The sequence below is a fragment of the Pseudoxanthomonas kaohsiungensis genome (assembly GCF_010211765.1).
In the GTDB taxonomy this organism is placed as follows: Bacteria; Pseudomonadota; Gammaproteobacteria; order Xanthomonadales; family Xanthomonadaceae; genus Pseudoxanthomonas; species Pseudoxanthomonas kaohsiungensis.
Map to the genome: position 1 here is coordinate 1 of NZ_PDWO01000002.1, position 111,304 is coordinate 111,304.

A 111,304-nucleotide genomic window follows, 5' to 3' on the forward strand; every position below is an offset into this window, starting at 1 on the left:
GGTGCGGGCCTGGCAATGGGCCGCGACGATCGGGGCGACGAAGCGGCGCTTGCGCCACCACCTTGACGGGTCGCCCGGTCCCGCGCCCGCCGGTTCGAGTACCTCGGCATCACGCATGCGCTGGCGCGCTCAGCGCGCCAGCAGCGTCCATTGCCATGTGCTTATGCGGCCGCCCCGGTCGCTGGAGCGCTCCCCGGTGAGCTGGAACGGCTCGCCGAACTCCACCACGAGCTCGGGCCGGTAGAGCCGGGTGCCATCGGCGCGGATCGCATCGACGATCGCGATCGGCCGGCGCGGGTCGCGCACCAGGACCGGGAAGGTCACCGGTGCCGACGCGTTTCCCGCTGCATCGGTGACCACGAGCTGGAACAGGTGGCGGCCGGCGGCCAGCGGGCGGGCCTCCGAGGCGCGCACCTCGAGCAGCGGCTCGTCGGAAACGATCCCGGTGTCGATGCCGGGGACCAGGGACGCCATCGCCGCGCTCCACGCCTTGCAGTAGCCAGGCAAACGCAGGAAGCAGCGCCAACCCGGACAGCCGGCGCCGCGGTCAGCGCACCTCTTCCATCAGGCCCACCAGGTTGCCGTCGGGATCGCGCAGGAACGCGGCCCACAGCTCGTGGTCGGGCATCCGCGCGGCCAGCTGCGGTTCGCGTTCGGCGGTGGCACCGCGCGCCAGCATCGCCGCATGGGTGGCGGCGATGTCGTGCACGCGGAAGTACAGGATCGAATTGGCGCCCACCGCACCTGCGCCCTGCGGCGTGGTCAGCATGATCCGCACGCCGTCGGCGTCCAGGAACGCCAGGCCGGGCCCGGCGCGGAACAGGAACGCCAGGCCGAGCACGTCGCGGTAGAAGCCGAGCGCGGCGTCGACGTCGGCGACGGTGATCGCGACCTGGCGGATTCCCTGCACCCGATGTCCCGATTCCATGCCCGCCTCCCCGCGCCTGCGCGCCGTGATCCCGGGCGGATGATGCCAGCCAGGGCCGGACCGGCCTAGAGCTTGAACAGCGGCTGCAGCATGCGCGCCATCCAGCCGGAGAAGCGCAGCGGCGCGTCGGTGGCGGCCACGCAGATGCACGGCACGCCGGGCACGGTGACCGGCTGGTGCTCCACGTCCGAATCCAGGTCGGCGACGTCGCCGGGGGCGAAGTGCCCGATCGCATCGCGATAGGCGCCGCGCAGGATCAGGGTCAGCTCGCTGCCACCGTGGGTGTGCATCGGCACGCTGCGGCCGGGGGCGGTGCGCAGCAGCATCAGGTGGCCGTCGTCGACCCGGTCGGCGCGCACGTAATGGATGCCCGGACCGATCATCCGCCAGCGCAGGTCCGAGTAGCGGCGGCCGAAGTACGGCTGCAGCGTGCGCGGCAACGCATCGTCCGCCGCCGTCGCCGCCACCGGGTGTGGCACCGGCCGCGGCGCGGGCGCGCCCTCGGCCAGCACGCGTGCACGCAGCCGCTCGCGGGCGTCGTCCGGCAACGGTGCGCCCTCCTGCTGGACGAGCAGGTGGCCGCCGATGCGGTCGGCCAGGGCGAGCTGGCCGCGGCATTCGTCGCAGACGTCCAGGTGCGCGGCGACGACCGCGGCGAACGCCTCGGGCAGCGCGCCGGCCGAAAACGCCAGCAGGGTGGATGCGTCGGGATGGTGGTTCGGGGTCATGGCGCGGCCCCCAGTCCGGCCTTCAATCGCGCGAAGGCGCGGCGCAGGGTGGATTTGACCGAGCCCAGCGGCATGCCGAGCTCGGCGGCGATCTCGCTGTGGCTGCGGGCTTCGAGGTAGGACATGCGGATCAGCCGGGCCTGCGCCGCCGGCAGGCTGCGGATGGCGCGGTCCAGGCCGGCATGGTCGGCGTAGTCGTCCGGCGAAACGCCCCACTCGTCGACCATCCAGGCCTCGTCGACCGGAACGGGTTCCGATTCGCGGTGCGCCTCGCGCCGCCGCGCATCGATCTGCAGGTTGCGGGCGATCCGGAACAGCCAGGTCGACAGGCTGGCGCGGGCGGGATCGAACGCGGCGGCGCTGCGCCACAGCCGCAGCATCGATTCCTGGACCAGGTCGTCGGCCTGGGCGGCGGACACGCCGTGGCCGAGCAGGTAGCGCTTGAGCCGGGGAGCGTAGTGGTCGTGGATGCCGAGGAAGGCATCCATGTCCTGGCGCTCGGCCACCGCGCGCATCTGCGCGCTCCAGTAACCGGCATCGTCCGGCAGGGCGGGGCGTTGGCTGGACACGCGCTGGGGCGCCGCTAGCGGCGTCACTTTCCTGGTGGCCGGATCTGTCGCCATCTTACTCGGGTACACGCCGTTGCCGTCTTCTCCAACCTCTACGCGCGAGCGGGCCCGATGGATCCCCGCCGGCCTCACCGCAGCGGCGGCCGCGGCGCCGGCTCCGGCCACTGCTGCGGCACCCGGCGCAGGCGCGAGGTGTCGTAGCCCATCGCCGCCACTTCGGCGACCAGTTGCCGGTAGCGCGACTCGGGCAGGGTCGGCGTGCGCGCCATGATCCAGACGTAGTCGCGCTTGTTGCGCGCGACGATGGTGTCGGAATAGTCGTCGGCCAGCGCGGCGATGATGTACTCGGCCTTGACCGGCCAGACGAACTGCATGCCCCAGACCGCGTTGCCGGTGCCTTCGCGGACGAAGCCGGTCGGGGTCATCGTCTCCAGCTCGCCGGCAGGCCCGTCCTTGCGGAAGCGGAATACCGTGTCGATGCGGCCATCCGGACCGCGGGAGTAGGTTTCCACCGCGTTGTGGGCACCGCGCTCCATCGCCGTGGGGATCGAGGCGATCACGTACCAGTCGCCCATGAAGCGGTCGAGGTCGACCTGTTCGACCGGCGGGATGGGGCGGGCGCCGCCCTGGCCGGCGCAGGCGGCCAGCAGGCAGGTCGACATCAGCCAGGCCAGGGCGGTGGCGCGCATGTTGTGCTCCTCAGGTGCGGGGTGCGAACAGGTAGTGGGCGACCAGCCACTGCTGGCCGTCCTCGTAGCCGAACAGTTCGGCGCAGGCCATCCAGAACATCCGCCAGCGCTGGAACCACAGCCGCGCCGCGGCATCGCCGCCGTAGGCCTGCGCCAGGATCGGCAGCAAGGCGTCGCGATGCCGGTCCTGGTTGGCCAGCCAGGCGTCGGCGGTGCGCTGGTAGTGGGTGCCGTCGACCAGCCAGCGCCGCTCCAGCACCAGGTCACGCTGCAGGTGCAGCAGCGTGTCGGCCGCCGGCATCAGCCCACCGGTGAAGAAATGCCGGCCCATCCAGTTGTCCTGGCCCTCGGTGTCGAACGGATAGGCGGCCAGGCGGTGGACGAAGATGTGCACGAACAGCCGGCCGTCCGCGCGCAGCCAGCGCGCGATGCGCGCCAGCAGCGCGGCGTGGTTGCTCACGTGCTCGAACATCTCTACCGACACGCAGCGGTCGAAGCTGCCGGCCGGCAGCTCGAGTGCGTTCACGTCGCAGGTCACGACCCGCACGTTGTCCAGGCCTTCGGCGGCGCAGCGCGCTTCGATCCAGGCGCGCTGCGAGTGCGAATTCGATACCGCGGTGATGCGCGCGCCGGGGTAGCGCCGCGCCATCCACAGCGTCAGCGATCCCCAGCCGCAGCCCAGCTCGAGGATGTCCATCCCGTCGGCCAGGCCGGCGCGCTGCCCGTAGAGCGCCAGCATCGCCTCCTCGGCCTCGGCCAGGGTGCTGTCCGGACGCTCGAACAGGCAGGCCGAATACTTCAGCGCCGGCCCCAGGCAGCGCTCGAAGAACGCGGCCGGTACCTCGTAATGCTGCGCGTTGGCCGCCTCGGTGTGGACCGCCAGCGGCATCCGCCCCAACGCCTCGACCAGCCGCTGGTGCCGCGCCTGCTGGGCCGCGGCACCGCCGGCGAGGCATTCCCGCAGCCGCTGCGCGCACAGGCGGCGGATGCCGAGGCGGACGGCCGCGTCCGGCAGCCAGCCGCGCTCGGCCAGGCCGGCCAGGCCGGGTTCGGGGGCATGCGCGTGCGGCATGCGTGCGCTCGGTATCGCCAGGCTCATGCCTGGGACCTCCTGCGGTCCGGATCGCGTGGAAACCAGGGGAACAGCATCGGGGTGCGCTCGCGGTAGCGCCGGTAGTCGTCCCCGCGGGTGCGCAGGGCCTGGGCTTCGGTCCAGGGGATGCCGCTGAGGTAGCGCAGGAACAGGTACATCAGCACCGGCCCGGCCCAGCTCAGCAGGTGCAGCGGCGAGCCCACCGAGAGGAACACGTAGGCGAACCAGTGCAGCCACTCGAAGAAGTAGTTCGGATGCCGCGAGAACCGCCACAGCCCGGTGTCGCAGGTGCGTCCGCGGTTGCGCGGATCGGCGCGGAAGCGCGCCAGCTGGCGGTCGGCGACGGCCTCGCCGCCCACCGCCAGCAGCCACGCCGCCACGCCGAGCGCGGTCCATGCGCTGAAGTCCCCGGCCGGGTTGGCGGCCACGGCGGCGAACGGCAGTGCGAACAGCAGCACCAGCAGCGCCTGGCCGAGGAAGAACAGCAGGAATGCGGGCCCGCTATCCTTCCAGTGCGCACGCAGGTGGTGGTAGCGGCCGTCCTCGGCTTCGCCGCGGACGCGCCGCCACAGGTGCATGGCCAGTCGCAGCGCCCAGACGCCGCCGAGGACGGCCAGCAGTATCCGTGGCAACACCGCGCCCGGCCCGATGGCCGCCAGGAACACGGCGGCCAGGCCCATGCCGGTGGCCCAGAGCACGTCGACGATGCCGGCGTTGCGGTGCGCGCGCTCCCACCGCCACCCGCCCAGCATCAGCGCCGCCATTGCCAACGCCAGCCACCCGAACGCCTGCAGCAGGTCCATCAGGCGACTCCTGCGACCCAGCGGTCGCCATGGCCCGGGCGCGCGCCCGGGCGCGCGAACAGCAGGTGGCTGACCCCGATCGAGCGCTCGAGGAAGCCGCCTTCGCAGTAGGCCAGGTAGAAATCCCACAGGCGCAGGAAGCGCTCGTCGTAGCCCAGGCCGCGCGCCTGGTCACGCGCGGCGAGGAAGCGCGAGCGCCAGGCGTTGAGCGTGCGCGCGTACGACAGGCCGAAATCCTCCAGGTGCACCAGCTGCAGGTCGCCGGCGCGCGCGCTGGCGCCGAGCATCCCGTGGACCGAGGGAATGAAGCTGCCGGGGAAGATGTGCCGCTTGATGAAGTCGACCGAACGCAGCGCCTGCTCGTAGCGGTGGCCTTCGATCGTGATCGCCTGCACCAGCGCCAGCCCGTCGTCCTCCAGCAGCGCCGCCAGCTTGCCGAAGTACGCTTCCTGGTAGCGCGCACCGATGGCCTCGATCATCTCGATCGAGACGACCCGGTCGAAGCGGCCCTCCAGGTCGCGGTAGTCGCGGAGCAGGACGGTGACGCGGTCCTGCAGCCCGGCCTCGGCCACGCGCTCGCTGGCCAGGGCGTGCTGCTCGCGGGAAATGGTGGTGGTGGTGACGTGGCAGCCGTAGTGGCGCGCGGCGTGCAGCGCCAGCCCGCCCCAGCCGGTGCCCACTTCCACCACCCGCAGGCCTTCGCGCAGGCCGAGCTTGCGGCAGACGGCATCGAGCTTGCGGGTCGAAGCGCTTTCCAGCGTGTCGTCGCCGGCCCACAGCGCCGAGGAGTACATCAGGTCGGGCGACAGGAACAGGCCGAAGAAGTCGTTGCCCAGGTCGTAGTGCGCGGCGATGTTGCGGCGCGCGCCGGCGCGGGTGTTGCCGCGCAACGCATGCCAGGCCCGCAACGCGGCCGAGGCCGGGCGCGCGCTGCCCGACTCCATCGTGTCGAGCAGGTCGCGGTTGCGCAGCAGCAGGCGCACCAGCGCGACCGGGTCGTCGCTGTGCCACAGCCCGTCGCCGTACGCCTCGCCGGCGGCGACGCTGCCGCCGAGCGCCAGCGCGCGGTAGAAGCGCGGATCGGCGACGCGGACATGCACCGGATGCGCGCCATCCGCCACGCCAAGCCGCTGCCGCCCCCATGCATCCTCGAGCAGCAGCTCGCCGTGCCGCAGCGGCGCCAGCGAACGCAGCACGCGCTGGCGCAGCCAGGCGTCGAGCGCGGTCGGCGCGGCGGCATCCACGGCCGGGACGGACAGGACGGGTGGACTCATCGACGAACTCCTTCGGCCGCGCGCAGGCGCGGATGGTCGTGGAACGGCACGCGCTTGAGCCACAGCCGCAGCGCCTGCCAGTGGATGGCGCCGATCACCTGCGCGGTCATCAGCGGATAGCGCCACAGCAGCCGCGCCAGCGCCGGCCCGTCGAGCGGGCGCCGGTGCAGGCTCAGGCTGGCGTCGAACTCGCGCACCGGGCCGTCGAGTGCCCGCATGTACACGCCCAGGCGCTCGCCCGGCACGCTGAAGCGCCAGTCGTAGCCGCGGTCCATGGCCATGAACGGCGACACGTGGAAGGCCTTGTCGAAGCGCCAGCGCAGCAGGCCGCCGCGGCGCTGCGCCTGGTCCGCGGGCAGCACGTAGGCGTGGCGCTCGCCCCACGGGGTGTTGGTCACCTCCGCCACCACGGCGCGCAGCGCATCGCCGGTGTCGTGGCAGTAGTAGAACGTGACCGGGTTGAACACGTAGCCGGCGTAGCGCGGATGGCAGAGCATGCGCACCGCCCCGCCGGGGCGCTCGCCGGTGGCCTGTTCGACCCGGTCCAGCACCGCGTCCTTCAGCGGGGTGCACGCCGGCCCCAGGTAGTCGCTGCGCCGCCACTCGCCCAGGTTGCGGCGGTCGACCGACCACAGCCAGCGCCGCTCGAACACCCGCTCGACCTCGTCCAGGTCCAGGTACAGCTGCGCGATCCGGTAACGGAAGGCATGCGCGCGCGGCAGGTGGCGGCGGTGCACCACCCGGCCTTCGTAGAGCGCGCTGTGCACGGGGCTCATGCGACCACCTCCAGGCGCCGGGTGGCGCCGGCCTCGATCTGCGCAGCCACCTGCTCGCCGCTGCGGATGCCGTCCTCGTGGAAGCCCCAGCCCCAGTAGGCACCGGCGAACCAGGTCCGGTGCAGGCCCTGGATCTCGTGCGCGCGGGCACGCGCGCTCACCGAGGCGGCGGTGTAGACCGGATGCGCGTAGCGCATGCGCTGCAGCACCCGCGACGGGTCGATCGCCCCGGTGCGGTTGAGCGTAACCACGAACGGCTCGCGCGTGTCCAGGCCCTGCAGCAGGCTCATGCAGTAGCTCACCGTGCACGGCGCCGCCGGATCGCCCGGCACGTAGGCGTTCCATGCCGCCCAGGCCTTGCGCCGGCGCGGCAGCAGCCGGGCGTCCGTGTGCAGGATCACATCGTTCTCCTGGTAGGGCAGCGCACCGAGGATCGCGCGCTCGCGCGGGTCCGGCCGTTCCAGCAGGGCCAGTGCCTGGTCGCTGTGGCAGGCCAGCACCACGTGGTCGAAGTTCTCGATGCCGTCCGCATGCAGCAGCTGCACGCCATGGTCGTGGCGGCGCACCGCGTGCACCGGCGTGCGCAGCCGTTCCTGCACGCGCCAGCGCGCGCGCAGCCGTTCCACGTAGGTCGCCGATCCACCCTCGACCACGCGCCACTGCGGCCGGCCGCGCACCTGCAGCATCTGGTGGTTGGCCATGAACGCGACCAGGTAGCGGACCGGGAAGTCCAGGATCCGGGATGGCGGCGACGACCACAGCGCCGAGGCCATCGGCACCAGATGGTCGTCGCGGAAGGCGTCGCCGTAGCCGTTCAGGGCCAGGTAGCCGCCGAGCGTCGGCCCCGGGCCGGGCCCGTCGAGCAGCGCCGGCGCCTCCCGGTAGAACCGGACCAGGTCCGCGACCATGCCAAGGAAGCGCGGCGAGACCAGGTTGCGGCGCTGGCAGAACAGCGCGTCGAGCGTCGTGGCGTTGTATTCCAGGCCATCGGCGCGGTGCACCGAGAAGCTCATGGTCGTCGGCCGCGAGGTCACGCCCAGCTCTTCGAACAGCGCCGCCAGCCGCGGGTAGTGGACCGGGTTGTGGACGATGAAGCCGGTGTCCACCCGCCAGTCGCGACCCTCGTGCCGGACCGCGTGGGTATGGGTATGGCCGCCGAAGCGGTCGTCGCGCTCGAACAGCACGACCTCGTGGCGCTGCGACAGCCGCCATGCCGCCGACAGGCCGGCGATGCCCGAACCGACCACCGCGATCCTCATCGCGCGGCCGCCTTGGCCAGCACCCACGCCGGCACCGGCCGCAGGTCCCAGACCAGCCCGAGCGCCTGCATCAGGCGCAGTCCGTACCAGGTCAGGTCCAGCTCGTACCAGCGGAAGCCCTGGCGGGCCGATCCGGGGTAGAAGTGGTGGTTGTTGTGCCAGCCCTCGCCGAAGGTGAGCAGCGCGAGCCAGGCGTTGTTGCGGCTGTCGTCGCGCGTGTCGAAGCGGCGCCGGCCGTAGCGATGCGCCAGCGAATTGATGGTGACGGTGGCGTGGAACAGGACCACCGTCGAGACGAAGAAGCCCCACACCAGCATCTGCGGGCCGTCGGTGCCCAGGCCGGGGGCGACGCGCTGCAGCACCCACCCCAAGCCGTAGGTGGCGGCGGCCAGCAGCAGCGGCACGACGACGTCGTAGCGGTCCAGCCAGCGCAATTCGGGATAGGCGGCCAGGTCCTGGACGCGACGGTAGTCGGTGGCGAACGCCTCCTCGGTGAGGAACCAGCCGACATGGCTCCAGAGGAAGCCGCGCTCGCGCGGCGAATGCGGATCGGCCGCCGTGTCGGCATGGCGATGGTGGTGCCGGTGATGCGCCGCCCACCACAAGGGACCGCGCTGCACCGCCGAGGCACCCAGCGCCGCGAACAGCACCTGCAGCGGGCGCGAGGTGCGGAACGCGCGGTGCGAGAAGTAGCGGTGGTAGAAGCCGGTGATGGCGAACATGCGCACCACGTAGAGCAGCGTCGCCACCGCCACCGCCACCGGCGAAACCCCGACCCAGGCCACGCCCAGGCAGCCGGCATGCAGGGCGATGAACGGCACCGCGCGCGGCCAGTCGATGCGATGCCCCACCAGCGGCTCGTCGACGCGCGCCGGCGCGCCCGTGACCCAGCGGCGCAGCCACGCGGCGCGCCCCGGCACTGGTCGTACCGTGGAAGCAGGAGGAGGCGTGGGGTTGTGCATGGGCGGTAGGCGTCACGGCCGGCTGTTCACTTGCATACGTGCGTGAGGGCCGGATGGATCCCGGCCACGCGATCCCGTCGCCGATGTGCGCGCGATGTGCACGTGGCGTGATGAATCCGAACCGCCACATCCGGCGTAACAGACCTCGCTGCCGATGCAGCCTCCCTTCCATCCGCCACGAGGCACCACCATGAATTCCCATCGCATCGCCCTGGCTCTTTCGCTCGCCCTGATCGCGCCGCTGGCCCCCACCGCCAACGCCGGCGCCGCCAGTGCCGCCGCCGCGCCGGCCAAGCAGTCGACCGTGGTCGACGTCGCCGTCGGCTCGCCCGACCACACCACCCTCGTCGCCGCGGTCAAGGCCGCGGGCCTGGCCGGCACGCTGTCGTCGGCGGGCCCGTTCACCGTCTTCGGGCCGACCAACGCCGCGTTCGACGCGCTGCCCGCCGGCACCGTCGACACCCTGCTCAAGCCCGAGAGCAAGGCCACGCTCACCGGCGTGCTGACCTACCACGTGGTGCCCGGCAAGGTCGACGCCGCCACCCTGGTTTCGAAGATCAAGGCCGGTGGCGGCAAGGCCGAACTGGCCACCGTGCAGGGCGGCAAGCTGGTCGCGAGCCTCGACGGCAATCGCGTACTGCTCACCGATGCCAAGGGCGGGAAGGCCAGCGTGACCGCCACCGACCTCGCCGCCGGCAATGGCGTCGTGCATGTCGTCGACCGCGTGCTGATGCCCTGATCCCAACCGTCCCCCGCGTTGGCGCGGTGCCGTGGCCCGGTCCACGGCATCGCGCCGCAACCGCATGCACCACCCACCAGGAGAAAGCGTCATGAACAAGCTGCTGCTCTGCACCGCGCTCTGTGCGCTGGCTTCCCCCGCCCTGGCCGCTCCCGAGAGCGGTCGCTTCTCCATGTCCGTGCTCGGCGGCACCGACACGCCGCTCAGCGGCGACGTGCACCGCGGCGCGACCGTGGACGTGCCCGACCTGGGCCCGCTCAATCCCGCGCTGGCCGGCGTCGATGCGCAGCTGCGCATCCAGTCGCGCGGCCACGACCAGATCTATGGCACGGCCATGTCGCTGGGCCTGGAGGTGGGCTATGGACTGAGCGACCGGAGCGAAGTGTTCCTCCAGGCCCGCCAGATGAGCGCCGATGACGGCCGCGTGCGCGTCGGCGCCGCCTACGTGCCCGCGCTGGACACCGAGCTCGACGTCTTCGGCCACTTCTCCGGCTACGACGCCTACACGTTCGAGTTCGGCTACCGGCATTTCTTCGGCGAGTCGGGCTGGGCCCGGCCGTTCGTGGCGGCGCGGCTGGGCGCGACCGAGACCGACGCGATCAAGGCCACGTTCGAGATTCCCGCCGCGGCGATCACGATCCCGGACGCGCCGTTCTTCGAGAAGGCCTGGGCGGTGAGCGGCGGCGTCGAAGCCGGCGTGCAGATCCCGTTCACCGAGCGCTTCAGCATGACCCTGACCGGCGGCGTGAACTACATCGGCGACCTGTCCGACGACGATTCCGCCATCGCCGGGCTCGGCCTGGCGGCGATCAACGACACCGGCAGCCGCGTGTCGATGCCGGTATCCATCACCGGACGCTGGGATTTCTGAAGCATGCGCGGCGGCGGGCAAGGCAACGAGCCCGCCGCCGGCGCCCCGTAGAGCGGGGCTCGCCCCGCTGCCCTGGCCATGCAGGGCTCTCCTGGCCTGCGGGCGAGGACATCAGACGCGAAGCAGCGGGGCGAGCCCCGCTCTACGGGCATCACCCGCGGGCGGCCACCAGGGCCGCCCGCGAACCTCACGAGCGCGGGTCGAGCCGGTACAGGCGGCCCTGGGCGCCCTTGCCGCCATCCTCCAGCAGCCAGATCGTGCCATCGGGCCCCTGCTCGACCTCGCGGATGCGCGTGCCCATGTCGAAGCGCTCGGCTTCGCGCGCCGAGGTGCCGTCGAACGCGACCCGCACCAGGCTCTGCGACGAGAGCCCGCCGATCAGGCCGCTGCCGTTCCAGCCCGGGTAGCGGTCGCCGTCGTAGATCACGAAGCCGGCCGGCGAGATCACCGGGGTCCAGGTGATGACCGGCGCGCGGTACTGCGGCTGGGTGTCGTGGTCGGGGATCGGGCGCCCGTCGTAATGGTCGCCGTTGGAGACGATCGGGTAGCCGTAGTTGGCGCCCTTCTCGATCAGGTTGAGCTCGTCGCCACCCTTGGGGCCCATCTCGTGCACCCACAAGCGGCCGTCGCGGTCGAAGTCGATCCCGAGCATGTTGCGATGGCCCAGCGACCACACCTGCGCGGCCACGTCGCCCTGGCCGGTGAAGGGATTGCCGTCCGGCACGCTGCCATCGTCGCGCAGGCGCACGATCTTGCCCAGGTTGGAGGCCATGTCCTGCGCGGGGTCGAACTTCTGCCGCTCGCTGGAGGTGATCCAGAGCATGCCGTCGGCGTCGAAGGCGATGCGGTGGCCATAGTGGCCGTTGCCCGCGACCTTGGGCACCTGCCGCCAGACCACCTGCAGGTCCTCGAGCTCCTTGTCCTCGAGGTCCAGCTTCGCGCGCGCCACGGCGGCTCCGGAGGTGTTGCCGTCGCCGGCCTCGGCGTAGCTCAGGTAGACCCAGCCGTTGCTGGAAAACTGTGGATGCAGGACGACATCGGCGAAACCGCCCTGGCCGGCGTGCACGACTTCCGGTACGCGCCCGATGCGGGTGCGCTTGCCGGTGGCCACGTCCTGCACCCAGAGGCGCCCGGCCTTCTCGGTGACCAGCAGGCGGCCATCGGGCAGGAAGGTCATCGCCCACGGCTCGTCGAAGCGCGCCACTTCGACCGCCTCGAACGGCCTGTCCGCGGCCGCCGGCGCCTGCGCGGAGGCGACGGCACTGGCGACGAGGAGCGCGGATGCGAGCAGGCTGAGGGGAGAACGGCGCATGGCGTGGCCTCGGGGAACGGATGGAAGGGCATCCGATCCTACCCGGCGCACGTCACGCCGCCGTGACGCGACCGGCGGCGCCTCAGCGCGCGCGCTTGAGCAGGGCGAAGGCCTCCAACGCCGCCTGCCGGCCTTCGGCCAGGTCGACCTGTGGCGTGCGCGGATAGCCCGGCGCGAGCCGCCGCAGCAGCTCCGGCTGTTCCCAGGGCGCAAAGCGCGCCTGCGGCGGCAATGCCGCCAGCTCCGGGACCCAGCGTGCGATGTAGGCCCCTTCCGGATCGAACCTGCGCGCCTGGGTCACCGGGTTGAACACGCGGAAGTACGGCGCGGCGTCGGCACCGGTGCCGGCGGTCCATTGCCAGCCCTGGGTATTGTTGGCCAGGTCGGCGTCGACCAGCGTGTCCCAGAACCAGCGCGCGCCATGGCGCCAGTGCATGCGCAGGTGCTTGGTCAGCCAGCTGGCCACGATCATGCGCACGCGGTTGTGCATCCAGCCCGTGTGCCAGAGCTCGCGCATGCCGGCATCGACGATCGGCACGCCGGTGCGGCCCTGGCGCCAGGCATCGAGCCGTGCCTGCAGCGGCCGCGCCCAGCGGAAATCGGCGAAGCGCGCGTCCAGCGGCTCGTCGGGCACCTTCGGGAAGTGGTGCAGGACGTGGTGGGCGAACTCGCGCCAGCCCAGTTCGGCGAGGAAACGGTCGCGGTCTTCGGCGGCGATGGTATCGCCGGCATCGAGCACCGCCGCGGCCACGCGCTGCACCGCGACCTCGCCGAAGTGCAGGTGCGGCGACAGCCGCGAGGTGCCCGCCTCGGCGGCCATGTCGCGTGCCGAGGCGTAACCGGCCAGCGCCTGGCCGAGGAACCGCGCCAGCGCGTCGCCGGCGCCGGCCTCGCCCGGGGTGAAGCGCTGCCAGAAGCCGGCGTCCCATGGCGGCGACGGCGCGGGCAACAAGGTGTCGAGCGCGATCCCGTGCGGCGCTTCGGCCGCGTCCGGCGAGGGCAGCCGCGCCGGCGCGTCCCACAACCGCGGCGTGCGCCACTGCGCCCGCGCCGCTTTCCAGAACGGCGTGAACACGCGGTACGGATCGCCCTGCTTCGTCGCCACCTCCCAGGGTTCGAACAGCAGCGCGCCGTTGAAACTCTCCGCATGCAGGCCGGCTTCGCGCAGGGCGCGCTTGATCTTCGCGTCGCGCTTCTCGATCGCCGGCTCGTAGCGGCGCGTCCACAGCACCGCCTCGGCGCCGGTAAGCGCGGCCAGCGCCTGCAGGGTGCCCAGGCTCGGTCCACGCAATACCAGCAGGCGCGAACCGCGTCGCTCCAGCGCGTCGGCCAGCGCCGCCAGCGAGCGCCGGCGCCAGGCATCGGAGGCCGCGCCCGGTGCCCAGTCGCCCTCCTCGTCCGGCGCGTGGATGTAGACCGGCACCGGCAACCAGCCGCGTTCGAGCGCGGCGCGCAGCGCGGGCTGGTCGTCCAGGCGCAGGTCGTCGCGAAACCAGACCAGGGCGACGGCCATGCGATCTCCTACACCGTCCCGCGGTTCTTGCCCTGCCACGGGCGATACCAGGCGCGGATCGCGGCCATGTCGGCGGGCAGGTCGCCGGTGGTGTGGAACAGCGGACCGATGCCGATGGTCCTGTCCGGGTAGTGGAAGTACGCCATCAGCACCGGCACGCCGGCGCCGTGGGCGATCTTGAGGAAACCGGCCTTCCACTGCTGCACCGGCTTGCGCGTGCCTTCCGGCGCCAGCGCGAACCACAGCTGCGGCGACTGCCGGATCAGCTCGATGCTCTGCTCGACCACGCCCTGCGGCTTGCTGCGGTCCAGCGGGATCACCCCCAGCCGGCGCAGCACCACCGACAGCGGCCACCAGAACAGCGAGTCCTTGCCGAGGATTCGCGCATCGAAGCCCAGCGCCATCTTCGCGGCCATGCCCCAGATGCCATCCCAGTTGGACGAATGCGGCGCGGCGATCAGCACCAGCCGGGGGATGTCGGGAAAGGTGCCGATGACGCGCCAGCCGCCCAGGCGCAGGATCGTGCGCCCGAGCCAGCGCGAGAAACGCCGCGACGCCGGCACCTGCGGCATGTTCGGCGGGATCGGCGGCAGCAGCGGTCCGTCGGCGGCCACGCTCAGTCCCAGTTCCGGGTGGTGCGGCCGCGCTTGACCTCGCTGCGTTCGCGCTTGCCCTGCAGGCGGCGCTGCTTGGACGCGCGGGTGGGCTTGGTCTCGATCCGGCGCTTGGGCACCACCAGCCCGGCGGCTATGAAGGCGGCGAGCCGTTCGCGCGCGTCCTGGCGGTTGCGGTCCTGGGTGCGGAAACGCTGGGCGTCGATCACCAGCACGCCCTCGTCGGTGAGCCGGCGGTCGCGCCGCGCCAGCAGGCGCGCGCGCAGGGGTTCGGGCAGCGACGGCGAGCCGGCGATGTCGAAGCGCAGCTCGACCGCGCTGGATACCTTGTTGACGTTCTGACCGCCGGCGCCGCTGGCGCGCACGAAGCGCTCGACGATCTCCGCATCGGGGATCGCCAGGCCGGGGTGGATGACCAGGTCGTCGGCGGGCATGGGCCGATTGTATGTAGGAGCACAGCTTGCTGGCGACAAGGTGGTGTGGGGAGAGTGGCGAAGCCGTGGTGATGGCCTCGTCCTTGCCGGCGGCGTCGGGTCGCCGAATCGGCTCCTACAGGAGCAGGGCGCGGGCGGGCGTGGCGCAGGCGCCGCGCGATGTCATTGCGCATCCGCTGTGGCGCCACCGCGCGGCAGGCCGCGACAAGTTCCTGTAGGAGCCCATCTTCATGGGCGACCCGGGCACCGACCGGCGAGAGCGTCGCCCGTCCCCGCGGCGTCGGGTCGCCGATGAATCGGCTCCTACAAGGACGGCGGCGGCGGCCAGCCGAACAGCGCCATCGCCTTGAGGAACTCGCCTTCCGGCGGCGCTTCCACCTTCAGTGGCTCGCCGGTCCGCGGGTGCGGGAAGCCCAGCCGCCAGGCATGCAGCAGCATCCGGTGCACTCCGCGCATGCGGAAGGCGCGGTTGTGGCGACCGTCGCCGTGGCTGGTGTCGCCGATGAGGTGGTGCGAGGCATGCTTGAGGTGGCGCCGGATCTGGCGGAAGCGCCCGGTCGGCAGCTCGCATTCCAGCAACGCGTAGCGCGAGGTCGCGAAGCCGGCGGACGGCTCGTCCAGCTCGCCGGTAGCGAGGCGGCGGAAGTGCGTCACCGCCGGTTTCTTCTGCGGCTTGCCCGGACCACCGTCGAGCGGGTGGTCGATGGTGAACGCTTCCTCCGGCCAGCCGCGGCAGATCGCCAGGTAATGCTTGTCCAGTTGCCGGGCCATCACCGTCTTGCCCAGCGCCGAGGCGCCGTCGCGGTCGAACGCCAGCAGCAGGCAGCCGCTGGTGGCGCGGTCCAGCCGGTGGACCAGATGGATCGGGCGGCCGAACTGCTCGCGCAGGCGGTCGGCGGCGAAGTCGGTCTCGTCCGCCGCCAGCGCGCTGTCGTGCACCATCAGCCCGGCCGGCTTGGCGACCACAGCCAGCCACGCATCCTCGTACAGCACTGGCAACCGCATGGATTCCTACCCCTTCGCGTGGACAAGACCTACCGGCCAACACCACCGGCGCACTGCGGCCGTGGGCCACATCTGCGACACTCGACGGGCCGGCAAAACGCCCGGCCCCTGCACTGGAGACCACGGATGATCGCCGGCAAGTCCATTCTCGCATTCGCGCTCACGCTGGCCACCGCTCTGCTCTGCACCGGGGCGCATGCCGCGGCGCAGGCGCCAGCCCTGCCCAAGGGCGTGACCGCCGGGCCCAGCATCGAGGGCATCAGCGAGTTCACCCTGGCCAACGGCCTGCGCGTGCTGCTGTTCCCGGACCCGACCAAGCCGACGGTGACGGTCAACCTCACCTACGGCGTCGGCTCGGTGCACGAGAACTACGGGCAGACCGGCATGGCGCACCTGCTCGAGCACCTGCTGTTCAAGGGCACCCCGGCCCACGACGACATCAGCGGCGAGATGAAGCGGCGCGGGATCCAGTTCAACGCCACCACTTCGCTGGACCGGACCAACTATTTCGCCTCGTTCCCGGCCAACGCCAGCACCCTGGACTGGGTGCTGGGGATGGAGGCCGACCGCATGCTCGAGTCGCGCGTGGCCCGCTCCGACCTGGACAGCGAGATGACCGTGGTCCGCAACGAGCTGGAGGCCGGCGAGAACAACCCGGTCGGCGTGCTCATGCAGCGCCTGCGTTCGACCGCCTACCTCTGGCACAACTACGGCCACTCCACCATCGGCGCGCGCTCGGACGTGGAGGGCTTGCGGATCGAACAGCTGCAGGACTTCTACCGGACCTGGTACCGCCCGGACAACGCGACCCTGGTCATCGCCGGCCGGATCGACCCGGCCGAGGTGCTGGGCAAGGTCCAGGCCACGTTCGGGCCGCTGAAGAACCCGAAGTCGCCGCTGCCGCAGGCACCGACCGTGGAGCCGGCGCAGGACGGCGAGCGCGAGGTCACCGTGCGCCGGGTCGGCGACCTCAACCTGGTCGCCGCCGCGTACCACATCCCCGCGCGCACCCATGCCGACAACGCCGCCCTTTCCGTGCTGGCGAACGTGCTCGGCCACACCCCGGGCGGACGCCTGCACCGCGCCCTGGTCGAACCGCGCATCGCCGCCGCCGCCGGCGCCAGCGCCGAGGGCCTGGCGGATGCCGGCCTGTTCACCGCGGTGGCGGTACAGCAGCGCAGCGGCGATGCGCAGGCGATGGAAGAGGTGTTGCTCGCCCAGGTCGAGCGGCTGGAAAAGCAGCCGGTCACCGCCGAGGAAGTGGCGCAGGCGCAGCAGCGCATCGCCAACGCCTACGACCTGTACTTCACCGACGTCAACGCGGTCGGCATGGGCCTGTCGGAGTTCGTCGCCGCCGGCGACTGGCGCCTGCTGTTCACCAGCCGCGATGCGATCGCCAAGGTCACCGCCGACGACGTCAACCGCGTCGCGGCGCAGTACCTGCGCCCGGTCAATCGCACCCTCGGACGCTTCGTGCCCACCGATGCGCCCGACCGGGTCGAGGTGCCGGCCGCGCCGCCGGCGGCGGGCGTGGTCGCCGGTTACACCGGCCGTGCCGCGGTCGATGCCGGCGAACACTTCGATCCGAGCCCGGCGAACATCGAGGCCCGCACCGAGCGCTTCACCCTCGGCGAAGGACTGAAGGTGGCGCTGCTGCCCAAGCGCACCCGCGGCGGCACGGTGGTGGTGGACGGCAACTTCCGCTTCGGCGACGCCGCCTCGCTGACCGGCCGCGACACCGCCGCCGGCATGGCCGGGGCGATGCTGATGCGCGGCTCCAGGCAACTGAGCCGTGTGCAGATCGACCAGAAGCTGGAAGCGCTGCAGACCCAGGGCGGCGTCAGCGGCGGCCTGCAGGGCGCCAACCTGTCGCTGGTCACCCGTCGCGCACAGTTGCCCGAGGCGCTGGCCCTGATGGCCACGTTGCTGCGCGAACCGGCCTTCGCCGAGGAAGAGTTCGAGCAGCTGAAGCTGCAGGCGGTCACCGGCCTGGAAGCCTCGCGCAACGAGCCCGGCAGCATCGCCGCGCAGGCGCTGGCGCTGCATTTCGATCCCTGGCCGGCCGGCCATCCGCTGCACGTGGAGACGCTGGACGAGTCGCTGGCCCGCCTGCACGCGCTCAGGCGCGAGGACCTGGTCGCCTTCCACCGCGACTTCTACGGCACCGCGCAAGGTGAAATCGCGATCGTCGGCGACTTCGACGCGGCCGCGGTCCGCAAGCAGCTGGAGGCCCTGTTCGCGGACTGGAAGACCCCGCATCCCTACCAGCCGATCGCGACCCGCTTCACCCCGGTGGCGCCGGTGGCCGAGCGCCTGCCGGTAGCGGACAAGCCCAACGCCGTGTTCATGGCCCGCCACAACGTCCCGCTGCGGGTCACCGACGATGACTACACCGCGCTGGTGGTGGCCAACCGCATCTTCGGCGGCGGCGCGCTGAAGTCGCGGCTGGGCGACCGCATCCGGCAGAAGGAGGGCCTGAGCTACGGCGTGGGCAGCTCGATCAACGCCGACGACAGCATCGAAGGCAAGGACGATGCCGGCAGCTTCGCCATCCAGGCGATCGCCGCGCCGCAGAACATGGTCCGTGTCGAGGCGGCGGCGCGCGAGGAACTGGCCCGCCTGGTCGCAGACGGCATCACCGCCGCCGAACTGCAGGATGCGGTCTCCGGCCTGCTCACCGAACGCGAACAGGGCCGGGCCAACGATGCCCAGGTCGCCGGCATGCTGCAGGACCAGCTGTACTTCGGCCGCACCATGCAGTTCACCGCCGACCTCGACGCCCGCTACCGCGCGCTCACCGTGGACCAGGTCAACGCCGCGATCCGCAGGCACCTGGATCCGGCGAAGCTGAGCACCTTCACCGCCGGTGATTTCGCCGCCGCGGCGAAGGCGGCGCCGGCGGCGCAGGGATCAGCGGCGGCGGCGCAGTAACGCGGCGTCGGGTCGCCGATGAATCGGCTCCTACACAGGCACCACCACCGCCCTGTAGGAGCCCATCTTCATGGGCGACACGGGCGTATCCGACGGCAGGGAACCGACGGGTGATGGCCCCGCCGGTTCGCCGATGAATCGGCTCCTACACAGGCACCACCCCCGCCCTGTAGGAGCCCATCTTCATGGGCGACACGGGCGTATCCGACGTCAGGAAAACGGACGCGTGATGGCCCCGTCGGGTCGCCGATGAATCGGCTCCTACACGGGCACCACCCCCGCCCTGTAGGAGCCCATCTTCATGGGCGACACGGGCGTATCCGACGGCAGGGAACCGACGGGTGATGGCCCCGCCGGGTCGCCGATGAATCGGCTCCTACACGGGCACCACCACCGCCCTGTAGGAGCCCATCTCCATGGGCGACACGGGCGTATCCGACGGCGAGGAACGGACGGGTGATGGCCGCGTCGGCCGGCACTCCAACGACACCGGCTTGTCGCCGACGACCGCCCTACCTGCGCGGCAGCGCAGCCAGGATCGCCCAGAGCCCACCCAGGCCGGCGATCCACGCCGACAGCGGCACGCCCAGCAGGCTCGGCCCACCGGCCTCGAGCGCATACAGCACCGCGGCCACCACCAGCAGGCCGCTGCCGAGGATCGCGGCCACCGAGCGGCGCTGCATGGTCTGCAGGGTGCGGGCGATTTCGCTGAGCTCCTGCGAACGGATGCCCATCTCGTGGCGGCCCTCGACCTGCTGCTCCAGCCAGGCGTGCAGCAGGCGCGGCATTTCCGGCGCGCGGGTCATCAGCTCCGGCGCGCGCTTGCGGAACTCGCGCAGCAGGCGGCGCGGGCTGTAGCGCTCGCGCAGGATCCGCTCGAGCACCGGTTGCGCGACCGCCCAGATGTCCAGCTTCGGGTCGAGCTGGCGGCCGACGCCCTCGATGTTGAGCAGGGTCTTCTGCAGCAGGATCAGTTGCGGCTGCAGGGTCAGCTCGTAGCGCTGCGCGGTGCGGAACAGCTTGGCCAGTACTTCGGCCAGCGAGATCTCGCTCAGCGGTCGGGTGAAGTACGGCTCGCAGACCGCGCGCGCGGCGGCTTCCAGCTCGTCGATGCGCACGGTCGCCGGCATCCAGCCGGCTTCGACGTGCAGCTCGGCGATGCGGCGGTAGTCCTTGTGGAAGATGGCCATGAAGTTCTCGGCCAGGTAGTACTGGTCCTGCGCCGAGAGCTGGCCGACGATGCCGAAGTCCAGCACCACGAAGCGCGGGTCGTGGCGCCGCGCCGGATCGTCGTCGACCCAGATGTTGCCGGCGTGCGCGTCGGCGTGGAAGAAGTTGTAGCGGAACACCTGGGTGTAGAACACCCGCACGCCCTTCTCCGCCAGCACGCGGCGGTCGATGCCGGCGGCATCCAGGGCGGCGATGTCGTCCGACGGAATGCCGCTGACCCGCTCCATGGTCAGCACGCGCTCGGCGGTGTGGCTCCAGATCACTTCCGGCACGTACAGGTCCGGCGAGTCGGCCCACAGCCGGCGCATCACGCTGGCGTTGGCACCCTCGCGCTGCAGGTCCAGCTCGGCGGCCAGGGTGGTCTCGATCTCGGCGACCACCGCCTGCGGGCGGATCTTGTCGGCGTTGGGGTGGGTGCGGTCGACCAGCGCGGCCAGCGACTTGAGCAGGGCGATGTCGGCGCCGATCTGCTTCTCGATGCCCGGGCGCAGCACCTTGACCACCACGTCGCGGCCGTTGCGCAGGCGGGCGGCATGTACCTGGGCGATCGACGCGGAGGCCAGCGGCGTGGTGTCGAAGCGGGCGAACACCGTGGCCACCGGTTCGCCGAGCGCGTGCTCGACGATCGCGCGCGCGGTGTCGCCGTCGAACGGCGCCACCTGGTCCTGCAGCAGGGCGAGCTGTTCGGCGATGTCGGCCGGCAGCAGGTCGCGCCGGGTCGAAAGGATCTGGCCGAACTTGACGAAGATCGGCCCCAGCTCCTGCAGCGCCAGCCGCAGGCGCTCGCCACGCGGCAGCCGCGCCACGCTGGCCGGCGTGCGCGGGGCGAAGGGCTTGCCCAGCCGCAGCCAGCGCTCGGCGGGCGTGTCGTCGAGTAGTTCGTCCAGCCGGTAGCGCAGGACCACCCGGCCGATGCGCCAGGCGCGAAGCGCCGCCCTCACGGGGCCACCTCGACGCGGGGCAGGCGGGCGATGCGCGCGGCGATGCGCTCGACGTCGTCGCGCAATGCATCGACGTCGTCGTTGAAGGCGGACAGCTCGGCGCGGGCGACCACGTCGCGGCTTTCCTCGGTGACGTACTCGGCGCCCGATCGCGCCAGCCCGGCGGCCGTTCCACGGGCACCGCGCAGCGCCGCCGCCACCGCATTGGCCACCTGCACACCGATCACCTCGCCGAACGCGGCGACGAACGGCTGTTGCCAGTCGGGGGTGAAGTTGGCGGCCAGCCGCTGCAGGCGCTGGGCCAGGTCGGCGTCGCCGGCCACGTGCAGGCGCCCGCCCGCGCCTCGCGCGCCGGCCAGGAACGGCATGCGTCCGAGCAGGCCGCCGACCGTGCCGCGGACCGCCAGGTCGGCCTGGCCCAGCGGCGGGCCCACCTGCAGGTGGCCGCGATGCACGGCGATGTCGAGCGCCAGCGGCGGCGATTCGAGCGCCAGCGAGATGCGGCGGCCATCCAGTGCCGCCAACGCCGCGCCCGTGTCCGGATCCAGTGCCACGGCACGGTTGAGCGCCGCTTCCAGGGCGCGACCGGCCAGCGGCTTGAGGGCATCGAAAGGCGTGGGCATGCCGGCATTCTACCGGGGCCGATGCCGGGGCGACGGCTGCGGAACGCCTGGTGCCGGGCGGAACAAGGCGCGGACAAGACGACGGGCGGGGCTTGCGCCCCGCCCGTCCAATGGCTTCCATGCCTGCCGCGCGCCGGCTTGCACACGGCCCGGGCGGCGAACTCCCTCCTTTCGGTGGCCCCGCGCTAGACCTTGCGGCCGCGCAGCAGCGAAACGGCGCCCAGGATCAGGAACACGACGAACAGGATCCAGGCGATATTGGTGGCGGCGCCGGCGATGCCGCTGAAGCCCAGCAGCGCGGCGATGACGGCGATGACGAAGAACACGACGGCGTAGTGCAGCATGGGGATATCCCTCGGGTGGACGCCCCTCGGGGCGGTTGCCGCGGATAGTGCGTGGACCCGGGTCGTGATCAGGTGATGGCCGCACCGTCGCGCCATGCAGCCTTCAGCCTTGTGAGTCCCTCGTCAAAGGAAACCCGGGGCACGTAGCCGAAGTCCCGGCGTGCCGGCTCCATGCTGTACCAGTGCGTCGTGCTGAGCTGCTCGGCGAGGAAGCGGGTCATCGGCGGCTCGCCGCGCAGGCGCAGCAGCGGCCAGACCCGCTCGCAGACCGCGCCGATGCGGTACGCGGCCTTGAACGAGAGGTGCTTCTCCACGGGTGGCGCGCCGGCTGCCGCCAGCAGCGCGTTGAGTACCTCGCGCATCGGCCGTGGATCACCGTTGGAGATGAAGTAGGCCTTGCCTGCGCAGGCTGCGCCGGGCGCCAGGTGGTCGAACGCATCGAGGTGCGCCTGCGCGGCGTTGTCGATGTAGGTCGTGTCCACCAGGTTGTCGCCGCTGCCGACGATGCGCAGCCGGCCGGCGCGCGAGCGCTCGACCAGTCGCGGCAGGATCTGCGCGTCGCCCGGGCCCCAGATCAGGCGCGGGCGCAGCGCCACCACCGCCAGTGTGGCGTCGCTGGCGGCCAGCGCCTCCTGTTCGGCGATCGCCTTGGTCGCCGCGTACGGCGCCTGGAAATCCTCGCCATAGGGCACTTCGTCCGCGCCCAGGCCCTCGACCGGATGGGTGGCGCGGTGGGTGACGCTGGGCGTGGAGGTGTAGACCAGCCGGCCGATGGCATGCGCGCGGCAGGCGGCCAGCACGTTGCGGGTGCCCACGACATTGGCCTGGAAGTAGCTGTCGTAGCTGCCCCAGGCGCCGGCCTTGGCCGCGTTGTGGAACACCGCGTCCACGCCGGCGGCCGCATGCATCACCGCGTTCGCGTCGGCGAGGTCGCCGCGCACCTGGCCCACGCCAAGCGCCGCCAGCTCCGGCGAATGCCGGCGCTGGAAACTCACCACTTCGTGGCCGCGCCCGCGCAGGCCGCGGCACAGCGCCTGGCCGAGGAAACCGCCGCCACCGGTGACCAGGATCTTCATGCGTTGTCTCCAAGGCGAGGGGCGGCCCAGGCGGCCAGCTTCTCGCGGCCGATCTTGGCGTTGTGGCGGATGTCGACCGGGAAGCCGGGGTGCGGGAGGAAGGTGGCGATGCGCGCGGTGTGCCGATGCCGTGCGCCGATCGCACGCAACTCCGCCTCGATCCGCGGGAACTCGCCCACGTGGGTGCCGGCGGCCAGCTCGACGCACAGCACCGGTCGCTGCGTGCCGCGGCCGCCCACGCCGACCAGCGCGGTGCGGCGCACCTGCGGATGCACGTTGAACACCGGCTCGACCTGCTCGGTGTAGAGCGGGCCATCGGCCGCTTCGACGCGCTGGCTCTTGCGGCCGCAGAACCACAACCGGCCCTGGTCGTCGAAATAGCCGACGTCGCCCATGCGGTGGACGACGCGCTCGCCCGCCGCCGCCCCGCTTCCCTCCGCGGCCAGCGTCTCGCGGATCTTGGCCGCGGCGGTGGCCGTGTCGCGGTTGAAGTAGCTGTCGGTGGCGGTCGGGCCGGCGACGGTGATCTCGCCGACCTCGCCCGGCGCCAGTTCGCGCACGCCGGACCACTCGGCGACCGGCGCGTCGTCCACCGCGATGATGCGCACCTGGTTCGGCGGCACCGGCCGGCCGACGCAGGTGCCGGCGCCGGCCTCGGTCGCCGCGCGCGTGCCCTGCAGTTCGCGGCCTTCGATCACCGCCACCGGCAGGCACTCGGTGGCGCCGTAGGGCGTCCAGAACTGGGCGTCATCGTCGAGCAGGGTGCGGATCTTCTCGACCACCTCCGGCGGCACCGGCGCGCCGGCCGAGGTCACCCGGCGCAGCGTCGGCAGCGGCCGGCCGTAGTCGGCCAGCACCCGCATCAGCGCCGGCGAGCCGAACAGCTGGGTGGCGCCGAAGCGCCAGATCGCGTCATGCAGCCGCACCGGGTCGGCGCTGGCCGGCCGGGTCGGGTCCATGTCGGGGATCACCGAGGTCAAACCGAGCGCGGGGTCGAACAGCGCGAACGGCGGGAAGGTCGGCAGGTCCACCCCGCCGGGCTCGATGCCGAAGGCCTCGCGCATCATCGCGACCTGGGCGACGAAATGGCGGTGGCGGTAGACCACGCCCTTGGGCACGCCGGTCGATCCGCTCGTGAACAGGATCGCGGCCACGTCGTCCGGCGCGGTGTCGGCCAGTTGCGGCCCGCCGCCGGCGCCGTCCCGCTCGATCTTCGCGAGCGTGGTGCCGCCCCAGCCCCAGCGCGCGCCGACCGTGACCAGGATGCGCGCGGACTTGGCCCAGCCCAGCACCAGGCGCGCCGCATGCGCCAGCGGAATGCCGACGAAGGCCTGCGCCTGCGCCTCGTCCAGGCACTTCTTCAGCGCGCGGCGATCGATGCCCGGGTCGACCAGCACCGGTACCGCACCGGCCTTGAACAGGGCGAACATCAGCAGGAAGAACTCCGGCGACGGCCGCACCATCACTACCGTGCGCACGCCGCGTCCGATGCCGTGGCGGGCCAGGCCGGCGGCGATCGCATCGCTGCGCGCGTCCAGGGTGCGGTAGTCCAGGACCACGTCGTAGGCGGCCAGTCCACCGCCCGCGCTGCGCCGCCCGGGGCAACGGATCGCGGGCTGGTCGGGACGTTCGGCGGCCAGCCGCGGCAGCGCCGCGGCGATGTTGCAGGGCTCGGTCATCGCCCGATTATCGCCGATGGACGACCGCCGATCGGGGCTGCGTCCGCCCGGACGCGTGGACGCTTCTGCGCAGGGCGCGGCCTGCGGCAGAATTCGACGCCTCGCCCCCACCACCGCCCGACGCGTCGGACCCCCATGCACCCCTGCCTTACCTGCGGCGCATGCTGTACCCAGTACCGCGTCGCGTTCCACTGGCTGGAGTCGGACGCGCACAGCGAGGGCGGGGTGCCGTCGCACCTGACCGAGCCCCTGGACGCGCACCGGCTGTGCATGCGGGGCACCTACTCGGCGCCCGTACGCTGCGTGGCGCTGGATGCGGAGATCGGGGTGTATTCGCGCTGCAGCATCCATCCCCAGCGGCCGTCGGTGTGCCGCGACGTCGATGCGTCCTGGGAATTCGGTGCCCCCAGCGGGCAATGCGACCAGGCGCGCATCGTCCATGGACTGCCGCCGCTCACCGCCGCCGATTGGCGCTGGCGCGACCCGGCCGGCAACGACGACGACTGTCCGGACGACAACGGCAACAGCCCCTCGTCGCCGCCGGCGCCGCCGATCGCCGCCTGAGCACCTTGGCGGTGGCGCGGCACGCACCCGCCACCGCAGTGCCCCAGGCACGCGCCGGCCGCGTCCCCGGACCGCGGCCGCTACGCCGGATGGGTCTCCAGGAACCGGCGGATCGCCGGCACCAGCACTTCGTGCTTGTCCTCGAGTACGTAGTGGCCGGCATCCTCGAAGGCGTGCACCTGCGCCCGCGGCAGGTCGGCCTGGAATCGCTCGAGGAAATGCCGGTCGAACACGAAATCCTTCAGGCCCCAGCCGATGAACACCGGACGGTCGGCGAACGACGGCAGGGCCTTGCCGGCCGCCTCCACCAGCGGCCAGGCCTCGTCCTTGGGCGAGAGCGGGATGTCCTGCATGAAGCGGATCGTGGCGATGCGGTTCTTCCACGAGTCGTACGGCGCCACGTAGGCGCGGCGCACGTCGGCCGGCATCTTCCGTTCCACGCCCAGCCACGAGGCGCCGGCGGAGAACGCATTGAAGGTGCGGATCAGCAGCTCGCCGACGAAATAGTCGCGGCCCAGCGCGATCTGCCATGGCATCGCCTTGGTCGCCGGCATCGGGAAGGCGGCGGTGTTGAGGATCACCAGCCGCTTGACCTGCGCGGCGTGTTTCAGCGCCCAGCCGAAACCGATCATCCCGCCCCAGTCGTGCACGGCCAGGGTGACCGGGGTGGCATCGTCGACGCCGGCATGGCGCAGCAGCGCCTCCAGGTCGTCCACGCGCGACTGCAGGGTGTAGTCGTAGCGCGGCTTCGAGGCCAGGTAGTCGTCCGGCTTGTCGGACAGGCCCATGCCGACATGGTCCGGGACGATGCAGCGGTAGCGCTTGCCGGAAGCCGGGTCGGCCAGCCCCGCGACCAGGGTGCGCCAGTAGTAGCTCCACGATGGATTGCCGTGGAGCATGACCACCACCTCGCCGTCGCGCGGCCCCTGGTCCAGGTAGGACATCGAGATGCCGGGGCGGACTTCGAAGCGCTTCGGATCGGACGGGTAGCCGGGGAACTGTGGCACGGGGAGGCCGTTTTCGCGGGAAGCCCGGGATTGTAGGCCAGCGCGCGCCGCTACCGGCCGGCGGCGTGGCGCGCACGCCTCCCTTGGGCTGCCGCAGGGACTACCATGCACGCCCTTCCCTTGCTTCCGTCCGCCATGGCCACGCCCCCGCCCTACCTCGATGACGCGCAGATCGAGCGCCTGTCCGCGCTGCTCGAACAGCGCGCCGTCCCGTTCCGCGGGTTCAACCTCGAGGCCCTGGACGGCTTTCTTTCCGCGCTGGTGGTGTCGCCCTCGCCGGTGCCGCCCGAGGAGTGGGAGCCGCTGGTATGGGGCGGCAAGGCGCCCAACTGGGGCAGTGCGGAGGAAGCGCAGGAGGTCCAGGCCCTGCTGGCGGGCCACTGGAACATGTGCGCCGCGCGCGCCCGCAAGGGCGATGAAGCCCTGCCGGACCACCTGATGCCCTTGATGTGGCTGCCGGAAGACCCGGAGGACGGCGCCGAGGCCCTGGCCGAGGACGAACTGGACGTCGGCCGCGAATGGGCGCTCGGCTTCTTCGAAGGCGTGGCGTTGCGCGAGGCCGAGTGGGACCGCTGGCTGGACGAGAACGGGTGGATCGACGAGATCTTCGCCCTGCTCGAGCGGCTGGCGTCCGGCGAGGTGGCCGATGCCGACGACGACCCCGGCAAGGCGCCCGTGCCGCTGGCCTATCGCGACCGGCTGGAGATCGTGATGGACCTGCCGGGCATGCTCGCCGACCTCAACCACCACCACTTCGAGTCGATGACGCCGCGCACCCCGATCCGCCGCGACGCGGGGCCGGGCCGCAACGATCCATGCCCCTGCGGCAGCGGCAAGAAGCACAAGAAGTGCTGCGGGGCGGGCTGAACAACAGCCCTGGCTCGATGCGGGGGACGCCCCGCGCCGCCGGACGCAGGAACGCCAGGCCGATCGACCGGACATGAAAAGGGCCGGACGAACCGGCCCTTCATGCGACCCGGATCAGGCGCGCCGGGGGCGCATCACCATTCGACTTCGGCCATCGAGCAGTTCAGGCCAGAACCAATACCCAGCAGGGCGATGCGGTCGCCCTTCTTCAGGCGGCCCAGCTCCTTGAGCTTGCTCAGCACGATCGGCACCGAAGCCGGGCCGATGTTGCCGTGCTCGCCGAAGATGGTCATGACCTTCTTCGGGTCGATGCCGATGGACTTCACGAACGCCTGGGTGTGCGGGCGGCTGACCTGGTGGATCACGAACTGGTCCAGTTCGTCCACCGCCCAGCCCAGCGCCAGCTTGGCCGCGCCGAAGGTCTTCTGCGCCAGCTTGATGCCCTCGATCAGCAGCATGCGGGTGTCGGTGACCATCCGGTCCAGGTTGCCGCGGCACAGCTGGTTGAACTCGGTGGCCGAGCGGGTCACGCCGCCCTTGTAGCGCGGGGCATCGGGCACCAGTTCGCGGCGGGCCAGGACCATCGCCGCGGCGCCGCAGCCCAGGGTCAGCGCGGCCATCTCGTCGCGGAACTGCTGTTCGGTCACGTCCGGGGCGGCCATGCGCTCCAGGGTCTTCTCGTAGACCAGGTTGGCGGTCTCGCCGTCCACCACCAGGGCGTAGTCGATCTCGCCGCGCTCGAGCATGCGGGCGGCGATGTCCATGCCGTTGATGAAGGCCAGGCAGGCGTTGGCGACGTCGAAGGTCATGCACTCGTCGCCCACGCCGAGGTTGCCGGACACGATCGAGGCGGTGGACGGCTCCAGGTAGTCGCGGCTGACCGACGTGTTCACCAGCAGGCCGATCTTCTCGACGCCGATGCCGGCATCGAGCAGTGCCTTGCGCGCGGCCAGGGTGGCCACGTCGGAGGCCTGCTGGCCGTCGTCCCACATGCGGCGCGCGTGGATGCCGGCGATGTCGCCCAGCACGTCGGTGCGGATGCCCAGCCGGTCCAGCGTCGGCTTGAGCCGCTCGTTGATTTCCTGCGAGGTCAGGGTGTGCGGCGCATCGATGTGCGCCAGCCCGGCGATGGAGACATTCTTGAACAGCATGGCAAACCGCGCCGGTGTGGCTGAAGGGGCACCGATTCTAACGGCTGGCCGTCTTCACCGCACCTTTACGAACCCCGGCGGGCGCCGCCGGGTTCAGGGGCCGCACTGGAAGGCGGCGAAGCGCTGGCTGCCGCCGCTGGGCTCGCCCAGCGGCTGCAGGGTGTTGGCAGGCACCCCGGGCGCCTCGTTGCGGGCCAGGGTTTCCAGTTCGTCGCGGACCTTGAGCGCGTCGCGATCGTAGAAGGCCACGTTGTGCTTTACCGAGACCTCGATCTCGCCCTGCCGGGTGCAGCCGGCCGGCGCCGGCCCGGCCGGGACCACGCGCACCTGCTTGGCCTCGGGCTTGAGCGAGACCCAGGTGCAGGCGGCCAACGGGAGGACCAGCAGCAGGACGGACAGGGGACGGAGCATGGGCGGGAATTCCAGGTGGAGGGGCCGGCAGCCACCAGAGTGCCGGCCCGGGGATGAACGCCATTGTAGGAGCCGATTCATCGGCGACACGTGAGTCGGATGCCCGGGGGCGTCGCCTGTGCCGGCGGTGTCGGGTCGCCGATGAGGATCGGCTCCTACTGGCGAACGGTGCCAGGGGCGCGCGCCGGTGGGAGCCGGCGCGCGGCCGGACCTACTTCGCCGCCACCGGCTTGCCGTCGGCATCGACCACGTGGACCTCGCCCAGGTTCAGCGCGCGCACCGGCGCCTCGACCTGCTTGAGGTCGCCGACCACGACCCACACCAGCTTGTCGGGATCGAGGGCGGCGGCGGCCTGCTGCACCTGCTCCACGGTCAGCGCCTCGATCTCGTCCTTGCGCTTGAACACGTAGTCGTCCGGGCGGTCGTAGCGGACGATGCCGCCGATGGTGGACATCACCGCGCGGCTGGTCTCGTAGGCGCCGGGCAGGCTGCGGATCTCGGTGGCCTGGATCTTGGCCACCTCCTCCGCGGTCGGCGGGGCCTTGCCGGTGGCGTACTCGCGGATCTCGCGGTCCAGCTCCTTCAGGGCCTCGGCGGTCTTGTCGATCTGCACCGGGGCGAAGCTGATCCACGGCCGCTGGCCGATCGCGCCCGGGGCGCTGCTGTAGGCACCATAGGCCCAGTGCTTGTCCTCGCGCAGGTTCATGTTCAGGCGCGAGGTGAACTCGCCGCCGAGCACCGAATTGGCGAAGTCGAACCGGATCGCACCCGCGTCCTTGGTGGAGGGCACCACCTGGCCGGCCAGGATCGTGGCCTGCACCGCGCCGGGCTGGTCGACCAGGTAGACGGTCGGCCTGGCCGGACGCTCCACTGCCGGCAGCGCCGCGGCGGCCACGGCCGGCGTGGCGGCCTTCCAGTCGCCGAAGTGCTTCTCCAGCAGCGGCACCACCTCGTCGAGCGTGGTGTCGCCGACCACGATCAGGGTCGCGTTGTCCGGACGCACCCACTGGTTGTGGAAATCGAGCAGGTCCTGGCGGGTCAGCGCGGCGATCGAGGCCTCGGTGCCGCTGCCGCTGAACGGGATCGCATAGGGATGGCCCTGGCCGTACAGCAGCGGCGGCAGCACCCGCAGCGCGGCGCCGTTCGGCCGCGCTTTCTCCTGGCCGATGCCGGCGATCCAGGTGGCGCGGACGCGGTCGATCTCCTTCTGGTCGAAGCGCGGCTGGCGCAGCATGTCGGCGAACAGCCCCAGCGAATCGTCCAGGTTCTCCTTCAGCGCCGACAGGTAGGCGTTGCCGCCGTCCAGCGCCGCGCCTGCGCCCAGCATCGCGCCCAGCGACTCGGCGCGGTTGGCGAACGCCAGCGCGTCCAGCTCGCCCGCGCCCTCGTCGAGCATACCCATGGTGAAGCTGGAGGTGCCGAGCTTGCGGCCCTGGTCGGCGGCGAAGCCGCCCTTGAACTCGTAGCTGAACTGCACCACCGGTACCGCGTCGCGGCGGGCCAGGATCACCTTCGTGCCGTTGCTGAGCGTGGCCCGCTCCAGCGCCGGGAACTTCAGGTCGGGGAAGCTCTCGGGCATCGGCACGCCCTGGCTGCGGTCGACCGTGGCCCTGGCCGTCTTGAACTTGGGATCGGGCTTGGGCAGCACGAACGGCGCCGGGGTCGGCGATGCCTCTTCCTCCAGCACGGTGCGGTCGCCCGGCACCACCACCAGGGTGTGCGAGCCTTCGCCCAGCCAGCGCTGGCCGGTGGCCTTGAAGTTGGCGGCGGTGGTGTCGCGGACCACTTCCAGGCTGGCGCGGAAGCAGCCGGGGTCCTTGGTGTACACCGCGCACTCGGCCAGCGCGTCGGCCTTGCCGCCGAAGCCGCCGATGCGCTCGATGCCGCGCACGAACCCGGCCTCGAGCATGGCCTGCGCCTGCTGCAGCTCGGCGGCCGTCGGGCCGTCGGCCAGCAGCTTGCGCAGCTCCTCGTCGATGATCGCCTCGACCTTGCCCGGGTCCACGCCCTGCTTCACGTCGGCGGTGATGTAAAAGGTGGACGCCAGCTCGAACGGTTGCACGTAGGCGCTGACCTTGTCGGCCAGCTTCTCGCCGTGGACCAGGCGGCGGTCCAGGCGCGAGCTGCGGCTGCCGCCGAGGACCTGCGACAGCACCTGCAGGCGGTCGGCATCGGCATCGCCGTAGCCGGCCACGCTCCAGGCGCGGTAGATGCGCGCCTGCGGGACCTTGTCGGTCATCGTCGCGCGGCTGTCCTCGCGCTTCACCGGTCCGGCCTGCACGCGCGCCAGGCTCGGGCCGGCCGGGATGTCGCCGAAGTAGCGCGCGACCTTCTCCCTGGCGGTGGCGACGTCGATGTCGCCGGCCAGCACCAGCACCGCGTTGTTCGGGCCGTACCAGGCGCGGAACCAGTTCTTCACGTCCTCCAGCGAGGCCGCGTTGAGGTCGTTCATCGAGCCGATCGTGCTGTGGTGGTACGGGTGGCCCTTCGGGTACAGCACCCGGTACAGCTCGTCGTCGGCCTGGCCGTAGGGCTGGTTCTCGCCCTGGCGCTTCTCGTTCTGGACCACGCCGCGCTGCTCGTCCAGCACCTTCTGGTCGATCGCGCCGAGCAGGTGGCCCATGCGGTCGGACTCCATCCACAGCGCCATGTCCAGCGCGGTGGTCGGCACGTTCTGGAAGTAGTTGGTGCGGTCCAGCCAGGTGGTGCCGTTCTGGTCGGTGGCGCCGGCCAGCTCGAACGGCTCGAAGAACTCGCCGCGGTAGTTTTCCGAGCCGTTGAACATCAGGTGTTCGAACAGGTGGGCGAAGCCGCTGCGGCCGGCCGGTTCGTCCTTGCTGCCGACGTGGTACCAGAGGTTCACCGCCACCACCGGCGCCTTGCGGTCGGTATGCACGATCACGCGCAGGCCGTTGGGCAGGGTGAACTCCTCGTATGGCACCAGCTGCTCGCCGGCAGGCGCTGCGGTCTTGGCGGCCAGCGCCGGCGAAGGCGCCAGGGCGGCGACGCCGAGCGATGCGGTGATGGCCAGGACCAGGGCGGCCGTAAGCGGCCGGCGGGCTAACGTCATGGTGACGCTCCTTGGGGAGTAGACGCCCGATCCTACCCAGCGCCCCCGGCCTTTACACTAGGCCACAAGCCATGCCGGAGCGGAGCCGCCGATGCGGGACTCGACCGAAGCCGACCGCCACTGCCTGGTGACCGGCGCCAACCGCGGGCTTGGCCTGGAATTCGTCCGCCAGCTGCTGGTGCGTGGCGAGCGCGTGGTGGCCGCCTGCCGCCATCCCGGACGCGCGACGGCGTTGAACCTGCTGGCCGGCGAGCATCCGGGCCGGCTGCACGTGCTGCCGCTGGACGTGGCCAGCGCGCGCAGCCGCGACGAACTGGTGCGCGAACTGCCACTGGTGCTCGATGGCGCCCGCCTCGGGCTGCTGGTCAACAATGCCGGCGTGCTGCACGGCGGCGAGCGCTTCGGCCAGGTCGCCGAGGCCGACCTGGAGACCAGCCTGCACACCAATGCGATCGGCCCTTTCCTGCTGACCCAGGCGCTGGCGCCCTTGCTGGCCGATGCCGATGGCGCGCGCGCGGGAGCCGTGGTGGCCAACCTGTCCTCGGAGATCGGCTCGATCGCCCGGCGCGACGAGTTCCGCACGCCCAGCTACGCGATCGGCAAGGCCGCGCAGAACATGGGCAGCGTGTTGCTGGCGCGGGCCCTGGCCCCACGTGGGATCCGGGTGGTGGCGCTGCATCCGGGCTGGGTGCGCACGGACATGGGTGGCGCGCAGGCCACGCTGGCGCCGGCCGAGGCGGTGGCGGCGCTGCTGGATGTCATCGACCGGCTCGGCCCCGGGCAGAGCGGCGTCTTCCTCGACCCGCGGGGCCAGGTACTGCCCTGGTGACCGCGCGCCGCTTCGCGCGCGCATCCCTACCTACATAAGGCGCCGAGCTCTTCCGGGCGGTCGGCTTGCGGTCGGCCGTCCTGGAACCGGGTTCCGAGACCGCCAGCCGGCGGGCGCCGGACACGGAAACCACGCTGGACGGACGTCCGCGCGCACGGCCGGACACCGCGGACACCCGACAAAAGACTGGTAAATCAGTTGCTTAAGGTTGGCACGCTGCATGCGTTGTATCCGGCGAGTCCAGCGCCATCCTGAAAATTACTGAACGGATGGTGAACACAAGCGGGAAATCTTGAACTTTCGCTTGCGCTTGCTGGTTAGGTGTATTACTTTACTACCACACCACCGCCACATCACACCGGAGCACGCCATGAACGCCAAGACCCTTTCCGCCGCGATGAGCCTGATCCTGTCGCTGGCCGCCCTGTCCGCCAACGCCGCCGAGACCCGCATCGTCGACCTGCCGACCGTGACCGTCCGTCCCGACGCCGCCCTGAGCGCCGAGCTGGCCGCCAACGCCCCGCGCGTCGCCCATGTCGTCGACCTGCCGGCCGTGACCGTCCGCCCCGATGCCGCGCTGGCCGCCGAACTGGCCGCCAACGAAGCCCCGCGCGTGGCGCACATCGTCGACCTGGCGGCGATCAACGTGTACCCGACCGCCGAGCAGCTGGCCGAGCGCGCCGCCATCGTGGCCGCCGAGCACGCCCAGGCCCTGACCGCGCAGCTGGCGACCACGCTGCTGGCCGAGACCCTGGCCGTCACCCTGCCCTGACCGCCGCACCCGCGCGGCGGCGGGAGGGGCCCGCATACAATCGCCGCGATGCAAGCGCCTGTTTTCGACATCCTGCTGTACCAGCCCGAGATCCCGCCGAACACCGGCAACGTGATCCGGCTTTGCGCCAACACCGGCGCGCGCCTGCACCTCGTCGAGCCGCTCGGCTTCGCGATGGAGGACAAGCAGCTGCGGCGCGCCGGCCTGGATTACCACGAGTTCGCCCGCGTGCAGGTGCACGCCAGCCTGGACGCCGCGCTCGACGCGATCCGGCCGGCACGCCTGTTCGCGCTGAGCACCCGCGGCCAGGTCCGCCACGACCAGCCGCGTTACGCCGATGGCGATGCCTTCCTGTTCGGCCCGGAAACCCGGGGGTTGCCACAGGACGTGCTCGACGCGGTCGCCCCGGAGCTGCAGCTGCGCCTGCCGATGCGCCCGGGCAACCGCAGCCTCAACCTGTCCAACGCAGTGGCGGTGGTGGTGTTCGAGGCCTGGCGGCAGAATGGGTTCGCCGGCGCGGGCTGATGCCTGATGCAAGCCCCCAAGTTCCCGGAAGTCGCGCCAAATTAATGTACCAGTCAGTTTGATATTCAGGCTGGATTGAGGACCACTGCGAATAATTGCGCCCACCGGTCGGAGCAAAAGGCCGGACATACCAAACGACATAGAGGTCGATAGAACAATGAAGAAGTCCCTGCTGGCCCTGACCCTGCTGGTCGCCGCCCCCTTCGCCGCCTCGGCGGCCGAGGGCGTGTCCTACAACTACGTCCAGGGCGGTTACGCCGCGACCAATACCGACGGCGCCGATGCCGACGGCTGGGGCCTGGACGGCTCGGTCGCCATCGCCCCGAACTTCCACCTGTTCGGTGGTTACAGCAACCAGGAGATCGACGACACCTCGATCGACTTCGACCAGTGGCGCGCCGGCGTCGGCTACAACCGCGAGATCGCCCCGTCCGCCGACCTGGTCACCCGCGTCGCCTACGAGAAGTTCGATGCCGGCAGCGGCTTCGACTACGACGGCTGGAGCGCCGAAGTCGGCGTGCGCGGCGCGCTGCACCCGAACTTCGAAGGCTACGTGATGGCCGGCTACGAAGACGGCGACAACTACGACGGCGAGTTCTACGGCCGCCTCGGCGCCCAGGCCAAGTTCAACCAGAACTGGGGCGTGAGCGGCGACGTGAAGTTCGTCGACGGCGACACCCAGTGGTTCGTCGGCCCGCGCTTCAGCTGGTAAGCGACACCTGTGCGATAGGCCGGGGATGGTCCCTCTCTCCCCTGTCCCTGGCCTAGTTCTACTGGCGTGTTTCCCTCCCTCCACGCCAGACCCGGAGCCCGGCGCAAGCCGGGCTCTTTTTGTTTCCGTTCCGGAAGCGGGCGCTGGTCGGCGGCGCACGGCGCAGGCGCCTTGCAGGGCCTGTCGTAGCCGGTCGAAACGTCAGTTCCGGACGGGGTCGCCGTGCCCTGTTGTAGCCTCGGCTCCCCAAGCGGCCGCTTCCCGCGGTTGAAGCGTCGGCTCCGGACGGGGCCGCCGCACCCTGGGCCCATGTCCCACCCTTCGGGACGACGTCCTGTCTTTACGAAGGGCCGTGGCACATCCATGTGCCACTTGGGACATGGGCCCAGGGTACGGCGTCCTTCGCGGTCATCGGGGTCGTGGCTTCGATCGTAGGAGCCGGGCGAGTGCGACGCTGTGCCAACACCGTCGAGCCGTCGAATCATCGGTGGTCTTCCACCTGTCGACCCAGCAGTACCTGTTGCCGGGGCGGGTGCCCACGCTGTACCGCCAAGCGATCGAAGCGCAGTCCTGGACGCGCCGAAGGACGCTGTTCTGCCGCAATGGGGGTCGAGCGGCACAGGGATGTGCCGCGGTCGCGAACTGAGGCAGGACGCCGGCGTGAGCGACGACCCCCATTGCGGCAGAGCAGCGGCCCCTCCGGAGCCGACGGGACATAACGCTCCGGACCTTGGCGACGACGGCCGCCCCGAGGCCGGCCCCACGCGACGCCCTCGATCCGGCTTCGGGATCTGCGGGTGCGGGGAACCGGATTGGCCCCAGGTCGCCCCTGGGAAGGGCTAGAGAAAAAGCGCCGCTGGGTATTCGGGCTTCTGTTCGCGCGCCAGCAGCTGGCGCAGGCCGTCGACCGGGGTGATGTCCCCGTGCAGCACCGCCCGCACGCCGGCGGAGATCGGCAGTTCGATGCCGTGGCGGTCGGCCAGGCGCATGACCTCGTCGGCGGTCTGCACCGACTCGACCACCTGGCCGATCTCGCGGATCGCCTCGTCCATCGGCTGGCCACGGCCCAGGGCCAGGCCCAGGCGGCGGTTGCGCGACAGGTCGCCGGTGCAGGTCAGCACCAGGTCGCCCAGGCCGGCCAGGCCCATCAGGGTTTCCGGGCGGGCGCCGATCGCCGCGGCCAGGCGCAGCATCTCGTTGAGGCCGCGGGTGATCAGCCCGGCGCGGGCGTTCAGGCCCAGCTCCATGCCGTCGGCCACGCCGGTGGCCACCGCCAGCACGTTCTTCATCGCCCCGCCCAGCTCGGCGCCGACCATGTCGTTGCCGGTATAGGCGCGGAACGCCGGGCCATGCAGCGCATCGGCCACGACCTGGGCGAACTGCGGGTCGGCGCCGTGCACGGTCACCGCGGTCGGCAGGCCGAGCGCGACTTCCTTGGCGAACGAGGGGCCGGTGACCACGGCCAGCGGCACCCCGGGACCGAGTACGTCCTCGGCGACTTCATGCAGGAAACGGCCCGAGCCCGGCTCGAATCCCTTGGTCGCCCACGCCACACCGGCGCCGGCCGGCAGCAGCGGCTTGAGCGCGTGCAGGGTTTCGGTGAAGGCGTGCGAGGGCACGACCACCAGCACCCAGGTGGCGCCACGCACGGCCTGGGCCAGGTCGGTGGTGGCGCGCAGCGAGGCCGGCAATTCGATCCCGGGCAGGTAACGCGGGTTCTGGTGCCCGCGGTCGATCGCCTCGACGATCGCCGCGTCCCGGCCCCACAGGGTGGTGGCCAGGCCGTTGCGCGCGGCCAGGGTGGCCAGCGCGGTGCCCCAGGAACCGGCGCCCAGGACCGCGAGCGTGTCGGGTACGGCAACTCCCGCGGTCATGGTTGCAGGCCGCAGGCGCGGATCAGGCGTTGCCGACCGGCAGCTCGCTGGCGGCCGCATCCGCGCCGGCCTGCTGCTGGCGCTGGCGCAGGGTCTCGGCGTACAGCGCGTCGAAGTTGATCGGCTGCAGCAGGAACGGCGGGAAACCGCCGGCCTGGATCAGCTCGCCGACGATCTGGCGCACGTACGGGAACAGGATGTTCGGGCACTGGGTACCGAGCAGCACGTCGATCGCCTGCGGCTGCAGGCCGACCAGGCCGAACACGCCGGCCTGCTCGACTTCGGCCACGTAGGCGGTCTTGTCGCCGACCTTGCAGGTCAGGGTCACGGTCAGCACGACCTCGAACAGCGCCTCGTTCAGGCGCTGCACGCGCTGGTTGAGGTTGAGCTGCAGGTCCGGCTGGCCCTGCTCGCTGAAGATCGCCGGCGCGCCGGGAGCCTCGAAGGAAACGTCCTTGACGTAGATCTTCTCGACGCTGAAAGCGGGACCCGCGGCATCCTGCTGGGCGGGAACGGCGGCGCCGTTGGTGGTTTCGTCGGACATTTCACAAACTCCAGAAAGCGGTGGGATCGATCAGCGTGATCGGGAAAGAACGTCGGATTATGGCACGCCCGCCCGGGCGCGGCCGGCGGCTCAGGCGCGCCCCTTGACCAGCGGCAGGCCTGCCGCATCCCACGCGGCGATGCCGCCGTCGAGCCAGTGGACCTGCTCGAAACCGGCCTTCTTGAGCTTCTTGGCGGCGTCGGCGGAGGCCATGCCGTTGCGGCAGACCAGCACCACAGGCGACTGCTTCGCGCCGGCCACCAGCTTGGCCTCCGGGCTGAACTGGCTCGGGGTCAGGTTGCGACTGCCGGGGATATGGCCCTTCTCGAAATCGGCGCTGGCCGACAGGTCCACCACCAGCGCGTTTTCCTGGTTGACCAGGGTAGTCAGCGCGGCCGGCTTGATCGCCTTGTAACCGCGGAACAGGCGCGCGATCTCGGTGTAGAGGATGGCCAGGGTCAGGCCCGCCAGCGCCAGCGACAGCATCGGGTGGCGGCCGAAGAAGGCCATCAGGGTCTCGAAATTCACGGCGGTCCGGGTCTGCGGCGGGAAAGGGCCCGGATTGTCGCACAGGCGCCGCGGCTGCCGCCCTCGCGGGGCGGGGGCTGCGCTACTGCGGCTCCCGGGCCACGACGTGTTTCGCCGCAGGGGTGCAGCGGGGCGAGCCCCGCTCTACTTGCCGTCCCAGAAGTCGGGCAGCCCGGCCATCTGCCACCAGCGCTTGGCCTTCGGGTCCCATCGCCAGCGCTCCTGGTAGCGGACCATGCGCTCGGCCTGGGTGTGCCGGTTGATCACGCCGATCTCCACCGAGCGCGCGATCGTGCCGTCTTCCAGCTCGCCGTTGCCGCCCTCCCGGTAGCTGGAGACCTGCAGCTGCTTGTAGCGCTCCAGCTCCAGGTCGGTCAGCGGCTTCTCCGCGCGCACCTCCGGGTCGACCATCTGCCAGGCGGCCTCGTAGTCGCTCCAGCGCATGGCCGAGGAGAACACGACCTGGGCCTGCTCCAGCTTGCGCGAACTGCCGGCGGCCTCGGCGCGCGGCAGCCCCGCCAGTGCGAGCAGCGCGATCAGTGCGGGCAGCAACAGGGAGGTGAGCTTGTGCATGCGGCGGCTTCCCGGATGGATGCGCCGCATCCTAGCAGCCCGGGCGCGCGACTCAGTCCGGGCGCAGGGCGACGAAGCGCCCGCTGAACACGGTCGCATCGCCGCCGTCGGGCAGGCGCACGCGGGCGGCGATGCGGCAGCGCGCGCGGCCGCGCTGGCGGTAGGTGGCGACGAAGGCCTCCCAGTCCCCCTCTTCCAGCCAGGCTTCCGCTTCCAGCCCCGACAGCAGCGGCGCCAGGTAGCGGACCTGGCTGTCGGCGACGTAGACGTCGGCCTTGAAGCCGGCTTCGTCCAGGCGCCTGGTCGCCAGCGCCCATCCGGCCAGGGTCATCAGCGACACCAGGCTGCCGCCGAACGCCGAGCCCTTGTCGTTGACGTTCGGTCCCAGCGGCGCCTGCAACCGCATCCGGCCGGCGGAGTCGCCAACCACGTCCACCTGCATGGCCCGCACCAGCGGGATCGATTGCAGGTGTGCGCGCAGCGCGTCGAGGGAACCGGTATCACCCATTTCATTTTCTTCGGCTGGAGCGCGGCGAGCCGCGCGGGGCCCGCATAATGCCGGAATGCCCGCATCCCGTCCGCCCGCCTGGTACCTGGTGTCGTTGCGTGGACAGGGCGAGCATGCGGCCCTGCGCCGGGCTGCGGCGCGCCATGGGGGCGCGTTGTTGCCGCTGTCGCCATGGCGGATCGTGCCGATGCAGGACGCGGCCAGCGGCGAAGCACTCGTGCAGGCGCTGGCGGCGCCGGTCGTGGTGTTCACCAGCCCAGCCGCGGTGCGCGCGGCCGCGCAGCTGCAGCCGCTGGCGGTTCGGACCGGCCAGCACTGGCTGGCGGTCGGCGCCGGCACCGCCGCCGCACTGCGCCGCGCCGGCATCGTGCAGGTGCAGGCGCCCGGACGGATGGACAGCGAGGGTCTGCTGGCGCTGCCGGCGCTTGCCGCGCCGTCGCGGGTCGGGCTGGTCACCGCACCGGGCGGCCGTGGCCTGCTGGCGCCGACGCTGGCGGCACGCGGCGCCCGCGTCGACCGGGCCGATGTCTATGCGCGGGTGCCGGTGCCGCTGGACCGGCGCGCCCTCGCCCGGCTGGCCGCCGCCGACGCTCCCCTCGTCCTGGCGCTCAGCAGCGAGGAGGCGCTGCAACGGGTGCTCCCGCAGCTGCCCGACGCCCTGACGACCCGCTTGCGCCACTCGCCGGTGGTCGCCGCCAGTGCGCGCCTGGCCACCATCGCACGCGACCTGGGCTGGCAACGCGTCCTGGTCGCCGGCAGCCCGCGGCCGGCGGCGCTGGCCCGCACCGCCGCCGACGCGCTGCCGACCACCGTCTGAACCGCGCGCGCTTGCAGCTGCGCAGGCGCCAAGCGATCCTTCGCATGCGGCCCCGGTGCGATGCGCGTCACGGTTGACAGCGCGACGACGGCCGCATGACAAGGACGCAGCCGTGAATGACGTCGCTCCCACCGCTCCTCGCCGTGCGCGCTGGCGCCTGCTGGTGCCGCTCGTGCTGGCGTCCGGCGTGGCGCTCGCCGGCTGGTTCGGGTGGCAGGGCTGGCAGGCGCGGCAGCAACAGGCGCAGGAACGCGCGCTCGACGACGCGCGCCAGATCGACGCGCTCGGCCAACGCATGGACACCCTGCGCGGCGACCTGCGCGCGCAGGGCCGGCTGCTGCAGGACGCCGCCGCCTCCAACCGGGTGCTTCGCGACGAAGTGCTCGGCCTGGGCCAGCGCAATGCGCTGCTCGAGGAAGCCGTCGCACGCCTGGACACCAACGCCCGCGAGGGCCACCAGGCGTTGCGCCTGGACGAGGCCGAACTGCTGCTGGTGCTGGGCGTGCAGCGCCTGCAGATCGCCGGCGATGTCGCCGGGGCACGGCGCGCCTATGCGCTCGCCGCCGCCATGCTCGACGGCCTCGACCAGCCGGAGGCGCTCAACCTGCGCCAGGCGCTGGCGGCCGAGCGCGTTGCGCTGGACGCGCTGGGCCCGGGCCCGCGCGCGCAGGCCGCGCAACGGCTCGAGGCGATCAGCGCGGATATCGCGCGGCTGCCATTGCAGGTGCCGTCCGCTCCGGCGCACGAGCAGAAGCGCCCGCTCTGGCAGCGGCTGCTTTCGCCGCTGCTCGAGATCCGGCCCGCCAGCGGCCAGGCGCTGATGGGCGAAGCCGAACGCCGGCAGGGCGAGGATGCGCTGCAGGTGGAACTGACCCTGGCGCGCGCCGCGCTGGAACGCGGCGACGTTGACGGTTTCCATACCGCGCTGAACCGCAGCGCGATGTGGGTCGGCAGGTTGTGGCCCGATTCACCCGCGCTGCGCGAAGTTCGGCAGGAACTCGAATCGTTGCGCGAGGCGCCCCTGCAGGCGCAGTCGCCGCTGCTCGGCAGCACCCTGCAGCAGCTGCGCGCCATGCGCGAAGGAAAGGAGGCTGCCCGGTGAAACCGTATCGATGGCTGGTGGCGTTGCTGGTGGTTGCCGTGCTCGGCGTCATCGGCGCGCAGTGGCTCGCCCAGCAGGACCAGTCCACGCTGGGCCAGGTGATCGTGCGCACCGGCGGATACGACTACAGCACCACGCTGCCGCGCGCGCTGCTGCTGCTGGTGCTCGCCTGGCTCGCGCTGGGGCTGGCGTGGTCGCTGCTGCGGCTGCCGTTCCGCGCCTGGGGCCGGTATCGCAAGCGTCAGGGTCGTGCGCGCCTGATCGAAGCGCTGCGCGCCTTGCAGGGCGGCCACTGGCTGCGCGCCGAACGCCTGTTCGCGGCGGCGGTGGAGGACCGCGAAGTCGGCGCGATCGCACTGGCCGGCGCCGTCCGTGCCGCCGACGGACGCGGCGACGATGCCGCCGCCCAGGGCTGGCTGGCCACGCTCGCCGTGCGCGACCCGGCCGCGCACGCGATGCTGCAGGGCGAACGGCTGCTCGCGCGCGGCCTGCCGGTCGATGCAATCAACGCGCTGGACGTGGCCGCCGCGCAGCCGTTACCGCCGCGCGGGCTGCTGCTGCGCGCCCGCGCCCTGAAGATGATCGGCCGCGCGGACGAAGCGTATGGCCTGCTCGGTGCGCTGCGGCAGCAGGACGCGCTGCCGGCCGACGAACTGGGCCGGCTGGAGCTGGAGCTGGCCACCCAGTCGCTGCGCGATGCGGCCGATGCGAACCTGCTGGCGGAACGCTGGGAAGCCATGCCCAAGCCGCTGCGCACCGAGCCGTCGGTGGTCGCCGCCTATGCCGAACGCGCGGCGGCTTTGCGCTGGGACGAAGCCGCGCTGCGCCACATCGAACAGGCGCTGGATGCGCGTTGGGACGAGTCGCTGGCCGACCTCTACGGACGCCTGCCGATCGGCCACGTCGATTCCCGCCGGGCCAGCGCCCAGCGCTGGCTGCAGGCGCACCCGGCGAGCCCTGCGCTGCTGGTCGCGCTGGCGCGGCTGGCGCGCAAGCAGGGGCAGTGGCTGCAGGCGCAGGACTTCCTGCACCGGGCGCTGGCCCAGGGCGCCGGTGCCGATGCCTGGGAGGAGATGGGCGCCGGCTTCGCCGCCGCCGGCGAGGAGGGCCTGGCGCGCCGTGCCTATGCCAACGCGCTGCATGCCGCGCGCGGCGAGGCGGCCGAGGAACTGCCCGGTCGCGACCTGCGCGAGAAGATCTTCGACCGCGCGGTGGTCGAGGACCGCGACGCGCACGGCATCCCGCGGCTGAAGGACTGACCCCGGCACCCGGCGCCGCGACGACCGTATAGTCGCGGCCATGGCCGGGTTCGACCTTCCTTTGCTGCCGACCGCTACCGCGCTGGGCGTGGGCCTGCTGCTGGGCCTGGTCGCCGAACGGCGCAAGCTCGACAACCCCGGAATGACCGCCGGCCTGCGCACCCACACCCTGGCGGCGCTGGCCGGCGCGGTCACGCTGTGGCTGGGCATGCCGGCCTTCATCGCCCTGCTGCTGGCCCTGGCTGCGCTGTCCGCCGTGGGCTACCTGCGCACCGTCAGCGAGGATCCCGGCCTGACCTCCGAACTGGCCCTGCTCACCAGCGGCCTGCTCGGCGGCCTGGCGATGCAGGCACCGCTGGCGGCCAGCGCGCTGGCGGTGGTGGTCGCGGTGCTGGTCCATGCCAAGTCGAACCTGCACCGGCTCAGCCGCGAACTCATCAGCGACCGCGAGATCGCCGACGGCCTGATGCTGCTGGCCTTCGCCCTGATCGTGCTGCCGGTGTTGCCCGACCGCCCGATCGATCCCCATGGCGCGTTCAACCTGGCCACGATCTGGAAGCTGGTGGTGCTGGTCATGGCGATCGGCGCGGCCGGCCACATCGCCGTGCGCGTGGTCGGCACCCGCTGGGGCCTGCCGGTGTCCGGCTTCTTCGCCGGCTTCGTCTCGTCCACCGCCGCCACCGCCAGCTTCGGCCAGCAGGCGCGGGCACAACCGGCGCTGGCGTCCTCGTGCATCGGCGCGGCGATGCTGGCCAACCTGGCATCGATGGCCCTGTTCGTCCCGATCCTGCTCGCGGTGTCGCCTGCATTGCTGCGGGCCTCGGGCTGGATCCTGCTCGCCGCCGCGCTGGCCTTGTTGTTGCACGCGGCCGCCGGCCTGCGCCGCGGGCGCGCGGTGGCGGCGCCGCCACCGACGGCGGATTCGCGCATGTTCCGGATCGGCCAGGCCGTGGGCTTCGCGGCGCTGATCGCCGGCGTGATGGCGGTTGCCAGCCTGCTCGGCCAGTGGCTCGGTCCAGGCGGTGCGCTGGCGGCGGCCTTCCTCTCCGCGCTGGCCGAGTTGCACGCGGCCACGGCCACGGTGGCGAGCCTGCACCAGGGCGGCATCATCGACCTGGCGCAGGGGCGCTGGGCGATCGTCGGCCTGCTCGGCGCCAGCGCGCTGGCCAAGTCGGTGGTGGCCTTCACCAGCGGAGGGGCGCGTTACGGGCTGCGGATGACGCTGGGGCTGGCGAGCATGGTCGCCGCCGCGGCGCTGGTGGCGGGATTCACCTGAGCATGCCGGGCGGTGCCGCCGGGCGGGGCCCGTTCAGCGCTCGATGATCGCCACCACGCCCATGCCGCCGGCGGTGCAGATCGACACCAGCGCGCGGCCGCCGCCGCGTTCCTTGAGCTGCCTGGCCGCGGTGGCGACCACGCGCGCGCCGGTGGCGGCGAACGGATGGCCGGTGGCCAGCGAAGAACCGACCGGGTTGATCTTCTCCGGGTCGATCCGGCCCAGCGGCGCGTCCAGTCCGAGCCGGTTGCGGCAGTAGTCCTCGCTCTCCCACGCACGCAGCGTGCACAGCACCTGCGCGGCGAACGCCTCGTGGATCTCGTAGAGGTCGAAGTCCTGCAGCGTGAGGCCATGGCGGCGCAGCATCTCCGGCACCGCCACGGTCGGCGCCATCAGCAGGCCTTCGCCGTGGACGAAGTCCACCGCCGCGACCTGCGCGTCCTTCAGGTAGGCCAGCGGCTCGTGGCCGTGGCTGCGCGCCCACTCGTCGGAGGCCAGCAGCACCGCGGCGGCGCCGTCGGTGAGCGGGGTCGAGTTGGCGGCGGTCAGCGTGCCGCGGCCGGAGACCTTGTCGAACGCCGGCTTGAGCGTGGCCAGCTTCTCCAGCGAGGTGTCCGGGCGCAGGATGTTGTCGCGCTCCACGCCCCGGAACGGCGCGATCAGCTCGGCGAAGAACCCGCGCTCGTAGGCCGCGGCCAGCTTGCGGTGCGAGGACACCGCCCATTCGTCCTGCGAATCGCGCGAGATGTTCCACTGCTTGGCCATGTCCTCGCAGTGGTCGCCCATGCTCTTGCCGGTGCGCGGCTCGGCCACGCCGGGGAACTCGGGCTTGAGTTCGGCCAGCTTGAAGCCCTTGAACGCGGCGATCTTGTCCTTCGTCGTCTTCGCGCGGTTGGCGGCCAGCAGGCGCCCGCGCAGCTTCCTGCCGTAGACGATCGGCACGTCGGAGGTGGTGTCCGAACCGCCGCCGATGCCCGACTCGATCTGGCCGACGGCGATCTTGTTGGCGATGGTGATGATCGAATCCAGGCTGGTGCCGCAGGCGCGCTGCAGGGTGATGCCCGGGGTCAGCGGCGACAGGCCCGACGACAGCGCCGCCTCGCGGCCCAGGTTCCAGTCCGAGGAGTGCTTGATCACCGCGCCCATCGCCACTTCGCCGAGCTGCTGGCCATGCAGGCCGAAGCGCTCGACCAGGGCGCCCAGGGTCCGCACCGACATGCCGAGGTTGCCGACGTCCGAATAGGCGGTGTTCTGGCGGCAGAACGGAATGCGGACGCCGCCGAGGATGGCGACGGGTCGGACTGAAGGCATCGGGCACTACCTCAAGGAGATTCCATTCGTGGGCTCGGCCTGCATACGCGACCGAATGCATAATGCGGGAGTGTAGCCCCGACCCGGCAGGCGGCCAATGATGAAGACCCACCCCGGCATGAATGGCGTCCCCGCCCGCGGCGCGGACGTGCGGCGCATCGCGGCAGCCGGCGCGAGGCAGGAGCATCCGCATGGCTGAGCCGGCGATCGTACGCGGCGTGTTCGCGCTCGAACTGGCCGGCGGCCTGGCGCCCGACCGGGCTGCGCTGTCGCCGGCGCAGGCCGGCGAGCTGGCCGCCGCCGTGGGCCGCGACCTGGCCGCGCTGGTGGACGGCGTCGCCGGCCTGGACCTGGTGCTGGCGGCGGCGCACTTCGACCCTGCCGAAGCGCTGCGCCCGGGCTGGCCCCTGCACCAGCGCCTGCAGGAACTGCATGCGCGCGCACCGGGCCGCGGCGACGGACCGCGGGTACTGGCGTTCGGCGCCGATGCCGCCGGCGCGGTGCCGCTGCCGTTCCAGGCCGATCCGGCGCTCGCCGGCGGCGGCCTGCGCGTGCTGCCGTTCCTGCTCGTCGGTGCGCCCGACGCGGCGCGCGCAGTCGGCGAGGCCCTGGAGGAGAAGCTGCTGCAGTTCGGCATGGCCACGCCGGGCACCGCGCTGCTGGCCCAGGACGGCTTCGCCGCGAAGATCGAGCACGCCCGCTATCTCACCGCGCACGACCTGGCCGCGATGATGGCCATGCAGTACGACCACCAGGGGCTGGCGCCGCTGTGGAACCTGGTCGAGGCGGCGCTGCTGGCGCCCGATGCGGTCGAGTGGCTGGATGCCGGCGCCGAACCGCTGCTGCGGCTGGAGCACGGCGAGGTGCGGATGGCCCTGTTCGACCCCGCCGGCTGGTGCGTCCACTACCGCCACGGCCAGGGCGACTGCGACCGCCTGCAGCGGGTCTACGACCATTTCATGGCGCGGCAGCGCCAGTTCGCCGCGGTGCTCGAAGCGCATGGCATCCCGGTGCTGTTCGTGCATTGCGACGGCCAGGACGACGCACGCGCGTTGCTGGCGGCGTGATCCGCCACGGCCCGCGTGCGCAGCGCGGGCCGCACCACCGCACCGGCCGCCGTCAGCGGGTGACCTTGATCACGCCGCAGGCCACGCGCGCGCCGGCATTGCCGGTGGGCTGGGTGCGATAGTCGTCCGGCGCGGCATGCACGATCACGGCGCGCCCGGCGATGTCGTTGGCCGCCCCGCCGCCGAGGGTGACTCCGCGCAGGTGCATGTTGACCTTGGCCACGCCGCTGGCGTCGGACACGAGGTTGTCCATGTCGCCGGCGTGGTGGGTCGCCGTCCCGGCACGCCCATGCTGGCTGGCGGCCGGATTGAAGTGGGCGCCGGCGCTGGTCGCATCCACCGCGCTGCAGTCGCCCTTCTCGTGCACGTGGAAGCCGGACTGGGCATTGGCGGGCAGCCCGCCGACCTCGCCGCTGATGTGCACGCCATCGCCCATCGGCGCCAGGGTCAGCTTGCCGCTGACCCGGCTGCCCGACGCGGAGGCCAGGACCGCCACGGCCTGCTGCGCGGTGCTGGCGGCCGGCGGCGGCGGCGGGGGCGCTGCGGGGGGCGCGCTGCTGCAGGCGGCCAGGGCGAGCAGGCCAAGGGAGGCGATGGCGGTACGCATGGGCGGACTCCTTCGGGAAAGGCTCAGGATAAACGCCGGGCCGGTACACGCCGGATGAATTCCATCGCAGCCGGTGCAGAAGCCGGACTTGCCCGCGACCTGGCGGATTCGGCACAGGCGACGCCTTCATGCTCCCGACGCCCGCGTCGCCCATGAGGATGGGCTCCTACAAGGCGCCAACACCATGGCCTGTTGTAGGAGCCGATTCATCGGCGACCCGACACCGTCGGCCCAGGCAACGCCCTCGTCAGCCCGACGCCCGTGTCGCCCATGGGGATGGGCTCCGACAATGGGCAGCCGCATCGCCATCGGGCATCGCGGTGGATGGCCCGGGCTTTTCCTCAGCGCCGCTTGCGCCCGGGACCCAGTTTCCGGGTCACCGTGTTGCGGCCGACTCCGAGCAACGCGGCGGCCTCGACCCGGCGTCCGCCGGTGTGCTGCAGGGCGGCGCCGAGCAGCGCCTGGTCGAAGCGGTCGCGCGCCTCGGCGTGCAGGTCGCGTGCGCCGGCCTGCAGGCACGCCAGCGCCCATTGGCCCAGCTGCCGGTCCCATTCGGCAGGCACCGGTGCGGCGACGCTGGCCGGGGCGCCGAACGATGCCGGCGCCCGTACCTCGTCCAGGTCGGCGGCGGTGATGGTCTCGCCGGGCGCGAGCGCGGCCAGGCGCCAGCACAGGTTCTGCAGTTCGCGCACGTTGCCGGGCCAGTCCATCGCCTGCAGCGCGGCGGCGGCACCGGCGTCAAAGCGCTTGGCGCCGGCGCCGAGCTTGTGCGCGGCGCGGCGCAGGAAGGTCTCGGCCAGCAGCGGGACGTCCGCGCGGCGCTCGCGCAGCGGCGGCAACTGCAGGCGCACGACGTTGAGCCGGTGCAGCAGGTCGGCGCGGAAGCGGCCCTGCTGCACCAGCGTTTCCAGGTCCTGGTGGGTGGCGGCGATCACGCGCACGTCCACGCGGATCAGCTCGCGGCCGCCGACGCGGAAGAACTCGCCCTCGGCCAGCACCCGCAGCAGCCGGGTCTGCAGCGACGCCGGCATGTCGCCGATCTCGTCCAGGAACAGGGTGCCGCCGTCGGCCTGTTCGAAGCGGCCGACATGGCGCTTCTGCGCGCCGGTGAACGCGCCGGCCTCGTGGCCGAACAGTTCGCTCTCCAGCAGCTCGGCGGGAATGGCCGCGGTGTTCAGCGCGACGAACGGCCCGGCCGACCGCGGCGATTCGCGGTGCAGCGCGTGCGCCACCAGCTCCTTGCCGGTGCCGGTCTCGCCGGTGATCAGCACCGACAACGGCGCCTGCGCGAGCCGGCCGATCGCCCGGAACAGCGCGCGCATGGCCGGCGTGTCGCCGATCAGCTCCGGCGCGCCGGCGGCCTCCACCGCCTGCGGGGGCTCGGCGGTGGCGGCGGCCACGGCTTCGGCCGGCAGCGCGCGCGCGGCCAGCGCGACCGCGTCGTCCAGGTCGAACGGCTTGGACAGGAACTCGTGCGCGCCGCCGCGGAAGGCGCTGGCGGTGCTGGCCACGTCGGTGTAGGCCGACATCACGATCACCGGCAATTGCGGGTGCGCCGACTTGAGCCGGTCGAGCAGTACCAGGCCGTCGTCGCCGGGCATGCGCACGTCGGTGAACAGCAGGTCCGGCGCGCCGCGCACGCGCAGCGCGGCCAGCGCGCTGGCGGCGTTCTCGAACCCGTCGACTTCGTAGCCGGCATCGCGCAGCGCGGTGGCCAGGACGAAGCGCACCGAGCGGTCGTCATCGACCACCCAGACCCGGCGGCTGTCGGCGCTGTCGTCGGCGGTCATGGGCTGGGCGCTCCTTCGGGTTCGTTCTGCGGCAGCAGCAGGGTGAAGACGGTGTGCCCGGGTCGCGAGCGGAAGGTCAGCGAACCGCGGTGTTCGCGCGCGACCTGGTGGGCCAGGGCCAGGCCCAGGCCGGTGCCCTCGGCGCGGCCGCTGACCAGCGGCAGGAACAGGTGCTCGGCCAGCTCGTCGGGCACGCCGCGTCCGTCGTCGACGATCTCCACCCGCAGCGCGCGCGCATGCACGTGGTCGCGGATATGCAGTCCGCTTTCGACGCGGGTGCGCAGGATGATCGTCGAGGCGCTGGCCTGCAGCGCGTTGCGGACCAGGTTCCACACCGCCTGGGTCAGGCGGTCGGCGTCGCCGGAGAATTCGGGGATGCTCGGGTCGTAGTCGCGCTGCATGCGCACCGCCCAGCCGCCTTCGGTCTCGGCCAGGCGCAGCACGCGCTCCAGCACGGCATGGATGTTCAGCGGCGCGTGCGGGCGCTGCGGCGCCGGCGACATGAGCTGCTCGACCAGTTGGCTCAGGCGGTCGATCTCGGCGCCGATCAGCTCGATCAGCTCGCGCTCGCCGCTTTCCTCCGGACGCAGGTTCGCGCGCCGCGCCAGCAGCTGGGCGGCGCCCTTGAGCCCGGCCAGCGGATTGCGCAGTTCGTGGGCCAGGCCCTTGAGCGCGGCCTGCAATGCGCCAGGCAGCGACTGCGCCGGATCGGCCGCGCCGAACGCGCCGGACGGGTGCGCCTCGAGCAGCCAGCCCTCGGCGGTGCGGGCCACCCAGCCGTCGGCGTAGCGCGCTTCCTCGCCCGGCATGCCCAGCGCGATCCGGTGCAGGCGCAACATCTCGCGCTCGTCCTGCTCCAGGAACCGGGCCAGGGCGTCGCCTTCCAGCTCCAGGGCCGCCAGCGGCTGCCCGACCAGACGCCGCGTTCCCACCCCGAGCCAGCGCGGGAACGCGGGGTTGACCCCGACGATCCGGCCTTGGCGGTCGGCCCAGGCCAGCGGGGTGGCGAGCTGGTCCAGGGTGGGGCCGGGCGGCGGCGCGGGCAGGCTCATGTCCATTGCACCAATTTAGTGCAAGGCGTGCCGGGAAGCGACGGCCCCCGGAGGTGGCGTTCAGCGCAGGCGCCGGGCCTGCAGGACCAGCGAATGGAGGATGCGGTGGTCCTGGGCGTCGAGTTCCCCGGCCTCGTCGCCACGGAAGTGGCGGCGGTAGGCGCGCACGGTCGCGGCCGGGTCGTCGAGCGGATAGCCGATGGCCTGCAGCGCGAGCCACGGGTCGAAGCCGGCGGGCGGCTCGCCGTCGGCAGGGTCGGGCCACAGTCCGTAGCCGGCGTGCGCCAGCTGCGCCCAGGGGAAGAGCGCGCCGGGATCGCGCTTGCGCGTGGGCGCCATGTCGGCATGGGCGATGACCGCGTGGCGCGGGATCCGCAGGCGCGTGCACAGGTCGTCGAGCAGGCGCAGCAGCGCGTCGACCTGCGCGGGCGGGAATGCTTCAGTCCCATCGTTGTCCAGCTCGATGCCGATGGACGCGGAGTTCAGGTCGTCGATCGTGCCCCAGCTGCCGCCACCGGCATGCCAGGCGCGGCGCGAGTCCTCGACCAGCTGGTACAGGGCGCCGTCGGCGCCGACCAGGTAATGCGCACTGACCGGACCGCCGCTGTTGCGCGTGCTCAGCGTGCGCAGGCTCCGCGCCACCGACTCCTGCTCGGTCGCGTGGATCACGATCACGATCGGGCGCCGCTCGTCGAAGTTGGGCGACGGTTCCCATTGCGCGAGCGGATTGGTCTGCCGCGGCGGCGCATGTCCGCAGGCGCCCAGCAGCAGGCACAGGATCGACAGTAGCCAGCGGTAGCTCATGGCCCATTGCACCGGCTGGCGCGGCCGATGGCAAGCCGGAGCCTTCGCAGCGCCGACTGCGGCTGCAAGAAAGAAGGGGGAACACGGTTCACCTCGGCGATGGCGGGTGCGCTACGCCCCCCGGCCGCGCGCTTCGCTGGGGATGCGGCCGGCCCACATGGCCGACCGCCCCGGGAATCCACCGGCCCGCGACGCAGCGTCGCGGGCCGGTTCGACGCACCTGTTATACCTCGTAGGCCGATTCGCCGTGCGAAGTGATGTCCAGGCCCTGGCGCTCGTCCTCTTCGGCCACGCGCAGGCCGAACACGAGCTTGGCGACGCTGTAGCCGATGATCGAGACCACGCCGATCCAGGCCACGGTCAGGCCCACGCCCAGCGCCTGGATCACGACCTGGCCGCCGATCGAGTAGCCATCGGCCACCGCCTTGACGCCGCCGAGCGAATCGGCCGAGAACACGCCGGTCAGGATCGCACCGACGATGCCGCCGACCGCGTGCACGCCGAACACGTCCAGGCTGTCGTCGGCACCGAGCAGCTTCTTCAGGCCGGTGACGCCCCACACGCAGATCACGCCGGCGGCAAAGCCAATGGCCACCGCGCCGAACGGACCGACGGTGCCGGCGGCCGGGGTGATGCCGACCAGGCCGGCGACCATGCCCGAGGCCACGCCCAGCGCCGAGGACTTGCCCTTGACCACCTTCTCGGTCAGCGCCCAGCCCAGCACCGCGGCGGCGGTGGCGACCAGGGTGTTGATGAAGGCCAGCGCCGCTCCGGCGTTGGCTTCCAGGTTGGAACCGGCGTTGAAGCCGAACCAGCCCACCCACAGCAGCGAGGCGCCGACGAAGGTCAGGGTCACGTTGTGCGGCTTGATCGCGACCTGGCCGTAGCCCAGGCGCTTGCCGACGAAGTACGCGCCGACCAGGCCGGCCACGCCGGCGTTGATGTGCACCACGGTGCCGCCGGCGAAGTCCAGCGCGCCCTTCTCGAACAGATAGCCGCCCGACGCCCAGACCATGTGCGCGATCGGCAGGTAGCCCAGGGTGAACCAGATCACCACGAACAGCACCACCGCGGCGAACTTCACCCGCTCGGCGAACGCGCCGACGATCAGCGCGCCGGTGATGCCGGCGAAGGTCAGCTGGAAGGCGATGAACACGTACTCGGGCAGGCTCACCCCGGCGGTGAAGGTCGCCGCCAGCGTTTCCACGGTCACGCCCTTGAGGAACAGCTTGTCCAGGTTGCCGACCCAGGCGCCGTCGCCGGAGAAGGCCAGGCTGTAGCCGTAGACGATCCACAGCACCGACAGCAGCGAGAACACGACGGCGATCTGCACCAGCACCGACAGCACGTTCTTGGAGCGGACCATGCCGCCGTAGAACAGGGCCAGGCCGGGCACCACCATCAGCAGCACCAGCAGGGTGGAGGTGAGCATCCAGGCCACGTCGCCCTTGTCGACGGTGGGCGCGGGCTCGGCGGCGGCGGTTTCGGCCACCTGGGCGATGGCGGCGTCCGCAGCAGCATCGGCGGAAGCGACAGCGGCAGCGACAGCGGGATCGACCTCGCCGGAAACCCCGGCCGCTTCATTGGCGGCGGCAGCTGCGGCATCGGCGGCCGAAGCTTCGGTGGCCGGCGGCGCGGCGGTTTCCTGCGCGATCGCGCTGCCGGCGAAGGTGGTGACCGCCAGCGCGCTGACCAGCATGGTCAGGCAGACGGCATAGAACCGGGCTTTCCACCCGGACAGCAAACGGATGTTCATGGGCTGTGCTCCGAGTGGTGGTTAGAGCGCGTCCGCGCCGATCTCGCCGGTGCGGATGCGGATGACCTGTTCGACCGCGGTGACGAAGATCTTGCCGTCGCCGATCTTGCCGGTGCCGGCCGACTGCTGGATCGCCTCCAGCACCGCGTCCAGGCGTTCGTCGGTGACGACGGTTTCGATCTTGATCTTGGGCAGGAAATCGACGACGTACTCGGCGCCGCGGTACAGCTCGGTGTGGCCCTTCTGGCGGCCGAAGCCTTTCACTTCGGTCACGGTGATCCCGGACACGCCCGCCTGGGCGAGGGCTTCGCGCACCTCGTCAAGCTTGAACGGCCGGATGATGGCGGTGATCAGTTTCATGTTCGCATCCCGATGGTGGAGGGTCCGGCCGAAAGGCCGGCGTTCGGAACTCCGGGAACGGCCGGGTCCTTGCTGGACCCGGCGTCCCGGTCGACATGGCCGCTCCGTGACGGCGGCGGCGCACCGATTCCCAGGCTGCATCCGACTTCTTGGGGGAGGTCATGCAGGCCCGTGAATCTCTCTTCCCCTGTGTGTCGCGTACAACGGTGAAGCCCTGTCTCCCATCGCCGCGTGGCGATGGCTCCGTTGCACGCGGTTCCCCAACCGCGCGCAACGGTGTCCCACTCAGTTGCCGTAGTACAGCTGGTATTCCAGCGGATGGGTGGCGGCGCGGAACTTGGTGACTTCCTGCATCTTCAGCGCGATGTAGCCGTCGATGAAATCGTCGGTCATCACGCCGCCGGCCTTGAGGAACTCGCGGTCCGCGTCCAGCGCCTCGAGCGCCTGGTCCAGGCTCGAACACACCTGCGGGATCAGCTTCTCCTCTTCCGGCGGCAGGTCGTACAGGTCCTTGTCGCTCGGCGCGCCCGGGTCGATCTGGTTACGGATGCCGTCCAGGCCGGCCATCATCAGCGCGGTGAAGGTCAGGTAGCCGGACTGCAGCGGATCGGGGAAGCGGATCTCGATGCGGCGCGCCTTCGGGTTGGACACCCACGGGATGCGGCACGAGGCCGAACGGTTGCGCGCCGAGTAGGCCAGCATCACCGGCGCCTCGAAGCCGGGCACCAGGCGCTTGTAGCTGTTGGTGCCGGAGTTGGCGAACGCGTTGATCGCGCGGGCGTGCTTGAAGATGCCGCCGATGTACCACAGCGCCAGCTGCGACAGGCCGCCGTAGCCGTCGCCGGAGAACAGGTTCTTGCCGTCCTTGCCCAGCGACTGGTGCACGTGCATGCCGCTGCCGTTGTCGCCGACGATCGGCTTGGGCATGAAGGTCACGGTCTTGCCGTTGCGGTGGGCGACGTTCTTGATGATGTACTTCATCGTCAGCAGCTCGTCGGCCTTCTTGACGAGCGTGTTGAACTTGGTGCCGATCTCGCACTGGCCGGCGGTGGCCACCTCGTGGTGGTGGACTTCGACCTCGATGCCCGACTCCTCCAGGGTCTTGCACATCTCCGAGCGGATGTCGTGCAGCGAATCGGTCGGCGCGACCGGGAAGTAGCCGCCCTTCACGCCCGGGCGGTAGCCGGTGTTGCCGCCTTCGTACTTGGTGCCGGTGTTCCAGGCCGCTTCCTCCGAATCGATCTTGAAGAAGGTGTGGCCCATGTCGTTGGCGAAGCGCACCGCGTCGAAGATGAAGAACTCCGGCTCCGGGCCGAAGAACGCCAGGTCGGCGATGCCGCTGGACTTGAGGAAGGCCTCGGCGCGCTTGGCGATGCCGCGCGGGCAGCGCGAGTAGCCCTGCATGGTCGCCGGGTCGAGGATGTCGCAGGTCAGGATCAGGGTCGGGTCGGCGGTGAACGGGTCCAGCACCGCGGTGTCGGCGTCGGGCAGCAGGACCATGTCCGACTCGTTGATGCCCTTCCAGCCGGCGATCGACGAGCCGTCGAACATCTTGCCGTCCTCGAACAGCGCCGGCTCGACGATGCTGGCCGGGAAGGTCACGTGCTGCTGCACGCCGCGCATGTCGACGAACCGCAGGTCGACGAACTCGACCTTGTTGTCCTTGATCAGCTTCTCAACGTTTTCCACGGACATCGCTTGCAACCTCGGATTGATGGGTACCGGAGACATAGCAGGCTGCGTGCCAACCCCATGACGCTCACAAGTCATTGATTTGAATGAACGCGCGCACCAACTTCGACGACTCGCACCAAACTGGTGCCTCATTGTGGTGCAAGCCATGAACCATGTTGGTGCAAACGGGCGGGTCGCCGGGCTGGCGTATGCTGTGCAGCCCTCGCCGCCGCGCCCCGCCCGTGCACGACCTGCTCGCCGCCCTGCTGCTGGGCATCATCGAAGGCCTGACCGAGTTCCTGCCGATCTCCAGCACCGGGCACCTGCTGATCGCCCAGCACTGGCTCGGCGCGCGCTCGGACTTCTTCAACATCGTCATCCAGGCCGGCGCCATCCTCGCGGTGACCCTGGCCTTCCGGCGCCGGCTGTGGGAACTGGCGACCGGGCTGGGCGAGCCGGCCAACCGCGATTACGTGGCCAAGATCGGCGTGGCCTTCCTGGTGACCGCGCTGGTCGGCCTGCCGGTGCGCCTGGCCGGCTGGGAGCTGCCGGAGACGGTGACCCCGATCGCCTGGGCGCTGGTCGTCGGCGGCGTATGGATGCTGGTGGCCGAGCACTACGCCGAAAAGCGCGGCGACGTGGCCACGGTGACCTGGAAGGTCGCGGTGCTGGTCGGGCTGGCACAGGTGGTCGCGGGCATCTTCCCCGGCACCTCGCGCTCGGCGGCGGCGATCTTCGTGGCGATGCTGGCCGGTACCAGCCGCCGCGCGTCGGCGGCCGAGTTCGTGTTCCTGGTCGGCATCCCGACCATGTTCGCCGCCAGCGGCTACGCCTTCCTCGAACTGCTCAGCGACGACGCGCTCGGCGGCGAGGACTGGACGGCGGTGGCGGTGGCGTTCGTGGCCGCGGCGGCCACCGGCTTCGCCGTGGTGCGCTGGCTGATGGGATACATCAAGGCGCATCGCTTCACCGGATTCGCGATCTACCGGATCGTTCTCGGCCTGCTGCTGCTGGCGCTGATGCCCACCGGCAGCTGAGCCCCGGCCTTCACGCCGGGCAAACCCCGTCGGGCGCATCCAGCCGTTGTATCGACGCGCCGCATCCCCGCGCCGGCCGGCTGGCCGGCCCCGCCAAGAAGGTCCCGATGAAGTCCATGCCCAACCGTCGTCCCCTGTCGCTTCCGCTGTTGCTGCTGCTGCCGCTGGCGATCGCCGCGTGCAACCGGCCTGCGACCGACGCCGCCGCGCCCGCACCGGGGGAAATGCCGGCGCCCGCCGCCGACCCGGCCGCTCCGCCGCCGATGGAGGCACCGTCCACCGACACCGCCTCGCTCCTGCCGTCCCACCACTGGCGCCTGGTCGAGGCCACCGACGCGCAGGGCCAGCGCATCGACGCGCTGTTCGCCCGGCCCGACAAACCGGTGCAGCTCGATTTCGCCGATGGCCGGGTGAATGTGTCCAACACCTGCAACCGGATGATGGGCAGCTTCACCCTGGAGGGCACCACCCTCACCCTGGGGCAGATGGCCTCGACCCTGATGGCCTGCACCGACCCCAAGCTGACGGCCCTGGATGCCGAGGTCGGCAAGCGCCTCGCCGGCGCGCTGACCGTGTCCAGCACCGCCGGCGACACGCCGCAACTGGTGCTCACCAACGCCGGCGGCGACCGCCTGGTGTTCGAGGGCGCGCCGACCGCGGCCACCCGCTTCGGCGGGCCGGCCGAGCGCGTGTTCCTGGAAGTGGGGCCGGAGACCAGGCCCTGCAGCCACCCGCTGATCCCCGACAAGCAGTGCCTGCAGGTGCGCGAGGTCAGGTTCGACGAGAACGGCCTGCGGGTGGGCGAGCCGGGCGAGTGGCAGAACTTCTTCGACGAGATCGAGGGCTACACCCACCAGCCGGGCGTGCGCAACGTGCTGCGGATCGACCGCTACACCCGCGCCGACGTGCCGGCCGACGTATCGCGCTACGCGTACGTGCTGGACATGGTGGTCGAGTCCGAGCAGGTGAAGCGCTGAGCGCGCCGCAAACCGGAGCGGGATGGCAAAAACGAAAAGACCGACCCTAGGGTCGGTCTTTTTTGCTTCCGATCCGGTCGGTCGACCGGCCACGACGCTCAGGCCAGCGACGGATTGAGCGTGTAGGTGCCGTAGACCGAAGCCTCGGCCAGCACGTGGCCCTGCATCGCGCGCTGCACGTCAGCGGCGGTGAAGCGCGCCGGTAGGGACAGCGCGGCGACGTCCAGCGCGAACAGGCGGAAGAAGTAGCGGTGCACGCGCAGGTCGTTGAACGGCGGATACGGGCCGTCGTAGCCGTGGTAGTCGCCGCCCATCCGCGCGTCGCCGGCGAACCAGCCGGTGTAGTCGTTCAGTCCCTGGCGCGCCCCGGGCAATCCGGGCGGCAACTGCTTCCCCTTGGCGGTGACGCCGTCACTGCAACTGCCTGCGGCGATCGTGCGCGTGTCCGCCGCGATGTCGGCCACGGTCCAGTGCACGAAGTCGGCGCGCGGCTGCTCGACCGGGATCTGCAGGTCGTCGCGGCCGACGGTCTCCGGCACCGTCGGCGCATCCGGGTCGATGCACAGCAGCGCGAACGACTTCGTTCCCGCCGGAACCCCTTCCCAGGCCAGGTGCGGATTGCGGTTGGCGGCGAAGCCGTCGGGCCGGCCCATGGCGAATTCCGCGGCGATCGCGCCGCGGTGTTCGAAACTGTCGCTCCAGATGCGCATACGTGACTCCGGTTGCGGTCAGGCGTCAGGGTAGCCCAGGCGCGCGGCGACCGCGGCCAGCCGCTCGAACGGGCCGGCGAGCTCGTCGGCGTAGTCGCGCCAGCGACCGGGCGGCATGCGTCGCTGCGTCGCCGGCAGCGGCGGCAGCTGGATGCCCAGCGCCTGGCCGATCACCGTGGCCAGTTGCGGCGGCGAGTCGATCGCGCCATCCAGGCGCAACAGGCGGTGCGGATACAGGTCCTGCTGGTGCAGGTCGGCGACCTGCTCCAGGCCCTGCGCCAGCCACTCGGCGGCAGCCTCCGGCGATTCCAGCGCCAGCGGCACCGGCGAACCACTGGCCAGCCAGTCCAGCAGCATGTCGCGCGGATCGCGCACCGCGACCAGCAGCAGGCCCTCGGGCAGGTGCGGGCGCAGCGCCAGCAGCAGGGCGTTGTCCCACCACGGCAGCCAGTCGACGACGTTGCCGTCGGCGATCCCGCGCGCCGGCAGGTGGCCTCGCCACTGCGCGACCACCTGGGCCGGATCGATGGCTCCGCTACGCAATGCCTGGCCGGTCTGCGGCGAGCGCAGCGGATCGACCGGCGCCTGCGAGCCGAAGCGGTCGCTCAGCACCGGCCCACCGGCCGCGGTCAAGGTCTCGACCACCCGCTCGATGCCCGAACCGGGCAGGCCCCAGACCAGCATCGGACTGGGTGCATCCACCGCCGCGGACGCCAGTGGGGGCCATGCGTCTATCGCGTCGGTGAACGGCGGCAAGGGCAGGCGGGCGGCGCTGAAGTCCGCGTGCAGCGCGCGCCAGTGCGCCAGCGCCTCGGCCGTGCGCCCTGCGCGGTCCAGCAGGCGACCCAGCCAGCCGCGCATCGCGGTCCGCGCCTCTTCGGTGGGCTGCGCGGCGACGGCGGCGCGCGCCTGCGCCAGGGCCGCCTCCGGATCCCCGGCCAGCCGCGCTTCGACCAGGAACTGCTCGGCCGCCGGATGTCCCGGCTGCAACTGGACCAGGCGCCCGGCGAAGCCGGCCACGGCCGCCAGGTCGCCGGCGCGGTCGCGATCGAACATCGCCGTCTCCAGCGCCGGTACATGGTCGGGCATCGCCGCCAGCCAGTGCTGCAGCACCCGGTTGCCCTCCGCGGTGCCGGGCGTTTCCAGCGCCAGCCGCGCGCCCCACAGGTCGCCGGACGCCGGCGAGGTGGCCAGCGCGGCCTCGAGCGTGGCGAGGGCGTCTTCGCGATCGTTGCGTTCGCGCCACAGCGCCATCAACCCGCGCAGCACCGCGCGGTCCGGGCCTGCCGACAACGCGGCGCGCAGGTGCTCCAGCGCCTCCTCGCCGCGGCCGGCCTGCAGGGCATGGAGGCCGGCGGCCCGGCGCAGGGCGGGAGTGGCGGTGGCGGGATCGGCGAGCAGCGGCGCCACCCGCTCGAATGCCTCGTCCGGCCGGCCCTGCCTGGCCGCCAGCTGCGCCAGCAGCGGCCACAGCGCGCGCGCGTCGGGGAGCAGCTCGGACACCCGACGGAACGCCTGCTCGGCGAACGCCCAGTGCTGCTTGGCCAGGTAGCCGAAGCCCAGCACCGACAGCAGCTGCGGATCGTCGCGCAACTGCACGCTGGCCGCCGAGGCCAGCGCGATCGCGGCATCCGGCTCGCCGCGGCGCAGCGCCAGCAGCGCGTTGAGCGCGACCAGCCGGGGATCGTCGGCGTCGATGCGCGCGGCGGTGCGGCTGAGCCGTTCGGCCTCGGCCAGGTCACCCTGGGCCAGCGCGACCTGCGCCTGCGCCAGGTACGACGGCAGGTGGTTCGGATCCAGGCCCAGACTCTCGTCGAGCGCAACCCGCGCCGCGCCGGTGTCGCGCTGGCGCAGCAGCAGCGCGGCCCGCTCGAAATGCAGCCCGGCCTCGTCCGGCGCCAGCAGGATCGCCTGGTCCAGCGCGACCAGTGCGGCCGCCGGGTCGCCGGCCCGGGCCAGGGTCGCCGACAGGCTGCGCTGCGCGCTCGCGTCGTCGGGCGCCTGCGCCGCCCATTCCTGGGCCAGGGCCAGCGCTTCGTCGACGGCATTGCGCCGCAGCGCGTCGTGGATCCGTTCCTGCATTTCTGGGGTCTTCCGGGGAAAACCCGCAGTTTACCCCGGCGCTGGACCGGCCCGGGTCAGCGCCGGGGCAGCGCCGCGCCGAGGCGGTCGGCGACCCAGCGCTCGGCAAACCCGTCGCCGGAGAGGCTTTCGACGAACGCGCAGTGGCCGCCCCAGCGGGTCACTTCCAGCGCGGCGGAGGGCGGCAGACGCCACTGGCGGAAGTCGTCGAACGGGATCACCGGATCGTCCTGCGCCATCAGGACGCTGGCCGGCACCGGGAGCGCCGCCAGCCGGTCGCCGGCGATCGAGTAGCTGTCGAAGTAGTCCTCGACCGTGCCGAACCCGGCGTAGCGTTGCGCCAGCCAGGCGGTGAGGCTGCGCATGTCCAGCGCGAGGGTGGCGTCGTCGTAGCAGTGCTGCTCGGGGAACAGGGCGCGCTTGCGCACCAGCGAACTGCGCCACTTGCGGCGGAAATACCAGTCGTACAGCTGCGGCGCGCGCTCCATGCTGGACATCGTCGTGGCCGGGTCGACCAGCGGGCAGACCGCGGCGATGTGGCGCAGCGGCAAGCCGGCGATGCCGGCGCGCAGGCCCAGGCGCAGGGCGTGGTTGCCGCCGAGCGAATAGCCGGCCACGACCAGGTCGCGCACGCGCAGGCGCTGGACCATGTCGGCCACCGCGTGCACCACCTCGTCCAGCCGGTTGGAATGGAACAGGCCCTCGTTGAGGTGGTGGGTGTCGCCGTGGTCGCGGAAGTTGAGGCGGAACACGTCCAGGCCGTCGGCCAGCAGGCGCGCGGCGGTCAGGCGCATGTAGCCGGAATCGGCGCTGCCCTCCCAGCCGTGCAGCAGCAGCGCCATGCCGCGCGGTTCGCGGCCGGGCACCCGGCTGTGCCAGCCCTGCAGGCGCGCGCCACCGCCGCCGTCGAGGATGTGTTCGCTCGTCTCCGCGCCGGTGGCGGCCAGGGCACGCAGGCCACGATGCCGGCGCAGGCCGCTGGACCCCAGCACCGATTGCAGGTGCGGATTGCGCAGGAGGCGGGGCGGTCGGTAGTCGGCAGCGGTGAGCATGGCGGGAACGACGGTGGGCGGAGCCATTTTGCACCGCAACATCGGCGGCGCAAGTGTGTCGGCGCGCCTCAGCTTTCCATCGCCGCCACGATCCGTTCGCGGGCCAGGTCGGCGATGCGGCGGCGGCCGTCGACCCCTCCCGGCGGGATCGGCGCCAGGAAATGCACCTCGGCCGCGCGCGGGCGCTCGCCAAGCAGGCGCAGGAAATTGGCCAGGAAGCTCTCGCGCGGGCCGAACGCGACCAGCGTCTGCGCGTCGCCGCGCTCGCCGTAGCGCAGCGCCACCGGCTGCACCGGCACCTGCGCCTCCACCGCTGCCAGGAAGATCCGCGCGTGGAACGGGCCGACCTCCTCCCCGCCGCGGGTGCGCCCTTCCGGGAACACGCCGACCGAGCGGCCCTGGCGCAGGCGCTCGACCATCTGCCCGAGCACCTCCTGCAGCGAATCGGTGCTGCCGCGATGGTGGAAGATCGTCTGCCCCTGGGCGGCCAGCCAGCCCACCAGCGGCCAGCCGGCGATCTCGCGCTTGGCCACGAAGCCCATCATCCGCTGGCTGTGCAGGGTCTCGATGTCGATCCAGCTGACGTGGTTGGCGACGAACAGGGTCGCGCCCGGCAGCGGCGTGCCGAAGCGGCGCAGGCGGAAGCCGAAGATCCACAGCAGGCCCGCCGACCAGGCGCGCACGGCGCGGTCACCCAGCGTCTCCGGGCCCCAGCCGATGCGCGAGAGCGGCGGCGCCAGGCACAGCAGGGTCAGCGGCAGCGGCAGCAGCAGGTGAAGCAGCAGCAGCGGGACGCGGTAGAGGTAGCGGAAGGTGCGTGCGAGGCCCCCGGCGGTTCGCCGGGCGGCACGCGTGGGGGCGTGGTCCATGGACGCGCACGATACCGCGGCCGGCCGCGTCGTGGATACGGCGCCGCGGTGCGACATGGCCCGCCAGGGACGCGGAATGCGCCGCCGCGCGCGTCAAAGGTGAAAGATCGTGCTTGCGGGCGCCCGTTCATGGGCGGCGCGGGCGCCGGGATCACCGGGGCGTCGCCTGTCCATCGGCATCGGGTCGCCCGGGGGAACGGCGCCTATACCGGCACCACCGCCAGGGTCAGGCGCGAGACGCAGACCGGGCGCCCGCGTGCGTCCTCGATGCGGATGTCCCAGACCTGGGTCGTGCGGCCCACGTGCACGGCCCGGGCCGTGCCGGTGACCGTGCCCTCGCGCACCGCGCGCAGGTGGTTGGCGTTGATCTCCAGCCCCACCGCCATCTGCTCGCGCGTGTCCAGGCACAGGTTGCCGGCGCTGCTGCCGAGCGTCTCGGCCAGCACCACCGACGCGCCGCCATGCAGCAGTCCGTAGGGCTGGCGCGTGCGCGGGTCGACCGGCATGGTCGCCCGGACCCAGTCCTCGCCAGCCTCGGTGAAGACGATGCCCAGGTGCTCGATCAGGGTGCCGCGGCTGAGCGCGTTGAGGGCGTCGATGGAAACGGGGGCACGGAAGACCATGGCCGGGATCGCTTTGCGGGTTGGCGGAGATTATCGCCGTGGATCGCGGCTGCGGGATGGATTCCAGGCTCGAACCCTGGCGGGCATTGGGCCGCTGCGGACCGGCCAGGTTCCGGAACCTCGGAGGGTTTGCCCCTGGGTGAAGCGTGTTTCTCGCGGAAGCTGCCCGCAAGGTCCACGGCGGGAGCATCGGCTTCGGTGGGGGCCGCCGGGCCATGGGGGCATGGCTTACCGCGCGGACGGACATCCCTGTCCGTACGCGCGGCCGTGGCACGTCCCTGTGCCACTTGCGCCATGCCCCCATGGCCCGACGTCCTCGGGCGGCGGCGAGGTCGTGGCTTCGCTCGTCAAAGCCTGCAGCGGTCGTGCGCGGCGCCTGGAGGCGAGAATTCCCAATGAAACGGCCATCGACCTGCCTGGCCGTTGAACGAAGCCACGACCCCGAAGCCCCCCGAAGACGTGGCGGGCCAGGGGTATCGCGGCAGCGGACAGGGATGTCCGCGTTGGCGCGTCGGCACAGGGATGTGCCGTCGTGCCGACCGCGATACCCCTGGCCTGCCGCGGCTCAGCCCGGAGCCGACTGCTCCTGCTCCTGCTGCTTGCGGCTGGGTTTTTGCGGTTTGCCGTCGACACCAACCGCGAATCGGCCCGCTAGAAGCGACGAGCACACCTTGCAGCCGCGTCCACGCCGCGTGCCGCGCCCGTCTCCGCGCAAGCCGCCCTCGCCGTCCGCAACGCTATTGCCCGCAGCGAGACCGCAGGTACGGCGGACACCGCTGCGCAACGATCAGAGGATCGGCACCAGGCCCGCGCCGAAGGCGGTGAGCATGCGGGTGAAGATCGACTTCGGGCCAAGGCTGACCTCGGGGAAGTCGCCGACCGGCAGGTAGCAGCGGTGGAACGCCGGGTCGCGCCTGGGCACGGGCGCCGGGCACTCGGGACCGGGCTGGAACTCGTAGTTGGTCGCATACCGCCATGGCCACAAGTCCAGCACCGGCGAGGCCTCCAGCACCTTGCCCATGCTGTAGTTCAGGCCCGACAGCACCGGCGGCTTCTCCCGCGGCGCCACCGTCCACGAATTGCCCGGCGCGATGTCGCGGCGGATGCTGTCGGCCAGCGCGCGGGCGAAGGCCGGATCCTCGATTACTACCACCGCCTCGGTGTTGTAGGTCTCGCTGCGCGGATCGAAGTTGTGCGTGCCGACCACCCCGATGCGCCCGTCGATTACCACCGACTTGGCGTGCAGGCCCATGCGCGGTCCTTCGCCGCTGACCGGCACCGGGCGGTTGGCCGGCGCGCTGGTGCGCAGCAGCGACGGGCGCGTCTCGGTACGCAGCTTGTCCTCGACCTGGCCGTCGGCATTGGCGGCGCTGCCGCTGGAGCCGCTGCCCAAGCTGCCGCTGCTGCCGGGCAGGGGCGACCCGCCGCGCGCAGGGGAAGGCGTCGGCTGGGGGGCGACCGGTTCGCCCGGCATCGCTCCGCCGAGCGCGGGATCGACCGGCGGATCGTCCGGGAACGGCTTGTACTCGAAGATGTCGAAGCCCAGCTCGCGCACGTTGCGGCGCTTGTACTTGTAGGTGAGCGCATAGACGATCGGGTTGTCGGTCGCCGCCAGGCTGTTGGTCGACACCACCACGTGCGGCGGGACCTCGCGCGCGCGCAGGCCGCGGAAGATGTCCAGCGCGCTGTCGGACAGCACCAGGTAGGGCGTCTGCAGCAGGATCCGCTCCTGCGCGCCGGCCAGCAGCCCTGCCAGGCCGGACGCACCGGCGCCTTCGCCATCCGGGCCCTCGCTGTGCTTCTGCGGCAGGTCCGCCAGGTACTCGACCTGGCCCACCGGCATCGCCCGCGACACCAGGCGCTCGTGGACCAGCTGCGGATCGACCGCGGCCCGCGATATCCGCTCCACGCGCTCCGGCCGCAGCGCGGGCACCCCGGGCAGGGGCGGCACCCCGCGCGCCAGCAGCAGCGCGGCCACGTCCTCCAGCCGCTCCACCGGAACGCTGCGCGGATCGATCCAGTACTCGGCGAAGTTGCGCTCCATCTCGCGCACCACCGGCCCGGCCACCAGCACGTCGCGGTCGCGGAAGTTGTACTCCGCGTCCCAGTCGAAGTAGTCGTCCTGGTAGTTGCGGCCACCGGCGATGCCCACCGCGTCGTCGATCACCAGCAGCTTGTTGTGCATGCGCTGGTTGAAGCGCCGGAAGCAGCAGATCACGCTGGCGGCGTAATCGAAGTAGCTGGGCATCGCCTCGCCGAAGGTCGGGTTGTAGATGCGCAGTTCCAGGTTGCGGTGGGCGCCGGACAGCGCCGCCAGGATCTCCAGGTCGGCGATCGCCGACAGCTGGTCGATCAGCACCCGCACCTGGACCCCGCGCCGCGCCGCGGCCAGCAGTTCGTCCAGCACCAGCCGGGCGCTGTCGTCCTTGTCGAAGATGTAGGTCTGCAGGTCGATCTTGCGGGTCGCGCTGCGGATCAGGTTGATCCGCGCCAGCAGCGCGTCGCCGCCCTCGTCGAGGATCAGCGCGTAGTGGCGCGGCGGCCCTTCCGGTCCGGCCGCAGCCGTCTCGGCGAACGCGGTGCCGGCCAGGCCGCGCAGCTCCGACGGCACCGCGCAGCGGTCCGGGCGGCTGCAGTCGACCGCGTCATCGCGCGCGGCCAGGGCGATGGCGGCGGCGCGGTCGCTGCGGGCCGCGCCCAGCGTGCCGCAGGCGGTGGTCGACAGCAGCAACGCGGCGATGGCGCACAGGCGCAGCCAGCCGGTCACTGCCCGTCCCCGCGCAGGCGCACGCGCACTTCGAGCCGGACCTCGCCGGTCAGCGCGAACTGCCACTCGCGCATGCCGTAATCCGCACGCTCGATGGCACCGACCACCTGGATGTCGCAGTCGCGCCCCGGTTGCAGGCACGGCGCCGGTAGCACCCTGAGCTCTTCGTCGCGGGTCACGCCGCGCAGGCTCAGCCGGCCCTTCAGCGGCCCGCCCTCCCGCAGCAGCGCCGGCGAGTAGGGATCGGAGACGAACTCCATCCACGGGTACCGCACCGAGTCGAAGAAGCTCTGCCCGTGCATCCAGCTGGTATAGCGCGGCCGGTCGGGAATCACCGCCTCGCCCGTGGCCACGCGCAGGTGCACGCGATGGCGTCCGTCGGGCAGTGTCTCGACCCTGCCCTCGTAGCGCGGGAACTCGCCCATCAGCCGTTGGCCGAACCGGGTCCGGACCTCGAAGCCCAGCCAGCTGCGCTCGACGTCGAATCCCGCCCCGGCCAGTGGCTGGGCCACGCCGGACGGCAGGGCGCACAGCAGGGTCGCGCCCAACAGCCACGCATACCCCCGGAACTTCCACATTGCTTCAGGGCCACCAGTACGCCGTCAGACGGCCGAGGCCGGGTTCGATCGCCGCGGACGCCGGAAGTTCCGGCAGCGCGAGCACCGCCACGCCGGCCGGGGGCATGCCGCGGTAATCGGTGGTCTGCCCGGTATCCAGCAGGGCCACCAGCCGCTCCAGCCCCGGGTTGTGGCCGACCAGCAGCAGCCGCTCGACCTCGCCCTGCTCCTGCAGCAGGCCGATGAGGGTGCCCGGGGTGGCCTCGTAGATCGCCGGCTCGAGCCGCTGCTCGGCGTAGCCGGTCACCGCCAGCACCGCTTCCAGTGTTTCCCGCGTGCGCCGCGAGGGCGAGCACAGGACCCGGTCAGGCTGCAGGCCCTGGGCCAGCAGCCAGCGGCCGGCGGCCTCGGCCTCGGCCAGGCCGACCGGCGACAGTGGACGGTCGATGTCTGCCTGCCCGGTGGACGCCGGTTCGGCGTGGGCATGGCGCAGCAGGATCACTTCTCGCATGGCGGCCCCTGTGGTTCTTCGTTCGCGTGGGTGGCGTCGCTCAGGCCTTGGCCAGCCATTTCAGCAGCGGTTCCCAGTCGGCCTGGTGCTCGCGGACCTGGGCCGAGTGGTAGTCGAACAGGCTGCGGCCCAGGCCGACCAGGACCACGTAGGCCTGGGTGTCGCGCAGCTGCGCCACCACCGGGTACGGCCAGGTCTTGAGCATCTCCAGCGCCTGCTGGCTGGCATTGGTCCACGGCTTGCTGCGGTTGAGCACCAGCCCGACCGGCAGCTTGCGGTTGTGGACGCGCGGCACCTTGGCCAGGGTGTTGAGGAAGGCGACGGTGGCCTCGATGTCCAGCGCCGAAGGCTGCACCGGCACCACCACCGCATCGGCATGGTCCAGGAATCCGGAAAGATCGTCCGCCAGCGCGCCGGCCGGGGCATCGATGACCACCTGCTCCGCATCCTCCGGCAGCCAGGCCCGCCAGGCGCGGCGGCGGCTGGCGTCGAGCGGCAGCACGGCGCTGTCCAGTTCGGCGCGCCGTTCGGCCCAGCGCGTCGCCGAGCCTTGCGGATCGGCGTCGGCCAGCACCGTGCGCCTGCCCTGCAGCGCGGAATGCGCCGCCAGGTGCGTGGCGACCGTGGTCTTGCCCACGCCGCCCTTGGAACCGGCCACCAGGATCGTCTTCATGCGCGCTGCTGCCTCCGGATTGGCTTCCCGCAGGGTACACCGGCCCCCGTGGAGGCGGTAGGAACGGCATCCGCCGGGAGCCGGGGCCCGCCGCTTGCTATCGTGCGCCGGCCCCCGTCACGGACGACCCATGAGCCAGCTGCACGACCTGACCGCCCTGATCCGGGCCAACACCCCGTTGATCGTGATCGAGACCCGCGACGAGGAGCGGGTGGTGGAACTGTTCCGGCAGGCGCTGATGCAGGTCTGGCGCGCCCTGCACCGCTGGACCATCACCGAGGGCCTGCGCCGGATGGACCTGGACCGCGAGGACGCGGCCGAAGGCCCGCCCGATGCCAGCTCGGTCCTGCACGCGATCCGCCAGGCCGACCAGCGCGGCATCTACCTGCTGCTCGATTTCCATCCCTACCTGGGCTACGCCAGCCACCAGCGCCTGCTGCGCGACATCGTCCAGCGCCGCGGCTGCGAGCCGCACGTGGTCGTGCTGGTCGGGGCCAAGGTCGAGCTGCCGTCCGGGCTGGACGCCATGGCCGTGCGCTTCAGCCCGCGCCTGCCCGACGCGGCGGCGCTGCTGAAACTGGTCAGGGAGGAAGCCACCGCCTATGCGCGCGAGCATGGCGGCCGCCGGGTCGAGGCCGAGGAGGACGCGGTGCGCCAGATCGTGCGCCACCTGCAGGGCCTGGACCTGCACGACGCGCGGCGCATCGCCCGCCAGCTGATCCATGCCGACGGCGCGCTCACCGCCTCCGACCTGCCGCAGCTGGCCAGGCTGAAGTTCGAACTGCTCAACCGCAGCGGCCACCTGCACTACGAGTACGACACCGCCGGCTTCGACGACGTGGCCGGCGCGGCGCGGCTCAAGCGCTGGATCGGCCAGCGCCGCGCCGCGTTCGGCGGCGCCCCGCCGCCCGGGCTGGATCCGCCGCGCGGCGTGCTCCTGCTGGGCGTGCAGGGCTGCGGCAAATCCCTGCTGGCCAAGGCCATTGCCGGCGGCTTCGGCGTGCCATTGCTGCGCCTGGACTTCGGCACGCTCTACGCCAAGTACCACGGCGAAACCGAGCAGAACCTGCGCGCGGCGCTGGCCTCGGCCGAGCAGCTGGCGCCGTGCGTGCTGTGGATCGACGAGATCGAGAAGGGCGTGTCGGCCGATACCGGCGACGGCGACGGCGGCGTGTCGCGGCGCGTGCTCGGCTACCTGCTGACCTGGATGGCCGAGCGCCGCGCGCCGGTGTTCCTGGTCGCCACCGCCAACCAGGTCCAGCACCTGCCGGCCGAGCTGCTGCGCAAGGGCCGCTTCGACGAGATCTTCTTCGTCGATTTGCCGAACCCGGACACGCGGGTGGAGCTGCTGCGCATCCACCTGGCCGGGCGCGGCCTGGATCCGGCCGCGTTCGCGCTGCCGGCGCTGGCCGCGGCCGCGAACGGGTTCTCCGGCGCGGAGATCGAGCAGGCGATCGTCTCGGGCCTGTACGCGGCCCATGCCGAGCAACGCGCGCTGGACACCGACCTGCTGATGGCCGAGGTCCGCGGCACGCGGCCGCTGTCGGTGCTGATGGCCGAGCAGGTCGACGCGCTGCGCGCATGGGCGGCGGAGCGGACCGTGCCGGCGGACTGAGGGCGCCATGGGCCCGTGAGCGGGCTTATCCGTTGTTCTTCGAGGCGGCTGGCGGTGGCGGGAAAGCAGCGGGGCAGGCCCCGCTCTACGCGAGGCAGGGAAAGCGGCGGGGCAGGCCCCGCTCTACGCGGCGCAGGGGAGGCGAACGCCGCGCCGGCGGAAGCGGCCGGTCAGCGGCGCGGCGCCCACGGCACCGCCTCGCCCTGGTCCAGGTATTTGATGCGGGTGGCGCCGCCGCTCTGCAGGATCAGGCCCTCGCGCAACGAGGGCAGCAGCACGGCGGTGGCATGGCTGGTATTGGCCTTGTACAGCCAGGACACGCCGCTGCGCAGGTCCACCAGTTCGATCTTGCCCTCGATCTTCGCCGTACCGCCGGCCACGCCGGCCAGCACCAGCCAGTCCTCGCCGCGGGTGAAGCCCGCCTGGTGCACGCCTGCCAACTGGCTGCCATATGCGTGCTCGCGCTTCCACGTGGCCAGGTCCCAGCGCACGGTCTCGTGCTGCAGGCCGCGGTAGAGCGCGGGAATTCCGTCCGCCATCGCCTGCGCCCGTGCCGGCGAGTACTGCACCGTGACCAGCTTGGTGCCGCCATCGAGCAGCATCACCGCCAGGAGGTCGTTGCGCGGGCCCAGGCCCTGCGGTGCGTGGCGGTCGAGCACCTCCAGCCGCGCACCCTCCGCCTCGCGGTGCAGCTTCATCAGCACCACCAGGCCCTTGTCCGTGCCGGCGGCGATCAGGCCGGAAGCGGCGTCCCAGTCGATCGATGTGATGCCGCCATCGCCCTGTAGCACCAGCGGCGCGCCGACCAGCGCGCGACGGGCATGGTCGTAGATGTGCAGCTGGTCGTAGCTGGCCAGCAGGTACAGGCCCGGCACCGGGGTGGCCGATACCGCGCCCGGCTGCCAGTCGTCCTCGCGGAAGGCGGCCAGCAGTTCGCCGCTGCGCGCGTCCCAGACCTTGGGGCCGTTCTCCAGCTCGACGATGTCGTCGAAGCGGACGTTGCCGCTGGCCGAATGGGTGATCACGATCCCGTCGCGCGGACCGAAGGCCAGCCCCTGCGTCCGCAGCGCGTGCGCCTGCACGGCGATCCGCGCGTCGGTACGACGGGCGTCCCACAGTTCCAGCCGGCCCGAATCCCGGCCCACCGCCAGCAGTTCCATCTCCGGGGAGTAAGCCGCCGCCCAGGCATCCTCGTCCAGGCGGCGGTTGGCGTCGACGAACGCCTGGGTGAACTCCTTGTCGATGCCCGCGCAGGCGGCCAGCGCCAGCAGCAGCCATGCCGCGTGGTGGATCGTGCGTCGCCGCTTCCCGCGGCCGGCCCTGTCTTCCATTGCGCTCCCCGGATTGGCTGCAACGCCGGGCTGCAGGATAGCGCCGGCGCCGGCAGCCACGCGCCGCCGCCGCACGGAGCGCAGCCTCAGGCGATGCGTGCCAGCAGCCAGGCCCAGGCCGGCAACGTCGCCAGGCACAGCACGATGCCGTAGCCGACCAGCGCGGCGGCCAGCCGCGGCGCCAGGCCGTGCGCCATCGCCAGCGCGGCGGCCGAGATCATGGTCGGCATCGCCGACTCGAGCACGTTGGCGCGCAGCATGATCGCGGGCATGCCGAATGCCAGCGAGATCGGCACCGCCAGTGCCGGCATCACCAGCAGCTTGAGCGCCAGCCCGGTCGCCAGCGGCCGCACCTCGTCGCGCGGCAGGCGCAGCTGGATCGACAGCCCCACCGCCAGCATCACCAGCGGCAGCATCGCCTCGGCCAGCCGGCGCAGGCCCGAAGCGATCCATTCCGGCGGCTGTTCCGGCATCACCGTCAGGCCCAGCAGCAGCGCCCAGGGCGGCGGGAAACGGGCGATGCGCAGCACGATTTCGCGCGCGGTCGGTGCCGCGTCGCCGCTGTAGCGGGCCACGACGTACAGCCCCACCGTCGACAGCAGGATGAAGGTGCCGAACTGGTCGTAGACTACCGCGTACTGCACGGCGTCCTCGCCCAGCAGCGCGCGCACCATCGGGTAGCCGATGAAGCTGGAATTGGACAGGCCCACGCACAGCAGCAGCACGGCGTACTCGTCGCGGCGGAAACGCCAGGCCCGCGCGGCCAGCGTCACCAGCAACCAGGTCGCGCCCATCAGCAGCCACGGCGTCAGCGCCACGCCCAGCAGCGCCCATTCCATGCGCAGCGCCGGCACGTACAGCAGCACCGCCGCGGGCAGGCAGACATAGAGGACGACCAGGTTGAGCGTTTCCGGCGCATTGGCCGGCAACAGCGAGGTCCGGCCCAGGGCCATGCCCAGGCCGAGCATGGCCAGGATCAGGGCGAACGCATCCCAGGCCACGCGCGGATCAGCCGCGGCGGAACCAGCCGGTGATGCTGTAGCGCGGCGAACCGGCCCACGGCGCCACCAGGCTGACCACGTGCGGCTGCGGCACGCGGAACAGGCTCAGCGAATTCCACAGTGGCACGAAGGTGTCGACCACGCGCCGTTCGGCCGGGTCGAGGAACTGCAGCAGGCCACCCCAGTCCGGCAGCCACTCGCGGCTGAGGTTGATCACGTAGGCGTACGCACGGTCCTCGTTGCCGGCATGGTCGTTGTGCGCGCGCAGGAAGTGGCCGTGGCGGTAGCGCACGGCGATCGCGCTGACCATGCGGATCGCCGGATCGCCGGTGAGGTGGCGGGCGAAGTCCAGGAACGGCGGGGTGTTAAGGAAGTCGACCACTGCGTGCAGCACCAGCTCCGGGTCGAGCCCGTCGCGGCGCGCGTCGATCATGCGGTAGCGGTCGAAGTAGAACTCGAACCCGTGGCGCGCGCGCTCGGCCGCCGCCTGCAGCGCCGCGGCGTCTTCCCCGCTCCCCGGGCTGGCGCTGCGGAGCAGGCCCGGGGCCAGTTCGGCATCGGTGCGCTGCGCGGTCTCCCAGGGCACCTCGTCGCGGAGGCAGTCGTGCAGCCGGAGGGCTGCCCCGTCCTGCAGGAAACCGGGAACCTGCACCCGCCCGTGCGCGCGCAGGCGCGCCCGGAACGGTTCGATATCGAGTTCGTTGCTGATCATGGGCCGTGGAGCGCCGGCGCCGGCGTGGCGCCACCGCATTTTCGCACGGTCACGCTGGCGGCGGCGGCGTGCGGCCGCCGCGTGGGATCCGGTCCGCTACGGCCAGGCCGGCGGATTCGCCTGCCAGGCGGCCAGGACCTCGGCGAGCAGCGCCCGGTCTTCCTCGCGCCAGTCGGGCAGCAACTGCGGATAGCTCGCGGCGCTGCTCCACTGCTGCGGCTCGGTGCGCACCGCCGCCGCGTACCAGGCCACCGCTTCGGCCCTGCGGTCGAGCTTCCACAGCGCCAGGGCCAGGGTCGGCGGCTGCCAGCCCGGCGTGCTCGGCCAGCCGCCGATCAGCTTCTGCCACTGCTCGAGCGCGCGCTGCGGCTCGCCGGCCCGGTACAGGTCCCAGCCGTAGTTCCAGGTCACCGCGCGCGACAGCCGCTGGTTGCTGCCGGCATTGCGCTGCGCGGCCTGGTAGAGCTCGTCGCCCAGCTCCAGGCGCCCGGACTGCATCGCCACGCGCGCCAGCTGCACGCGCGATTCGACGTCGTCCGGCCTGCGGGCAACCGTGGCGGCCAACCGGTCGACGACCTCCTGGCCTTCGCCGGACAAGGCCACGATCGCGCGCGTGGTCTGCGGATCGGCGTCGAAATAGAACTCCTTCGGTGCCGGCAGCGATTGCCCCTGGGCCAGCAACGAACACAACGCCAGCCCGAGGGCGAGCGGAAAACGCAACTTCTTCACGACATTTCCCCGAAGCAACAGCCTCCCCACCGCATCCTAACCGCCGCAGCGCACAGTCGGGGAGTGCGGGCCATCACAGATTGGCGCTTGATATCATTTGCCACCGGGCCGGCGAGGCCCGCCCCCGCCAGCGCCAGGGCCCGACGATGACCAGCACCGCCGAACTGACCTCGCCCGCCTCCGCCAACCAGCCCGGGCTGGACTCGTTCGACCGCGACTACACCCTGGAGCACAAGTACACCCGCCGCGACGGCCGCATCTACCTCAGCGGCGTGCAGGCGCTGGTGCGGCTGCCGCTGATGCAGCAGCTGCGCGACGCGGCCGCCGGGCTGGACACGGCCGGCTTCGTCAGCGGCTACCGCGGCAGCCCGCTCGGCGGCTTCGACCTGGAGCTCTGGCGCGCGCGCAAGCACCTGGAGGCGGCGAAGGTGCGCTTCCAGCCCGGTTTGAACGAGGACCTGGGCGCGACCATGGTCTGGGGCACGCAGCAGACCAACCTGTTCCCCGGCGCGAAGGTCGATGGCGTCTACGCCATGTGGTACGGCAAGGGCCCGGGCGTGGACCGCTGCGGCGACGTGTTCAAGCACGGCAACGCGGCCGGCACCTGGAAGCACGGCGGGGTACTCGCGCTGGCCGCCGACGACCATGCCTGCCGCAGTTCGACCCTGCCGCACGGCAGCGAGGACGAGTTCGTCAGCGCGATGATGCCGGTGCTCAACCCGGCCGGCGTGCAGGACATCCTCGACCTGGGCCTGGTGGGCTGGGCGATGAGCCGCTACACCGGTCGCTGGATCGGCTTCAAGACCATCGCCGAGACGGTGGAATCGTCCGCGTCGGTGCAGGTCGATCCGTTCGCGCGCACGATCGTGCTGCCCGAGGATTTCGAGCTGCCCCCGGGCGGGCTCAACATCCGCTGGCCCGATCCGCCGCTGGACCAGGAGATGCGCCTGCACCGCTACGCGGTGCGCGCGGCGCAGGCCTTCGCCCGCGCCAACGGCATCGACAAGGTGGTGATGGACGCGCCGAACGCGCGCCTGGGCATCGTCACCACCGGCAAGAGCTACCTCGACGTGCTGCAGGCGCTGGAGTACCTGGGCCTGGACGAGCGCGCCTGCCGCGACATCGGCATCCGCGTCTACAAGGTCGGCATGACCTGGCCGCTGGAGCCGGAAGGCATCGCCGGCTTCGCCCGGGGCCTGGAGGACATCGTCGTGGTCGAGGAGAAGCGCGCCTTCCTCGAGCGGCAGATGAAGGAACAGTTCTACAACTGGCCCAACGCCTGGGGCCGGCGCCCGAGCATCGTCGGCAAGTACGACGAGGCCGGCGAATGGATCCTGCCGTCCACCGGCGAGCTGACCCCGGCGACCATCGCCGGCGTGATCGGCCGGCGCATCCTGCGCCTGCTGCAGTCGAGTTCGATCAGCACCGATTCGATCGAGCAGCGGCTGCGCTGGATGGACGCGAAGGAAGCGGAAATGGCGCTGCCGCGCGCCAACTTCCCGCGCGTGCCGCACTACTGCTCCGGTTGCCCGCACAACACCTCCACGGTGGTGCCCGAGGGTTCGCGCGCGCTGGGCGGCATCGGCTGCCACTACATGGTCACCTGGATGGACCGCTCCACCGACACCTTCACCCACATGGGCGGCGAAGGCGTGACCTGGGCGGGGCAGGCGCCGTTCACCGACACCCCGCACGTGTTCCAGAACCTGGGCGACGGCACCTATTTCCACAGCGGTTCGCTGGCGATCCGCCAGGCGGTCGCGGCCAAGGTCAACATCACCTACAAGATCCTCTACAACGACGCGGTGGCCATGACCGGCGGCCAGCCGGTGGACGGCCAGCTCAGCGTGCCCGACATCGCCTGGCAGATGCGCGCCGAGGGCATCGACACCATCGTGCTGGTCAGCGACGACATCGCCCGCTGGCACAAGCGCGAGCTGTTCCCGTCGGGCATGGAGTTCTTCGACCGGGCCGAGCTGGACGCGGTGCAGAAGCGCCTGCGCGAGGTGAAAGGCGTCAGCATCCTGATCTACGACCAGACCTGCGCCACCGAGAAGCGGCGGCGGCGCAAGCGCGGCAAGCTCGAGGACCCGCAGAAGCGGGTGATGATCAACACCCTGGTCTGCGAAGGCTGCGGCGACTGCGGGCAGAAGAGCTTCTGCGTGTCGGTGCTGCCGAAGGAGACCGAGTTCGGCCGCAAGCGCGAGATCGACCAGTCCAACTGCAACAAGGACTACTCCTGCGTGTCGGGCTTCTGCCCGAGCTTCGTCACCGTGCACGGCGGCAAGCCGCGCAAGGGGCGCAAGGCCGAGGCGGCCGGGCGCCTGGCGAACCTGCCGGAACCGGCGTTCCGCTCGGCGTTGGAACAGCCCTGGAACATCCTGATCACCGGCGTGGGCGGCACCGGCGTGGTCACCATCGGCGCGCTGCTGGGGATGGCCGGCCACCTGGAGGGCAAGGGCGCGACCGTGCTCGACCAGACCGGACTGGCGCAGAAGGGCGGCGCGGTCACCACCCACATCCGCATCGCGCGCACGCCGGAGGACATCCATGCCGTGCGCATTGCTGCCGGCGAGGCCGACCTGGTGCTGGGCTGCGACATGGTCGTGGTCAACGACTACTGGGCGCTGTCCAAGGTGCGTGCGGAGCGCTCGGAAGTGGTGCTCAACACCTACGAGGCGATGCCGGGCACCTTTACGATGCGCCCGGACCTGCACTTCCCCGCCGCCGACATCATCGCCGGCATCAGGCTGGCCCTGGGCGGGCGCGAGCCGCGCCTGCTCGATGCCACCCAGCTGGCCACCGCGCTGCTGGGCGACGCCATCGCCACCAACCTGTTCATGCTCGGCTATGCCTGGCAGCTGGGCCTGGTGCCGATCTCGCACACCGCGCTGATGCGCGCCATCGAGCTCAACGGCGCGGCGGTGGAGATGAACCAGCAGGCGTTCGCCTGGGGCCGCCTGGCCGCGGTCGATCCGCAGGCGGTGGCCGCGGCCGCGGGCCTGGTCTCCAACCCGGTGACCGCCGACGAGCGCGTGCCCGACGGCCTGCGCCAGTTGCCGCCGGGCGACTGGGAAGGCAGCGAATGGGGCAGCACCAGCGCGCCGCGCCCGGTCCGCGCCGAGCGCGAGTGGCGCGGCCTGCCCGAGAGCGGCAGTGCCGAGGGCGACGCTCCGTCGTCGCCGCTGGACGTGGCCACCGGCGAGGTCGCCGCGCTGCCGCTGGACGACCTGCGCCTGTCGCGCAGCCTCGACGAACTGGTCGCGCGCCGCGGCAAGTTCCTGGCCGACTACCAGGACGCGGCTTACGCGCGCCGGTACACCGAGCTGGTGGCCAGGGTCCGCGGCGCCGAAGGATCGAGGGTTCCGGGTTCGACCGTGCTGGCCGAGGCGGTGGCCCGCTACGCGTTCAAGCTGATGGCGTACAAGGACGAGTACGAGGTCGCGCGCCTGTACACCAGCGGCGAGTTCCAGCGCCGCCTTCAACAGCAGTTCGAGGGCGACTACACCCTGCGCTTCCACCTGGCGCCGCCGCTGCTGGCGAAGAAGGACGAACAGGGCCGCCTGCTCAAGCGCGAGTACGGACCGTGGATGCTCACCGCGTTCCGCTGGCTGGCCAAGCTCAAGTTCCTGCGCGGCACCGCCTTCGATCCGTTCGGCCGCACCGGGGAGCGGCGCATGGAGCGCCGGCTGGTCACCGATTATTTCGCCACCATCGAAGCCCTGCTGCCGAAGCTCGACGCCGGCAACATCGCCCTGGCGGCACAGATCGCCAGCGTGCCCGAGCACATCCGCGGCTACGGCCACGTCAAGGAAGCGCACCTGGAGCAAGCCAAGGTCCGCGAGGCGGAACTGCTGCGCGAGTGGGACAACCCGTTGCGGGTAGTCGTGGTGGGTCGCGACGCGGCCTGACCGCCACATGCCCCGGCCGCGTCCCGGCCTGGACCCGTAGAGCGGGGCTCTCCCCGCTGCTCCTGCGGTCATATGCCATGCACCCCGAAACAGCGGGGCGAGCCCCGCTCTACCTGGACGAAGGCACGTGCATGGCCACCCGCGCCGCGGGTGCGGGCCCGCCTTACTTCGGCACCGGACCGGTCGACTGCCGCAGCTGCAGCGCGTACGGCATGCGCACCATGCGCCCGGCGCTGCGGTCGCGGATCGCGTTGAGCAACTGCACGGTCGCCACCTGGCCCATGTCACGGGTGGGCTGCTGCACGGTGGTCAGCGCGGGGAAGATCTGCTGCGAGATCGGCGTGTTGTCGAAGCCACACACCGACACGTCGCGCGGCACGCGCAGGCCCAGTTCGCTGGCCGCGCGCATCACGCCGGCGGCCATGTCGTCGTTGGCGGCGAAGATCGCGGTCGGGCGCTCGGCCAGCGCCAGCAGCTGGCGGCCGGCGGCCAGGCCGGAGTCGAACGAGAACTCGCCGTCCACCACCAGCGCCGGGTCGTAGCGCAGCCCGGCCCGGCGCAGCGCGCTGCGGTAGCCGGCCATGCGCCACTCGCTGGCACCGTGGTCGGGATGGCCGCGGACGTGGCCGATGCGGCGGTGGCCGAGTTCGATCAGGTGCGCCATCAGTTCGCACACCGCCTCGTGCTCGTCCATGGTCACGCCGATGCGGCCTTCGCGGCCCTTCGGCGAGATGCAGGAGAACGGCACGCCGCGCTGGTCCAGCCGGTCCAGCAGCGCGTCGCTGTCGGTCAGCGGCGGCGTCAGGATCAGGCCATCCAGGCGCGAGGACATGACCAGCGAATCGATCGCGTCGAGGAAGTCCGGGCTGTGGTAGCTGACCGGCTGCATCACCATGCCGTAGTGGTGGCTTTCGCAGGCCTCCACCACGCCGGTGAGTATTTCCATCAGGTAGTTCGGCGACGGGTTGTCGTACAGCAGCGCGACCAAGTACGAGCGGTTGCCGGCCAGGCTGCGCGCGGACGGATCGGGCCGGTAGTTCATCGCGGCCACGGTTTCCAGCACCTTCGCGCGGGTGGCCTCGCGCACGCCCGGCTCGTTGTTGAGCACGCGCGACACGGTCTTCATGGACACGCCGGCCTGGTTGGCGACGTCCTCGATCCTGACGCGCATCAGTCCCCCGCCTCCCGGTCCATGTCCGACACCGCCCTCACCAGAAGATCGCGTACAGCGCCGCCAGGATGGCGACCACGCCGATCGCGGCGACATTGAAGCCCGCCGAGGTCGAATAGTCGACGTCGTCGGTGCGGATCAGGTCGCTGCCGGCCTGCTGCGGCTTCGTCGCCAGCGAGACGACCGCCGCCAGCGCCAGCGCCAGCAGGAACACCAGGCCGACGCGGTCGATGAACGGCAGCGACGGCCAGGCCAGCTTGAGCACGATCGACAGCGCGAACGAGCCGATCGCCGCGGCCAGCGCGCCGGCCTCGTTGGCGCGCTTCCAGAACAGGCCCAGTACGAAGATCACCACGATGCCCGGGGTGAAGAAGCCGGTGTATTCCTGGATGTACTGGAAAGCCTGGTCGAAGCTGCCCAGCAGCGGCCGCGCGGTCAGGATCGCCAGCAGCACCGAGGCCGCCGCGGCGATGCGCCCCACCCGCACCAGCCGGGCCTGGTCGGCCTGCGGCCTGGACTTGGCGTAGAAATCCAGGGTGAAGATCGTAGCCACCGAATTGATCTTGGACGCCAGCGAGGCCACGATCGCCGCCACCAGCGCGGCGAAGACCAGGCCGAGGATGCCGCTGGGCAGCAGGCCCATCATCGTCGGGTAGGCCTGGTCGGGCTTGGCCAGGTCCGGCGCCAGCACGACCGCGGCGATGCCGGGCACCACCACCACCAGCGGCATCAGCAGCTTTAGGAACGCGGCGAACACCACGCCCTTCTGCGCCTCGCGGATGTCCTTGGCGGCCAGCGCGCGCTGGATGATGTACTGGTTGAAGCCCCAGTAGCTGACATTCATGATCCACATGCCGCCGATCAGCACGCTGATGCCCGGCAGGTCCTTGTAGAACGGGTTGTCCTTGCTGAGGATCATCTCGAAGTGGCCGGGATGGGCGTTCCACAGCTGCGTGAAGCCGCCGGCGACGCTGCCGCCGCCGATGTGGCTCAGGGTGATCCCGGTGACCAGCAGGCCGCCCATCACCAGCAGCGTGACCTGGACGATGTCGGTCAGCGCCACCGCCTTCAGGCCGCCGTACAGCTGGTAGGCCAGCGCGAACAGGCCGAGCAGGGTGAGCGCCAGCATCTGGTCCATGCCGGTGACCTGGTTCACCGCGATCGATCCCAGCCACAGGATCGAGGTCAGGTTCACGAACACGTACAGGCCCAGCCAGAACACCGCCATCAGCGTGCGGATCCGCGTGCCGTACCGTTCCTCCAGGAACTGCGGCATGGTGTAGATGCGGTTGCGCAGGAAGATCGGCAGGAAGAACTTGCCGACGATCAGCAGGGTCGCCGCCGCCATCCACTCGTACGACGCGATCGCCAGGCCGATGGCGTAGCCGGAGCCGGACATGCCGATGATCTGCTCGGCCGAGATGTTGGCGGCGATTAGCGAGGCGCCGATCGCCCACCACGGCAGCGAGCGGCTGGCGAGGAAATAGTCGGTGGCCGACTTCTGGTGCCCGGCCTTCTCGCGCGACACCCATTGCGCCAGGGCGAAGATGCCCGCCAGGTACACGAGCACGATCACCACATCGAGTGTTGCCAGCTTCATCCACCCTCTCCCGGTCGCAGGCTGTCGTCATGCGGAGGGCATGGCCTGCCGCCGGACGCGCTGTGAGCGTCCGGCAGGGCAGGCCCGGGGTGGTCCGCGCCGCCGCCCTCCCGGCGCGGCGCGGACGTGCGCGGCTACTGCGCGGTCGGGCAGGACAGGATCTGGCTGGCCTCGCTGACCGAACCGATCGCCACGCGCGAGACCGACAGCGTGGCCGCCGCGTCGCTGCGCAGCTTCACCAGGGTGTCGAGGCTGGCGGTGTCGGCGCCGGCGGCGACGAAGCACTTGAGCGGAATGCCCAGCGTCGTCCACTGCCCGGCCGGCAGCTTGGCCAGCGTGTCGCGCAACGGCAGCGGCTTGCCGGCGCCGGCACTGGCGGTGACCGAACCGGTGGCCGGCACCGCGTCCGGGCGCAGGGTGAGCACCAGCAGCAGGTCGCCGTTGGTCTCGCGGGTCAGTTCCTGCGGCGGCTCGGACACGATCGCCACGCTGGCCGGCTGGGTGCCCGACCAGGTGAAGCGGCGCGCGTCTTCCTGGCGCTCGTGGTCGACCGCGGACACGGCCAGGCTGTTGTCGGCCAGCGCCGCCGGCACGGTGGTGACCGCGGTCGCCGCTCCCGCGGCGTCTTCCAGGTTGAGCGACAGGCCCGGGGCGAGCTGGCCGCGGGCGAAGTACACGCCCGCCGGCGCCTGCAGGCCCTGGATGCCCGAGTCTTCCGGCAGCGCCGCCAGGTCGCCCTTGTCGGCGTAGGTCAGGCCGTAGCCGAATGCGAACTGGGGCTCGTACCCGGGCGCGTTGACCGCCGCGTCGACCGCGTTGCGCGGCCAGGAGAAGCTGAGCTTGCCCTTGAAGTCGTGGTTGACGCTGCCGTCGGCCTTGCGCAGCAGCACGTCGGCGACGCCGGCGCCTTCCGAGCCCGGCAGCCACGCAGCCACGAACGCGTCGGACGCGTTGATCTCGCGGTTCATCCACAGCGGGCGGCCGCTGATGAAGACCGCCACCACCGGGATGCCGTCGGCCTTGAGCTTGCGGATCAGCTCCAGGTCGCTGTCGTCGCCCGGATGGAACAGCAGGTTGGGGATGTCGCCCTGGAACTCGGCATAAGGGTTCTCGCCGAACACGACCACCGCCACGTCCGGCTTGGCCTTGTACTTGCCATCCACGGCCAGCTCGGCCTGGCCGCCGGCGCCCTTGACCGCCTCGGCGATACCTTCCCAGATGGTATTGGCGTTCGGGAAGTCGGCGCGGGTGGTGCCGGTGCCCTGCCAGTTGAGCGTCCAGCCGCCGGTCTGCTTGCTCATGTTGTCGGCGCCGTCGCCGGCGACCAGCACGCGCTGGTTGGCGCGCAGCGGCAGGATGCCACCCTGGTTCTTCAGCAGCACCAGCGATTCGCGCACGGCCTGGCGGGCGACCTCGCGGTGCTCCGGCGCGCCCAGCAACTCGAACTTGCCGCCCAGCGCGCGCTGCGAGGGCTTGGGCGCGTCGAACAGCTTCATCAGGAACTTGACCCGCAGGATCCGGCGCACCGCGTCGTCCAGCCGCTCCATCGACAGCGTGCCGTCCTTCGCTGCCGCCAGAGTGGTGTCGTACATGCCCTTCCAGCTGTCCGGCGCCATCGCCATGTCGAGGCCGGCGGTGAACGTGGCCGGGCAGTTGTCGTTGCTGCAGCCGGGAATCTGGCCGTGGCCGTTCCAGTCGCCGACGACGAAACCGCCGAAGTTCATCCGGTCCTTGAGCACGTCGGTCAGCAGCGGCTTGTGGCCATGCATCTTGGTGCCGTGGAAACTGTTGAACGAGGCCATCACCGACTGCGCGCCGGCCTCGATCGCGGTCTTGTAGCCGGCGGCGTGCACGTCGCGCAGTTCGGCTTCGCTGACCACGGTGTCGCCCTGGTCGCGGCCGCCGCTGGTGCCGCCATCGCCGACGAAGTGCTTGACCGAGACCATCACGTGGCGGTCGTCGAGGAAGTCCGCCGCGCCGGGCTTGCCCTGCAGGCCTTCGACCATCGCTTTGGCGAACTCGGCCACCACCTGCGGGTTCTCGGAGTAGCCCTCGTAGGCGCGGCCCCAGCGCACGTCCTGCGGCACCGCCACGGTCGGCGCGAACGCCCACTCCATGCCGGTGGTGCGGGTCTCCATCGCGGTGATCTCGCCGATCCTGCGCAGCAGCTCCGCATTGCGGGTCGCGCCCAGGCCGACGTTGTGCGGGAACAGGGTCGCGCCCACGACATTGCTCTGGCCGTGCATCGCGTCGATGCCCCAGATCACCGGGATCGCCTTGCCGCCGCCGGAGGTGTCCATCGACGCTTCCCAGAACGCGTCGGACAGGGCCAGCCATTCGGCCGGGGTGGCGTTGTACTTGCCGCCCGGGTCGGAGCTGCCGCCGGCCAGGATCGAGCCGAGCCGGTACTTGCGCACGTCCTCGGGGGTGATGCTGCCGATGTCGCCCTGGATCAGCTGGCCAACCTTCTCTTCCAGCGTCATGCTCGCCAGCAGTTCGTCGATGCGCTTCTCGATCGCCGGGTCGGTCGCCACCGGCCAGGCCAGCTCGGGCCACTGGTCCGGATGGATGGCGCCGTCGCCCGTCGCAGCCTGGGTGGCGGCATCGGCAGCAGGCGCGTCGGCCGGCGCCGGGGCGCGGTTGCAGGCGGCCAGCACGGCCAGCGCCAGCGCGGCGGCCAGGGTGGTGCGGAAACGGGCGGCGGGCGCGGGCGCGCCGGCGAGGATGCTCATGCGGGGTCTTCCTCCGATCGGTGGAGCGCCCGCGTCCCCGGGCGCCTTGCGGCAGTCACGGGCGCAGAGGCTTGTCAGAAATGGCAGCGCTGTCAACCGAAGCGGCCGTCCGCCCGGTCCGCGCCCCCGCGCCGCTTCGGCGCCGCGCACCGCGGCGGACCGGGGACCGATGCGCAAAACGCCGCGCTGGCGGGCGATTGCCACGGCTGGAGCGGTGGCAACGCCCCGCCGGCGGGCCACCGGGCAGCGAGCCCGACCTGCTGCATCGCAGCAGCCCATTTGCGGCGCCTCGAGCCGCCCGCGGCGGGGGCGCCCGTACCCCCGAAGCCATGACCCGGCGCCGGCCGCGGGCAGCAAATGCCCACCGCCCAAGGCTTCCGGCTTCCGAAGCCGAGGCAACCCTCTCTATAATCGGCGCCAGCTGTGGCCTGCCGCGCCACTCGCCATAGGATGCGATGTGCGTAATTACGACCTGGAATTCCTGAAGCGGTTCTCGATGGTGATCGGCCTGCTGGCCCTGGTCACGCTGGGCCTGATCCTGCTGGCCCTGTACCTGCACCGCCAGCTGCCGCCGGAAGTCTCGCCGACGGCCGCCAGCCGCACCGCGGCACGCATCCACCCGGCCGGGTCGGTCTACGCGGGCGATACCGGCGCCGCCGCCCAGGCCGCCGCGGCCGCCGCAGCCGTCGCCAAGGCCGCCTCGCAGGTCGCCTACGGCGGCACCACCGATGGCGCGGTGATCTACCAGAACCTCTGCGGCGCCTGCCACACCAATGGCGTGGGCAAGGCCCCGACCCTGGACCACGCGCACTGGGATGCGCGCATCGCCCAGGGCAACGAGACCCTCTACAAGCACGCGATCGAGGGCTTCACCGGCCCGGACGGCGGCATCATGCCGCCGCGCGGCGGCAATCCCGCGCTCACCGACGAGCAGGTCAAGGCCACGGTCGACTGGATGCTGGCCAACCTGAAGTAACCCCCGCCCCGATCCAGACAACGCCGCCTCCGGGCGGCGTTGTCGTTTCCGCCACCGGACTCCCGCCATGACCGTCGCGACCGTGTTTCGCTCCCTGCCCCTGCTGCTGGCCGCTGCCCTGCCCGGGCCGGCTGCTGCCGCCGACGCGGTGCCGATCGGCCAGGTGCAGGGGGCCGCGGCACGCAGCCCGCTGGCCGGCCAGCAGGTCCTGGTCGCCGGCGTCGTCAGCGCGGACTTCCGCGACGGCCTGGGCGGGCTCTACGTCCAGGACGGCGGTGACGGCGACCCGGCGACGTCCGACGCGCTGTTCGTGCAGGCCGCCGATGGTTTCGCATTCCCCGCGGCGCTGGAAACCGGCACGCGGTGCCGGTTCCACGGCCGGGTGGTCGAGCTGGAAAGCCGCGGCGGCGGGAGCGTGACCGCGCTGCAGGTGGACCACATCGACCGCTGCACCCCGGCCGACCCGGTGCAGGCACGGCCACTGGCTGCGCTGCCGGCCGACTGGGAAGCGCTGGAAGGCATGCGCGTGCGCATCGAGGCGCCGCTCACCGTCACCGGCAGCGACGCGCTGGCGCGTTTCGGCGAGCTGGCGGTGTCCTTCGACGGACGACAGTGGCAGCCGAGCGAACTCGCCCGCCCCGGTTCGGAGGCGCATGCCGCGCTGGTCCGCGGCAACGCCCGCCAGCGCCTGCTGCTCGACGACGGCAGCCACCAGCGCGACCCGGACACCATCGCATGGCTCGACGGCCGCGACACGCCGCGCACCGGCAGCGTCGTCCACGGCGCCGAAGGCATCGTCGACCATCGGCATGGGGGCTGGCGCCTGCAACTGGTGTCGCCGCCACGCATCGACGCAGCGCCGCGGCCCGCGCCGCCGCAGGTGCCGGGCAACGTGAGGGTGGCCGCGTTCAACCTGGAAAACCTGTTCAACGGCGACGGCCGCGGCGGCGGCTTCCCGACCGAGCGCGGTGCGAAGACGCCGCAGGCGCTGGACGCGCAGCTGGCCAAGCTGGTCGCCGCGATCCGCGGCCTGGACCCGGACGTGGCCGCGCTGATGGAACTGGAGAACGACGGCTACGGCGAGGCGTCGAGCCTGGCGCGACTGGTGCGCGAGCTCAATGCCGACGGTGCGCGCTGGCGCTACGTGGACGCCGGTCGCGGCCCGGGCGTGGACACGATCCGGGTGGGAATGATCTACCGCGACGACCGCGTGCTCGCGCGCGGCGCACCGGCGGTACTGGAAGGCGGCCCGTTCGGCGAACGCAGCCGGGTGCCGCTGGCGCAGGCGTTCCAGCGCCGCGGCGGTGGCAAGGACTTCGTGGTCGTCGCCAACCACTTCAAGTCCAAGGGTTGCAGCGAAGCCGAAGGCGCCGACACCGACCAGAAGGATGGACAGGGCTGCTGGAATGCGCTGCGCGTGGACTCGGCGCAACGGCTGCATGCCTGGCTGCAGTCGGCACCGCTGGGCGCAGGCCGCGAGCGGGTGGTGATCCTCGGCGACTTCAACGCCTATGCGATGGAGGACCCGGTGCGCTGGCTGCGCGAGGAGGGTGGCTGGACCGACGCCTTCGCCCCCGACGGCGAGACGCCGGCCGGGGCCCGCCCGTACAGCTACGTCTACCAGGGCCTCAGCGGCCGGCTCGACCACGCCCTGCTGAGCCCGGCGCTGCGGCCGCACTTGCGCGGCGCGGCCGAGTGGCACGTCAACGCCGACGAACCGGACGATGCCGGCTATGCCGCGCGCAATGTCCCCGGCCCGTGGCGCAGCTCGGACCACGACCCGCTACGGCTGGGTTTCGACCTGTAACCACGACGACGGCGCAGCGATACCGATGCCGTCGTAGAGCGGGGCTCGCCCCGCTGGCTGTTTCGGGTTTCGCGGACGCAGCGGGGCAAGCCCCGCTCTACGAAATACCAGGGGCGATTCCGCTGCCGCCCCGTCATCCGATCCTCAGCCGGTCGTGCCGTGCAGGTAATCCAGGCTCACCTGCAACAGCGCGCGGAAGCCGACGTCCAGCGCCTTCTCGTCGAGCAGGAACTCGGGCGAATGGTTGCCCGGCGCGGTCGCCGGGTCGATGCCCGCGCCGGTCGCGCCGACGAAGAAGAACAGCGCCGGCGCCTTCTGGCCGTACAGCGAGAAATCCTCGGCGCCCATCTGCAGCGGCGGCTCGAACACGTTGCCGGCGCCGACCACCGCCTGCAGGCTCGGCAGCATCTTCGCGGTCAGCGCCGGATCGTTGACCGTCGGCGGATTGCCTTCGCTGTCGGGCACCTGGGCCTCGACCCTGGCGCCGTGGGCGGCGGCGACGTGCTCGGAGACATTGCGCAGGTCGGCGAAGATCTTCTGGCGCATGCCTTCGTCGAAGGTACGGATGGTGCCGACCATCTCCACGTCGTCGGGGATGATGTTGTAGCGGATGCCGCCCTTGATCGCGCCGAAGGTGACCACCGCCGGCAGCTTGGCCAGGTCGGTGCGGCGGCTGACGATCGTCTGCGCGGTGCCGACCAGGTCGGCGGCGGCCACGATCGGGTCGACGCCGCCCCACGGCCGCGAGCCGTGGGTCTGGCGACCGACCACCTTGATGCTGAACCGGTCCGAGGCCGCCATCAGCGGTCCGCTGCGCACCGCTATCTGACCGGCCGGCACGGTCGAGAACACGTGCAGGCCGAACACCGCCTCCGGCTTGAAGCCGTCGAACAGTCCCTGCGCCAGCATCAGCGAGGCGCCGCCTTCCTCGCCGACCGGCGGACCTTCCTCGGCCGGCTGGAAGACCAGCATCACCTCGCCCGGCAGCGTGGCCCGCATGTCGACCAGCGCCTGGGCGACGCCGAGCAGGATCCCGGTATGCGCGTCGTGGCCGCAGGCGTGCATCACCCCGACCGTCTCGCCGCGGAACTGCGCGGTGGCCTTGGACGCGAACGGCAGGCCGGTGCGTTCGGTCACCGGCAGCGCGTCCATGTCGGCGCGCAGCGCGATCCTCGGGCCCGGCCTGCCGCCCTTGATGATCGCCACCACGCCGTGGTGGGCAATGCCGGTCTTCGGGTCCAAGCCCATGCGCCGCAATTCTTCGGCGACCACCCTGGCGGTGCGCTCCTCGCGGTTGGACAGTTCCGGGTGCTGGTGGAAGTCGCGGCGCCAGTCGACGACCTGCTGCTGCAGCTTCTGCGCGGCGGCCGCCACTTCAGGACGCTGGGCCGGATCGGCGAGCGCCGGCACGGCCAGGGACAGCGACATGGCGCCGGCGAGCAGGGAAACCGCGGAACGGAAGGGCAGCGACATCGAGCGACTCCACCAGGGGATGGCACCGATGCTACCGGTTGCCGCGCGAACGTGCGGCACCGGGCCGTAGAATGGCGACGCACGCCACGTCCCCGCGCCGGCGTTGTTCCTTCGCCGGTGGCCCATGCCCGACCTCGCCCTGCAGCTGTTGCTGCTGCTGTTCCTCGCCGGCCTGCTGGCCGGCTTCATCGACTCGATCGCCGGCGGCGGCGGCATGATCACCCTGCCGGCGATGCTGCTGGCCGGGATCCCGCCGCTGCAGGCGCTGGGCACCAACAAGCTGCAGTCGCTGTTCGGCTCGGCCTCGGCGAGCTGGTCGTACGCGCGCCACGGCCACGTCGACCTGCGCGCGCAACTGCCGATGGCGCTTACCGCCGCCCTCGGCGCGGTCGCCGGCGCGCTGCTGGCCACGGTCGTGCCCGGCAGCTGGCTGCGCGCGGTGCTGCCGTTCCTGCTGGTCGGCATCGCGCTGTACTTCGCGCTCAAGCCCGACATCGGCGCGGTCGAGCGCCACCACCGGATCAGCCCACGCGTGTTCGGGCTGACCTTCGTCCCGGCGATCGGCTTCTACGACGGCGTGTTCGGCCCGGGCACCGGTTCGTTCCTGATGCTGGGCTTCGTCGGCCTGGCCGGCTTCGGCCTGCTCAAGGCCACCGCGCACACCAAGTTCCTCAACTTCGGCTCGAACGTGGGCGCGTTCGGCGTGTTCCTGGCCAGCGGCGCGGTGCTGTGGAAGGTCGGCCTGGCGATGGGCGCCGGCCAGTTCCTCGGCGCGCAGCTGGGCTCGCGCTTCGCCATGCGGCACGGCACGCGGGTGATCAAGCCGCTGCTGGTGACGGTGTCGCTGCTGCTGGCGCTGAAGCTGCTGGCCGAGCCGGCGCATCCGCTGCGGGCGTGGCTGGGCTACTGAACGGCGGGCCATGCGACGCCGCGCCGGTCGCTCCCCGTAGAGCGGGGCTCGCCCCGCTGCCTTTTATCCGCATCGCACCCGGCCGCACCCGCAACCCGGGGCTTTGCCCTTGGCACGGGATCCGGTTCGTACCGTGGCGCAGGAAGCAGCGGGGCAAGCCCCGCTCTACGGGATCGCGCCTGCGTCCGCGGGCCGGACCGTGCAGGCTCAGCGGAACACGACGGTCTTGTGCCCGTTGAGCAGGATCCGGTGCTCGACGTGTCGGCGCACCGCGCGCGCCAGCACCTGCGATTCGATGTCGCTGCCGGTGCGGACCAGGTCGCGCGGGGTCATGGCATGGTCCACGCGGGCCACGTCCTGCTCGATGATCGGGCCCTCGTCCAGGTCCGGGGTGACGTAGTGCGCGGTGGCGCCGATGATCTTGACCCCGCGCGCGTGCGCCTGGTGGTACGGCTGCGCGCCCTTGAAGCTGGGCAGGAAGCTGTGGTGGATGTTGATCGCGCGCCCGGACAGCGCCTCGCACAGGCGCGGCGAAAGGATCTGCATGTAGCGCGCCAGCACCACCAGGTCGATGCGCTCCTTCTCCACCAGGTCGATGATCGCCTGCTCCTGCGTCGCGCGGTTCGATGCATCCACCGGCAGGTGGTGGAACGGGACCCGGTACGACGCGGACAACGCGGCGAAATCGTCGTGGTTGGATGCGACCGCGGCGATGTCCACCCGCAGCTGCCCGCTGTGGGCGCGGAACAGCAGGTCGTTGAGGCAATGGCCCTGCTTGCTCACCAGCACCAGCAACCGCGCGCGCCGGCGTGCGTCGTGGATCTGCCAGTCCATGTCGAACTCCTCGGCCAGGTGGCCGAAGCGCTCGCGTACCACCGGCAGCACGCCCGGTTCGGGTACCTCGAAATGCACGCGCAGGAAGAAGCGGCCGGTCTCGTCGTCGCCGAACTGCTGGGCGTCGACGATGTTGCAGCCCTGGCCGAACAGCAGGCCGGACACGCGATAGACGATGCCGGTGCGATCCGGGCACGACAGGGCGAGGATGTGGTCGTTGCGCATAGGAGCGCCATGGTAGGCGACGCCCGCCCCGGCGTGGCGCGTCGGTTGCAGCCGATACCGCAGCAGACGGTTTCGCGGCGGCCGCTCTCCCCCCGCGCCCCAGCCGCCGTAGAGCGGGGCTTGCCCCGCTGCCTCCAGGGCGCTCGCCCACGGCGCCATGCGAAGCGCGGCGGAGCGATCCCCTACGCGGCAGCGAACACGCCGCGCGCTTCCCGCGGCTCGCAGCGCAGGAACTGCGGCGCGGGCACCACGCTGGCGCCGAGTTCGGCCGCCGCGTGCCAGGGCCAGCGCGGGTCGTAGAGGATGCCGCGGGCCAGCGCGACCGCGTCGGCGCGGCCCTCGGCGAGCACCGCCTCGGCCTGCCTGGGCTGGGTGATCATGCCCACCGCGATCACCGGCATCGCCACCTGCGCCTTGATCGCCTCGGCGAACGGCACCTGGTAGCCGGGGCCCGCGCCGATCTGCTGCCGGGGATCCAGGCCGCCGCTGGAGACGTGGATGAAGTGGCAGCCCCGCGCATCCAGCGCGCGCGCCAGGGCCAGGCTCTGCGCCAGGTCCCAGCCACCCTCGACCCAGTCGGTGGCGGAGATGCGCACCCCGACCGCGACCGACGACGGCACGGCGGCCCGGACCGCGTCGAACACGCGCAACACCAGCCGCATCCGGTTCTCGAGGCTGCCGCCGTACGCGTCGTCGCGCGCGTTGCTCAGCGGCGACAGGAACTGGTGCAGCAGGTAACCGTGCGCTGCGTGGATCTCGATGAGGTCCAGGCCCACGCGTACCGCGCGGCGCGCGGCCTGCACGAAATCCTCGACCAGGGCGTCGATGCCGGCCGCATCCAGGGCCTGCGGTCGTTCGTGGCGCTCGTCGTAGGCCAGCGCCGATGCCGAGACCGTGGCCCAGCCATGCGGATCGTCGGCCGCGATCGCGCCACCGCCTTCCCAGGGCCGCGCGGTGGACGCCTTGCGCCCGGCATGGGCGAGCTGGATGCCCAGCGCCATCGGCGACCAGCGCCTGACCGAGGCCAGCAGCGCGGCCAGCGCGGCCTCCTGGTCGTCGTTCCACAGGCCGAGGTCGGCATGGCTGATGCGTCCGCGCGGCTCCACCGCCGTCGCCTCCAGCACCAGCAGGCCGGCGCCGGACAGGGCCAGGTTGCCGAGGTGGATGTGGTGCCAGTCGCTGACGCAGCCGTCGTGCGCCGAGTACTGGCACATCGGCGCGATGACGATCCGGTTGGGCAGTTGCAGCGGGCCGAAGGAGATCGGCGAGAACAGCAGGCTCATGGGGGCGCGGCATGACGGCGGGGGAGCCGCATTGCACCCGGCGCCGGCGCCGGCATCAAGCCGCATGGGTGGATCAGTGCGTCGTGGTGGCGGCGGGCGTGGCCGGCTCAGGCGCGCACGCGCCGGACCAGACGAAGGAAGGGAATGCCGACCAGCACGTTGAGTACGACCGGGATCAGCACCGCGGCCAGGGCCAGCCGGTGGCCCGGGAAAGCTGCCGCAACGACGCCCAGGGCCACGCCCGGGTGGCGGGTAGCCGCCGCCAGCGCCAGCGCGGCGCGGTGCTCCTTGACCGGCCCACCGAGCAGGTAGCCGGTGGCGAGTCCGGCCAGGATCATCGCCAGCACCGCCGCAAGCGTGCCGCCACCGAGCAACCGCCACATGTCCGGCGCCATGGCCAGCAGCAGCACCGCGGCGCATCCGAGCAGCAGCACCAGGGCAAACCGACCCACCACGGCCGCCACCGCGGTCGCGCGCGCGTCGCCGAGCAGCCGCCCGGCGGCCAGGCCCAGCAGCATCGGCGCGACGACGGTGGTGGCCAAGGGAAGGGCCACGCTGGCGGCCGGCACCTCCCGCGCGCCGCCTGACAGGTGGCCCAGCAGGTGCAGCCCCAGCGGCATGACCAGCAGCGAGGCCAGGGCGGCGGCCACCAGCAGGCCGACGATGTACGAACCGCCGGCCCCAGCCTGCAGTTGCTTGGCCGGCAGCATCGGCGGCACCGGCGACAGCGACAGCACCAGCAACGCCACCTCCACCTCCGGCTTGAGGTCGAAGGCGGCGACCACGGCCACGGTGATCGCCGGGACCACCAGGAACATCGCGGCGAACGCGCGCAGGCCGGCGTGCCAGCGGCGGAACAGGTGGGCCAGGTCGCCGGCGCGTGCCCGCAGTGCCAGCGCGAACACGTACAGGAACGCGCTGAGCATGATCGACACCTTCAACACGGCGACCGGTGACATGCGCTCTCCTGGAGGGCTCCACTCCGATACCTCATCCATGGCGAGGACTGGTCCGGAGCCGGGTATCGCTAGGACCGGGCTGCGCAGGGCGTGCCGGCGCGGCCGTGGCAGAGGATCCTAGGCCTGGAGCGGGGATCGCGTCATCCCTGCCCGGATCCGGTGCGCCCCGGGCGCGCGAGCGCCAGCGCGCAATCGGCGTGGATCTTGAGCGTGGCCAGGCCGTCGGCTCGGGTACGGCCCAGGTTGAGCACGGCCAGCGGTATCCCGGCCTCCGCCGCCATCCGCGCGAAGCGGAAGCCGGAATACACCATCAGCGACGACCCGACCACGAGCATGCCGTCGCTGCGGTGCAGGTGCGCCACCGCCGCCTCCACCCGCGCCCGCGGCACGCTTTCACCATAGAACACGACATCGGGCTTGAGCAGGCCGCCGCACCGCGGGCATGCCGGCACGGCGAAGCCGGCGAAGTCCACGCCGTCCAGGTCCGCGTCGCCATCCGGCGCCGTCACCGCCGCGTACCGGTCCCAACCGGGATTGCGGTGCACCAGCTCGTGCTGGAAGTCGGCGCGCGGCGACAGCGCGCCGCATCCCAGGCAGACGATCCGGTCCAGGCGCCCGTGCAGGTCGATCACGGTGCGGCTGCCGGCCTGCTGGTGCAGGCCGTCGACGTTCTGGGTGACCAGCGCTTCGATCCGTCCATCGTCCTCGATTGCGGCCAGCGCCTGGTGTGCCGCGTTCGCGCGCGCGGCGGCGAAGCGCGGCCAGCCGGCCAGGCTGCGGGCCCAGTAGCGACGGCGGATGGCGGCATCGCCGGTGAACGCCTGGAACGTCACCGGCTGGACCCGTTTCCAGCCGCCCTCGGCATCGCGGTAGTCGGGGATGCCCGACGCGGTGCTGCAGCCGGCGCCGGTCAGCACGAACAGGCGCCGGTGGCGCGCGAGGAATTCGTGCAGCGCGCCGGGCCGGTCGCTGCCGGCGACGGGCGCGGGGTGCGGGATTGCGTCCATGACACAGGTCGATGGGGCCGGGGCCGCACGCGCGCAAGCCCCCGTGGGCACGCCGGAAGCGCATGGCGGCCGTCCACCGCGTTGACAGCGTTGTCTCGTACCGGTGGAACGGGCCTCGCGCTACCATCGCGGCCCTTGCCCGCAGACAGGAACGCCAACCGTGTCGATCAACCAGGACCAGAAGAACCGCATCGCCGCCGGCCAGGGCTTCATCGCCGCGCTCGACCAGAGCGGTGGCAGCACGCCCAAGGCGCTCAAGCTGTACGGGATCGACGAATCGGCCTATTCCGGCGACGCGGAGATGTTCGCGCTGGTCCACCAGATGCGCAGCCGCATCGTCACCAGCCCGGCCTTCACCGGCGAGCGCGTGGTCGGCGCGATCCTGTTCGAGCGCACGATGGACGACCGCTTCGGCGGCAAGGACGCGGTCGCCTACCTGTGGGAAGACAAGGGCGTGGTGCCGTTCCTGAAGATCGACAAGGGCCTGGAGGACGAGGCCGACGGCGTGCAGCTGCTCAAGCCGATCCCCGGCCTGGACGCGCTGCTGGCGCGGGCCAAGGCCAAGGGCGTGTTCGGCACCAAGGAGCGCTCGGTGATCAAGGCCAACAATCCGGCCGGCATCGCCAGGGTGCTGGACCAGCAGTTCGAACTGGCGCGGCAGGTGCTGGCCGCCGGCCTGGTGCCGATCGTCGAGCCGGAAGTGGACATCAAGGCCGCCGACAAGGAGGCGATCGAGGTCGAGCTGAAGAAAGGCCTGCTCGCGCGCCTGGACCAGCTCGATCCCTCGACCCCGGTCGTGCTCAAGCTGACCCTGCCCAGCGTCGACGGCTATTTCCAGGAGCTGGTCGACCACCCGGCCGTGCTCAAGGTCGTGGCGCTGTCCGGCGGCTACAGCCGCGACGAGGCCAACGCCAGGCTGGCGCGGAATCCGGGCGTCATCGCCAGCTTCAGCCGCGCCCTGACCGAGGGCCTGAGCGCGCAGCAGGGCGACGCCGAGTTCAACCAGGCGCTCGACGCCACGATCGAATCGATCTACCGCGCCTCGATCGCCTGAGCCGGCACCGCCGCCGTGCGCAGGCGCGGCGGCGGTTGTTCAAGGGGCGCGGCACCTTCGCCTCCCCCCTGTCCTGTTTGCCGCGGCACCGCCGATGCCGACTAGCGGATACCGCTGCTAGGCTGTGCGTCGTGAACGACGATCCTTCCCGCTCCGCGGCTTCCCTCCCGGACGATCCGCGACCGCAGCCCCCGGAAAAGCCGTTGCCGCAGGAATGCTGCGAGAGCGGTTGCCCGATCTGCGTCTACGACCTGTATGCCGACGCGCTGGAGCAGTACCGGCAGGCGCTGGCGGCATGGGAACAACGCCACCCGCAGGCGCCACCGGCGTAGGAGCCGGATTTGCCCGCGACCCGGCGCGCCGGCACAGGCGACGCGCTCGCGGTTCCGCGGCACGGGTCGCCAGCAAGCTGGGCTCCTACAGGGGCAAGGGCGGCGCGGCGGTGGGCTGGCCCAGCGGATCGAGCGCGATCATCACGAAGCGGCCGCGCGTGCACAGCTTGCGCTCGCCGCTGAGCAGGTTCTCGGTGATGACTTCGACCTCGACGTTCATCGAACTGCGCCCGACCTTGACGATCGTGGCGACCACCTCGACCAGGTCGCCCTTGTGGATGGGCTGGTTGAAGTCGACCTGTTCCGAGCGCGCGGTCACCACCGTGGTGCGCGCCCAGCGCGAGGCGACGATGAAGGCGGCCATGTCCATCCACGCCAGCGCCTGGCCGCCGAACAGCGTGCCCAGGTGGTTGGTGTGGTCGGGGAAGACCATGTGCAGCAGCCGCGCCTGGGTCGGGCGTGCTTCGGCGGTAGGGACTTCGGACATCGACATGCTCCTGCGCGGAAGGGCCTCCCGGGTCCAGCCTAGCGCAAGCCCGGATCACGATGGGGTCGCGGGGCTGCGGATACGGTGAACGCCTGGTCGTGGCCCGGCGCCCGGCCAGCGCCGGGCTTCGTGCGTACCTGCTGTCACGCATGCGGGCCGGTTCGCCCGCAGCTGCGATCCCGCAACCGGGCGACGGCTCAGAACGCGTGGTCGAAGCCCACCTCGCCCTGCACGCCGACCTGGTAGGCCGAGACGCGTCGCTCGAAGAAGTTGGTCAGTTCCTGCACGTCCTGCAGTTCCATGAACGGCAGCGGGTTGCGTGCGTGGTAGCGGCGCGCCATGCCCAGCTTGGCGAAGTGGTTGTCGGCGCAGTGCTGCAGGTACTGGCGCATGTCGCGGGTGGAGATGCCGGCGACGCCGCCGGACAGCACGTCCTCGGCGAATTGCAGCTCGCATTCGATCGCCTCGTCCAGCATGTCGTACACCTGCCGCTGCATGGCCTCGTCGAACAGGTCAGGCTCCTCCTCGCGCACCGTGCGCACGCATTCGAAGGCGAACTCCATGTGGCAGCTCTCGTCGCGGAACACCCAGTTGGTGCCCGATGCCAGGCCCGGCAGCAGGCCGCGCGAGCGGAAGTAGTAGACGTAGGCGAAGGCGGCGAAGAAGAACAGCCCCTCGATGCAGGCGGCGAAGCAGATCTGGTTGAGCAGGAACTGGCGGCGCTGCTCGCGGGTTTCGATCCTGCGCAGGCCGTGGATCGAATCGATCCACTTGAAGCAGAAGTCGGCCTTCTTCTTGATCGACGGGATGTTCTCCACCGCGGCGAAGGCCTTGGCCCGCTCGCCGGGGTCGGGCAGGTAGTTGTCGAGCAGGGTCAGGTAGAACTGCACGTGCAGCGCCTCCTCGTAGAGCTGGCGCGACAGGTACATCCGCGCCTCGGGCGCGTTGAGGTGCTGGTAGAGGTTCAGCACCAGGTTGTTGGACACGATCGAATCGCCGGTGGCGAAGAACGCGACCAGGCGGTGGATCAGGTGCCGGTCGGCCGGCGTCATCTTCGCGTGCAGGTCGGAGATGTCGATCTGGAAATTGATCTCCTCCACCGTCCAGGTGTTCTTGATCGCGTCGCGGTACATGTCGTAGAACTGCGGGTAGCGCATCGGCCGCAGGGTCAGTTCGAAGCCGGGGTCGAGCAGGAGCTGGCGATGGGTGGACATGGCGCGGGTCTCGGTGCGTTGGGAGGCGGCGCGGGTCGGCACGTCCTTGTGCCCGGAACATCCTGTTCCCGCGTCCTGCCCGCTCCAGGGGACGGTGTGGCGGTCAGCGCTCGAAGTCGTCGTGCGCGTACCGGCTGATGTAGGTGGCCAGGCCCCGGCCGGCCTCGGCCAGGGCTTTCATCCGCGCGACCTTTTCCGGGCCGGCGCGGCCGGTGCTGCGGTACTCGTAGGGTTCGGGTCGGTTGCGGAAGCGGACGAAGATGGAACCCGCGGTGGTCCGGTAGGCCTCCACGCCCGAGTCGCCGGAATGGTTGGCGTACCGCTTCATCCGTTCTCCTCTTCTTGCCAGGGCGGGCGGCCTCGCGGCGACCCGCCGTCTGGCTACTGGCAGGCCTCGCACGCCTCCGGGTTCTCCAGCGAGCAGGCCACCGCTTCGGCCGGGGTGTAGTCCGGCTTCGGCGCCGCCGACGTCGCGTGGCCGACGGTGGTCTTGGCGATCCGGGTGGCCGGCCGCGAGCGCAGGTAGTAGGTGGTCTTGATGCCCTGCTTCCAGGCGTACATGTACATCGACGACATCGCGCCGATGTTCGGGCTTTCCATGAACAGGTTGAGCGAGGCGGACTGGTCGATGAACGCGCCGCGGCCGGCGGCCATGTCGATCAGCGCGCGCATCGGCAGCTCCCAGGCGGTGCGGTAGACCTGGCGCAGCGCTTCGGGGATCTGCGCCACGCCCTGGATCGAGCCCTCGGCCAGCTTGATCGCGTCGCGCACCTCGTCGGTCCACAGCCCGAGCTTCTTCAGCTCGGCGACCAGGTAGCGGTTGACCTGCAGGAAGTCGCCCGACAGCGTCTCGCGCTTGAACAGGTTCGACACCTGCGGCTCGACGCACTCGTAGCAGCCGGCGATCGAGGCGATGGTGGCGGTCGGGGCGATGGCGACCAGCAGCGAGTTGCGCAGGCCGTGCTCGCGGATGCGCTCGCGCAGCGCGTCCCAGCGCTCCACGTCCTCCGGCACCACGCCCCAGGCGTCGAACTGCAACTCGCCGTTCGCCGCCCGCGTATCGGCGAACGACGGATGCCGGCCGCGCTCCTGCGCCAGTTCGACCGAGGTTTCCAGCGCATGGAAGTAGATGGTCTCTGCGATCTTCGCCGACAGCGCCCGGGCCTGCTCGCTGTCGAACGGCAGGCGCAGGCGGAAGAACACGTCCTGCAGGCCCATGCAGCCCAGCCCGACCGGCCGCCAGCGCAGGTTGCCGCGGCGCGCGGTCTCGATCGGGTAGAAGTTCAGGTCGATCACCCGGTCGAGCTGGCGCACGGCCAGGCGCACGGTCTCGGCCAGCTTGTCGAAGTCGAACGTGCCTGTGCCGGCGGGGCCGTCGTCGTCGAAGTGGTTGGCCAGGTTGATCGAGCCCAGGTTGCACACCGCGGTTTCTTCGGCCGAAGTGACCTCCAGGATCTCGGTGCACAGGTTGGACAGGTGGATGACGTTGCCGCTGCGCAGGGTCTGGTTGCTGGCGCGGTTGCACTTGTCCTTGAAGGTCATCCAGCCGTTGCCGGTCTCGGCCAGGGTGCGCATCATCCGCGCATAGAGCTTGCGTGCCGGCAACGTCCTGACCGCCTTGCCCTGCGCCTCGGCCTGCAGGTAGGCCTGCGCGAAGTCCTCGCCGTACAGGTCGACCAGCTCCGGCACCACGCGCGGGTCGAACAGCGACCATTCCTGGTCGGCCTCCACCCGCTGCATGAACAGGTCAGGCACCCAGTTGGCCAGGTTGAGGTTGTGGGTGCGCCGGGCCTCGTCGCCGGTGTTGTCGCGCAGTTCGAGGAAATCCTCGATGTCCGCGTGCCAGGTTTCCAGGTAGACGCAGGCGGCGCCCTTGCGCTTGCCGCCCTGGTTGACCGCCGCGACCGAGGAGTCGAGCGTCTTCAGCCACGGCACGATGCCGTTGCTGTGGCCGTTGGTGGACCGGATCAGCGAGCCGCGCGAGCGCACCCGGCTGTAGCTCACGCCGATGCCGCCGCTGAACTTGGACAGCTGGGCGATGTCGCCGTACCTGGCATAGATCGATTCCAGCGTGTCCTGCGGCGAATCGAGCAGGAAGCACGAGGACAGCTGCTCGTGGGTGGTGCCGCTGTTGAACAGCGTCGGCGAGGACGGCAGGTAGTCGAGCTGGCCCATGCGCCGGTACAGCGCCAGCGCCTCGGGCACGTCCTCGCTCAGCGCGCAGGCGATGCGCAGGAAGAACTGCTGCGGGGTCTCGATCACCTTGCGCGTGTGCGGGTGGCGCAGCAGGTAGCGGTCGTACAGCGTGCGCAGGCCGAAGTAGTCGAAGCCCAGGTCCAGGGAGGGGTCGAGCGCGTCGTTGAGCTTGCGCGCATTGGTCTGGACGAAGCTCAGCAGCCGATCGTTGATCAGGCCCACCTCGTGGCCACGGGCCACCGACTGTGAGAACGCATGGATCTCCTGGCCGGCCACCTCCTTGGCGATGTAGCCGGCCAGCAGGCGCGCGGCCAGGCGGCTGTATTCGGGCTCCTCGCCGGTGAGCAGCGCGGCGGTGCGGATCGACAGTTCGTCCAGCTCGCGGGTGCTGGCGCCGTCGTACAGGCCGGAGATGGTGCGGGTGGCCACGCGCATCGGATCGACCGCGTGCAGCCCCTCGCAGCTGCGCTGCACCGCGCGCACGATCTTGTTCAGGTCCACCGGCTCGCGGCTGCCGTTGCGCTTGGTCACGCTCATCGCGGTGGCCGTCGGCGGCGGGGTCAGCTGGAATGCGTCGTCCGGGGACGCGGCGGCGGCGCCGGCGACGGCGGTATCGGTCTGGCTCACGGTTGCTCCTCCATGCGTGGCGCACGCGGCGGCCCCATCCCTCGCGGGGCAGCGGATGGCCGGTGGATCCGGAGGATGGAAAAGCGGCGTCGCAGGGGGCGAGAACCGGCAGGCGGACTGCGGACTGGCCCTGCGTCGCCAGCCATCTCCCCCCGGAGATTCCGCGGCCGGCACCGCGCGGTGTGCATCGCGCGGCTGTCGGCAGGTCTTCGGACTCATGGGCGCGGAAGGCCGGGGCCGTCCTCCTACTTCCGCCGCTTCCCGGGGCCAGGCGCCCCAGTGCTCGATGGCGGGTTCGTTCCCAATTACCGCTGCGGGGCAGTGCCGGACTGGCGCGAGGCGCGTCACCGGCTTCCCTTTTGATCCGGTGGCGAGCAGGCCACCGGAACCGACAACCACAAGATATGGGGGCGGCACCGGCCCGTCAATACGCGATGTGGTGTCCGCCTCGCTTGACATCCGGCGCTCGCACCCGCAGCGGCAGCGGTCAACCCGGGCCTGCCCGGCGCGTTTCCCAGCGGGTCCCGAACCGGAGGTGGAGCCATGCCGACCGTCCCTGCGGGCCTTTCCGCCGCCCTGCTCGCCCTGGCGCTGGTCGCCGGCGATGCGTCCGCCCAGGGCTGGCGGGAGCGCCTGCAACAGGCGCGCCAGGCCTCCCGCGAACCGGCCACGCAGCCGCCCCAGCTTCCCGCCGGCTCCCGCGCATTGGTGGACATCGCCTACGGCGACGATGCCCGGCAACGGTTCGACGCCTACCTGCCGGCCCGGCCGGTGCCCGGTGCCCCGGTGATCCTGTTCGTGCACGGTGGCGGCTGGGCCAACGGCAACAAGGACAATCCTGGCGTGGTCGAGGGCAAGGCCGGGCAGTGGCTGCCGAAGGGCAGCGTGCTGGTGTCGACCAACTACCGCCTGCGCCCGGCCACCGCACCGCTGGACCAGGCCCGCGACGTGGCGCGCGCGCTGGCGCAGGTGCAGCGCATGGCCCCGGACTGGGGTGCCGATCCGGCGCGCGTGGTGCTGATGGGGCACTCGGCCGGCGCCCACCTGGCCGCACTGGTGGGCGCCTCGCCGGTGCTCTGGCGCGAGGCCGGCGCGCGGCCGCCGCTGGGGGTGGTGTCGCTCGACAGCGGCGCGCTCGACGTGCCGGACATGATGCGGCGGCCGCGCCTGCCGCCGCTGTACGACCGCGCGTTCGGCGCCGATCCGGACGATTGGGTCGCCGCATCGCCGCAGCACCAGCTCACCGCGCAAGCGGTGCCGATGCTGCTGGTCTGCTCGACCCGTCGCAACGACGCCTGCCCCCAGGCGCGCGCCTTCCAGGCCAAGGCCGCGACGCTGGGCGTCGCGATGGAAGTGCTGCCGCAGGCGCTGTCGCACCGCCAGCTCAACCGCGAGCTCGGCCTGCCCTCGGACTACACCGCCGCGGTGGACCGCTGGCTGGATGCGCTGGCGCGCTGAGCACGGCGCCCCTCCAACCGCGGGCCGGCTTCGGCCACACTGCGCCCATGCGCCCGCCAGTCCCCACTCCCGCCCGTCTCGGCACGCTCGTCTTCGGCCTGGTCCTGGTGTTCTGCGCCAGCGCGGTCGCGGTACAGGCCGCACGCCCGGAGTACGACTGGTGGCAGGCGCCACTGAGCTTCTACCTGGCCGGCCCCAACAGCGCGTGGCTGCAGGCTGCCTACTACGGCCTGGCGCTGGCGACCGTCCTGCTCGCCGCCGCCCTGCAGCGTTCGCTGGTGGCCTCCGCGCGCTACATCCTGGTGCCGGTGCTGCTGGTCGGCGGCGGGCTGGCGCTGGCCGTCACCGCGACCTGGCCCGGCGCCAGTCCCGGGTATCCGGCCAGCGATGCCGGCGCGTTCATCCACGGCGTGTCGGCGATCGCCGCCTTCCTGCTGGTCGGCACGGCGATGCTCTTGCAGTCCGCCTCGCTGCACCGCGACCCGCACTGGCGTGCCGTCGCCAGGCCGCTGCTGGTCCTGGCCGCGCTGGCGTTCGCCGGACTGTGGCTGCATGCGCTGTGGAAGGCGCTGCCGCGGGGCGGATCGCAGAAGGTCGTGATCGCCCTCTACCTGGCGTGGCTGGGATTGGCGGGATGGCACCTGCGGCGCGCGCCGCGGCGCTGATCCCGCCCTGCCCACATGGAGCCGCGCATGACACCGCCAACCCGGGGAACGCTTCGAACCGCGGGCCGCGTGCTGGCGCTGGTGCTCGGCCTGGCGTTCGCCGCCAGCGCTTTGCACGTGGCGACCATCGCCGGGGACGGCCTGATGCGGCTCGGGGCGGGGCTCATCGCGCTGCTGGCGCTGGACCTGCTGGTCGCGGCGGTCCGTGCGCGGCATCCGGTCATCACCGGCTGGCTGGGTCCGTTGCCCTGAAACACCGCCTCAGCCGCGGTGCGTGCGCGCCAGGTACTCCGCGCTCTGCATCTCGATCAGCCGCGAGGCGGTGCGTTCGAACGCACCGGCCAGGCGCTTGCCCTCGTACAGCGCCACCGGCGGCGCGGCGGCGGTGCAGACCAGGGTCACCTGGCGATCGTAGAACTCGTCGACCAGGTTGACGAAGCGGCGCGCGGCATCCTCGCTGTTCGCATCGAAGCGCGGGATGCCGCCGAGCAGCACGATCTGGAACTCGCGCGCGATCTCGATGTAGTCGTCGGTCGAGCGTGGTCCCTCGCACAGCTCGGCGAAGTCGAACCAGGCCGCGCCATGGCCGCGGCCGCGCACGCCGATGCGACGGCCCTCGATCCGGATGCTGCCGTCGCGCGCCGGCGCACCGGAGGCCAGCGCCTGCCAGCGCTCGGCCAGCCAGGCCTCGCTGCCGGCGTCCAGCGGCGTGCGGTACACCGGCGAGCGGGTCAGCGCGCGCAGGCGGTAGTCCTCGCGGCCATCCGCGGCCAGCTCCACGCAGTGTTCGCGCAGCTGGGCGATCGCCGGCAGGAAGCGCTCGCGCTGCAGGCCATCCTTGTACAGGTTCTGCGGCGCGGTATTGGAGGTGGTGACCAGGGTCACGCCCTCGGCGAACAGCCGTTCCAGCAGCCGGCCCAGCAGCATCGCGTCGCCGATATCGGTGACGAAGAACTCGTCCAGCACCAGCACGCGCAGCCGTTCGCGCCATTCGCGCGCGATCTTCGCCAGCGGATCGGACTGCCCGGCGTGTTCGCGCAACTGCTCGTGCACGCCGCGCATGAACCGGTGGAAATGCGTGCGCCGCTTCTGCTCCAGCGGCAGGCCTTCGTAGAAGAGGTCGACCAGGAAGGTCTTGCCGCGGCCGACGCCGCCCCACAGGTACAACCCCTTTACCGGCGCCGGGCGTCCGCCCAGCCCCAGCCGCGCCCGCCAGCCGGTCGGCGTGGCCGCCAGCAGCTCGCGCTGGACGCGGTCGAGTTCCCGCAACGCCGGGTGCTGCGCCGGATCGTCGCGCCAGCGCCCGGCGGCGGCGCCGTCGGCGTAGGCCTGCGAGGGCGTGCGGACCGCGTCGGCCTGGCTCATGCCGGCGGCAGCCACGCCTTCACTTCGTGCTGGATCGCGCCACGCAGGTCGATCAGCTTGCGGTGGAAGAAGTGGCTGGTGTCGACCATGCGCACCAGCTGCGGCTTGCGCGGCAGCGAGTCGACCCAGTCGTAGACCGATTGCGCGTCGACGATCTCGTCGGCATCACCCTGCACGACCAGCCACGGCACCTCGGGAATCTCGATGTCGTCGAACTCCCAGCCGCGGCCGGCGACCGGCGGGGCGATCGAGATCAGCGCATCCGGCCGCAGCGCGGCGGCGGCGGACAGGCTGACATAGGCGCCGAAGCTGAAACCCGCCAGCCACAGTGCGTGGCCCGGGTGCCCGGCCCGCGCCCACTCCACCACCGCGCGCAGGTCCTCGCGCTCGCCCTTGCCATGGTCGAACGCGCCGGCCGAGCCGCCGGTACCGCGGAAGTTGAAGCGCACCGTGGTCGCGCCGAGTTCGCGCAGCGCGCGGGCGACCATGGTCACGACCTTGTTGTGCATGGTGCCGCCTTCGGTCGGCAGTGGATGGCAGACCACCGCCAGCAACGGGCGCGCGTCGGCGGGCTCCGGGAGGTCGATGGCGACCTCGAGCGCACCGGCGGGGCCGTCGAGCAGCAGGGTGGTGGATTCGGCGGGGAAAGCAGGCTGTGTCATCGGCGCATTGTAGAGCGGGGCCTGCCCCGCTGCTTTGGCCCGGGCTTCGGGCCCCGGCACCGACTGCGATCACCGGGAGCAGCGGAGCGAGCCCCGCTCTACAATCCGCGGCTTCCTCCTGCGCGGACTCCCATGCATTTCATCCTGCTCAGCGTGGCCTGCAGCGTGCTCGTCTCGGTGCTTCTGAAGCTGGCACCGCGCCGCGGCTGGGACGTGGCGCAGATGGTGACCTGGAACTACCTGGCCGCCGCGCTGCTGTGCGCCTGGCTGCTGCAGCCGCCCCCGGCGGCGCTGCGCCAGCCCGGCGCGCCGTGGATCGAGCTGCTGGCCCTCGCGCTTGTGCTGCCCACGCTGTTCCTGGTGCTGGCCGCGTCGGTGCGGCAGGCCGGCATCGTCCGCACCGACATCGCCCAGCGCCTGTCGCTGCTGCTCTCGCTGGCGGCGGCGTTCCTGTTCTTCGGCGAACAGGCCGGGCCGTTGAAGCTGGCCGGACTGGCGCTGGGACTGCTCGCGGTGACCGGCATCCTCGCCCGCCCGGTGCGGGGCGAGGCCGGCCCGCGCGCCTGGGTCCTGCTGCTGGCGGTATGGGCCGGGTTCGCCGTGGTCGATGTCCTGCTCAAGCGCGTGGCGTTGTCCGGGACCCCGGCCACCGCGGCGCTGATGGTCGCCTTCGTCATGGCCTTCGCCGGGATGCTCGCCTGGCAGGGCTGGCGCCGGGTTCGCCATGGCGTGCGCCCCGGCCTGCGCCATGTCGCCGCCGGCCTGCTCCTGGGCCTGCTCAATTTCGGCAACATCCTCTTCTACGTGCGCGCGCACCAGGCGCTGCCGGACAGCCCTGCGGTGGTGTTCGCGACGATGAACATCGGCGTGGTCGTGCTCGGCACCGCGGTGGGCGTGCTGGCATTCGGCGAGCGGACCTCGGCACTGAACCGCGTGGCGATCGTCGCGGCGGTGGCGGCGATCGGGCTGATCGCGCTGGCGCAGGGGTAGCGTTGCGGGCACGACGGGCACCGCAACGGCCGCGACGGGTCGGCCGCCCATGAACGGGCGCCTGCGGCAGGATCGGCCTGGCGGGTCGCGGCGCGCACCCGGCCCTAGAATGCACGCATGACTACCGCGCAAGACTCCAGCCTGGGCCGCGAGGTCGCCTATCCCAAGGGCTACGACCCCACCCTGCTGTTCCCGATCCCGCGTGCCGGCGCGCGTTCCGAGCTCGGCCTGGCCGCTGCCGCGCCGCTGCCGTTCACCGGCCACGACCGCTGGATGGCGTACGAACTGTCCTGGCTCGACGCGCGCGGCAAGCCGCAGGTGGCCACCGCCACCCTGCAGGTGCCCCACGATTCCCCCAGCCTGATCGAATCCAAGTCGCTCAAGCTCTATCTCAACTCGCTCAACGGCGAGCGTTTCGAAGATGCCAGGGCAGTGCTCGAGCGCATCGCCGGCGACCTGTCGCGCAGCGCCGGGGCGCCGGTGGCGGTCGCCATCGGCCTGCCGCCGATGGCGGAGGACGCGGCCGGCGACGGCGAATCGATCGACGCCGTCGAAGCGGATTTCGACGACTACGGTCCGCCGAATGCGGCGTACCTGGACGCCGACGACGCGGCGCATACCGAAGAACACCTGGCCTCGGCCCTGCTCAAGTCCAACTGCCCGGTCACCGGCCAACCCGACTGGGCCAGCCTGCACCTGCGCTACCGGGGGCCGCGCATCGACCGTGCCGGACTGCTGCGCTACATCGTCAGCTTCCGCGAGCATGCGGGCTTCCACGAGCAGTGCGTCGAGCAGATCTTCCTCGACGTGCTGCATCGCTGCCGCCCGGCCAGCCTGTCGGTGGAGGCGCGGTATACCCGCCGCGGCGGGCTGGACATCAATCCCTGGCGCGCGACCGCGGACATGCCGCCGCCGCCGCCGTTGCGTGACCTGCGTCAGTGAACCGGCACGCGGGGCGGCCGGTCCAATAAAGGCTTCACGAGCTTCAGATGCTTTGTTAACAGGCGCTGTGAGACGGTGGCCGCGCCTCCAGAGCAGGTCACGCGCATGGGTACCGGAAACAAGCCGGACTTCTCCAACGTGCAGGGCGGAGTCCGCAGCACCGAGGCCGAGCGCCCGGATTTCAGCAACGTGCAGGGCGGCGTCCGCTCCACCGAGGAGATGGTCGATCCCCCGGTGCAGACCTACACCGTGGAAAAGGGCGACACGCTGTCGGCGATCGCCAAGCAGTTCTACGGCAAGGCCAGCGCCTGGCCCCGGATCTTCGAGGCCAACCGCGACCAGCTCGACGACCCGGACCGGATCAAGCCGGGCCAGGTGCTGAAGATCCCCGCCGACCCGGCCTGAGCGCCCCGCTCCCCATCCTCCAGAAGGATCCCCTCATGAGCCGTACCCGCCTGCTGTATCCGCTGTCGGCCGCACTGGCTGCCGCGCTCGTGCTGTCCGCCTGCAAGAAGCCCGAGCCCACGCCGCCGCCGGCACCGCCTGCGACCAGCGAACCCACGCCGATGACGCCCCCCGCCGCCGCCGCGACCGCCGCGGTGACCTCGCTCGAGCTTGGCAACGCGGTCGGCGCCGACAACCGCGTCGCCGCGCCGGCGACCACGTTCGCGCCGAAGGACACGATCTTCGCCTCGGTCGCCACCCGCACCAGCGACGCGATGGCTACCGTGCCCGGCAAGCTCGCGGCCAAGTGGACCTTCCAGGACGGCCAGACCGTTCACGAGGAAGCCCGCGACCTGAGCCTCACCGGCGACGGCACCACCGCCTTCCAGATCAGCAAGCCGGACGGGTTCCCCGTCGGCCGCTACAAGGTCGAAATCTCCCTCGACGGCTCGGTCGTCCAGTCGAAGGAGTTCGAGGTGAAGTAGGGAAGCTCTCTCTCTGTCTCTCTCCCAGCAGGGTGAGCTAGTTGGGCGCGGTGCGAACCGCGCCCGTTTTTTTGCCGCGCGCTTGATTCGGGCTCCAGGCGCCGCCATGGTCATCCCGACCCTGGAGGAAACATGAGCCCCGACGAACCGGCTTCCACCACCGCCGAGCGCGACCGCCGCCGGCTGCTGCTCGCCTTCAACCTGAGCCTGGCCTTCGTCGCTTTGCTGGTCGTGGTGTTCGCACTGCAGCCGCGCTTGCCGGTACCCGCGATGGCGGTGTCGCCGCGTGACTGGACCGCGCTGCTGGGACTGCTGACCGCGCCGCTGGTGCACGGCTCGGTCGCGCACCTGGCCGCCAACGCGACCGCCTTGCTGATCCTCGGCACCCTCGCTGGCAGCGTGTATCCACGCGCCACCCTGCGCGCGATCCCGCTGCTGTGGATCTGTTCCGGCCTGGGCGCCTGGCTGCTGGGCGAGGAAGGCACCCGCCACCTCGGCGCCAGCGGCGTGACCCATGGGTTGATGTTCCTGGTAACCACCCTGGGCCTGCTGCGCCGCGACCGCCCGTCCATCGCCGCCGGCATGATCGCGATGCTGTTCTACGGCGGCTCGGTGCTGACCGTGCTGCCGCACGGCGACGGCATTTCATGGCAGTCGCACCTGGGCGGGGCGGTCGGTGGCATCCTCGCCGGCATCCTGTTCCGGCGACTGGACCCGGAGCCGCCACGCAAGCGCTACAGCTGGGAAATCGAAGAGGAAAAGGCGCAGCGCAGCGCCGGCGAACGCGACAGCCTCGAACCTCCCTCGCCGGACGAAGTCCCGGTGCTGTGGCACCGCGACGGCGGCGACGAAGACCCGCGCGGCAAGGTCGTCGCCTTCCCGCCGCGACGGCCGCAGGCACCGCGGGACTGAAGCGCGGCCAGCGACGCGACAGGCCATGGCGCGTCGCGTGGCCTGGAGCGGACCGGCGCGACCGGAGGCTGTCGCACGATGCGACTCGAAGGACACGCGCATGACATTCCTGGCGCCAGCACGGTGGTGCAGGCCTTCGCAGGCAACTGCGCGCTTATAGTGGCCGGCCCTTTGCATCGCCGGGCCACTGCATGATCCGCACACGCTTCAGGTTCGCCGCACGCCTGCTTTGCGCCGCGCTCGCCATCGCTGCGCTGCTCCCGTTCGCCAGCCCGGCCGCGCCGGTGCCCGTCGGCCACGCGCGGCTGGGGGTGATCGGCTATGTGATGGACGGCCCCGCGCTGCCGCCGATCAGCGCCGGCAAGCTCGACGCGATCAACTTCGCTTTCGCCCTGGTGAACCCCACCGGCGAGGTCTACCTGCCCGGCACCACCGCCGCGGCGTCGCTGGCCGGCCTGACCGCGCTGCGCCAGGAAAATCCCGACCTCAAGGTGCTGGTCTCGATCGGCGGCTGGGGCGCGGACCATTTCTCCGAAGCGGCGTTGACCGAACAATCGCGCGCGCGCTTCACCGACAGCGCCGTGCGGCTGATGCGCGAGCACCGGCTCGACGGGATCGACATCGACTGGGAGTACCCGACCCTGCCCGGACCGGGCATCAGCCACCGCCCCGAAGACCGCGGGAACTTCAGCCTGATGCTGGAGGACGTCCGGTCAAAGCTCGATGAGCTGGGCCGCACCGACGGCCGCCACTACCTGCTGACCATCGCCGCGGCCGATGGCGAGGCCGCGCGCGGGCTGGAGCTGGCGCGGATCGTCCAGGTGCTCGACTGGATCAACCTGATGACCTACGACTTCTACGGCAGCCTGGCCGACACCACCGGCCACCACACCGGCCTGGGGCGCTCGGCGCTGGCGCCGCCCGGCAGCCGCACCACCGTGCAGGCGGTCGACGAGTTCCTGGCCGCCGGCGTACCGGCGGCCAAGCTCAATGTCGGCGTGGCGTTCTACGGGCGCGAGTTCGCGCAGGTCGAACCTGCCAATCGGGGCCTGTACCAGCGCTACGGCCGCTTCGTCGATTCGCTGGCGTGGTGCGAGCTGCGCGGCATGTCCGGACGCGACGGCTACGTGCGTTACTGGGACGGGCAGGCGCAGGCGCCGTACCTGTGGAACGCCGCCACGCGCCACTTCATCAGCTACGACGATCCGCAATCGCTGGCGGCCAAGGCCGCTTTCGTACGCGAGCGCGGCCTGGGCGGCATGATGTACTGGGAACACCGGCACGACATCGACGACGAGCTGCTCGATGCGCTGCGCGATGGACTGGATGCGCCGGCCGCGACCGCGCGCGCGGAGACGACACGATGACGATACTGCGTTCATTCCCCAACCCGCTCCGCCTGCTGGCGCTGGCTTGCTCCGCGACGATGCTGGCCGCGTGCGCGGCCACGCCGGTCGCGGACACGCCACGCGGCAGCTCGCCGGCCGCTTCCACCACCGCGCCGGTGCCCGAGTTGCGCCCGGGAATCCTGGCCGGCTACCTGGCCGCGGACGCCATTCCGGACAGTCTGGCGCTGGCGCCGCCGCCGCCGGCAGCCGGCAGTGCCGCGCTCGCCCAGGACCATGCGGTGATGCGTGCGGCGCTGGCCCTGCGCGGGACGCCACGTTTCGAGCAGGCCGCGCGCGACGCCGACCTCGACTTCCCGTTCGCCGCCGGCACTTTCGCCTGCACGCTGGGCGTACGCATCGATGCCGAACGCACCCCGGCGACCTACCGCCTGCTGCGCCGCAGCCTGGTCGATGCGGCGATGGCCACCCGTGCAGCCAAGGAGCGCTACCAGCGCGCGCGCCCGTTCGTCGAGAACGGCGCACCGACCTGCACGCCGGACGACGAAGCGGCGCTGCGCGGCAATGGTTCCTACCCCTCCGGCCACGTGGCGATCGGCTGGATGTGGGCGCTGGTGCTGACCCAGGCGGTGCCCGCGCACACCGAAGCGCTGCTGGCGCGCGGACGTTCGTTCGGCGAAAGCCGGGCGGTGTGCAACGTGCACTGGCAGAGCGATATCCTCGCGGGACGCTTCATGGCCGCGGGCACGTTCGCGCGGCTGCAGTCCGATGCCGCGTTCCGTGCCGATGTCGCCGCCGCGTCCGTCGAACTGGCCGCGGCGCGCACGCAGGGGCAGGCGCCGGACCGCGACTGCGCGGCCGAAGCCGCGGCCCTGGCGATTCCGCTGCCCGGCGTGCTCTGAGCCCATCACGCACCGAGGTGCGGCCACCGGCGGAGCCATAGCTAACCGGAGGCCCGGGCTCGGCGCTCTCGCGGTTTCCCGGCCCGCGGCCGCGCAGCTCAGCCCTTCGGATCCTCGATCTCGATCGTCGCGTAGCGCTCGCGAGCGCCGCGGGCGATCCGGCAGGTCACCGCGACGTCCCGGCCTTCCACGCGCAGCCGCCCTTCCACCGACAAGGCGTTGCCGCGGTCGCTGTAGGACGCGCTCCACTGGTAGGTGCGCTCGCCGCGCGCGACGAAGCGCGCCTCGGCTTCCTGGCGGCACCAGGGCACCAGTTCGCTGGCCTGGCGGATCTCGCGTTCATGCGGGTCGTATCCGGCCGGATCGCTGGCCAGCGCCGGCAGCGTGGCCAGCCCCAGCAGACCCATTCCGATCGCATTGCGCATGGCCGGCTCCGGTGACGATGTCCGCCGATCTTACGTCCCCCCGGTGCGCTAGGGCGTCGACATGCCCGGTGGCGGCTCCGCCGGCTGCAGCCACCGGCCATGGCGCATGGCCAGCCCGGTCATCCGCTCCTGGAAGTCCGGATCGCCGCGCTTCACGGTCTTGTACAACTCGGCCCGATCGACGAAGAACTGCTCGAATCCCCCGGGTGTGATCGTGAGCAGCAGCTTCACCGGCTGCTGGGTGCGGTTGCCCTGCGCATGCGCCGCGCCGGCCGGAATGGTGATGTAGGAACCCGCGGGATAGTCCCGCACGCCTTCCGCGCCGCTCACCGTAAGCGTGCCCTCGGCGACGTAGTAGCGCTCCTCCATCGTGTCGTGCCGGTGCCAGGGAGTCTGGTAGCCGGGGCCTTCGGTCAGTTCGATCACCGAGTACCGGCCGCCGGTCGCCTCGCCCGGCACCAGCAACCGGTACGACGAGCCGGCATCGTAGGGCACCGCCGCGACTTCGCTGGCCGCCCGGGCCACGACCTTGGCCGCCGTTGCCGGTGGCAGCGCCTGCGCCGGCAATGCCGTCGCCGTGAGGCCCGTTGCGACCGCTGCCCACACAAGCGCCGTCCGCGTGATTGTCATCAGGTGCTCCCGTGGTTGATCAGTGGTGACAACGCAGGGACTTCCGCTGGCGGGCCAGGCGGCACTGCTGGCGGGAGGCAGCCGGCGAACCGCCGCTTCCGCTCAGGCAGGCAATGGCAGGCCGGCGAATCCCTTCACCGTGCGCAGCACGAAACTGGAATTGACGTCGGCCACGCCGGAATCATTGAGCAGGCGGTCGAGCAGGAAGTGGGAGAAGTGCTCGAGGTCGCGGACGTAGACATGCAGCAGGTAGTCCATGTCGCCGGTCAGCGCATGGCAGGCGACCACCTCGTCCCAGCCCTGCACGCGCTCGACGAAGCGGTCGATGCCGGCGCTGCCGTGCTTTTCCAGCTGCACCCGGACGAACGCCTGCAGGCCCAGGCCCAGCACCTGCGGGTCCAGCCGCGCGGCATAGCCGGACACCACCCCGGTGGCCTCCAGCCGCTGGATCCGTCGCAGGCAGGCCGAGGGCGACAGGTTCACCTGCGCGGCCAGCTCGGCGTTGGTGGCCCGACCTTGGCGCTGCAGCAGCGCCAGCAGGCGCAGGTCGGTGCGGTCGAACTCGGCGGCAGCGGCCATTTGTTGCCTCGCAACATTGCATTCACGCAACAAGATTGCATCCATCCACGCGGGTGGCGCAACTTTGCAATCCCGTTGCGCGGAATAGCGCATACGCTGGGGCCGAACGCACGTCGAGCACCGCCATGTCCGAATCCACCCCCCGCCGCGTCGAATCCACGCCCGTCCAGGGCAGTCAGACCGACAAGGGCTACGTGCCGGTCTACACCACCGCCGTGGTCGAACAGCCCTGGCTGGACTACAGCGCCGACGACCATGCCACCTGGGGCACGCTGTACGCGCGCCAGCGCGAACTGCTCGCCGGCCGCGCCTGCGACGAGTTCCTGCAGGCGCAGGACGCGATGGGCATGGACGCGCGCGCCATCCCGCGCTTCGACCAGCTCAACGAAGTCCTCGGCGCGGCCAACGGCTGGACCCTGGTAGGCGTGGAAGGCCTGCTGCCGGAACTGGACTTCTTCGACCACCTGGCCAACCGCCGCTTCCCGGTGACCTGGTGGATCCGCCGCCCGGACCAGATCGACTACATCGCCGAACCGGACCTGTTCCACGACCTGTTCGGCCACGTGCCGCTGCTGATGGACCCGATGTTCGCCGACTACATGCAGGCCTACGGCGCCGGCGGGGTGAAGGCGCACGCGATCGGCCCCGACGCGCTGCAGAACCTGACCCGGCTGTACTGGTACACGGTCGAGTTCGGCCTGATCCGCCAGCACGACGGCCTGCGCATCTACGGCGCCGGCATCGTCTCGTCCAAGGGCGAATCGCTGCATTCGCTGGAGTCGGCCGCGCCGAACCGGCTTGGTTTCGACCTGGAGCGGATCATGCGCACCCGCTACCGGATCGATACCTTCCAGAAGACCTATTTCGTCATCGACAGCTTCGAGCAGCTGATGCAGGCCACCGCGCCGGACTTCGCACCTATCTACGCGCGCCTGGCGACGCAGGAGACGATCCCGGCGGGCGACGTGCGCGAGGGCGACCTCGTGCACCAGCGCGGCAGCGGCGAGGGCTGGGCGAGCGACGGCGACGTGTGATCCCGGTACCGGCCCGGTGCGGGCTCGGCTAACCTGTCTCGTCAGGCGGTCGGTTGCCGCCAATGGCATGCCACGGAGCGGATGACGGAATTCTTTGCCGGCTTGCTGGTGCTGTGCCTGGGGCTTGCTGTTCCCGGGATGATTTCCATGCGCCATCGCGCGAGCTGGCTGACGGTCGAGGAGTCGCTTGACCATCCGCAGCGCGGGCCTCGCTATTGGTACCGGTTCTGGTGCTGGTGCTTCTGGTATGCCCTATCGCTGCTTCTAACCGCTGCCGCCTTCGGTCTAATGTCGGACTTGGCGCCGATGCAGGCCCTGTTACAAAGCCTTGGCGTACTCAAGCCTGTGTTGCTGTTCATCGCCGCGATTCCGCTCGCGCTGCTTGGGTGCTGGCTGGACTACCGACTCACCGCCTGGGGCAGCCCCCGAAAGCGTAACGCCCGCCGGAAGTTGGGTTTACCGGGCTGGCAAGTGCCCCCGCGCCCGAACCCGGGCGCGCGCCTGCATGTGGCTTTCGCCACCTCACTTCCACCTCTCCCTGGAAACGTCTCGGCAGCCGAACCGGCACTGGATCCGGGCGACCCGGAGCTGGTACGCGAGCTGGCCCGCAAGCACTGGGACGCGATCAACTTCGCCATCGCGTCGAACGGTGACGTGGCTGGCGCGCATGCACGCCAGTCGGCATTCCTCGACGGCCTCGACGAGCGCTTGGACGGCGAGGACGCCGCGCGGGTGCGCGCGATCTATTCGCAGGAGAGTGTCGCTCACGCCAGAACGATGGCTTCAGTCAGCGCTCGCCGGGACGCGCTCCTGCTCGAACAGGCAACACTGCGCTCACGCGTGCATCGCAATCTCAAGATACTGGGCTGGATCTTGGGCGCGCTGTTCCTTCTGAACCTGCTAATTCGTGCGATCGAATGAGCTCCCGATCCACTGCTCACCCGCGGACCAGACGCGGCTGATGCTTCGTGCGGCGCATTCGATTACGCATCGTCCCGCCTTTCGCTGATTCGACGCAGGGGCCGTCGAGCAACGCAGACTGTGGAGCCGGTAGAATGCGCAGCGTTCGGGCCGCTTCTGTGTCAATCGCCGGCGAATTCGTACGGACAAATAGTGTCGATTGGCTCCTAGGCATCTATGCCTGCGGCGACGTGGCTCGCGCGTGGATGTATGCGGAACACGCGGGCATTACACTGTCGGCATGACGTTCCATTCCCGGATCCGCGCCGCCGGCGTGGTCCTCGCCACGCTATCCACTTCCGTTGGTGCCCAGGACACGCCCACGCTGCCGCAGGTGGTGGTGACCGCGCGGGTGGATTCCGCCTCCGCCTTCGACCTGCCGGCATCGCTGGACGTGGTGGAGCTCGGCGACGGCTCGGCCCGGCCGCAAGTGAACCTGTCCGAGGCCCTGGGCGGCGTGCCAGGCCTGCTGGCGCGCGACCGGCAGAACCATGCACAGGACACCCAGCTGTCGATCCGCGGATTCGGCGCGCGCGCCACCTTCGGCGTGCGCGGCGTGCGCCTGTATGCCGACGGCATCCCGGCGACGATGCCCGACGGCCAGGGCCAGCTCTCCCACTTCGCCCTGGCCGCCGGCGACCGGATCGAGGTGATGCGCGGGCCGTTCTCGGCGCTGTACGGCAATTCCTCCGGCGGCGTCGTGCAGCTGTGGAGCGCGGACGGCGGCGAGCCCACCCGGGTGGACCTGCGCGCCACCGCCGCGGCCTACGACAGCCTGTCCGCCAGTGCTCGCGTGCTCGGCAGGGCCGCCGGCACCGGCTACCACCTGGCGGCCTCGGTGTTCGACACCGGCGGCTACCGCGAGCACAGCGCGGCGCGGCGCGAGTCGGCCAACCTCAAGCTGCACCGTGACTTCGCCGGCGGTGGCCGGCTGGAGCTGGTCGGCAACCACTTCCGCGCGCCCGACGCGCAGGACCCGCTGGGCCTGACCAGGGCGCAGGTGCGCGAGGATCCGCGGCAGGCCACGGCGGCCGCGCTGCAGTTCAATACCCGCAAGTCGGCGGCGCAGGACCAGCTCGGCGCGAGCTGGCGGCAGCCGCTGGGCGATTCCGCGCAGCTGCGGCTCACCGGCTATGGCGGCAGCCGCAGCGTGGTGCAGTACCTGTCGGTCCCCGTGGCCGCGCAGGCCAGTCCGCTCAGCGCCGGCGGCGTGGTCGACCTGGACAACGGCTACGGCGGCGCCGACGCGCGGGCGAGCTGGCAGGGCCGGGTCGGCGATGGCGATTTCGAGTTCACGATCGGCACCAGCGCCGACCGCCAGCGGCAATGGCGGCGCGGCTACGAGAACTTCCGCGCCGACGGCGCCGGCGGGGTCGCGCTGGGCGTGCGCGGCGCGCTGCGCCGCGACCAGCGCGACGTGGTCGACAACTTCGACCAGTACGCGCAGGCGTGGTGGGAATTCGCGCCGCGCTGGTCGCTGCAGGCCGGCGCGCGCCACAGCGTGGTGCGCTTCCGCTCCGACGACCGTTACGTCACCGCGACCAATCCCGACGACAGCGGCCGGGTCGAGTATTCGCAGACCACGCCGGTGGCCGGGCTGGTGTTCGCCGCCGCCGACGACCTGCGCCTGTATGCATCGGCCGGGCGCGGGTTCGAGACGCCGACCTTCAACGAACTGGCGTATCGCGCCGACGGCGGCGCCGGCCTGGCCTTCGACCTGGCGCCCGCCGTCAGCGGCAACGTCGAACTCGGCGCGAAGTGGCGCAACGATGCCGGCGCCGCCATCGAGGCGGCCCTGTTCCGAGCCGACACCGAGGACGAACTGGCGGTGGCGCGCAACAGCGGTGGCCGCAGCAGCTACCGCAACGTCGGCCGTGCGCGCCGGCAGGGCGCCGAGCTGGCGGCCGACGTGCCCATCGGCCCGGCCTGGTCGTTGCGCGTGGCGGCCACCTGGCTGGACGCCTACTTCCGCGACGGCTTCCCGCTGTGCACCGGCGCCTGCCCCGTGCCGGCGGTGGCGGTGGCCGCCGGCACGCCGATCCCCGGCGTGCCGCGGCACTTCGGCCAGCTCCGCCTGCAATGGCAGGGCGGTCCATGGGAAGCGGCACTGGAGGCCTGGGCCAACAGCGCGGTGAACGTGGACGACCGCGGCACCGCCTCGGCGCCGGGCTACGGGCTGGTCCATGTCGAGCTGGCGCGCCAGTGGCGCGCAGGCGATGGCCGCCTGCGCGGCTTCGCCCGGGTCGACAACCTGTTCG

Annotated in this window: 104 protein-coding genes and 1 riboswitch (1 of these 105 cut by a window edge); of the genes, 36 read left to right on the forward strand and 68 right to left on the reverse strand. The window is 71.6% G+C overall.

Annotated features, from left to right (window positions below; translation table 11 throughout):
* Positions 1-129 precede the first annotated feature (129 nt).
* From CSC66_RS02455 to CSC66_RS02505, 11 genes are all read right to left on the reverse strand, one after another.
* Positions 130-474, reverse strand: coding sequence for a hypothetical protein (locus tag CSC66_RS02455; protein WP_162375809.1), 345 nt, complete (start codon positions 472-474; stop codon positions 130-132).
* A gap of 73 nt (positions 475-547) precedes the next feature.
* A complete protein-coding gene (locus CSC66_RS02460; RefSeq protein ID WP_162375810.1) occupies positions 548-928 on the reverse strand; it encodes a VOC family protein in 381 nt (126 codons plus the stop codon).
* Positions 929-993: 65 nt separating this feature from the next.
* A complete protein-coding gene (locus CSC66_RS02465; protein WP_162375811.1) occupies positions 994-1,656 on the reverse strand; it encodes a ChrR family anti-sigma-E factor in 663 nt (220 codons plus the stop codon).
* The gene (locus CSC66_RS02470; protein ID WP_238394233.1) at positions 1,653-2,225 is read right to left on the reverse strand and encodes a sigma-70 family RNA polymerase sigma factor; all 573 of its coding nucleotides are present in this window, start codon (positions 2,223-2,225) and stop codon (positions 1,653-1,655) included. Before CSC66_RS02470 ends, CSC66_RS02465 begins: the two co-directional genes overlap by 4 nt.
* Before the next feature lie 128 nt (positions 2,226-2,353).
* The gene (locus tag CSC66_RS02475; RefSeq protein WP_162375813.1) at positions 2,354-2,914 is read right to left on the reverse strand and encodes a lipocalin family protein; all 561 of its coding nucleotides are present in this window, start codon (positions 2,912-2,914) and stop codon (positions 2,354-2,356) included.
* Between the two features lie 10 nt (positions 2,915-2,924).
* Complete coding sequence (locus tag CSC66_RS02480; protein WP_162375814.1) at positions 2,925-4,013, reverse strand: SAM-dependent methyltransferase; 1,089 nt, start codon at positions 4,011-4,013, stop codon at positions 2,925-2,927.
* Positions 4,010-4,810: a DUF1295 domain-containing protein gene (locus CSC66_RS02485; RefSeq protein ID WP_162375815.1), complete on the reverse strand. Its 801-nt coding sequence runs from the start codon at positions 4,808-4,810 to the stop codon at positions 4,010-4,012. Before CSC66_RS02485 ends, CSC66_RS02480 begins: the two co-directional genes overlap by 4 nt.
* Entirely contained in the window at positions 4,810-6,084 is a 1,275-nt protein-coding gene (locus CSC66_RS02490; RefSeq protein WP_162375816.1) for an SAM-dependent methyltransferase, read from the reverse strand. Before CSC66_RS02490 ends, CSC66_RS02485 begins: the two co-directional genes overlap by 1 nt.
* Positions 6,081-6,860, reverse strand: coding sequence for a DUF1365 domain-containing protein (locus tag CSC66_RS02495; RefSeq protein ID WP_162375817.1), 780 nt, complete (start codon positions 6,858-6,860; stop codon positions 6,081-6,083). Before CSC66_RS02495 ends, CSC66_RS02490 begins: the two co-directional genes overlap by 4 nt.
* Positions 6,857-8,119: an NAD(P)/FAD-dependent oxidoreductase gene (locus CSC66_RS02500; protein ID WP_162375818.1), complete on the reverse strand. Its 1,263-nt coding sequence runs from the start codon at positions 8,117-8,119 to the stop codon at positions 6,857-6,859. The genes CSC66_RS02495 and CSC66_RS02500 overlap by 4 nt, the downstream gene beginning before the upstream one ends.
* Entirely contained in the window at positions 8,116-9,081 is a 966-nt protein-coding gene (locus CSC66_RS02505; RefSeq protein ID WP_162375819.1) for an acyl-CoA desaturase, read from the reverse strand. Before CSC66_RS02505 ends, CSC66_RS02500 begins: the two co-directional genes overlap by 4 nt.
* A 190-nt stretch (positions 9,082-9,271) precedes the next feature.
* Between CSC66_RS02505 and CSC66_RS02510 the strand changes: the two genes are divergently transcribed.
* Both CSC66_RS02510 and CSC66_RS02515 read left to right on the forward strand, forming a co-directional pair.
* Positions 9,272-9,820, forward strand: a complete 549-nt coding sequence (locus CSC66_RS02510) for a fasciclin domain-containing protein (RefSeq protein ID WP_162375820.1) — start codon at positions 9,272-9,274, stop codon at positions 9,818-9,820.
* 91 nt (positions 9,821-9,911) lie between these two features.
* A complete protein-coding gene (locus CSC66_RS02515) occupies positions 9,912-10,691 on the forward strand; it encodes a hypothetical protein (RefSeq protein WP_162375821.1) in 780 nt (259 codons plus the stop codon).
* Between the two features lie 187 nt (positions 10,692-10,878).
* Here the strand turns inward: CSC66_RS02515 and CSC66_RS02520 are convergent, their stop codons facing one another.
* The 5 genes from CSC66_RS02520 to CSC66_RS02540 all read right to left on the reverse strand — a co-directional run bounded on the left by CSC66_RS02520 (position 10,879) and on the right by CSC66_RS02540 (position 15,569).
* The gene (locus CSC66_RS02520; RefSeq protein WP_162375822.1) at positions 10,879-12,003 is read right to left on the reverse strand and encodes a PQQ-dependent sugar dehydrogenase; all 1,125 of its coding nucleotides are present in this window, start codon (positions 12,001-12,003) and stop codon (positions 10,879-10,881) included.
* Positions 12,004-12,085: 82 nt separating this feature from the next.
* The gene (locus tag CSC66_RS02525; protein ID WP_162375823.1) at positions 12,086-13,516 is read right to left on the reverse strand and encodes a cryptochrome/photolyase family protein; all 1,431 of its coding nucleotides are present in this window, start codon (positions 13,514-13,516) and stop codon (positions 12,086-12,088) included.
* A gap of 8 nt (positions 13,517-13,524) precedes the next feature.
* Positions 13,525-14,088, reverse strand: coding sequence for a lysophospholipid acyltransferase family protein (locus CSC66_RS02530; protein WP_162376146.1), 564 nt, complete (start codon positions 14,086-14,088; stop codon positions 13,525-13,527).
* A 44-nt stretch (positions 14,089-14,132) separates the two neighbouring features.
* Complete coding sequence (gene arfB, locus CSC66_RS02535) at positions 14,133-14,564, reverse strand: alternative ribosome rescue aminoacyl-tRNA hydrolase ArfB (protein WP_162375824.1); 432 nt, start codon at positions 14,562-14,564, stop codon at positions 14,133-14,135.
* A 303-nt stretch (positions 14,565-14,867) separates the two neighbouring features.
* The gene (locus CSC66_RS02540; RefSeq protein WP_162375825.1) at positions 14,868-15,569 is read right to left on the reverse strand and encodes a pseudouridine synthase; all 702 of its coding nucleotides are present in this window, start codon (positions 15,567-15,569) and stop codon (positions 14,868-14,870) included.
* A gap of 126 nt (positions 15,570-15,695) precedes the next feature.
* On the opposite strand from CSC66_RS02540, the gene CSC66_RS02545 reads away from it, so the two are divergent.
* Positions 15,696-18,500 carry a M16 family metallopeptidase gene (locus tag CSC66_RS02545; RefSeq protein ID WP_162375826.1) on the forward strand — a complete coding sequence of 935 codons (2,805 nt, stop codon included), beginning with the start codon at positions 15,696-15,698 and terminating at the stop codon, positions 18,498-18,500.
* A gap of 512 nt (positions 18,501-19,012) precedes the next feature.
* On the opposite strand, the gene ubiB is transcribed toward CSC66_RS02545, so the two are convergent.
* The 5 genes from ubiB to oleC all read right to left on the reverse strand — a co-directional run bounded on the left by ubiB (position 19,013) and on the right by oleC (position 24,393).
* Positions 19,013-20,671 (reverse strand): ubiquinone biosynthesis regulatory protein kinase UbiB, encoded by a 1,659-nt coding sequence (ubiB, locus tag CSC66_RS02550; protein WP_162375827.1) that lies wholly within the window; start codon positions 20,669-20,671, stop codon positions 19,013-19,015.
* On the reverse strand, positions 20,668-21,294 hold the full coding sequence (locus tag CSC66_RS02555; protein ID WP_162375828.1) for a ubiquinone biosynthesis accessory factor UbiJ: 627 nt from the start codon (positions 21,292-21,294) through the stop codon (positions 20,668-20,670). The genes ubiB and CSC66_RS02555 overlap by 4 nt, the downstream gene beginning before the upstream one ends.
* 185 nt (positions 21,295-21,479) lie before the next feature.
* Entirely contained in the window at positions 21,480-21,638 is a 159-nt protein-coding gene (locus tag CSC66_RS02560; RefSeq protein ID WP_162375829.1) for a DUF1328 domain-containing protein, read from the reverse strand.
* Positions 21,639-21,706: 68 nt separating this feature from the next.
* Positions 21,707-22,714 (reverse strand): 2-alkyl-3-oxoalkanoate reductase, encoded by a 1,008-nt coding sequence (gene oleD, locus CSC66_RS02565; protein WP_162375830.1) that lies wholly within the window; start codon positions 22,712-22,714, stop codon positions 21,707-21,709.
* Positions 22,711-24,393 carry an olefin beta-lactone synthetase gene (gene oleC / locus CSC66_RS02570; RefSeq protein WP_162375831.1) on the reverse strand — a complete coding sequence of 561 codons (1,683 nt, stop codon included), beginning with the start codon at positions 24,391-24,393 and terminating at the stop codon, positions 22,711-22,713. Before oleC ends, oleD begins: the two co-directional genes overlap by 4 nt.
* A 135-nt stretch (positions 24,394-24,528) precedes the next feature.
* On the opposite strand from oleC, the gene CSC66_RS02575 reads away from it, so the two are divergent.
* Complete coding sequence (locus tag CSC66_RS02575) at positions 24,529-24,957, forward strand: YkgJ family cysteine cluster protein (RefSeq protein ID WP_162375832.1); 429 nt, start codon at positions 24,529-24,531, stop codon at positions 24,955-24,957.
* Between the two features lie 80 nt (positions 24,958-25,037).
* Here CSC66_RS02575 and CSC66_RS02580 read toward each other — a convergent pair whose 3' ends face one another.
* Entirely contained in the window at positions 25,038-25,964 is a 927-nt protein-coding gene (locus CSC66_RS02580) for an alpha/beta fold hydrolase (RefSeq protein WP_162375833.1), read from the reverse strand.
* Between the two features lie 105 nt (positions 25,965-26,069).
* Here CSC66_RS02580 and CSC66_RS02585 point away from each other — a divergent pair, with 105 nt between their 5' ends.
* On the forward strand, positions 26,070-26,831 hold the full coding sequence (locus CSC66_RS02585) for a UPF0149 family protein (protein WP_238394236.1): 762 nt from the start codon (positions 26,070-26,072) through the stop codon (positions 26,829-26,831).
* A 134-nt stretch (positions 26,832-26,965) separates the two neighbouring features.
* On the opposite strand, the gene CSC66_RS02590 is transcribed toward CSC66_RS02585, so the two are convergent.
* The 3 genes from CSC66_RS02590 to CSC66_RS02600 form a co-directional block, all read right to left on the reverse strand.
* Positions 26,966-27,982 carry a 3-oxoacyl-ACP synthase III gene (locus tag CSC66_RS02590; protein ID WP_162375834.1) on the reverse strand — a complete coding sequence of 339 codons (1,017 nt, stop codon included), beginning with the start codon at positions 27,980-27,982 and terminating at the stop codon, positions 26,966-26,968.
* Positions 27,983-28,075: 93 nt separating this feature from the next.
* Complete coding sequence (locus CSC66_RS02595; protein WP_162375835.1) at positions 28,076-28,393, reverse strand: DUF4156 domain-containing protein; 318 nt, start codon at positions 28,391-28,393, stop codon at positions 28,076-28,078.
* A gap of 211 nt (positions 28,394-28,604) precedes the next feature.
* Complete coding sequence (locus tag CSC66_RS02600) at positions 28,605-31,463, reverse strand: M16 family metallopeptidase (protein ID WP_162375836.1); 2,859 nt, start codon at positions 31,461-31,463, stop codon at positions 28,605-28,607.
* 91 nt (positions 31,464-31,554) lie between these two features.
* Here CSC66_RS02600 and CSC66_RS02605 point away from each other — a divergent pair, with 91 nt between their 5' ends.
* The 4 genes from CSC66_RS02605 to CSC66_RS02620 all read left to right on the forward strand — a co-directional run bounded on the left by CSC66_RS02605 (position 31,555) and on the right by CSC66_RS02620 (position 34,301).
* Entirely contained in the window at positions 31,555-32,292 is a 738-nt protein-coding gene (locus CSC66_RS02605; RefSeq protein ID WP_162375837.1) for an SDR family oxidoreductase, read from the forward strand.
* 370 nt (positions 32,293-32,662) lie between these two features.
* The gene (locus CSC66_RS02610) at positions 32,663-33,064 is read left to right on the forward strand and encodes a hypothetical protein (protein ID WP_162375838.1); all 402 of its coding nucleotides are present in this window, start codon (positions 32,663-32,665) and stop codon (positions 33,062-33,064) included.
* A gap of 48 nt (positions 33,065-33,112) precedes the next feature.
* Positions 33,113-33,589: a tRNA (uridine(34)/cytosine(34)/5-carboxymethylaminomethyluridine(34)-2'-O)-methyltransferase TrmL gene (gene trmL / locus CSC66_RS02615; protein ID WP_162375839.1), complete on the forward strand. Its 477-nt coding sequence runs from the start codon at positions 33,113-33,115 to the stop codon at positions 33,587-33,589.
* A gap of 157 nt (positions 33,590-33,746) precedes the next feature.
* Positions 33,747-34,301: an OmpO family porin gene (locus CSC66_RS02620; RefSeq protein WP_162375840.1), complete on the forward strand. Its 555-nt coding sequence runs from the start codon at positions 33,747-33,749 to the stop codon at positions 34,299-34,301.
* Between the two features lie 839 nt (positions 34,302-35,140).
* Here CSC66_RS02620 and CSC66_RS02625 read toward each other — a convergent pair.
* From CSC66_RS02625 to CSC66_RS02645, 5 genes are all read right to left on the reverse strand, one after another.
* Positions 35,141-36,175, reverse strand: coding sequence for an NAD(P)H-dependent glycerol-3-phosphate dehydrogenase (locus tag CSC66_RS02625; RefSeq protein ID WP_162375841.1), 1,035 nt, complete (start codon positions 36,173-36,175; stop codon positions 35,141-35,143).
* Positions 36,176-36,197: 22 nt separating this feature from the next.
* The gene (gene secB / locus CSC66_RS02630) at positions 36,198-36,719 is read right to left on the reverse strand and encodes a protein-export chaperone SecB (RefSeq protein WP_162375842.1); all 522 of its coding nucleotides are present in this window, start codon (positions 36,717-36,719) and stop codon (positions 36,198-36,200) included.
* A 90-nt stretch (positions 36,720-36,809) separates the two neighbouring features.
* Complete coding sequence (locus tag CSC66_RS02635) at positions 36,810-37,247, reverse strand: rhodanese-like domain-containing protein (protein WP_202935580.1); 438 nt, start codon at positions 37,245-37,247, stop codon at positions 36,810-36,812.
* A 144-nt stretch (positions 37,248-37,391) separates the two neighbouring features.
* Positions 37,392-37,820: a hypothetical protein gene (locus tag CSC66_RS02640; protein WP_202935581.1), complete on the reverse strand. Its 429-nt coding sequence runs from the start codon at positions 37,818-37,820 to the stop codon at positions 37,392-37,394.
* Positions 37,821-37,872: 52 nt separating this feature from the next.
* Positions 37,873-38,328 (reverse strand): YiiD C-terminal domain-containing protein, encoded by a 456-nt coding sequence (locus CSC66_RS02645; protein ID WP_162375843.1) that lies wholly within the window; start codon positions 38,326-38,328, stop codon positions 37,873-37,875.
* A gap of 55 nt (positions 38,329-38,383) precedes the next feature.
* Between CSC66_RS02645 and CSC66_RS02650 the strand changes: the two genes are divergently transcribed.
* From CSC66_RS02650 to CSC66_RS02665, 4 genes are all read left to right on the forward strand, one after another.
* Entirely contained in the window at positions 38,384-39,145 is a 762-nt protein-coding gene (locus CSC66_RS02650; protein WP_162375844.1) for a uroporphyrinogen-III synthase, read from the forward strand.
* Positions 39,146-39,257: 112 nt separating this feature from the next.
* On the forward strand, positions 39,258-40,247 hold the full coding sequence (locus tag CSC66_RS02655) for a uroporphyrinogen-III C-methyltransferase (RefSeq protein ID WP_162375845.1): 990 nt from the start codon (positions 39,258-39,260) through the stop codon (positions 40,245-40,247).
* Positions 40,244-41,506: a heme biosynthesis protein HemY gene (locus CSC66_RS02660; protein WP_162375846.1), complete on the forward strand. Its 1,263-nt coding sequence runs from the start codon at positions 40,244-40,246 to the stop codon at positions 41,504-41,506. The genes CSC66_RS02655 and CSC66_RS02660 overlap by 4 nt, the downstream gene beginning before the upstream one ends.
* Positions 41,507-41,546: 40 nt before the next feature.
* Positions 41,547-42,782 carry an MgtC/SapB family protein gene (locus CSC66_RS02665; protein ID WP_162375847.1) on the forward strand — a complete coding sequence of 412 codons (1,236 nt, stop codon included), beginning with the start codon at positions 41,547-41,549 and terminating at the stop codon, positions 42,780-42,782.
* A 33-nt stretch (positions 42,783-42,815) separates the two neighbouring features.
* On the opposite strand, the gene CSC66_RS02670 is transcribed toward CSC66_RS02665, so the two are convergent.
* Entirely contained in the window at positions 42,816-44,093 is a 1,278-nt protein-coding gene (locus CSC66_RS02670) for an acetyl-CoA C-acetyltransferase (protein ID WP_162375848.1), read from the reverse strand.
* 191 nt (positions 44,094-44,284) lie between these two features.
* Between CSC66_RS02670 and CSC66_RS02675 the strand changes: the two genes are divergently transcribed.
* A complete protein-coding gene (locus CSC66_RS02675; RefSeq protein WP_162375849.1) occupies positions 44,285-45,160 on the forward strand; it encodes a hypothetical protein in 876 nt (291 codons plus the stop codon).
* Between the two features lie 52 nt (positions 45,161-45,212).
* Here CSC66_RS02675 and CSC66_RS02680 read toward each other — a convergent pair whose 3' ends face one another.
* The 7 genes from CSC66_RS02680 to glnA form a co-directional block, all read right to left on the reverse strand.
* Positions 45,213-45,767 carry a superoxide dismutase family protein gene (locus tag CSC66_RS02680; protein WP_162375850.1) on the reverse strand — a complete coding sequence of 185 codons (555 nt, stop codon included), beginning with the start codon at positions 45,765-45,767 and terminating at the stop codon, positions 45,213-45,215.
* Positions 45,768-46,108: 341 nt separating this feature from the next.
* The gene (ntrC, locus tag CSC66_RS02685) at positions 46,109-47,557 is read right to left on the reverse strand and encodes a nitrogen regulation protein NR(I) (protein ID WP_162375851.1); all 1,449 of its coding nucleotides are present in this window, start codon (positions 47,555-47,557) and stop codon (positions 46,109-46,111) included.
* Positions 47,554-48,609: a two-component system sensor histidine kinase NtrB gene (locus CSC66_RS02690; RefSeq protein WP_162375852.1), complete on the reverse strand. Its 1,056-nt coding sequence runs from the start codon at positions 48,607-48,609 to the stop codon at positions 47,554-47,556. The genes ntrC and CSC66_RS02690 overlap by 4 nt, the downstream gene beginning before the upstream one ends.
* A 60-nt stretch (positions 48,610-48,669) precedes the next feature.
* The gene (locus CSC66_RS02695; RefSeq protein ID WP_162375853.1) at positions 48,670-49,413 is read right to left on the reverse strand and encodes an N-acetylmuramoyl-L-alanine amidase; all 744 of its coding nucleotides are present in this window, start codon (positions 49,411-49,413) and stop codon (positions 48,670-48,672) included.
* A gap of 223 nt (positions 49,414-49,636) precedes the next feature.
* The gene (locus tag CSC66_RS02700) at positions 49,637-51,169 is read right to left on the reverse strand and encodes an ammonium transporter (protein ID WP_162375854.1); all 1,533 of its coding nucleotides are present in this window, start codon (positions 51,167-51,169) and stop codon (positions 49,637-49,639) included.
* A 21-nt stretch (positions 51,170-51,190) separates the two neighbouring features.
* Entirely contained in the window at positions 51,191-51,529 is a 339-nt protein-coding gene (locus tag CSC66_RS02705) for a P-II family nitrogen regulator (RefSeq protein ID WP_162375855.1), read from the reverse strand.
* A 285-nt stretch (positions 51,530-51,814) separates the two neighbouring features.
* Positions 51,815-53,224 carry a type I glutamate--ammonia ligase gene (gene glnA, locus CSC66_RS02710; RefSeq protein WP_162375856.1) on the reverse strand — a complete coding sequence of 470 codons (1,410 nt, stop codon included), beginning with the start codon at positions 53,222-53,224 and terminating at the stop codon, positions 51,815-51,817.
* Positions 53,225-53,445: 221 nt separating this feature from the next.
* Between glnA and CSC66_RS02715 the strand changes: the two genes are divergently transcribed.
* Positions 53,446-54,240 carry an undecaprenyl-diphosphate phosphatase gene (locus CSC66_RS02715; RefSeq protein ID WP_162375857.1) on the forward strand — a complete coding sequence of 265 codons (795 nt, stop codon included), beginning with the start codon at positions 53,446-53,448 and terminating at the stop codon, positions 54,238-54,240.
* Between the two features lie 134 nt (positions 54,241-54,374).
* On the forward strand, positions 54,375-55,217 hold the full coding sequence (locus CSC66_RS02720; RefSeq protein ID WP_162376150.1) for an META and DUF4377 domain-containing protein: 843 nt from the start codon (positions 54,375-54,377) through the stop codon (positions 55,215-55,217).
* Between the two features lie 98 nt (positions 55,218-55,315).
* Here CSC66_RS02720 and CSC66_RS02725 read toward each other — a convergent pair whose 3' ends face one another.
* The 9 genes from CSC66_RS02725 to CSC66_RS02765 form a co-directional block, all read right to left on the reverse strand.
* Positions 55,316-55,927, reverse strand: coding sequence for a YbhB/YbcL family Raf kinase inhibitor-like protein (locus tag CSC66_RS02725; protein ID WP_162375858.1), 612 nt, complete (start codon positions 55,925-55,927; stop codon positions 55,316-55,318).
* Between the two features lie 18 nt (positions 55,928-55,945).
* Positions 55,946-58,009, reverse strand: coding sequence for a tetratricopeptide repeat protein (locus tag CSC66_RS02730; protein WP_162375859.1), 2,064 nt, complete (start codon positions 58,007-58,009; stop codon positions 55,946-55,948).
* A gap of 56 nt (positions 58,010-58,065) precedes the next feature.
* Complete coding sequence (locus CSC66_RS02735; protein ID WP_162376151.1) at positions 58,066-59,061, reverse strand: YheT family hydrolase; 996 nt, start codon at positions 59,059-59,061, stop codon at positions 58,066-58,068.
* A 68-nt stretch (positions 59,062-59,129) separates the two neighbouring features.
* Positions 59,130-59,930, reverse strand: a complete 801-nt coding sequence (locus tag CSC66_RS02740) for a lysophospholipid acyltransferase family protein (protein WP_162375860.1) — start codon at positions 59,928-59,930, stop codon at positions 59,130-59,132.
* A 203-nt stretch (positions 59,931-60,133) separates the two neighbouring features.
* Entirely contained in the window at positions 60,134-60,553 is a 420-nt protein-coding gene (locus CSC66_RS02745; protein WP_162375861.1) for a hotdog fold thioesterase, read from the reverse strand.
* Positions 60,554-61,340: 787 nt separating this feature from the next.
* Complete coding sequence (locus tag CSC66_RS02750) at positions 61,341-63,320, reverse strand: phospholipase D family protein (protein ID WP_162375862.1); 1,980 nt, start codon at positions 63,318-63,320, stop codon at positions 61,341-61,343.
* Positions 63,317-63,898, reverse strand: coding sequence for a YceI family protein (locus tag CSC66_RS02755; protein WP_162375863.1), 582 nt, complete (start codon positions 63,896-63,898; stop codon positions 63,317-63,319). The genes CSC66_RS02750 and CSC66_RS02755 overlap by 4 nt, the downstream gene beginning before the upstream one ends.
* Positions 63,899-63,902: 4 nt before the next feature.
* Positions 63,903-64,388, reverse strand: coding sequence for a SixA phosphatase family protein (locus CSC66_RS02760; RefSeq protein ID WP_162375864.1), 486 nt, complete (start codon positions 64,386-64,388; stop codon positions 63,903-63,905).
* 40 nt (positions 64,389-64,428) lie between these two features.
* Positions 64,429-65,061 (reverse strand): ParA family protein, encoded by a 633-nt coding sequence (locus CSC66_RS02765; RefSeq protein ID WP_162375865.1) that lies wholly within the window; start codon positions 65,059-65,061, stop codon positions 64,429-64,431.
* Between the two features lie 130 nt (positions 65,062-65,191).
* Between CSC66_RS02765 and CSC66_RS02770 the strand changes: the two genes are divergently transcribed.
* Positions 65,192-66,676 carry an AAA family ATPase gene (locus CSC66_RS02770; protein ID WP_162375866.1) on the forward strand — a complete coding sequence of 495 codons (1,485 nt, stop codon included), beginning with the start codon at positions 65,192-65,194 and terminating at the stop codon, positions 66,674-66,676.
* Between the two features lie 170 nt (positions 66,677-66,846).
* Here CSC66_RS02770 and CSC66_RS02775 read toward each other — a convergent pair whose 3' ends face one another.
* The 4 genes from CSC66_RS02775 to CSC66_RS02790 form a co-directional block, all read right to left on the reverse strand.
* The gene (locus CSC66_RS02775) at positions 66,847-68,007 is read right to left on the reverse strand and encodes a WD40 repeat domain-containing protein (RefSeq protein WP_162375867.1); all 1,161 of its coding nucleotides are present in this window, start codon (positions 68,005-68,007) and stop codon (positions 66,847-66,849) included.
* Between the two features lie 86 nt (positions 68,008-68,093).
* Positions 68,094-69,008 carry an AEC family transporter gene (locus CSC66_RS02780; RefSeq protein WP_162375868.1) on the reverse strand — a complete coding sequence of 305 codons (915 nt, stop codon included), beginning with the start codon at positions 69,006-69,008 and terminating at the stop codon, positions 68,094-68,096.
* Between the two features lie 7 nt (positions 69,009-69,015).
* On the reverse strand, positions 69,016-69,720 hold the full coding sequence (locus tag CSC66_RS02785) for a 2OG-Fe(II) oxygenase (RefSeq protein WP_162375869.1): 705 nt from the start codon (positions 69,718-69,720) through the stop codon (positions 69,016-69,018).
* A gap of 96 nt (positions 69,721-69,816) precedes the next feature.
* Positions 69,817-70,449: a tetratricopeptide repeat protein gene (locus CSC66_RS02790; RefSeq protein ID WP_162375870.1), complete on the reverse strand. Its 633-nt coding sequence runs from the start codon at positions 70,447-70,449 to the stop codon at positions 69,817-69,819.
* Positions 70,450-70,595: 146 nt separating this feature from the next.
* Between CSC66_RS02790 and CSC66_RS02795 the strand changes: the two genes are divergently transcribed.
* Positions 70,596-74,360, forward strand: coding sequence for an indolepyruvate ferredoxin oxidoreductase family protein (locus CSC66_RS02795; protein ID WP_162375871.1), 3,765 nt, complete (start codon positions 70,596-70,598; stop codon positions 74,358-74,360).
* A 163-nt stretch (positions 74,361-74,523) separates the two neighbouring features.
* On the opposite strand, the gene CSC66_RS02800 is transcribed toward CSC66_RS02795, so the two are convergent.
* From CSC66_RS02800 to CSC66_RS02810, 3 genes are all read right to left on the reverse strand, one after another.
* On the reverse strand, positions 74,524-75,531 hold the full coding sequence (locus CSC66_RS02800; RefSeq protein ID WP_162375872.1) for a LacI family DNA-binding transcriptional regulator: 1,008 nt from the start codon (positions 75,529-75,531) through the stop codon (positions 74,524-74,526).
* 37 nt (positions 75,532-75,568) lie between these two features.
* Entirely contained in the window at positions 75,569-77,131 is a 1,563-nt protein-coding gene (locus CSC66_RS02805) for a sodium/sugar symporter (RefSeq protein ID WP_162375873.1), read from the reverse strand.
* Positions 77,132-77,265: 134 nt separating this feature from the next.
* Positions 77,266-79,863 (reverse strand): glycoside hydrolase family 3 protein, encoded by a 2,598-nt coding sequence (locus tag CSC66_RS02810; RefSeq protein ID WP_162375874.1) that lies wholly within the window; start codon positions 79,861-79,863, stop codon positions 77,266-77,268.
* A 457-nt stretch (positions 79,864-80,320) separates the two neighbouring features.
* On the opposite strand from CSC66_RS02810, the gene CSC66_RS02815 reads away from it, so the two are divergent.
* Together CSC66_RS02815 and CSC66_RS02820 are read left to right on the forward strand one after the other, a co-directional pair.
* Positions 80,321-80,839, forward strand: a complete 519-nt coding sequence (locus tag CSC66_RS02815; protein ID WP_162375875.1) for a c-type cytochrome — start codon at positions 80,321-80,323, stop codon at positions 80,837-80,839.
* Positions 80,840-80,906: 67 nt separating this feature from the next.
* Complete coding sequence (locus tag CSC66_RS02820) at positions 80,907-82,646, forward strand: ExeM/NucH family extracellular endonuclease (RefSeq protein WP_162375876.1); 1,740 nt, start codon at positions 80,907-80,909, stop codon at positions 82,644-82,646.
* 144 nt (positions 82,647-82,790) lie between these two features.
* On the opposite strand, the gene CSC66_RS02825 is transcribed toward CSC66_RS02820, so the two are convergent.
* Positions 82,791-84,074, reverse strand: a complete 1,284-nt coding sequence (locus CSC66_RS02825) for an amidohydrolase (RefSeq protein WP_379655860.1) — start codon at positions 84,072-84,074, stop codon at positions 82,791-82,793.
* A 169-nt stretch (positions 84,075-84,243) separates the two neighbouring features.
* On the opposite strand from CSC66_RS02825, the gene CSC66_RS02830 reads away from it, so the two are divergent.
* Complete coding sequence (locus tag CSC66_RS02830) at positions 84,244-85,029, forward strand: TSUP family transporter (RefSeq protein WP_162375878.1); 786 nt, start codon at positions 84,244-84,246, stop codon at positions 85,027-85,029.
* Positions 85,030-85,236: 207 nt separating this feature from the next.
* Here the strand turns inward: CSC66_RS02830 and purU are convergent, their stop codons facing one another.
* The 4 genes from purU to CSC66_RS02850 form a co-directional block, all read right to left on the reverse strand.
* Positions 85,237-86,088: a formyltetrahydrofolate deformylase gene (gene purU, locus CSC66_RS02835; RefSeq protein WP_162375879.1), complete on the reverse strand. Its 852-nt coding sequence runs from the start codon at positions 86,086-86,088 to the stop codon at positions 85,237-85,239.
* A gap of 182 nt (positions 86,089-86,270) precedes the next feature.
* The gene (locus CSC66_RS02840; protein ID WP_162375880.1) at positions 86,271-87,371 is read right to left on the reverse strand and encodes an NADH:flavin oxidoreductase/NADH oxidase; all 1,101 of its coding nucleotides are present in this window, start codon (positions 87,369-87,371) and stop codon (positions 86,271-86,273) included.
* Between the two features lie 107 nt (positions 87,372-87,478).
* Complete coding sequence (locus CSC66_RS02845; protein WP_162375881.1) at positions 87,479-88,330, reverse strand: Na+-dependent transporter; 852 nt, start codon at positions 88,328-88,330, stop codon at positions 87,479-87,481.
* Positions 88,331-88,470: 140 nt separating this feature from the next.
* Positions 88,471-89,337 carry an NAD-dependent protein deacetylase gene (locus CSC66_RS02850; protein ID WP_162375882.1) on the reverse strand — a complete coding sequence of 289 codons (867 nt, stop codon included), beginning with the start codon at positions 89,335-89,337 and terminating at the stop codon, positions 88,471-88,473.
* A 160-nt stretch (positions 89,338-89,497) separates the two neighbouring features.
* Here CSC66_RS02850 and CSC66_RS02855 point away from each other — a divergent pair, with 160 nt between their 5' ends.
* Both CSC66_RS02855 and CSC66_RS02860 read left to right on the forward strand, forming a co-directional pair.
* Positions 89,498-90,391, forward strand: coding sequence for a fructose bisphosphate aldolase (locus tag CSC66_RS02855; RefSeq protein WP_202935582.1), 894 nt, complete (start codon positions 89,498-89,500; stop codon positions 90,389-90,391).
* A 131-nt stretch (positions 90,392-90,522) separates the two neighbouring features.
* Positions 90,523-90,723 carry an oxidoreductase-like domain-containing protein gene (locus tag CSC66_RS02860; protein ID WP_162375883.1) on the forward strand — a complete coding sequence of 67 codons (201 nt, stop codon included), beginning with the start codon at positions 90,523-90,525 and terminating at the stop codon, positions 90,721-90,723.
* Positions 90,724-90,808: 85 nt separating this feature from the next.
* Here the strand turns inward: CSC66_RS02860 and CSC66_RS02865 are convergent, their stop codons facing one another.
* The 4 genes from CSC66_RS02865 to CSC66_RS02880 all read right to left on the reverse strand — a co-directional run bounded on the left by CSC66_RS02865 (position 90,809) and on the right by CSC66_RS02880 (position 95,157).
* Positions 90,809-91,210: an acyl-CoA thioesterase gene (locus tag CSC66_RS02865; protein WP_162375884.1), complete on the reverse strand. Its 402-nt coding sequence runs from the start codon at positions 91,208-91,210 to the stop codon at positions 90,809-90,811.
* Between the two features lie 197 nt (positions 91,211-91,407).
* Positions 91,408-92,424: a ribonucleotide-diphosphate reductase subunit beta gene (locus CSC66_RS02870; protein ID WP_162375885.1), complete on the reverse strand. Its 1,017-nt coding sequence runs from the start codon at positions 92,422-92,424 to the stop codon at positions 91,408-91,410.
* Between the two features lie 103 nt (positions 92,425-92,527).
* The gene (locus tag CSC66_RS02875; protein ID WP_162375886.1) at positions 92,528-92,752 is read right to left on the reverse strand and encodes a hypothetical protein; all 225 of its coding nucleotides are present in this window, start codon (positions 92,750-92,752) and stop codon (positions 92,528-92,530) included.
* 53 nt (positions 92,753-92,805) lie between these two features.
* Positions 92,806-95,157: a ribonucleoside-diphosphate reductase subunit alpha gene (locus CSC66_RS02880; RefSeq protein ID WP_238394267.1), complete on the reverse strand. Its 2,352-nt coding sequence runs from the start codon at positions 95,155-95,157 to the stop codon at positions 92,806-92,808.
* A 273-nt stretch (positions 95,158-95,430) separates the two neighbouring features.
* A riboswitch (cobalamin riboswitch) is annotated at positions 95,431-95,655 on the reverse strand.
* A 135-nt stretch (positions 95,656-95,790) separates the two neighbouring features.
* On the opposite strand from CSC66_RS02880, the gene CSC66_RS02885 reads away from it, so the two are divergent.
* From CSC66_RS02885 to CSC66_RS02895, 3 genes are read left to right on the forward strand one after another with little or no spacing between them, the layout of a single operon-like run.
* Positions 95,791-96,705, forward strand: a complete 915-nt coding sequence (locus CSC66_RS02885) for an alpha/beta hydrolase (RefSeq protein ID WP_162375887.1) — start codon at positions 95,791-95,793, stop codon at positions 96,703-96,705.
* 47 nt (positions 96,706-96,752) lie between these two features.
* Positions 96,753-97,370, forward strand: a complete 618-nt coding sequence (locus CSC66_RS02890; protein ID WP_162375888.1) for a DUF998 domain-containing protein — start codon at positions 96,753-96,755, stop codon at positions 97,368-97,370.
* A 27-nt stretch (positions 97,371-97,397) separates the two neighbouring features.
* On the forward strand, positions 97,398-97,622 hold the full coding sequence (locus CSC66_RS02895) for a hypothetical protein (RefSeq protein ID WP_162375889.1): 225 nt from the start codon (positions 97,398-97,400) through the stop codon (positions 97,620-97,622).
* A 9-nt stretch (positions 97,623-97,631) separates the two neighbouring features.
* Here the strand turns inward: CSC66_RS02895 and zapE are convergent, their stop codons facing one another.
* Together zapE and CSC66_RS02905 are read right to left on the reverse strand one after the other, a co-directional pair.
* On the reverse strand, positions 97,632-98,735 hold the full coding sequence (zapE, locus tag CSC66_RS02900) for a cell division protein ZapE (RefSeq protein ID WP_162376154.1): 1,104 nt from the start codon (positions 98,733-98,735) through the stop codon (positions 97,632-97,634).
* Entirely contained in the window at positions 98,732-99,397 is a 666-nt protein-coding gene (locus CSC66_RS02905) for an alpha/beta hydrolase (RefSeq protein ID WP_162375890.1), read from the reverse strand. The genes zapE and CSC66_RS02905 overlap by 4 nt, the downstream gene beginning before the upstream one ends.
* A 132-nt stretch (positions 99,398-99,529) precedes the next feature.
* Between CSC66_RS02905 and CSC66_RS02910 the strand changes: the two genes are divergently transcribed.
* The 7 genes from CSC66_RS02910 (at position 99,530) to CSC66_RS02940 (ending at position 105,418) form a co-directional block, all read left to right on the forward strand.
* A complete protein-coding gene (locus CSC66_RS02910) occupies positions 99,530-100,387 on the forward strand; it encodes an EamA family transporter (RefSeq protein ID WP_162375891.1) in 858 nt (285 codons plus the stop codon).
* 117 nt (positions 100,388-100,504) lie between these two features.
* Positions 100,505-101,329, forward strand: a complete 825-nt coding sequence (queF, locus tag CSC66_RS02915; protein ID WP_162375892.1) for an NADPH-dependent 7-cyano-7-deazaguanine reductase QueF — start codon at positions 100,505-100,507, stop codon at positions 101,327-101,329.
* A gap of 105 nt (positions 101,330-101,434) precedes the next feature.
* Positions 101,435-101,734 (forward strand): LysM peptidoglycan-binding domain-containing protein, encoded by a 300-nt coding sequence (locus CSC66_RS02920; protein WP_162312353.1) that lies wholly within the window; start codon positions 101,435-101,437, stop codon positions 101,732-101,734.
* A 35-nt stretch (positions 101,735-101,769) separates the two neighbouring features.
* A complete protein-coding gene (locus CSC66_RS02925) occupies positions 101,770-102,258 on the forward strand; it encodes a hypothetical protein (RefSeq protein WP_162375893.1) in 489 nt (162 codons plus the stop codon).
* Between the two features lie 132 nt (positions 102,259-102,390).
* Entirely contained in the window at positions 102,391-103,170 is a 780-nt protein-coding gene (locus CSC66_RS02930; protein WP_162375894.1) for a rhomboid family intramembrane serine protease, read from the forward strand.
* A gap of 191 nt (positions 103,171-103,361) precedes the next feature.
* Positions 103,362-104,537: a glycoside hydrolase family 18 protein gene (locus CSC66_RS02935; RefSeq protein ID WP_162375895.1), complete on the forward strand. Its 1,176-nt coding sequence runs from the start codon at positions 103,362-103,364 to the stop codon at positions 104,535-104,537.
* Complete coding sequence (locus CSC66_RS02940) at positions 104,534-105,418, forward strand: acid phosphatase (protein WP_238394239.1); 885 nt, start codon at positions 104,534-104,536, stop codon at positions 105,416-105,418. Before CSC66_RS02935 ends, CSC66_RS02940 begins: the two co-directional genes overlap by 4 nt.
* A gap of 98 nt (positions 105,419-105,516) precedes the next feature.
* Here CSC66_RS02940 and CSC66_RS02945 read toward each other — a convergent pair whose 3' ends face one another.
* The 3 genes from CSC66_RS02945 to CSC66_RS02955 form a co-directional block, all read right to left on the reverse strand.
* The gene (locus CSC66_RS02945; protein ID WP_162375896.1) at positions 105,517-105,843 is read right to left on the reverse strand and encodes a hypothetical protein; all 327 of its coding nucleotides are present in this window, start codon (positions 105,841-105,843) and stop codon (positions 105,517-105,519) included.
* 48 nt (positions 105,844-105,891) lie between these two features.
* Positions 105,892-106,473: a cupin domain-containing protein gene (locus CSC66_RS02950; RefSeq protein ID WP_162375897.1), complete on the reverse strand. Its 582-nt coding sequence runs from the start codon at positions 106,471-106,473 to the stop codon at positions 105,892-105,894.
* Positions 106,474-106,575: 102 nt separating this feature from the next.
* Positions 106,576-107,052 (reverse strand): Lrp/AsnC family transcriptional regulator, encoded by a 477-nt coding sequence (locus tag CSC66_RS02955; RefSeq protein ID WP_162375898.1) that lies wholly within the window; start codon positions 107,050-107,052, stop codon positions 106,576-106,578.
* A gap of 125 nt (positions 107,053-107,177) precedes the next feature.
* On the opposite strand from CSC66_RS02955, the gene phhA reads away from it, so the two are divergent.
* The 3 genes from phhA to CSC66_RS02970 all read left to right on the forward strand — a co-directional run.
* Positions 107,178-108,086, forward strand: a complete 909-nt coding sequence (gene phhA, locus CSC66_RS02960; RefSeq protein ID WP_162375899.1) for a phenylalanine 4-monooxygenase — start codon at positions 107,178-107,180, stop codon at positions 108,084-108,086.
* 81 nt (positions 108,087-108,167) lie between these two features.
* Positions 108,168-109,007 (forward strand): hypothetical protein, encoded by an 840-nt coding sequence (locus CSC66_RS02965; protein WP_162375900.1) that lies wholly within the window; start codon positions 108,168-108,170, stop codon positions 109,005-109,007.
* 280 nt (positions 109,008-109,287) lie between these two features.
* Positions 109,288-111,304 carry the 5' portion of a TonB-dependent receptor family protein gene (locus CSC66_RS02970; RefSeq protein ID WP_162375901.1) on the forward strand. It continues 107 nt past the right edge of the window, so only the first 2,017 of its 2,124 coding nucleotides appear in the window; the start codon lies at positions 109,288-109,290; its stop codon lies off the right edge, out of view.

What these genes read in the sequence shown, in the direction of transcription:
- CSC66_RS02945 (WP_162375896.1), bottom strand. Translation starts at nt 105,843, where the DNA reads ATGCGCAATGCGATCGGAATGGGTCTGCTGGGGCTGGCCACGCTGCCG.
- CSC66_RS02545 (WP_162375826.1), top strand. Translation starts at nt 15,696, where the DNA reads ATGATCGCCGGCAAGTCCATTCTCGCATTCGCGCTCACGCTGGCCACC.
- CSC66_RS02910 (WP_162375891.1), top strand. Translation starts at nt 99,530, where the DNA reads ATGCATTTCATCCTGCTCAGCGTGGCCTGCAGCGTGCTCGTCTCGGTG.
- CSC66_RS02755 (WP_162375863.1), bottom strand. Translation starts at nt 63,898, where the DNA reads ATGTGGAAGTTCCGGGGGTATGCGTGGCTGTTGGGCGCGACCCTGCTG.
- CSC66_RS02455 (WP_162375809.1), bottom strand. Translation starts at nt 474, where the DNA reads ATGGCGTCCCTGGTCCCCGGCATCGACACCGGGATCGTTTCCGACGAG.
- CSC66_RS02785 (WP_162375869.1), bottom strand. Translation starts at nt 69,720, where the DNA reads ATGATCAGCAACGAACTCGATATCGAACCGTTCCGGGCGCGCCTGCGC.
- CSC66_RS02770 (WP_162375866.1), top strand. Translation starts at nt 65,192, where the DNA reads ATGAGCCAGCTGCACGACCTGACCGCCCTGATCCGGGCCAACACCCCG.
- trmL (WP_162375839.1), top strand. Translation starts at nt 33,113, where the DNA reads ATGCAAGCGCCTGTTTTCGACATCCTGCTGTACCAGCCCGAGATCCCG.
- purU (WP_162375879.1), bottom strand. Translation starts at nt 86,088, where the DNA reads ATGCGCAACGACCACATCCTCGCCCTGTCGTGCCCGGATCGCACCGGC.
- CSC66_RS02760 (WP_162375864.1), bottom strand. Translation starts at nt 64,388, where the DNA reads ATGCGAGAAGTGATCCTGCTGCGCCATGCCCACGCCGAACCGGCGTCC.
- CSC66_RS02515 (WP_162375821.1), top strand. Translation starts at nt 9,912, where the DNA reads ATGAACAAGCTGCTGCTCTGCACCGCGCTCTGTGCGCTGGCTTCCCCC.
- CSC66_RS02665 (WP_162375847.1), top strand. Translation starts at nt 41,547, where the DNA reads ATGGCCGGGTTCGACCTTCCTTTGCTGCCGACCGCTACCGCGCTGGGC.
- CSC66_RS02695 (WP_162375853.1), bottom strand. Translation starts at nt 49,413, where the DNA reads ATGAGCTACCGCTGGCTACTGTCGATCCTGTGCCTGCTGCTGGGCGCC.
- CSC66_RS02575 (WP_162375832.1), top strand. Translation starts at nt 24,529, where the DNA reads ATGCACCCCTGCCTTACCTGCGGCGCATGCTGTACCCAGTACCGCGTC.
- CSC66_RS02690 (WP_162375852.1), bottom strand. Translation starts at nt 48,609, where the DNA reads ATGAGCCTGCCCGCGCCGCCGCCCGGCCCCACCCTGGACCAGCTCGCC.
- CSC66_RS02825 (WP_379655860.1), bottom strand. Translation starts at nt 84,074, where the DNA reads ATGTCGCTGTCCCTGGCCGTGCCGGCGCTCGCCGATCCGGCCCAGCGT.
- CSC66_RS02845 (WP_162375881.1), bottom strand. Translation starts at nt 88,330, where the DNA reads ATGTCACCGGTCGCCGTGTTGAAGGTGTCGATCATGCTCAGCGCGTTC.
- CSC66_RS02920 (WP_162312353.1), top strand. Translation starts at nt 101,435, where the DNA reads ATGGGTACCGGAAACAAGCCGGACTTCTCCAACGTGCAGGGCGGAGTC.
- CSC66_RS02480 (WP_162375814.1), bottom strand. Translation starts at nt 4,013, where the DNA reads ATGAGCCTGGCGATACCGAGCGCACGCATGCCGCACGCGCATGCCCCC.
- CSC66_RS02740 (WP_162375860.1), bottom strand. Translation starts at nt 59,930, where the DNA reads ATGGACCACGCCCCCACGCGTGCCGCCCGGCGAACCGCCGGGGGCCTC.
- CSC66_RS02610 (WP_162375838.1), top strand. Translation starts at nt 32,663, where the DNA reads ATGAACGCCAAGACCCTTTCCGCCGCGATGAGCCTGATCCTGTCGCTG.
- glnA (WP_162375856.1), bottom strand. Translation starts at nt 53,224, where the DNA reads ATGTCCGTGGAAAACGTTGAGAAGCTGATCAAGGACAACAAGGTCGAG.
- CSC66_RS02725 (WP_162375858.1), bottom strand. Translation starts at nt 55,927, where the DNA reads ATGCGCATCTGGAGCGACAGTTTCGAACACCGCGGCGCGATCGCCGCG.
- CSC66_RS02595 (WP_162375835.1), bottom strand. Translation starts at nt 28,393, where the DNA reads ATGCTCCGTCCCCTGTCCGTCCTGCTGCTGGTCCTCCCGTTGGCCGCC.
- CSC66_RS02865 (WP_162375884.1), bottom strand. Translation starts at nt 91,210, where the DNA reads ATGTCCGAAGTCCCTACCGCCGAAGCACGCCCGACCCAGGCGCGGCTG.
- queF (WP_162375892.1), top strand. Translation starts at nt 100,505, where the DNA reads ATGACTACCGCGCAAGACTCCAGCCTGGGCCGCGAGGTCGCCTATCCC.
- CSC66_RS02955 (WP_162375898.1), bottom strand. Translation starts at nt 107,052, where the DNA reads ATGGCCGCTGCCGCCGAGTTCGACCGCACCGACCTGCGCCTGCTGGCG.
- CSC66_RS02620 (WP_162375840.1), top strand. Translation starts at nt 33,747, where the DNA reads ATGAAGAAGTCCCTGCTGGCCCTGACCCTGCTGGTCGCCGCCCCCTTC.
- CSC66_RS02895 (WP_162375889.1), top strand. Translation starts at nt 97,398, where the DNA reads ATGACACCGCCAACCCGGGGAACGCTTCGAACCGCGGGCCGCGTGCTG.
- CSC66_RS02730 (WP_162375859.1), bottom strand. Translation starts at nt 58,009, where the DNA reads ATGCAGGAACGGATCCACGACGCGCTGCGGCGCAATGCCGTCGACGAA.
- CSC66_RS02530 (WP_162376146.1), bottom strand. Translation starts at nt 14,088, where the DNA reads ATGCCGCAGGTGCCGGCGTCGCGGCGTTTCTCGCGCTGGCTCGGGCGC.
- CSC66_RS02965 (WP_162375900.1), top strand. Translation starts at nt 108,168, where the DNA reads ATGACGGAATTCTTTGCCGGCTTGCTGGTGCTGTGCCTGGGGCTTGCT.
- zapE (WP_162376154.1), bottom strand. Translation starts at nt 98,735, where the DNA reads ATGAGCCAGGCCGACGCGGTCCGCACGCCCTCGCAGGCCTACGCCGAC.
- CSC66_RS02765 (WP_162375865.1), bottom strand. Translation starts at nt 65,061, where the DNA reads ATGAAGACGATCCTGGTGGCCGGTTCCAAGGGCGGCGTGGGCAAGACC.
- CSC66_RS02650 (WP_162375844.1), top strand. Translation starts at nt 38,384, where the DNA reads ATGCCCGCATCCCGTCCGCCCGCCTGGTACCTGGTGTCGTTGCGTGGA.
- CSC66_RS02585 (WP_238394236.1), top strand. Translation starts at nt 26,070, where the DNA reads ATGCACGCCCTTCCCTTGCTTCCGTCCGCCATGGCCACGCCCCCGCCC.
- CSC66_RS02705 (WP_162375855.1), bottom strand. Translation starts at nt 51,529, where the DNA reads ATGAAACTGATCACCGCCATCATCCGGCCGTTCAAGCTTGACGAGGTG.
- CSC66_RS02505 (WP_162375819.1), bottom strand. Translation starts at nt 9,081, where the DNA reads ATGCACAACCCCACGCCTCCTCCTGCTTCCACGGTACGACCAGTGCCG.
- CSC66_RS02645 (WP_162375843.1), bottom strand. Translation starts at nt 38,328, where the DNA reads ATGGGTGATACCGGTTCCCTCGACGCGCTGCGCGCACACCTGCAATCG.
- ntrC (WP_162375851.1), bottom strand. Translation starts at nt 47,557, where the DNA reads ATGACCGCCGACGACAGCGCCGACAGCCGCCGGGTCTGGGTGGTCGAT.
- CSC66_RS02675 (WP_162375849.1), top strand. Translation starts at nt 44,285, where the DNA reads ATGGCTGAGCCGGCGATCGTACGCGGCGTGTTCGCGCTCGAACTGGCC.
- CSC66_RS02940 (WP_238394239.1), top strand. Translation starts at nt 104,534, where the DNA reads ATGACGATACTGCGTTCATTCCCCAACCCGCTCCGCCTGCTGGCGCTG.
- CSC66_RS02700 (WP_162375854.1), bottom strand. Translation starts at nt 51,169, where the DNA reads ATGAACATCCGTTTGCTGTCCGGGTGGAAAGCCCGGTTCTATGCCGTC.
- CSC66_RS02460 (WP_162375810.1), bottom strand. Translation starts at nt 928, where the DNA reads ATGGAATCGGGACATCGGGTGCAGGGAATCCGCCAGGTCGCGATCACC.
- CSC66_RS02820 (WP_162375876.1), top strand. Translation starts at nt 80,907, where the DNA reads ATGACCGTCGCGACCGTGTTTCGCTCCCTGCCCCTGCTGCTGGCCGCT.
- CSC66_RS02905 (WP_162375890.1), bottom strand. Translation starts at nt 99,397, where the DNA reads ATGACACAGCCTGCTTTCCCCGCCGAATCCACCACCCTGCTGCTCGAC.
- oleD (WP_162375830.1), bottom strand. Translation starts at nt 22,714, where the DNA reads ATGAAGATCCTGGTCACCGGTGGCGGCGGTTTCCTCGGCCAGGCGCTG.
- CSC66_RS02930 (WP_162375894.1), top strand. Translation starts at nt 102,391, where the DNA reads ATGAGCCCCGACGAACCGGCTTCCACCACCGCCGAGCGCGACCGCCGC.
- CSC66_RS02625 (WP_162375841.1), bottom strand. Translation starts at nt 36,175, where the DNA reads ATGACCGCGGGAGTTGCCGTACCCGACACGCTCGCGGTCCTGGGCGCC.
- CSC66_RS02605 (WP_162375837.1), top strand. Translation starts at nt 31,555, where the DNA reads ATGCGGGACTCGACCGAAGCCGACCGCCACTGCCTGGTGACCGGCGCC.
- CSC66_RS02745 (WP_162375861.1), bottom strand. Translation starts at nt 60,553, where the DNA reads ATGGTCTTCCGTGCCCCCGTTTCCATCGACGCCCTCAACGCGCTCAGC.
- CSC66_RS02525 (WP_162375823.1), bottom strand. Translation starts at nt 13,516, where the DNA reads ATGGCCGTCGCCCTGGTCTGGTTTCGCGACGACCTGCGCCTGGACGAC.
- CSC66_RS02800 (WP_162375872.1), bottom strand. Translation starts at nt 75,531, where the DNA reads ATGCGCGTCAGGATCGAGGACGTCGCCAACCAGGCCGGCGTGTCCATG.
- CSC66_RS02555 (WP_162375828.1), bottom strand. Translation starts at nt 21,294, where the DNA reads ATGCCCACGCCTTTCGATGCCCTCAAGCCGCTGGCCGGTCGCGCCCTG.
- CSC66_RS02490 (WP_162375816.1), bottom strand. Translation starts at nt 6,084, where the DNA reads ATGAGTCCACCCGTCCTGTCCGTCCCGGCCGTGGATGCCGCCGCGCCG.
- CSC66_RS02870 (WP_162375885.1), bottom strand. Translation starts at nt 92,424, where the DNA reads ATGTCCACCCATCGCCAGCTCCTGCTCGACCCCGGCTTCGAACTGACC.
- CSC66_RS02475 (WP_162375813.1), bottom strand. Translation starts at nt 2,914, where the DNA reads ATGCGCGCCACCGCCCTGGCCTGGCTGATGTCGACCTGCCTGCTGGCC.
- CSC66_RS02465 (WP_162375811.1), bottom strand. Translation starts at nt 1,656, where the DNA reads ATGACCCCGAACCACCATCCCGACGCATCCACCCTGCTGGCGTTTTCG.
- CSC66_RS02485 (WP_162375815.1), bottom strand. Translation starts at nt 4,810, where the DNA reads ATGGACCTGCTGCAGGCGTTCGGGTGGCTGGCGTTGGCAATGGCGGCG.
- CSC66_RS02670 (WP_162375848.1), bottom strand. Translation starts at nt 44,093, where the DNA reads ATGCCTTCAGTCCGACCCGTCGCCATCCTCGGCGGCGTCCGCATTCCG.
- CSC66_RS02840 (WP_162375880.1), bottom strand. Translation starts at nt 87,371, where the DNA reads ATGAGCCTGCTGTTCTCGCCGATCTCCTTCGGCCCGCTGCAACTGCCC.
- CSC66_RS02495 (WP_162375817.1), bottom strand. Translation starts at nt 6,860, where the DNA reads ATGAGCCCCGTGCACAGCGCGCTCTACGAAGGCCGGGTGGTGCACCGC.
- CSC66_RS02510 (WP_162375820.1), top strand. Translation starts at nt 9,272, where the DNA reads ATGAATTCCCATCGCATCGCCCTGGCTCTTTCGCTCGCCCTGATCGCG.
- CSC66_RS02850 (WP_162375882.1), bottom strand. Translation starts at nt 89,337, where the DNA reads ATGGACGCAATCCCGCACCCCGCGCCCGTCGCCGGCAGCGACCGGCCC.
- CSC66_RS02885 (WP_162375887.1), top strand. Translation starts at nt 95,791, where the DNA reads ATGCCGACCGTCCCTGCGGGCCTTTCCGCCGCCCTGCTCGCCCTGGCG.
- CSC66_RS02795 (WP_162375871.1), top strand. Translation starts at nt 70,596, where the DNA reads ATGACCAGCACCGCCGAACTGACCTCGCCCGCCTCCGCCAACCAGCCC.
- CSC66_RS02680 (WP_162375850.1), bottom strand. Translation starts at nt 45,767, where the DNA reads ATGCGTACCGCCATCGCCTCCCTTGGCCTGCTCGCCCTGGCCGCCTGC.
- CSC66_RS02810 (WP_162375874.1), bottom strand. Translation starts at nt 79,863, where the DNA reads ATGAGCATCCTCGCCGGCGCGCCCGCGCCCGCCGCCCGTTTCCGCACC.
- CSC66_RS02890 (WP_162375888.1), top strand. Translation starts at nt 96,753, where the DNA reads ATGCGCCCGCCAGTCCCCACTCCCGCCCGTCTCGGCACGCTCGTCTTC.
- CSC66_RS02500 (WP_162375818.1), bottom strand. Translation starts at nt 8,119, where the DNA reads ATGAGGATCGCGGTGGTCGGTTCGGGCATCGCCGGCCTGTCGGCGGCA.
- CSC66_RS02735 (WP_162376151.1), bottom strand. Translation starts at nt 59,061, where the DNA reads ATGCTCACCGCTGCCGACTACCGACCGCCCCGCCTCCTGCGCAATCCG.
- oleC (WP_162375831.1), bottom strand. Translation starts at nt 24,393, where the DNA reads ATGACCGAGCCCTGCAACATCGCCGCGGCGCTGCCGCGGCTGGCCGCC.
- CSC66_RS02935 (WP_162375895.1), top strand. Translation starts at nt 103,362, where the DNA reads ATGATCCGCACACGCTTCAGGTTCGCCGCACGCCTGCTTTGCGCCGCG.
- CSC66_RS02520 (WP_162375822.1), bottom strand. Translation starts at nt 12,003, where the DNA reads ATGCGCCGTTCTCCCCTCAGCCTGCTCGCATCCGCGCTCCTCGTCGCC.
- CSC66_RS02600 (WP_162375836.1), bottom strand. Translation starts at nt 31,463, where the DNA reads ATGACGTTAGCCCGCCGGCCGCTTACGGCCGCCCTGGTCCTGGCCATC.
- CSC66_RS02640 (WP_202935581.1), bottom strand. Translation starts at nt 37,820, where the DNA reads ATGCACAAGCTCACCTCCCTGTTGCTGCCCGCACTGATCGCGCTGCTC.
- CSC66_RS02950 (WP_162375897.1), bottom strand. Translation starts at nt 106,473, where the DNA reads ATGACAATCACGCGGACGGCGCTTGTGTGGGCAGCGGTCGCAACGGGC.
- CSC66_RS02540 (WP_162375825.1), bottom strand. Translation starts at nt 15,569, where the DNA reads ATGCGGTTGCCAGTGCTGTACGAGGATGCGTGGCTGGCTGTGGTCGCC.
- CSC66_RS02560 (WP_162375829.1), bottom strand. Translation starts at nt 21,638, where the DNA reads ATGCTGCACTACGCCGTCGTGTTCTTCGTCATCGCCGTCATCGCCGCG.
- CSC66_RS02805 (WP_162375873.1), bottom strand. Translation starts at nt 77,131, where the DNA reads ATGAAGCTGGCAACACTCGATGTGGTGATCGTGCTCGTGTACCTGGCG.
- CSC66_RS02590 (WP_162375834.1), bottom strand. Translation starts at nt 27,982, where the DNA reads ATGCTGTTCAAGAATGTCTCCATCGCCGGGCTGGCGCACATCGATGCG.
- phhA (WP_162375899.1), top strand. Translation starts at nt 107,178, where the DNA reads ATGTCCGAATCCACCCCCCGCCGCGTCGAATCCACGCCCGTCCAGGGC.
- CSC66_RS02830 (WP_162375878.1), top strand. Translation starts at nt 84,244, where the DNA reads ATGCCCGACCTCGCCCTGCAGCTGTTGCTGCTGCTGTTCCTCGCCGGC.
- CSC66_RS02775 (WP_162375867.1), bottom strand. Translation starts at nt 68,007, where the DNA reads ATGGAAGACAGGGCCGGCCGCGGGAAGCGGCGACGCACGATCCACCAC.
- arfB (WP_162375824.1), bottom strand. Translation starts at nt 14,564, where the DNA reads ATGCCCGCCGACGACCTGGTCATCCACCCCGGCCTGGCGATCCCCGAT.
- CSC66_RS02880 (WP_238394267.1), bottom strand. Translation starts at nt 95,157, where the DNA reads ATGAGCGTGACCAAGCGCAACGGCAGCCGCGAGCCGGTGGACCTGAAC.
- CSC66_RS02925 (WP_162375893.1), top strand. Translation starts at nt 101,770, where the DNA reads ATGAGCCGTACCCGCCTGCTGTATCCGCTGTCGGCCGCACTGGCTGCC.
- secB (WP_162375842.1), bottom strand. Translation starts at nt 36,719, where the DNA reads ATGTCCGACGAAACCACCAACGGCGCCGCCGTTCCCGCCCAGCAGGAT.
- CSC66_RS02875 (WP_162375886.1), bottom strand. Translation starts at nt 92,752, where the DNA reads ATGAAGCGGTACGCCAACCATTCCGGCGACTCGGGCGTGGAGGCCTAC.